The sequence below is a fragment of the Bacteroides propionicigenes genome (assembly GCF_018390535.1).
Lineage (GTDB): Bacteria > Bacteroidota > Bacteroidia > Bacteroidales > Bacteroidaceae > Bacteroides > Bacteroides propionicigenes.
Map to the genome: position 1 here is coordinate 173,014 of NZ_JAHBBW010000005.1, position 115,343 is coordinate 288,356.

Annotated in this window: 88 protein-coding genes, 1 tRNA gene, 2 pseudogenes and 4 riboswitches (2 of these 95 only partly in view); of the genes and pseudogenes, 48 read left to right on the top strand and 43 right to left on the bottom strand. The window is 45.6% G+C overall.

What is annotated here, in order from left to right; all coding sequences use genetic code 11:
* Positions 1 to 2,671, top strand: the 3' portion of a protein-coding gene (locus KG118_RS09130; protein ID WP_117713103.1) for a translocation/assembly module TamB domain-containing protein. The gene continues 1,769 nt to the left of window position 1, outside the view; 2,671 of the gene's 4,440 nt are visible here — the last part of the coding sequence; its start codon lies off the left edge, out of view; the stop codon is at positions 2,669 to 2,671.
* Between the two features lie 21 nt (positions 2,672 to 2,692).
* Here KG118_RS09130 and KG118_RS09135 read toward each other — a convergent pair whose 3' ends face one another.
* The 4 genes from KG118_RS09135 to proS all read right to left on the bottom strand — a co-directional run bounded on the left by KG118_RS09135 (position 2,693) and on the right by proS (position 8,661).
* Positions 2,693 to 3,595: a Ppx/GppA phosphatase family protein gene (locus tag KG118_RS09135; protein ID WP_117713104.1), complete on the bottom strand. Its 903-nt coding sequence runs from the start codon at positions 3,593 to 3,595 to the stop codon at positions 2,693 to 2,695.
* Positions 3,596 to 3,621: 26 nt separating this feature from the next.
* The gene (locus tag KG118_RS09140) at positions 3,622 to 5,670 is read right to left on the bottom strand and encodes an RNA degradosome polyphosphate kinase (RefSeq protein ID WP_117713105.1); all 2,049 of its coding nucleotides are present in this window, start codon (positions 5,668 to 5,670) and stop codon (positions 3,622 to 3,624) included.
* A 47-nt stretch (positions 5,671 to 5,717) separates the two neighbouring features.
* A complete protein-coding gene (locus KG118_RS09145; protein ID WP_117713106.1) occupies positions 5,718 to 6,857 on the bottom strand; it encodes a glycosyltransferase family protein in 1,140 nt (379 codons plus the stop codon).
* Between the two features lie 310 nt (positions 6,858 to 7,167).
* Positions 7,168 to 8,661 carry a proline--tRNA ligase gene (gene proS, locus KG118_RS09150; protein WP_117713107.1) on the bottom strand — a complete coding sequence of 498 codons (1,494 nt, stop codon included), beginning with the start codon at positions 8,659 to 8,661 and terminating at the stop codon, positions 7,168 to 7,170.
* Positions 8,662 to 9,029: 368 nt separating this feature from the next.
* On the opposite strand from proS, the gene KG118_RS09155 reads away from it, so the two are divergent.
* The 8 genes from KG118_RS09155 to KG118_RS09190 all read left to right on the top strand — a co-directional run bounded on the left by KG118_RS09155 (position 9,030) and on the right by KG118_RS09190 (position 16,493).
* On the top strand, positions 9,030 to 9,770 hold the full coding sequence (locus tag KG118_RS09155; protein WP_117713108.1) for a TetR/AcrR family transcriptional regulator: 741 nt from the start codon (positions 9,030 to 9,032) through the stop codon (positions 9,768 to 9,770).
* A gap of 289 nt (positions 9,771 to 10,059) precedes the next feature.
* Positions 10,060 to 11,124 (top strand): toxin-antitoxin system YwqK family antitoxin, encoded by a 1,065-nt coding sequence (locus KG118_RS09160; protein WP_117713109.1) that lies wholly within the window; start codon positions 10,060 to 10,062, stop codon positions 11,122 to 11,124.
* Between the two features lie 23 nt (positions 11,125 to 11,147).
* Positions 11,148 to 11,531: a hypothetical protein gene (locus KG118_RS09165; RefSeq protein WP_087426937.1), complete on the top strand. Its 384-nt coding sequence runs from the start codon at positions 11,148 to 11,150 to the stop codon at positions 11,529 to 11,531.
* A 70-nt stretch (positions 11,532 to 11,601) separates the two neighbouring features.
* Positions 11,602 to 11,799 carry a hypothetical protein gene (locus KG118_RS09170; RefSeq protein ID WP_117713110.1) on the top strand — a complete coding sequence of 66 codons (198 nt, stop codon included), beginning with the start codon at positions 11,602 to 11,604 and terminating at the stop codon, positions 11,797 to 11,799.
* A gap of 238 nt (positions 11,800 to 12,037) precedes the next feature.
* A complete protein-coding gene (locus KG118_RS09175) occupies positions 12,038 to 13,603 on the top strand; it encodes a hypothetical protein (RefSeq protein WP_233514928.1) in 1,566 nt (521 codons plus the stop codon).
* A 44-nt stretch (positions 13,604 to 13,647) separates the two neighbouring features.
* Complete coding sequence (locus tag KG118_RS09180; protein WP_117713112.1) at positions 13,648 to 14,526, top strand: hypothetical protein; 879 nt, start codon at positions 13,648 to 13,650, stop codon at positions 14,524 to 14,526.
* 18 nt (positions 14,527 to 14,544) lie between these two features.
* Positions 14,545 to 15,153, top strand: coding sequence for an RNA-dependent RNA polymerase family protein (locus KG118_RS09185; protein ID WP_117713113.1), 609 nt, complete (start codon positions 14,545 to 14,547; stop codon positions 15,151 to 15,153).
* A gap of 350 nt (positions 15,154 to 15,503) precedes the next feature.
* The gene (locus KG118_RS09190; RefSeq protein ID WP_117713114.1) at positions 15,504 to 16,493 is read left to right on the top strand and encodes a hypothetical protein; all 990 of its coding nucleotides are present in this window, start codon (positions 15,504 to 15,506) and stop codon (positions 16,491 to 16,493) included.
* Positions 16,494 to 16,560: 67 nt separating this feature from the next.
* Here the strand turns inward: KG118_RS09190 and KG118_RS09195 are convergent.
* Positions 16,561 to 16,633: transfer RNA gene (locus tag KG118_RS09195), tRNA-Gly, on the bottom strand.
* Positions 16,634 to 16,782: 149 nt separating this feature from the next.
* On the opposite strand from KG118_RS09195, the gene cobU reads away from it, so the two are divergent.
* The 4 genes from cobU to cobC are packed head-to-tail and all read left to right on the top strand — an operon-like array spanning position 16,783 to position 19,652.
* Positions 16,783 to 17,301, top strand: coding sequence for a bifunctional adenosylcobinamide kinase/adenosylcobinamide-phosphate guanylyltransferase (cobU, locus tag KG118_RS09200; RefSeq protein WP_117712772.1), 519 nt, complete (start codon positions 16,783 to 16,785; stop codon positions 17,299 to 17,301).
* A 24-nt stretch (positions 17,302 to 17,325) separates the two neighbouring features.
* Entirely contained in the window at positions 17,326 to 18,363 is a 1,038-nt protein-coding gene (cobT, locus tag KG118_RS09205; RefSeq protein ID WP_117712771.1) for a nicotinate-nucleotide--dimethylbenzimidazole phosphoribosyltransferase, read from the top strand.
* 5 nt (positions 18,364 to 18,368) lie between these two features.
* A complete protein-coding gene (gene cobS / locus KG118_RS09210; protein ID WP_117712770.1) occupies positions 18,369 to 19,109 on the top strand; it encodes an adenosylcobinamide-GDP ribazoletransferase in 741 nt (246 codons plus the stop codon).
* Between the two features lie 12 nt (positions 19,110 to 19,121).
* Entirely contained in the window at positions 19,122 to 19,652 is a 531-nt protein-coding gene (gene cobC, locus KG118_RS09215) for an alpha-ribazole phosphatase (protein WP_117712769.1), read from the top strand.
* Here the strand turns inward: cobC and cbiB are convergent.
* The 3 genes from cbiB to KG118_RS09230 are packed head-to-tail and all read right to left on the bottom strand — an operon-like array spanning position 19,636 to position 23,216.
* On the bottom strand, positions 19,636 to 20,607 hold the full coding sequence (gene cbiB, locus KG118_RS09220) for an adenosylcobinamide-phosphate synthase CbiB (RefSeq protein WP_117712796.1): 972 nt from the start codon (positions 20,605 to 20,607) through the stop codon (positions 19,636 to 19,638). The genes cobC and cbiB overlap by 17 nt on opposite strands.
* 24 nt (positions 20,608 to 20,631) lie before the next feature.
* Positions 20,632 to 21,669 (bottom strand): threonine-phosphate decarboxylase, encoded by a 1,038-nt coding sequence (locus KG118_RS09225; protein ID WP_213388424.1) that lies wholly within the window; start codon positions 21,667 to 21,669, stop codon positions 20,632 to 20,634.
* Between the two features lie 8 nt (positions 21,670 to 21,677).
* Positions 21,678 to 23,216 (bottom strand): cobyric acid synthase, encoded by a 1,539-nt coding sequence (locus KG118_RS09230; RefSeq protein ID WP_117712767.1) that lies wholly within the window; start codon positions 23,214 to 23,216, stop codon positions 21,678 to 21,680.
* Between the two features lie 112 nt (positions 23,217 to 23,328).
* Here KG118_RS09230 and KG118_RS09235 point away from each other — a divergent pair, with 112 nt between their 5' ends.
* From KG118_RS09235 to KG118_RS09245, 3 genes are read left to right on the top strand one after another with little or no spacing between them, the layout of a single operon-like run.
* Positions 23,329 to 24,729: a TolC family protein gene (locus tag KG118_RS09235; protein WP_117712766.1), complete on the top strand. Its 1,401-nt coding sequence runs from the start codon at positions 23,329 to 23,331 to the stop codon at positions 24,727 to 24,729.
* Positions 24,730 to 24,743: 14 nt separating this feature from the next.
* The gene (locus KG118_RS09240) at positions 24,744 to 25,727 is read left to right on the top strand and encodes an HlyD family secretion protein (RefSeq protein ID WP_117712765.1); all 984 of its coding nucleotides are present in this window, start codon (positions 24,744 to 24,746) and stop codon (positions 25,725 to 25,727) included.
* Positions 25,728 to 25,729: 2 nt separating this feature from the next.
* Positions 25,730 to 28,120, top strand: coding sequence for an ABC transporter permease (locus KG118_RS09245; RefSeq protein ID WP_117712764.1), 2,391 nt, complete (start codon positions 25,730 to 25,732; stop codon positions 28,118 to 28,120).
* A 289-nt stretch (positions 28,121 to 28,409) separates the two neighbouring features.
* Here the strand turns inward: KG118_RS09245 and KG118_RS09250 are convergent, their stop codons facing one another.
* Positions 28,410 to 28,988 carry a cob(I)yrinic acid a,c-diamide adenosyltransferase gene (locus KG118_RS09250; RefSeq protein WP_117712763.1) on the bottom strand — a complete coding sequence of 193 codons (579 nt, stop codon included), beginning with the start codon at positions 28,986 to 28,988 and terminating at the stop codon, positions 28,410 to 28,412.
* Between the two features lie 14 nt (positions 28,989 to 29,002).
* On the bottom strand, positions 29,003 to 30,382 hold the full coding sequence (locus KG118_RS09255) for a cobyrinate a,c-diamide synthase (protein ID WP_117712762.1): 1,380 nt from the start codon (positions 30,380 to 30,382) through the stop codon (positions 29,003 to 29,005).
* Positions 30,383 to 30,463: 81 nt separating this feature from the next.
* Here KG118_RS09255 and KG118_RS09260 point away from each other — a divergent pair, with 81 nt between their 5' ends.
* Together KG118_RS09260 and KG118_RS09265 are read left to right on the top strand one after the other, a co-directional pair.
* A complete protein-coding gene (locus KG118_RS09260) occupies positions 30,464 to 31,894 on the top strand; it encodes a RapZ C-terminal domain-containing protein (protein WP_117712761.1) in 1,431 nt (476 codons plus the stop codon).
* Positions 31,895 to 31,897: 3 nt separating this feature from the next.
* Positions 31,898 to 32,641 (top strand): nucleotidyltransferase family protein, encoded by a 744-nt coding sequence (locus KG118_RS09265; protein WP_117712760.1) that lies wholly within the window; start codon positions 31,898 to 31,900, stop codon positions 32,639 to 32,641.
* 17 nt (positions 32,642 to 32,658) lie between these two features.
* On the opposite strand, the gene KG118_RS09270 is transcribed toward KG118_RS09265, so the two are convergent.
* From KG118_RS09270 to KG118_RS09290, 5 genes are all read right to left on the bottom strand, one after another.
* Positions 32,659 to 34,347: a putative transporter gene (locus KG118_RS09270; RefSeq protein ID WP_117712759.1), complete on the bottom strand. Its 1,689-nt coding sequence runs from the start codon at positions 34,345 to 34,347 to the stop codon at positions 32,659 to 32,661.
* Between the two features lie 106 nt (positions 34,348 to 34,453).
* The gene (locus KG118_RS09275; protein WP_117712758.1) at positions 34,454 to 35,986 is read right to left on the bottom strand and encodes an acyl-CoA carboxylase subunit beta; all 1,533 of its coding nucleotides are present in this window, start codon (positions 35,984 to 35,986) and stop codon (positions 34,454 to 34,456) included.
* A gap of 2 nt (positions 35,987 to 35,988) precedes the next feature.
* Positions 35,989 to 36,504 carry an acetyl-CoA carboxylase biotin carboxyl carrier protein subunit gene (locus tag KG118_RS09280; RefSeq protein WP_117712757.1) on the bottom strand — a complete coding sequence of 172 codons (516 nt, stop codon included), beginning with the start codon at positions 36,502 to 36,504 and terminating at the stop codon, positions 35,989 to 35,991.
* Positions 36,505 to 36,516: 12 nt separating this feature from the next.
* The gene (gene accC / locus KG118_RS09285) at positions 36,517 to 38,028 is read right to left on the bottom strand and encodes an acetyl-CoA carboxylase biotin carboxylase subunit (RefSeq protein ID WP_117712756.1); all 1,512 of its coding nucleotides are present in this window, start codon (positions 38,026 to 38,028) and stop codon (positions 36,517 to 36,519) included.
* Positions 37,994 to 38,233 carry a cysteine-rich CWC family protein gene (locus KG118_RS09290; RefSeq protein WP_117712755.1) on the bottom strand — a complete coding sequence of 80 codons (240 nt, stop codon included), beginning with the start codon at positions 38,231 to 38,233 and terminating at the stop codon, positions 37,994 to 37,996. Before KG118_RS09290 ends, accC begins: the two co-directional genes overlap by 35 nt.
* A 64-nt stretch (positions 38,234 to 38,297) precedes the next feature.
* Positions 38,298 to 38,507, bottom strand: a riboswitch (cobalamin riboswitch).
* A 41-nt stretch (positions 38,508 to 38,548) separates the two neighbouring features.
* Positions 38,549 to 38,765: riboswitch (cobalamin riboswitch) on the top strand.
* Between the two features lie 141 nt (positions 38,766 to 38,906).
* On the opposite strand from KG118_RS09290, the gene KG118_RS09295 reads away from it, so the two are divergent.
* Together KG118_RS09295 and KG118_RS09300 are read left to right on the top strand one after the other, a co-directional pair.
* The gene (locus KG118_RS09295; RefSeq protein WP_117712754.1) at positions 38,907 to 41,000 is read left to right on the top strand and encodes a TonB-dependent receptor plug domain-containing protein; all 2,094 of its coding nucleotides are present in this window, start codon (positions 38,907 to 38,909) and stop codon (positions 40,998 to 41,000) included.
* A gap of 46 nt (positions 41,001 to 41,046) precedes the next feature.
* The gene (locus tag KG118_RS09300) at positions 41,047 to 42,072 is read left to right on the top strand and encodes a sirohydrochlorin cobaltochelatase (RefSeq protein WP_117712753.1); all 1,026 of its coding nucleotides are present in this window, start codon (positions 41,047 to 41,049) and stop codon (positions 42,070 to 42,072) included.
* 108 nt (positions 42,073 to 42,180) lie between these two features.
* On the opposite strand, the gene nrdG is transcribed toward KG118_RS09300, so the two are convergent.
* The 5 genes from nrdG to KG118_RS09325 all read right to left on the bottom strand — a co-directional run bounded on the left by nrdG (position 42,181) and on the right by KG118_RS09325 (position 50,533).
* On the bottom strand, positions 42,181 to 42,645 hold the full coding sequence (gene nrdG, locus KG118_RS09305) for an anaerobic ribonucleoside-triphosphate reductase activating protein (RefSeq protein ID WP_117712752.1): 465 nt from the start codon (positions 42,643 to 42,645) through the stop codon (positions 42,181 to 42,183).
* The gene (gene nrdD / locus KG118_RS09310) at positions 42,629 to 44,722 is read right to left on the bottom strand and encodes an anaerobic ribonucleoside-triphosphate reductase (protein ID WP_117712751.1); all 2,094 of its coding nucleotides are present in this window, start codon (positions 44,720 to 44,722) and stop codon (positions 42,629 to 42,631) included. The genes nrdG and nrdD overlap by 17 nt, the downstream gene beginning before the upstream one ends.
* Before the next feature lie 125 nt (positions 44,723 to 44,847).
* A riboswitch (cobalamin riboswitch) is annotated at positions 44,848 to 45,067 on the bottom strand.
* 180 nt (positions 45,068 to 45,247) lie between these two features.
* Positions 45,248 to 46,708, bottom strand: a complete 1,461-nt coding sequence (locus KG118_RS09315; RefSeq protein ID WP_117712750.1) for a PepSY domain-containing protein — start codon at positions 46,706 to 46,708, stop codon at positions 45,248 to 45,250.
* Between the two features lie 112 nt (positions 46,709 to 46,820).
* Positions 46,821 to 48,131 (bottom strand): hypothetical protein, encoded by a 1,311-nt coding sequence (locus KG118_RS09320; protein ID WP_117712749.1) that lies wholly within the window; start codon positions 48,129 to 48,131, stop codon positions 46,821 to 46,823.
* Positions 48,132 to 48,151: 20 nt separating this feature from the next.
* Positions 48,152 to 50,533 (bottom strand): TonB-dependent receptor, encoded by a 2,382-nt coding sequence (locus tag KG118_RS09325; RefSeq protein WP_233514914.1) that lies wholly within the window; start codon positions 50,531 to 50,533, stop codon positions 48,152 to 48,154.
* Positions 50,534 to 50,638: 105 nt separating this feature from the next.
* A riboswitch (cobalamin riboswitch) is annotated at positions 50,639 to 50,836 on the bottom strand.
* A 255-nt stretch (positions 50,837 to 51,091) separates the two neighbouring features.
* Here KG118_RS09325 and KG118_RS09330 point away from each other — a divergent pair.
* From KG118_RS09330 to KG118_RS09355, 6 genes are read left to right on the top strand one after another with little or no spacing between them, the layout of a single operon-like run.
* Positions 51,092 to 52,036 carry a sirohydrochlorin cobaltochelatase gene (locus KG118_RS09330; protein WP_117712748.1) on the top strand — a complete coding sequence of 315 codons (945 nt, stop codon included), beginning with the start codon at positions 51,092 to 51,094 and terminating at the stop codon, positions 52,034 to 52,036.
* Positions 52,037 to 52,053: 17 nt separating this feature from the next.
* The gene (gene cobJ, locus KG118_RS09335; protein ID WP_117712747.1) at positions 52,054 to 53,520 is read left to right on the top strand and encodes a precorrin-3B C(17)-methyltransferase; all 1,467 of its coding nucleotides are present in this window, start codon (positions 52,054 to 52,056) and stop codon (positions 53,518 to 53,520) included.
* A gap of 28 nt (positions 53,521 to 53,548) precedes the next feature.
* Positions 53,549 to 54,781 carry a precorrin-6y C5,15-methyltransferase (decarboxylating) subunit CbiE gene (gene cbiE, locus KG118_RS09340; protein ID WP_117712746.1) on the top strand — a complete coding sequence of 411 codons (1,233 nt, stop codon included), beginning with the start codon at positions 53,549 to 53,551 and terminating at the stop codon, positions 54,779 to 54,781.
* Between the two features lie 47 nt (positions 54,782 to 54,828).
* Positions 54,829 to 56,682 carry a precorrin-4 C(11)-methyltransferase gene (gene cobM / locus KG118_RS09345; RefSeq protein ID WP_117712794.1) on the top strand — a complete coding sequence of 618 codons (1,854 nt, stop codon included), beginning with the start codon at positions 54,829 to 54,831 and terminating at the stop codon, positions 56,680 to 56,682.
* 4 nt (positions 56,683 to 56,686) lie between these two features.
* A complete protein-coding gene (cbiD, locus tag KG118_RS09350; protein ID WP_117712745.1) occupies positions 56,687 to 58,585 on the top strand; it encodes a cobalt-precorrin-5B (C(1))-methyltransferase CbiD in 1,899 nt (632 codons plus the stop codon).
* Positions 58,582 to 59,253: an outer membrane beta-barrel protein gene (locus tag KG118_RS09355; RefSeq protein ID WP_117712744.1), complete on the top strand. Its 672-nt coding sequence runs from the start codon at positions 58,582 to 58,584 to the stop codon at positions 59,251 to 59,253. The genes cbiD and KG118_RS09355 overlap by 4 nt, the downstream gene beginning before the upstream one ends.
* Before the next feature lie 14 nt (positions 59,254 to 59,267).
* Here the strand turns inward: KG118_RS09355 and KG118_RS09360 are convergent, their stop codons facing one another.
* The 6 genes from KG118_RS09360 to KG118_RS09385 form a co-directional block, all read right to left on the bottom strand.
* On the bottom strand, positions 59,268 to 60,290 hold the full coding sequence (locus tag KG118_RS09360; protein ID WP_117712743.1) for an ABC transporter ATP-binding protein: 1,023 nt from the start codon (positions 60,288 to 60,290) through the stop codon (positions 59,268 to 59,270).
* Positions 60,291 to 60,372: 82 nt separating this feature from the next.
* Positions 60,373 to 61,437 (bottom strand): iron ABC transporter permease, encoded by a 1,065-nt coding sequence (locus tag KG118_RS09365; protein ID WP_117712793.1) that lies wholly within the window; start codon positions 61,435 to 61,437, stop codon positions 60,373 to 60,375.
* The gene (locus KG118_RS09370; protein WP_117712742.1) at positions 61,437 to 62,603 is read right to left on the bottom strand and encodes an ABC transporter substrate-binding protein; all 1,167 of its coding nucleotides are present in this window, start codon (positions 62,601 to 62,603) and stop codon (positions 61,437 to 61,439) included. Before KG118_RS09370 ends, KG118_RS09365 begins: the two co-directional genes overlap by 1 nt.
* Before the next feature lie 94 nt (positions 62,604 to 62,697).
* Complete coding sequence (locus KG118_RS09375) at positions 62,698 to 64,053, bottom strand: FAD-dependent oxidoreductase (protein ID WP_117712741.1); 1,356 nt, start codon at positions 64,051 to 64,053, stop codon at positions 62,698 to 62,700.
* A gap of 2 nt (positions 64,054 to 64,055) precedes the next feature.
* A complete protein-coding gene (locus KG118_RS09380) occupies positions 64,056 to 64,646 on the bottom strand; it encodes a DUF417 family protein (protein WP_117712792.1) in 591 nt (196 codons plus the stop codon).
* A gap of 77 nt (positions 64,647 to 64,723) precedes the next feature.
* Positions 64,724 to 65,581: a helix-turn-helix domain-containing protein gene (locus tag KG118_RS09385; protein WP_117712791.1), complete on the bottom strand. Its 858-nt coding sequence runs from the start codon at positions 65,579 to 65,581 to the stop codon at positions 64,724 to 64,726.
* Between the two features lie 124 nt (positions 65,582 to 65,705).
* Between KG118_RS09385 and KG118_RS09390 the strand changes: the two genes are divergently transcribed.
* From KG118_RS09390 to KG118_RS09415, 6 genes are all read left to right on the top strand, one after another.
* A complete protein-coding gene (locus tag KG118_RS09390) occupies positions 65,706 to 66,413 on the top strand; it encodes a precorrin-2 C(20)-methyltransferase (protein ID WP_117712740.1) in 708 nt (235 codons plus the stop codon).
* A gap of 88 nt (positions 66,414 to 66,501) precedes the next feature.
* Complete coding sequence (locus tag KG118_RS09395) at positions 66,502 to 66,897, top strand: DUF1573 domain-containing protein (RefSeq protein WP_117712739.1); 396 nt, start codon at positions 66,502 to 66,504, stop codon at positions 66,895 to 66,897.
* 162 nt (positions 66,898 to 67,059) lie between these two features.
* Complete coding sequence (locus tag KG118_RS09400; RefSeq protein ID WP_117712738.1) at positions 67,060 to 69,051, top strand: OPT family oligopeptide transporter; 1,992 nt, start codon at positions 67,060 to 67,062, stop codon at positions 69,049 to 69,051.
* 44 nt (positions 69,052 to 69,095) lie between these two features.
* A complete protein-coding gene (locus KG118_RS09405) occupies positions 69,096 to 69,950 on the top strand; it encodes an alpha/beta hydrolase (RefSeq protein WP_213388425.1) in 855 nt (284 codons plus the stop codon).
* Between the two features lie 37 nt (positions 69,951 to 69,987).
* On the top strand, positions 69,988 to 73,203 hold the full coding sequence (locus KG118_RS09410) for a glycoside hydrolase family 2 TIM barrel-domain containing protein (protein WP_117712736.1): 3,216 nt from the start codon (positions 69,988 to 69,990) through the stop codon (positions 73,201 to 73,203).
* 12 nt (positions 73,204 to 73,215) lie between these two features.
* The gene (locus KG118_RS09415) at positions 73,216 to 74,001 is read left to right on the top strand and encodes an N-acetylmuramoyl-L-alanine amidase-like domain-containing protein (protein WP_117712735.1); all 786 of its coding nucleotides are present in this window, start codon (positions 73,216 to 73,218) and stop codon (positions 73,999 to 74,001) included.
* An 84-nt stretch (positions 74,002 to 74,085) separates the two neighbouring features.
* Here the strand turns inward: KG118_RS09415 and dnaB are convergent, their stop codons facing one another.
* Complete coding sequence (gene dnaB, locus KG118_RS09420; protein WP_117712734.1) at positions 74,086 to 75,660, bottom strand: replicative DNA helicase; 1,575 nt, start codon at positions 75,658 to 75,660, stop codon at positions 74,086 to 74,088.
* Positions 75,661 to 75,871: 211 nt separating this feature from the next.
* On the opposite strand from dnaB, the gene ispE reads away from it, so the two are divergent.
* On the top strand, positions 75,872 to 76,702 hold the full coding sequence (ispE, locus tag KG118_RS09425) for a 4-(cytidine 5'-diphospho)-2-C-methyl-D-erythritol kinase (RefSeq protein ID WP_117712733.1): 831 nt from the start codon (positions 75,872 to 75,874) through the stop codon (positions 76,700 to 76,702).
* Between the two features lie 120 nt (positions 76,703 to 76,822).
* Positions 76,823 to 77,308, top strand: a complete 486-nt coding sequence (locus KG118_RS09430) for a PepSY-like domain-containing protein (RefSeq protein ID WP_199598815.1) — start codon at positions 76,823 to 76,825, stop codon at positions 77,306 to 77,308.
* A gap of 58 nt (positions 77,309 to 77,366) precedes the next feature.
* Here KG118_RS09430 and KG118_RS09435 read toward each other — a convergent pair.
* From KG118_RS09435 to KG118_RS09445, 3 genes and pseudogenes are all read right to left on the bottom strand, one after another.
* Positions 77,367 to 77,756, bottom strand: a pseudogene (locus tag KG118_RS09435) (carboxymuconolactone decarboxylase family protein); the annotation flags it as partial.
* 249 nt (positions 77,757 to 78,005) lie between these two features.
* Positions 78,006 to 79,172, bottom strand: coding sequence for a formate-dependent phosphoribosylglycinamide formyltransferase (gene purT / locus KG118_RS09440; RefSeq protein WP_117712731.1), 1,167 nt, complete (start codon positions 79,170 to 79,172; stop codon positions 78,006 to 78,008).
* A 182-nt stretch (positions 79,173 to 79,354) separates the two neighbouring features.
* Complete coding sequence (locus KG118_RS09445; RefSeq protein ID WP_117712730.1) at positions 79,355 to 80,872, bottom strand: DUF4301 family protein; 1,518 nt, start codon at positions 80,870 to 80,872, stop codon at positions 79,355 to 79,357.
* Between the two features lie 105 nt (positions 80,873 to 80,977).
* Between KG118_RS09445 and KG118_RS09450 the strand changes: the two genes are divergently transcribed.
* On the top strand, positions 80,978 to 83,200 hold the full coding sequence (locus KG118_RS09450; RefSeq protein WP_117712729.1) for a RelA/SpoT family protein: 2,223 nt from the start codon (positions 80,978 to 80,980) through the stop codon (positions 83,198 to 83,200).
* 14 nt (positions 83,201 to 83,214) lie between these two features.
* Positions 83,215 to 83,571, top strand: a complete 357-nt coding sequence (locus KG118_RS09455; protein WP_117712728.1) for a diacylglycerol kinase family protein — start codon at positions 83,215 to 83,217, stop codon at positions 83,569 to 83,571.
* A gap of 8 nt (positions 83,572 to 83,579) precedes the next feature.
* On the opposite strand, the gene KG118_RS09460 is transcribed toward KG118_RS09455, so the two are convergent.
* The 3 genes from KG118_RS09460 to KG118_RS09470 form a co-directional block, all read right to left on the bottom strand.
* On the bottom strand, positions 83,580 to 84,557 hold the full coding sequence (locus KG118_RS09460) for an MFS transporter (protein ID WP_117712727.1): 978 nt from the start codon (positions 84,555 to 84,557) through the stop codon (positions 83,580 to 83,582).
* The gene (gene panB / locus KG118_RS09465) at positions 84,538 to 85,359 is read right to left on the bottom strand and encodes a 3-methyl-2-oxobutanoate hydroxymethyltransferase (RefSeq protein WP_117712726.1); all 822 of its coding nucleotides are present in this window, start codon (positions 85,357 to 85,359) and stop codon (positions 84,538 to 84,540) included. The genes KG118_RS09460 and panB overlap by 20 nt, the downstream gene beginning before the upstream one ends.
* Positions 85,360 to 85,444: 85 nt before the next feature.
* Positions 85,445 to 86,092: an HAD family hydrolase gene (locus KG118_RS09470; protein ID WP_117712725.1), complete on the bottom strand. Its 648-nt coding sequence runs from the start codon at positions 86,090 to 86,092 to the stop codon at positions 85,445 to 85,447.
* Between the two features lie 264 nt (positions 86,093 to 86,356).
* Between KG118_RS09470 and KG118_RS09475 the strand changes: the two genes are divergently transcribed.
* Entirely contained in the window at positions 86,357 to 87,703 is a 1,347-nt protein-coding gene (locus KG118_RS09475; protein WP_117712724.1) for an MATE family efflux transporter, read from the top strand.
* On the opposite strand, the gene KG118_RS09480 is transcribed toward KG118_RS09475, so the two are convergent.
* Genes KG118_RS09480 through KG118_RS09490 form a run of 3 tightly spaced genes read right to left on the bottom strand, consistent with a single transcriptional unit; the run spans position 87,690 to position 93,041 of the window.
* Positions 87,690 to 90,011 (bottom strand): ABC transporter permease, encoded by a 2,322-nt coding sequence (locus KG118_RS09480; RefSeq protein ID WP_117712723.1) that lies wholly within the window; start codon positions 90,009 to 90,011, stop codon positions 87,690 to 87,692. The two genes, KG118_RS09475 and KG118_RS09480, sit on opposite strands and share 14 nt — an antisense overlap.
* A gap of 3 nt (positions 90,012 to 90,014) precedes the next feature.
* Positions 90,015 to 90,701 (bottom strand): ABC transporter ATP-binding protein, encoded by a 687-nt coding sequence (locus KG118_RS09485; protein ID WP_117712722.1) that lies wholly within the window; start codon positions 90,699 to 90,701, stop codon positions 90,015 to 90,017.
* A gap of 27 nt (positions 90,702 to 90,728) precedes the next feature.
* Positions 90,729 to 93,041: an ABC transporter permease gene (locus tag KG118_RS09490; protein ID WP_118323810.1), complete on the bottom strand. Its 2,313-nt coding sequence runs from the start codon at positions 93,039 to 93,041 to the stop codon at positions 90,729 to 90,731.
* A gap of 257 nt (positions 93,042 to 93,298) precedes the next feature.
* Here KG118_RS09490 and KG118_RS09495 point away from each other — a divergent pair, with 257 nt between their 5' ends.
* The 8 genes and pseudogenes from KG118_RS09495 to KG118_RS17480 all read left to right on the top strand — a co-directional run bounded on the left by KG118_RS09495 (position 93,299) and on the right by KG118_RS17480 (position 103,028).
* Complete coding sequence (locus KG118_RS09495; RefSeq protein ID WP_117712720.1) at positions 93,299 to 94,108, top strand: metallophosphoesterase family protein; 810 nt, start codon at positions 93,299 to 93,301, stop codon at positions 94,106 to 94,108.
* Positions 94,083 to 94,823 (top strand): hypothetical protein, encoded by a 741-nt coding sequence (locus tag KG118_RS09500; RefSeq protein ID WP_117712719.1) that lies wholly within the window; start codon positions 94,083 to 94,085, stop codon positions 94,821 to 94,823. The genes KG118_RS09495 and KG118_RS09500 overlap by 26 nt, the downstream gene beginning before the upstream one ends.
* Positions 94,824 to 95,014: 191 nt before the next feature.
* Entirely contained in the window at positions 95,015 to 96,358 is a 1,344-nt protein-coding gene (locus KG118_RS09505; protein ID WP_117712718.1) for a sigma-54-dependent transcriptional regulator, read from the top strand.
* The gene (locus KG118_RS09510; RefSeq protein WP_117712717.1) at positions 96,348 to 97,718 is read left to right on the top strand and encodes a sensor histidine kinase; all 1,371 of its coding nucleotides are present in this window, start codon (positions 96,348 to 96,350) and stop codon (positions 97,716 to 97,718) included. Before KG118_RS09505 ends, KG118_RS09510 begins: the two co-directional genes overlap by 11 nt.
* A 94-nt stretch (positions 97,719 to 97,812) precedes the next feature.
* A complete protein-coding gene (locus KG118_RS09515) occupies positions 97,813 to 99,267 on the top strand; it encodes a potassium/proton antiporter (protein WP_117712716.1) in 1,455 nt (484 codons plus the stop codon).
* 107 nt (positions 99,268 to 99,374) lie between these two features.
* Entirely contained in the window at positions 99,375 to 101,042 is a 1,668-nt protein-coding gene (locus KG118_RS09520) for a long-chain fatty acid--CoA ligase (RefSeq protein WP_117712715.1), read from the top strand.
* A 234-nt stretch (positions 101,043 to 101,276) separates the two neighbouring features.
* Positions 101,277 to 102,560 (top strand): annotated as a pseudogene (locus KG118_RS17475) (GNAT family N-acetyltransferase); the annotation flags it as partial.
* Positions 102,561 to 103,028 (top strand): alanyl-tRNA editing protein, encoded by a 468-nt coding sequence (locus KG118_RS17480; RefSeq protein WP_233514916.1) that lies wholly within the window; start codon positions 102,561 to 102,563, stop codon positions 103,026 to 103,028. It begins immediately after the preceding pseudogene.
* A gap of 153 nt (positions 103,029 to 103,181) precedes the next feature.
* Here KG118_RS17480 and KG118_RS09530 read toward each other — a convergent pair whose 3' ends face one another.
* The 7 genes from KG118_RS09530 to KG118_RS09560 all read right to left on the bottom strand — a co-directional run bounded on the left by KG118_RS09530 (position 103,182) and on the right by KG118_RS09560 (position 111,132).
* Positions 103,182 to 104,330 carry an acyltransferase family protein gene (locus KG118_RS09530; RefSeq protein WP_117712713.1) on the bottom strand — a complete coding sequence of 383 codons (1,149 nt, stop codon included), beginning with the start codon at positions 104,328 to 104,330 and terminating at the stop codon, positions 103,182 to 103,184.
* Positions 104,331 to 104,404: 74 nt separating this feature from the next.
* Entirely contained in the window at positions 104,405 to 104,794 is a 390-nt protein-coding gene (locus tag KG118_RS09535) for a WbuC family cupin fold metalloprotein (RefSeq protein WP_117713223.1), read from the bottom strand.
* 385 nt (positions 104,795 to 105,179) lie between these two features.
* Positions 105,180 to 106,295 (bottom strand): ABC transporter permease, encoded by a 1,116-nt coding sequence (locus KG118_RS09540; RefSeq protein WP_117713222.1) that lies wholly within the window; start codon positions 106,293 to 106,295, stop codon positions 105,180 to 105,182.
* 38 nt (positions 106,296 to 106,333) lie between these two features.
* Positions 106,334 to 107,437, bottom strand: coding sequence for an ABC transporter permease (locus KG118_RS09545; RefSeq protein ID WP_117713221.1), 1,104 nt, complete (start codon positions 107,435 to 107,437; stop codon positions 106,334 to 106,336).
* A gap of 37 nt (positions 107,438 to 107,474) precedes the next feature.
* Entirely contained in the window at positions 107,475 to 108,935 is a 1,461-nt protein-coding gene (locus KG118_RS09550) for an ATP-binding cassette domain-containing protein (RefSeq protein WP_117713220.1), read from the bottom strand.
* 4 nt (positions 108,936 to 108,939) lie between these two features.
* Positions 108,940 to 109,842 carry an HlyD family secretion protein gene (locus tag KG118_RS09555; RefSeq protein WP_117713228.1) on the bottom strand — a complete coding sequence of 301 codons (903 nt, stop codon included), beginning with the start codon at positions 109,840 to 109,842 and terminating at the stop codon, positions 108,940 to 108,942.
* Positions 109,843 to 109,872: 30 nt separating this feature from the next.
* Entirely contained in the window at positions 109,873 to 111,132 is a 1,260-nt protein-coding gene (locus KG118_RS09560) for a TolC family protein (RefSeq protein WP_117713219.1), read from the bottom strand.
* Positions 111,133 to 111,299: 167 nt separating this feature from the next.
* Here KG118_RS09560 and KG118_RS09565 point away from each other — a divergent pair, with 167 nt between their 5' ends.
* The 3 genes from KG118_RS09565 to KG118_RS09575 all read left to right on the top strand — a co-directional run.
* Positions 111,300 to 112,190, top strand: coding sequence for a helix-turn-helix domain-containing protein (locus KG118_RS09565; RefSeq protein ID WP_199598850.1), 891 nt, complete (start codon positions 111,300 to 111,302; stop codon positions 112,188 to 112,190).
* Between the two features lie 126 nt (positions 112,191 to 112,316).
* Positions 112,317 to 113,384, top strand: coding sequence for an efflux RND transporter periplasmic adaptor subunit (locus tag KG118_RS09570; RefSeq protein ID WP_117713217.1), 1,068 nt, complete (start codon positions 112,317 to 112,319; stop codon positions 113,382 to 113,384).
* 29 nt (positions 113,385 to 113,413) lie between these two features.
* On the top strand, positions 113,414 to 115,343 hold the 5' portion of the coding sequence (locus KG118_RS09575) for an efflux RND transporter permease subunit (RefSeq protein ID WP_117713216.1). The gene runs 1,199 nt beyond the window's last position; the window shows 1,930 of its 3,129 coding nt (coding positions 1-1,930); it begins with the start codon at positions 113,414 to 113,416; its stop codon lies off the right edge, out of view.

Genomic DNA, 115,343 nt, shown 5'->3' on the forward strand with positions numbered 1-115,343 from the left:
GCGACGCTATATTCCCGCCTTGATATTGCCGGACAAGAAACCTAAGGAAACCGAAAACAACTTCTATTTCGACCTGCATATCTACAATACGGAGATACTGTCCACCGTATTCCAGATACCACTGAAAATATACACCCACTCCACACTGAAAGGTTACTTCAACGACAAGGCTCAACGACTACGTGTAGAAGGCTACTTCCCGCGGCTGAGTTACGGAGAGAAGTTCTTTGAATCGGGAGTAATCCTCTGTGAGAATCCGGGCGAACAGTTTCAGGCAAAAATCCGCTTTACCAATCGGAAGACAACCGGCGCAGTGAATGTCGCTCTGGAAGCCAAAGCCAAAGACGACCGGATACAAGCCATTTTCAACTGGGGAAACAGTAGCGCTGTGACGTATAGCGGCAAACTGGCAGCCGTAACGCAATTCATCCGCGAATCGTCTCAGAAAGCGGATAATGATAAACAACATACAAACCCCACTCACAAAGGCAAGAAAGACATTCCCGCTTTGAAGACGATTGTCAACGTTCAGGAAACAAACGTAATCCTCAACGACACTATTTGGAAGATACACCCGTCACAAATCGTAGTCGATTCGGGCAAGATACACGTCAACAATTTCTATTTCAGCCACAAAGAGCGTCATTTGCGTATCAACGGAACCGTATCCGAACAACCGGAGGACACCGTGCGCCTGAATTTGAAAGAGATAAATATAGGCTATGTATTCGATATTGCCGACTTAGGTGTCAACTTCAAAGGTGAAGCCACCGGCCCTGCATACGCCAGCGGCGTACTTAAAACACCGGTGATGAGCACAGACCTGTTCATCCGCAATCTCGGTTTGAACGAAGGGCTTTTGGGTGATGCCAATATACACGGTGAGTGGCATCACGACGTGAAAGGTATCTATCTGGATGCCCATATCCGCGAGGAAGACATCGCCAAAAGCCATGTCTACGGCTATATCTACCCCATAAAGCCCACCAGTTCGCTCGATTTGCAGATAGAAGCCGACAGCACCAACTTGAAATTCATCCACCACTATATGCAAAGCATCACTCCCGAATTCAACGGACGTGCCAGCGGCCATGTGCATTTCTACGGCAAATTCAAGGCGCTGACAATGGAAGGACGTGTATTCGGTGACGCTTCCCTAAAAGTAGATGTACTCAACACCACTTTCTCACTGAAAGACAGCATACTTATCGAACCGGGCGGACTTACTTTCCGCAACAACCGCATCTTCGACACACAAGGGCATCAGGGAAGAGCCAACGGTTACCTGCACTACCAACATTTCAAGAACTTGGAATACCGCTTCCAGTTTGACGTCAACAATATGTTGGTAATGAACACTAAAGAGTCTCCCGACTTCCCCTTCTACGGCACGGTATATGGCACGGGCAATGCCACCATTGCCGGTAATGCGGCAGAGGGAGTAAACATCGACGTGGCAATGACTACCAACCGCAACACCAACTTCACCTATATGAAAGAGGGAGTCGCTTCGGCAGTCAGCAACCAGTTCATACGTTTCGTAGACAAGACCCCCCGACGCGTGCTCCAAGATTCCATCGTGCTTATGTCTGAATACGAGCAGGCACAGAGAGAAGTCCGGGAAAAAGAAAGCGATACCGACATCCGCCTGAACCTTTTGATAGACGCCACCCCGGACGCTACCATGAAAATCATCATGGACCCCATTGCAGGCGACTACATCAGCGGAAAAGGTACGGGAAATATCCGCACCGAATTCTATAATAAAGGAGATGTGAAAATGTTCGGCAGCTACCGCATCAGCCAGGGAGTCTACAAATTCAGCTTGCAGGAAGTAATCCGCAAGGACTTCATCATTAAAGACGGAAGTACCATCACCTTCAACGGGCCGCCCCTCGATGCCACCCTCGACATTCAGGCCGGCTACCTTGTGAACTCCGCTTCGCTGAACGACCTCATACCCGATGCCAGCCACTACGTCAACCAGACCAGCATCAAGGTGAACTGCCTTATGGCTCTGACCGGACAACTCACCTCACCGGACATCAAAATGAGCCTGGAACTGCCCAACGAACGCGATGAAGTGCAGGCGTTGGTTCGGAACTACATTCCTACGGACGAACAGATGAATATGCAGATACTCTATCTCTTGGGTATCGGCAAGTTCTATACCCCGGAGAATGTGGATGCTACCGGCAACTCCAACATGATGTCGAGCGTACTGTCTTCTACCCTTTCCGGACAGTTGAACAATGCACTTTCACAGATTATCGACAGCAACAACTGGAATTTCGGCACAAACTTCAGTACCGGAGAAAAAGGCTGGACCGATATGGAGTTTGAGACAATGCTTTCCGGGCAACTCTTGAACAACCGCCTTCTTATCAACGGCAACTTCGGCTATCGCGACAACCCGATGGCAAACACGAACTTTGTAGGTGACTTCCAAGCAGAATGGCTCGTAAACCGTTCCGGCGATATACGCCTGAAAGCGTATAACGAAACCAACGACCGCTACTACACCAAGACCAACCTCACCACCCAAGGCATAGGCATCGTGTTTAAGAAAGACTTCAATAAGTGGAACGAGTTACTTTTCTGGAACAAGTGGAAATTGAAAAGATTAAAAGATTCCCGTTCGGAATCGCAATCCAAACGGGAAAGAAAATAATCAGAAAGTTCTGATGTGTGACTATTGAGGCAAGCTCTTAGCGTACAAATTATCAATTATACCGTCTGCCAAACCTATGACAGGCACATGGATATATTCCGCTTTCACCACCTCTGCAATTGTAAGGAAAATCTCTGCGGCAGGCACAATAACATCTGCACGGTCGGCCTTCAGACTGAAAGTTTCCATACGCTGTTCGGGAGTAAGCGGTTGCAGTTCGTCATACAAAGACTGTAAAGACTGAACGAGCAGGCGTAGTTTCTTCTTATCCTTTTTATCGGCAAGGCGATACAGTTTATTGATATTACCGCCCGAACCGATGATATTGATTCCTTGGAAGTCTGCTGTAAGACGCTGCAAGTCATTTTTCATTTGTTGCCAGCTCTCCGCCTTAACAGCATTGCTCAGCATACGCACCGTACCTATATTATATGAAAGCGACTGTACCAGTTCACCGTTTGTCAGCAAATTGATTTCCGTACTTCCGCCGCCTACATCCACATAGATGTAATTTCCCATACGGTCTTCCAGACATTCTATATGATTATTGTATATCATCCGCGCTTCTTCCTGCCCGTCAATGACTTCAATATTGATGCCCGTATCTTTCAGTATCTTTTTGATGATAGACTTTCCATTCTTCGCGTCGCGCATGGCAGAGGTAGCACACGCACGATAATCCGTCACCTCGTATATCTTCATCAACTGACGGAAAGCCTTCATCAAGCGGCGCAGCTTCACGGCCTTTACATCGGAAACCTCTCCCAAAGCAAAAACATCAAAGCCCAGTCGCAGCGGAACACGGAGAAGCATCGCTTTAGAAAGACGCTTGTTCACCAAATTCTCATCTTCTTTCACCTTTTTAATAAGCAGCCGCACGGCATTGGAACCGATGTCGATAGCAGCGTAACATTTCCCATTCATTCTCTTTACTTATATTTTAATACATTCTATTCTTTGTAGCTCTTATAAAGTTCCTCTTGCGAACGGAACGGGACATCACTTTCCGTAGTCCAAGAGCGATTCTCTCCGCTTCCATCGACAATACTTCCCTGACAATTATCACGAAGGCCGAATTCGATGACCTTACGCAAATCGGCTTTAATCTGCGCATCGTACACGGGAGTTATCACTTCCACCCGATTATCCAGATTGCGCGGCATCCAATCGGCAGAACCGATGAAAGTCTTATCCTCTCCGCCCGCCGCAAAGATAAAGATACGCGAATGCTCCAGATAGCGATCTATAATGCCGTTGATGCGTATCGTGTCACTCACACCGGGAATACCCGTTACCAGGGAGCAGTTGCCGCGTACCAGCAGCCCGACAGGCACACCGTTGGCAGAAGCCTCATAGAGTTTTTTCACCATAGCCGCGTCCGTGATATGGTTTATCTTGGCAAAGATATAAGCCGGTTTTCCGGCTTGTTTGTTCTTGATTTCATCGTTTATCAGCTTTACGAACTTCTGTTTCATCTCATTGGGCGAAACCAACAGTTCCTTGAAACGTATAGGTGAATAAGGCTTCTCGATGAATGTAAATACGGAATTGACATCATGCACCACATTGCGCGCAGCGGTCATCAGCATATAGTCGGTGTACATACGCGCATTTCCCTCGTGAAAGTTTCCCGTACTGATACAAGCTATGTCATTCCCTGTTTTCATGCTGATATGGGTAATCTTGGAATGGACTTTCAGACCTTCCACTCCGAAGATTACATGAATGCCTGCATCCTGCATCTTTTTAGACCAACCGATGTTGGATGCCTCATCAAACCGTGCCAAGAGTTCTATAACCACCGTTACCTTCTTCCCGTTACGGGCGGCACAGATAAGGGCTTTCACCACTTTTGAGTCTTTGGCAAGACGATAGAGTGTTGTCTTGATGCTTTTCACCTCTTTGCTGACCGCGGCTTCCTGCAACACGCGAATATAATAATCGAAGCTGTGATAAGGCACATGGATAAAGCGGTCTCCTTTCTGTATCAGCCTCAGCAGACTCTCATTACTGTCCAGTTCCGGTTTTATAACAGGCTCCCATGCTGGATATTTCAAATCCTTGCGTCCGCAATCCGGAAACGACATCAAGTCCTTATGGTTGTGATAGCGTCCGCCGCCCAATACCGTATCCAGCTTGTCCAGATTCAGTTTGTTCATCACACGCTTCAACACATCCCTCGGCATATCGGCATCGTAAATCACTCGCAAGGCATCACCTTTCTTGCGGCTCTTCACTCCTTTGGATATTTTTTGCAGCATACCGTTGCGCAAGTCATTGTCTATCTCCATTTCCGCATCCTTTGTAAATTTGAATGCATATGCCTTGAAAAAGACATAATTCAGCCCGGAGAAAATCATCGGCAAGCAGTAGCGGATTACATCATCCAGATACATCAGATAATTCCTGCCTTCCTTGTCCGGCAAACGCACAAAACGTCCGCACTCAGCTACGGGGAGCGCAATCAGCGCATAATCAAAACTTTTCCGTCCTTCGGCCTGCATCTTGACAGCCAAATAGATGTTTTCATCCGTCTCATCGGTCAGTTGCCTGACTGCCGAAAGCCATACAGGGCTGACAAAGCCACTCAACCTTTGACGGTAAAACTGACGTACAAACCGTTGCTGTCCTTCGTCCAGTTCGTCCTCTTTCATCAGGAAGATGTTTTCCTCACTCAACTGCCGGGTCACTTCGTGAATGGCGTGTTCATACTCTTTGGCGTACTTGTTATTCAGCTTGTTGATTTGCTTGATGAGTTGTCGCGCCTGCTCTCGCTCCGAGCGCAGGCTTTTATCCTCGCACTCGGCAATACGGCTGAGCGTAGCCATGCGGACGCGAAAAAACTCATCCAGATTGTTGGAATAAATGCCGAGGAAGCTCAACCTCTCCAATAAAGGTACTTGTGGTTTGGTAGCTTCCTGCAAGATACGCCGGTTGAAGTACATCCAACTCAAATCACGTGCCACGTACGCTTCCGATAATGTTTTCTTATTAATCATCTGTATATATTTATCAATGATTCGGCGGCAAAAATATGCAACAAGTATTACAATGCCATGTCGGGCATATTACAATACGGATAAGGAAAATTCCGTGCCGGATAATGTGACAAGGACATCCCTGCCTCTATATGATTCATAATCCTCCGGTCACAACTCCGTACCCAATAACGGAATTGCGCGTCCGGCTTGTAACTTTCGGAGAAGTCCAGCAATTTTTGTAAGTCAAATCCGTCAGAGACAATACCCGCACCCGTACGGGCGGCATCGTATGCGTTGCAATCCTGTTCGATATGCGCGGGAACCATCAGCAAAGGTTTGCCCAAATACATCGCTTCACAAACCGATTCAAACCCGGCAGTCGTGGCATAAGCCTTGCAGCCTGCCATGTAGCGCAAAAACTTCACGTCGTCAATCTGATGAAAACTCAGCGTGTCATCCACCTTGCACACTTCAGCTTCGTCCGGCTTGTCCCAAAAGAAATGAAGCGGAACTTGCGGATGCTCCCCATGCCACACCTTTATGTTTTCACCAAAACCGGAATTCACCATATATCCATGCAAGTAATCACCCTCCATACCCTCACAGGAAAGCACTTCACGACGAAGCAGTGGCGGCACGACGCGAATACGGGCGTACTCGTCATCTTCCATGTCACGAAAAGAGAGCGCAAGTTTTTGGGAGGCTCCTATACAAGTGAGGCGGGTGAAGAAACGCAAAAGCCACAGGCTGCCCCTGCCTTTGTCGGGAAACTCGAAATCACGATGCAGAAAGAGGTACTGATGTCCTATACTGATTTGGGGTACAGACGGACGATAGAGCAGATAAGTCAGCCCGGTCAGCAGCTCATAAAAGTTGATGACCAATTCCGCCCCGGTTTCTTGGATGCGCTGATGGATGTAGTGCATACTGCGCAAATAAGAAGGCGCTTTTATAAAATTGTATGCCACACTGCGCGAAAGGCTCACCCGCTTATTGGCAGGTGTAGGCAGAAAATTGGGACTGAGAAAACGCTTCACCGGGGCATGAATGCTACGATTGAAGAATCCGGGCAAATGACGGAAGTTACTCTTGCCTACCAACACTTCCACTACTTCGTGTCCGTTGCGGCGCAAAAGCCCTTCCATGGTAATCGCTTGGGTGAGATGTCCCCTCCCCTCTCCTTGAACAATAAAAAGAACCTTCATCTTGATACAGTTTATATTTTGTTTACTTTACGCTTTCTATAAAAAGTCACACCGGCGTCGCACAGGTATGACTTCAAGAGAATTTATGGAATTGTCATACGTAAAAAGGATGAAATATCTCTTTTCTTTTTAACGATACAAAGATGTCCGAAAACTGTTTCAGAAGTGTGTGGAGAAGGTTACAATTTCATCTCACAAGACAAAAAAACATAAGGTATTAATACGAACTTAAGCTATCGTTCTGAATGACAAAACAATAGCTTAAGTTCGTATTAACACCTTATGAACTTATCGGAATAATAATATCCTATTAATAAGAACGTGCAAATATCACGCGGCAGGCAGACGGCTTACCCGTCACCATGCACTTGCCCGGTTCTTTGTCGCCCGGCACAAAAGATTCAAACGGAATGCAGCGGATAGTGGCTTTGGTTTCTTCCTTAATCTTCTCTTCGGTTTCGGTTGTTCCGTCCCAGTGAGCCAGAATAAAGCCGCCTTCTTCAATCTTTTCCTTAAATTCGTCGTAGCTGTCCACCGTAGTAATGCGGCTGTTACGATAATCCAACGCTTTCTTGTAGATATTTGCCTGAATTTCTTCGAGCAGGTCTTTTACGTATTCTTCGATGCCGTCGCAAGAACAGGTTTCTTTTTCCAGCGTATCGCGGCGCATCACCTCCATTGTATTGTTCTCCAAGTCGCGACCACCCATAACCAGACGAACAGGCACACCCTTCACCTCGTAATCGGCAAACTTGAAGCCCGGACGCTTGTTGTCGGCATTGTCGTACTTCACGGAGATACCCATTGATTTCAGTTTGGCTACAATACCGGCAATCTTCTCGTCAATCTTGGCAAGCATTTCGGCATTCTTGTAGATAGGTACGATAACTACCTGTATCGGAGCCAAGTGCGGAGGAAGTACCAGACCGTTGTCATCGGAATGTGTCATGATAAGCGCACCCATCAAGCGAGTGGATACTCCCCAAGAAGTGGCCCATACATATTCCAGTTTGTTCTCTTTATTTACGAACTGCACATCGAAAGCCTTGGCGAAGTTCTGTCCCAGGAAGTGTGAAGTACCGCTTTGCAAGGCTTTACCGTCCTGCATCATCGCCTCGATTGTATAGGTATTGAGAGCGCCGGCAAAACGTTCGTTGGCAGATTTCACACCTTTCACAACAGGCACTGCCATATATTTCTCGGCAAACTCGCCGTAAACGTTCAGCATACGTACAGCTTCTTCCTCAGCTTCTTCGCGAGTGGCGTGTGCCGTATGTCCTTCCTGCCACAAGAACTCTGCGGTACGCAGGAACAGACGGGTACGCATTTCCCAACGGAATACGTTTGCCCACTGGTTGCACAGGATAGGCAGGTCGCGGTAAGAGTTAATCCAGTTCTTGTAGGTATTCCAAATGATAGTTTCCGAAGTAGGACGGATGATGAGTTCCTCTTCCAGCTTTGCAGCGGGGTCTACCACTACGCCGCCGCCATTGGGGTCGTTCTTCAAACGGTAGTGCGTTACTACGGCACACTCTTTGGCAAAGCCTTCTACGTGTTCCGCCTCACGGCTGAGGAATGATTTCGGAATAAGTAAAGGAAAGTAAGCGTTTACGTGTCCTGTTTCCTTGAACATATCGTCCAGCTGACGCTGCATCTTCTCCCATATTGCGTATCCGTAAGGCTTGATTACCATACATCCGCGCACAGCCGACTGTTCTGCCAAATCGGCCTTTACCACCAACTCGTTGTACCATTGAGAATAATTCTCGCTACGTTTGGTCAGGTCTTTCAATTCTACTGCCATTCTATTTCGTTTTTTAAAGTTTTCTATTCTGATTCATTAAACGGAGTGCAAAAGTACAAATTTCTGTGCGAAAAGTGTTTATTGTATAAACACTATTTTTTGCAGACTTTGTGAATACTTACTTTTTCCTCCCCCTCCACCCGATATTCCCCGTAATAAATAGAGAGATGACGATTTACTAAATCTCCGGCAACGATTTACTAAATCTTCCCCATCGTTTTAGTAAATCTTCCCCAACGTTTTAGTAAATCTCTATTTACTGCATAAAACCCGCCCGAGGATTGCTTGTAAAATGTAAAACACCTATATTTGCAACAAAACCATCTATAGAAAAACGGATATAGAGCCGGTGTAAATATGATATAAGAATGAAGCAGGAAGAGAAAAAAACTCGAAACAGACGAACCAATGAACAATTAGACAGGGATGTGATGTCCGAACTCGAAAAACTTGTGGCGGAACAGGGTTTCGGCAATGTCAATCTAAGCACCTTGACGAAAGCCGCAGGAATGGAAGCCAACGTATTCTATAGAAGGTACGGTTCGATGGATAATCTCTATGACAGACTTGCCAAGCAATATGACTTCTGGATGAACAATGCCATCGATATTTCCAACTTGAATGTATTGGGGCCTAAAAAGTTCTTCGCTGAAACATTCAAGATACTCTTCAGGAACTTGTCCGACAATCCCGTTATGCAAAAGCTGTTGCTTTACGAAATGTCAGTCGTCAATGATACCACAAAAAGAACGGCGGAAACGCGGGACATCATGAACCTTAATTTGATTACATATTACGAAACGCTGTTTAAACCTGCAAAAGTCAATATCAAAAGCATCGCCGCAATCCTAATCGGAGGTATTTACTATTTGATACTTCATAAGGAGTGTGCCAAAATCTGCACGATAGACTTTAATACCCCGGAAGGAGAAAAAGCCTTTTCAGAGGGAATAGACTTCTTGACCGATACCATTTTCAATAGATTGGAAGCGTATGAAAGAGACAGGAACGCAGTCCGGCAAATGCTGGCTGACGGCATAAACGAGCTAAAGATATGCAAATACATGGGCATTAGCAAGAATGACTTGAAAATGTTGCTCTCAAAGTAACCACGGTACAACTTTTTATATAGCCATATTTTATATGGCTATATTTTTTTCTCACAATGCGATTGGAATAATCGTGTTTCCATTTTCAAAAGGATTCATACAAAATAACATTCAACTATAAATCAATAGATTGACAGATATTATAATTATGTAACCATCCAAAATACAGGTAAATTTATTTAGTTCGAATTATATAATAATCAAAACACATATCATATTTATAAGCAAAATACTTTTCTTATAATTTATTTATGCTACTTTTGTCGATTGAGTAATAAAACAAAAAAGCATGAAGAAAATTATGTTACTACTCCTTTTCGGAGTAATGGTACTTACGAGTACGGCACAGGAAAAAGTTTACCAAATAGAAGAAATCACCGTTATCAACTATGGGGATGGCCGGATGCTCTTTCGCCTGAACAATGAAGAAAAGACCCCGCTCAACGGCTCTCACCGCCTGATTGACGGCTATCACTCGGAGTACATTCTCGCTGACTTTAAGGATGGCATGTATCATGGTGATTACCGACATTTCAAAGAGAACAAACTACTTGAAGAGTGCCGTTACAAAGAGGGAAACAGGGATGGACTATACAAGCGCTATTATGGTGACGGACAGACCGTGCAAAGTGAGCGAACATTTATAGACGGCAAAGTGGACGGCGTGAGCAGGACGTATCACTCGAACGGCAAAGTTGAAACCGAAAAAGTATATAAGTTAGGAATTGAAGATGGTTATGACCGGCGATACGGCAGCGACGGCGCTCTGACGCTCGACGAATGTTATAAAGACGGTAAACGCGATGGCAAATGGACTCAACACCTGTCGAGTAACCTCGGTGACATGGTTCGCATCAGCTTCTACAAGAACGGCTTGCCCGACGGTCAGTGGAGCGAAACGTGGAAAGACGGCAAGCCCCGTAGCAAAAGCAGCTATAAAGACGGCAAAAAAGAGGGTGTCTGGATTAGATATGGTAAAGGCGGCAAACCCGAAAAGTCTACCACTTACAAAAACGATGAAAAGAACGGAGAAGAGATTACTTATTTCACTGACGGCACTCCTGAAAAGTCGTCAAACTACCTCAATGGCAAATTGAACGGAGTAACAAAGGAATTCTATTTTGAATCAGGCAAATGTAAATCGGAATATACTTTCAAGAACGGTAAGCGTGAAGGAGCATATAAACGTTACTTTGATACCGGAAAGTTGCGGGAAGAGGGTCGTTGTGAAGCTGATAGCGAGGTCTATCGCAAAGAGTATTACGCTAACGGCAAGCTCAAATCGGTTGCCGAGCGAAAGGGCGGAGGTTGGAGTACCATTGAAAGATATGATTCGGAGGGTAACAAAGAGTAAAAAAGGGAAATTGAAAAAAATACATGAAACCAGAAACAGCATACAAGTTGGTAGAAAGATTTAGTCTTACCAATGCAACAATCATGACTATATTTTTTGCTATTCATTCTGATTCTCTTTGGACTGCATTCTGTACCATTGTTACTGTACCAGTAATCGGTATTGCTATGATGGCCATGTATGAATCTTCCGCCAATGGCTACACCGAACTGATGAAAAATCTGACAGAAAAGGATAAAAAGGCAATGAGCGATGTCCCTTGGGATAAGGTAATCAAAGAAGCACGTAATAGATATTTAATGGGGTTAATCGGTATCATGTTTTGCAATATTTTACTTTCTGGGTTAATAATATTTTTCCTATGGATAATAATATATGAAGGAAGAACAGTTGTTTTTAGATTATAAAAATCAATTATAATGGAAAGATGGGAATAAAACGACGAAAACAACGAGAGGCATTTTGATAATCATTTATATGATAGTATTATCATTCTTGACTGATAAAGATATAGTTGAAGATGAAAGTCCAATCATGTATTGCTGGTATAAAACCAATACAGATGCAGATGCCATGTATATTTATAAACCGGACGAAACGACGAGTGATAAACCTCTTATTAAAGTTCGTTATCATCTGGGCGGAGATAAGCCGGAAATTATTTATCCTGAATAACTATCGGTTATAAATGAGGGAAAAGAACGATCTGAATAATCACTTTTAAAATATATATAAAATGCGAACTATTACACGTGAATGCAGAGTTCTGACCATTATTAGATTAGATTATTATCAAGGATATAATAATTGGAAATGGGAATTTTAATTAAGTGTAAACATTATCAGGGAGATGAATATTAATACGGAATTTTAATTTGACATGTCAGTTATGAGACTAAAAACAGTTATAATCATGGGAGTAACAAGTCTTTTCGGCTTGGTTAGTTGCGCAAAGGCACAGATAGGGAAACCGGTTTTCAACTTAGACAATCCGGACTACGGCCTAAACGTAGCCGCTATGATGTCTTCCCTCTTAGATACCACACAGCAGAAGATTGAAGCGCGGTACAAAGTAGATACCCTTAAATTTTACAACACGGAAACGGATGAACCGTTTCCGCCTTTGGTGGCTTACAGAAACAAGGGAGGCAGTAAAAGAACGGAAGCCACTTTCCGAGGATTTGACTTTACAGAACTCGGCATGGTAACAACAGAACAAGGCACATTAGTGCAGGTAAAAGGCAAGGGGGAAACAGACGAAGAAGGTTTCGCCAAGTTGGTGAAAGCAGCCACAAAGAAATACGGAAAACCACATTTTGAGGAGGGAACCGATTTTGAAGGACGACCCAGGCAACTGTACCGCTGGGAAACAAAGAAAGAATATATCCAGTTATATGCTAAAAGTAACAGCAGTAAAGACACACTTGTCATTGCGACGGCAGGCAATGAAAACGGGCTTGTCAATATGGAAAACGACAAGCCGTGTCTGGATGTGACTCTATGGCGATGGAAAAAAGAATATCACGATTGGCTCGTCTTCGAACTGGACTATTGCGTGCTTGGAGAGGAAGCGCAAAAACTATCCAGCTTGTCCAATATTCAGAGTGCAGAGAATTATACACCGGCATGGGTGAAACCGTTCCTTATTACTGCACATAATCTGGATGCTTTGGAAAACTCGGGTGGTGTATGGGGTAAAATCGAAACCAGTTTCTATTATCGTATTCCGAACGGTAAAGTAATCGATGAAACCGGTATAACAGATTTTGTAGAAATCAACCGTGAGGCTTGCCTTCCTTGCTGGGAGTTTGAAGAGTTTAAGAGCAATTTCAAAGACGGACTTAGCACCACAGCATATATGGCTCGCCAAATGGAAAAAGGCGTGAAGTTTACGGAACTGATGGAAGACAAAGAGCTGTGCCCCAATATTACGTATTATGGTGAAGCGAGATGGGGAGAAAAGGTGACAAAATCCGTTATTGTGACGTTTCATTCGAATGGAGATATAGAATGGGCGGAGAGATACTTGACGGAAGATGAAGAACAGCTCCCCCTTGTTGCCGGTGAAACGAGATTGCGGAGAACAAAGAGACTATCCGGTATTGTGAAGTTTGAACGGAATGAAAAAGGAGATATGGTACTGAAAAGTCCTGATGTGGATGAATATGACATATGCGATATGTGCCTCATTATTGATGACAATGTACAAGAACGACTGTACGGAAGGGGATATGATATGGAGTATAAAACAGCGTACATGATGGAAATACAAGAAGAACTGCGGAAAAGCGGTTTGGATTTGGAGCATACAACAGCACGTCTGGTGAGAATGCCGATAATTCCTTTTGTTTTTTTCACTGACGGGAAAAAGGATATGTTTATGAATATCAAACAAGGTTACAGTATCTATACTCCTAATGGCCATGAATGGAAAGCAGGCAAAGTTTACCGGCTTTATGATTATCTGATAAATTGGTGATTAATCATGGAATCACATTATATGAAGTGAGGGGTTAATATCAAATGAAAAAGATAAGCAAAGCAGTTTTTGTATTTGTGTTATCCCTGTTTGTTTGCGTGCAAATGGGATGTACACATCATCGTTGTGTCCCATTCAACCGGAAAGGTTGGGACGAATGGGACGGACATTATTATTCCAGAAAGTTCATGGTTGACGATTTGGTAAATAACCGTCTGAAGGTAGGAATGACTTACCGGGAAATACTGAACCTATTGGGAGAATCCTATTTTGTGAATGAAGAGGATTCGATGCCCGGCATCCGTTATGAAATAGACATTGAGTATCAACTCCTCGACATTGACCCCTACAAGGGAAAAGACTTATTCATAAAATTCGGTAAAGACTCCTTAGTGGCCAGTTATAAACTTATTGAATGGAAATCCGGTTACATACCGGAAGCAGAGAACATATTGGATATACATTACACTGTAACCCAAAGAGGGCCCGTCGAAGTGGACGATTTGTTAGCAAAAGGATACAAAGTAATCGGCCGCTACAAATTGTACAATCCGCACCCCCGCCCGATAACATCCGCCGATGCTCGGTTTATCGCCGGAAAATTAAGCGGGTGGCTGAACTCCTCTTATCCTCAAAAGACATTCCGGCTCGCTTTGCAAAACCTCACGGCAGAAAGCATCAGTAATCACATGAAATATACGTTTACCATGCTATCTTACAAAAGAATTCTTGAAGGAGACTTTTATTGTCTGAAATTGCAAGCGGACGATAAGGAAACCGTTAGTATCTATATTGCTAAAGCTCTGTGCGATGACGAGAATTACGACGATACGGAAGAGTGTGTGGTATATCCTTTCTTTACAGAAGCATGGCATGAAAATATAATGGATTCTAACCCCTATAAACCGGGAGAATTATGGTAATTAAAAAAACAGAAAATAATGAGATATAAAAAGACTGTCAGATTGATACTGATATTCGTAATCATTGTTGGAAGTATTGGACTCTTTTATTCCAACGTATTGCAACCTCCGTTTATCCACATAAATGACGGTAAACGTTTGGTAAATCCAAGAGGAACAGACAGTATTTATATCTATACCGAGGATATATTGGTGGCACATCCTCCTAAGGATACTTTGGAGCGCATGAAGATGATGATAAACTATCATGATACAGCAGGCTTATCTTTAGCCGATTTAAAAAAACGAGGAGACATTACATTTTATTATATGGGATTTTCGAAAAACACCTGTGCTACCCGGAAATTTTATTTAGAGAAACAAAGGAATGTAGAATGCAACAGTAATGAAATCTATATAGGAGATATTTGCATTGTCCGCATGGAAGAAAGTCCTGATAAATGGAAGATTGAGATAAGTTATAATCTGGGGACAGAACCCGACGCCGATTATATCGGGCCAAAATTAAAGTACTACATTTTATATGATGAAAGAGATTCTAATTTTTATGAGAAGCATAAGTATGATGAAATCGTACGATATTACCATGAGTTGCAGGAACGAAAACGACATATAAAGGGTGAGTAAGTGATGGCAGAAATAAAGGAGTGTTTGTAATATGAGAAATAAAATATGGATTATGATAAGTGCATTGTTACTAACTAAAATTACGAAAATCGTTATACTATTACTTGTGCCGTTCCTATTTACAAGTTGCACAAAGACCGAATCAAATCCTTATGAAACATATTGCCCGTTGGACAATATCTGATATTCAAAAGAAAAAAATAATAAGTAATTATTTATATGTAGATAGTAGATATAATACGTTTCCTTTAATAGACTATCAATGAGAGGAAAAGCAACGAATAGATGGAGAAAGTGAATAGAAGCGGAATAAGCAATCAATATAAAAGCTATTTTAAACTATAAAATCAATGAATAACGTATTAAATATCATAAAATCAAGAGTGTTGCTATATTGCACATTGCTTGTCATCGTTTGCAGTTGTACCAAAACGGTGAAACAAAGTAAAGATTTTGACATTGTTGAAACGAACGAATATATAAATATATACAACTCCAAAGGAAAGCTGGACTCAGTGAAAATTACCCAAAAACAATTGATGTACGAGTCGAACGTACTGACTTCGGTAAATATATATACCGGTTTGCATACATACACTTATCAGAATAACAGTCTCTATTCTATCACTGAGACAAGTGAACCGAAAAAAAATATAGTAAGAACCACCTATTATAAAGATAAGTCTGAAGAAACTATTGAGCTTAGGAACAATAAAGATACAATTAACTATTATTTCTACCAATATCGGGATGATGATAAAAAGCAGCTTGAGTATACGCGGATGATACAACGGCTTAACGGTAGACCGATTATCGACATTGACATTAATGACAATTACGAAGAATGGCGCTTTTATCACAAAGACTATCTGTTTAAGATTATCAGGCATGACTTCAACAGTTCTCAGACTGAAGAAACCTATTTCTTTGACACCATTCCTGACAAAGAGGATTTGCAATCCATACCAAAATCAAAAAACAAGCAATTCATTAAATACCATACGTACAATACCATAAATGATACTTTAATTGAAAAATACTTCACCAACGGGAAAGTTGATATGGTTGTTAAGAAATACAACGATAACGGCAAGGAAATGGAGCACACCTGTGCTACCGATGGCTTTGAAATACTTCATATCCGGTATAAAGAGAAAGATATGGATGTAACCGTGACAAGCTCTCCTTTCATGGGTAATAGTGTAGACAGCGTATACGCTAAAAATGGAAAAGATATGAGAGCAGTCCGAGTCGATGATGAGACGAGATGTCTGATAACATACGACTATGACCGGTATGGCAATTTAACAAAAGAAGTGAGAAAAACCAAGTTCTTTTAATGATTATAACATAATACGAAAAAAATCAGATAGAAATCTTTTGATAACTATCTGATTTTCTTTTAAGAGCGGCAAGCGAGGTTCGAACTCGTGACCCTCAGCTTGGGAAGCTGATGCTCTACCAACTGAGCTATTGCCGCGGGGTATGTCTTCCTTTGTGCTGAAAACGTTGGCAAAGGTAATGAAATCTTTTAAAAAAGAAAAAATGAAACCGCTAAAAAAATGTTCTGTTCTTGCCACTGCCACAGAAATCATGTACATTTGCTTCCCGTAAACTTCAAGCAAATCAATGAAACGAATCATACTTATCACCGGCGGAGCCCGTTCGGGCAAAAGTACTTATGCGGAAAAACTGGCGCTCAGTCTCTCTCCCAACCCTGTCTACCTTGCTACGGCACGTATATGGGATGAAGAGTTTCGCAAACGAGTGATACACCATCAGGAAAGACGCGGCGCTGAATGGACGAACATAGAAGAAGAAAAAGAATTGAGCCGCCACGCACTGTCCGGGCGCATAGTCCTGATAGACTGCATAACGCTGTGGTGCACTAACTTCTTCTTCGATTTGAATGCAGACACAGACCAAGCCCTCACCGCTGCCAAAGAAGAATTCGACCGCTTTACCGCACAAGATGCCACTTTTATTTTCGTCACGAATGAGATAGGCATGGGCGGCACATCCGAAAACGAGATACAACGGAAATTTACGGATATGCAAGGTTGGATGAACCAATACATAGCCTCGCAAGCAGATGAAGTGATTCTGATGGTATCCGGCATAGCGGTGAAAATTAAAAATGAAGAATAAAGAATTAAAAAATAAAAGAATACGATGAAAACATTTCATATCTCCCGGCCGGACGAAGCCATCCGCCCGGCATTGATTGATAAAATCAATAATCTGACCAAACCGAAAGGCTCCTTAGGTACTCTGGAAAGCCTTGCACTGCAAATCGGACTTATCCAACAGACTTTAACTCCTACCCTTCAACATCCCCAGAACATCATCTTCGCCGCCGACCACGGTATCGTGGAAGAGGGTGTCAGCCTTTCGCCCAAAGAAATCACTTGGCAGCAAATCAGCAATTTCCTTCATGGCGGTGCAGGCGTCAACTTCCTGTGTCGTCAGCATGGTTTTACGCTAAAAATAGTGGATGCCGGAGTAGATTATGACTTGCCTTATGAAAAAGGTATCATCAATATGAAAGTACGTAAAGGTACGCGCAATTACCTGCATGAAGCCGCAATGACCGAGGAGGAAATGGAACTTTGTCTCGAACGGGGCGCTGAAGTGGTGCGTCGTTGCCACGAAGAAGGCAGCAATGTACTGAGTTTCGGAGAAATGGGGATAGGCAATACTTCCTCTTCTTCTTTATGGATGACTTGCTTCACAGGTATCCCGCTGAAAGAATGTGTAGGTGCGGGAAGCGGTCTGGACAATGCGGGTATCCGCCACAAGTATGAGGTACTGAAACAAGCACTGGACAACTATAAAGGAGATGGCTCGCCACGCGACATCATCCGCTATTTTGGCGGGTTGGAAATGGTAATGGCAGTAGGCGCCATGCTGCAAGCCGCCGAACTGAAGATGATTATTCTGGTAGACGGATTCATCATGACAAACTGTATTCTCGCAGCCGGAAAGCTGCATCCCGAAGTACTGGATTATGCTATCTTCGGGCATTGCGGAGACGAATCCGGACATAAACTTATACTTGATTCACTAAATGTCAACCCATTATTACACTTAGGATTAAGGCTTGGAGAAGGCACAGGAGCAATTTGTGCATATCCCATTGTAGACTCGGCAGTCCGTATGGTTAATGAAATGGATAACTTTGCCCACGCCTCTATTACCAAATACTTTTAAGGCTCATGAATATATTGGCTGCATTTATCTTCTTTACACGACTTCCTTTCTGGAAAATAAAGGAAGTGCCCGCCGAATGTTTCAAGCACGTAGTACCCTATTGGCCGCTGGCAGGCTGGCTGACCGGAGGCATCATGGCAGGTACTTTATGGCTTGCCGGACAGATATTGCCTATATCCATAGCCTGGGTTATGGCTGTCATCGCCCGGTTGCTTGCCACAGGTTGCCTGCACGAAGACGGATTGGCGGACTTTCTCGACGGATTTGGCGGCGCCACCACCCGTGAGCGCACGCTTGCCATTATGAAAGACTCGCATATAGGCAGCTACGGCGTTATCGGTTTGATAATCTATTTCTTACTGTTGTCACAGCTATCCTTCCTTCCCCTGCACCTTCTCTGCATACTTGTATTTTGCGGCGATTGCTGGTCGAAGTTCTGTGCATCCCAGCTCATCAACTACCTGCCATACGCCCGTAAGGAGGAAGACAGCAAAGCCAAAGTGATATACAACCGTATGAATTGGCACGAACTTCTCACTGCATTCATATGCGGACTATTACCGCTGATAGTGCTTCTGCCCGTAAAGCTATGGGTCGCCACTTTGTTTCCGCTATTGACCTTTGTCTTGCTCTGCCGACTGATGAAACGCCGCCTGCAAGGATATACGGGGGACTGTTGCGGAGCGGCTTTTTTGCTTTGTGAATTATCATTCTATATAGGAAGCGTAATTTTAATTATGAATTAGGAAATGTAAATTATGGAAATAGTATTTATCCGACACACCTCTGTCGATGTTCCGTCCGGTGTATGTTACGGTCAGACAGATGTCCCCCTGAAACCGACTTTTGAACAGGAAGCGGCCGTTACCAAAGAGAATTTGAAAGCATATTTGCCTTTCAACCATGTATATACCAGTCCGCTCACACGCTGTGTACGCCTTGCCACCTACTGCGGATATCCTGATGCGGAACATGACAAGCGTATTATGGAGATTAACTTCGGAGATTGGGAAATGAAACCTTTCGACCGTAACGACGACCCTCGTCTGCAGGAATGGTATGCCGATTATTTGAATGTTGCAGCCACCGGTGGAGAATCGTTCGCCATGCAATACCAACGTGTCAGCCGGTTTCTGGACGAACTGAAAACCAAACCATACCAACGGGTGGCAATCTTTGCACATGGCGGTGTGTTGATTTGCGCACAGATATATGCCGGGCTCATCAAAGCCGAAGAAGCATTCAGCGCACTGACACCTTACGGGGGCATCATCAGAATTGTCCTATAAGAGACAAACAGGTAGCCGTGACGATGGCAACTATTATCATAATCCATTCTGCACAACGGTTGATGCGCACGGCAACCTGCATATCTTCCGTTGTCAAAGGACGCTCATTCTCCCCGATATAGGGTTTCCACACCTCTTCTCCAAAATAGTTGTGAGGTCCGCCAAAACGACAGTTCAAGATTCCGGCAAGAGCCGCTTCGGGATAGCCGGAATTGGGACTGGCATGCTGATTGCCATACTTCCCTACAAAGAGCAGCAATGAGAACCTGCCGGAAGCCGCTACCATAAGAAAAGCAGTCAAACGTGCAGGGATATAATTGGCAACATCATCCAAGCGCGCTGCGAAACATCCGAACCGGCGATACCGTTCATTCCTGTATCCTATCATGGAGTCCAGTGTGTTTATCATCTTATAAGCAATCATTCCCGGCACCCCCAATACAATGTACCAAAACAACGGAGCAATAACCCCGTCACTCAAATTCTCCGCCAATGTCTCCAATGCCGCTGTACGTACTTCCTGTGCCGAAAGCCCGGAAGTATCACGTCCTACGATACGGGCCACCTGCCGCCTGCCTTCTTCCAAAGAACAGTCTGCGGCCTTAAACACTCCACGAACCTCACGCACCAGCGTAGTGCCGGCAAGGCAATAGAAGATAAGCAGTACTTGCAAGGTCAAAAGCAGTCCGGGTGAATAATGCGCCGCCCAACGCAGCAAAAACAACGTAAGGAAATAAACGCCTGCCACAAGTATCAATGACATGGAAGCCCCTTTCAAGAAGCGGGCACCCCCATTATTCAAATGACGCTCACCGAAAGAAATAGCTCTGCCGAAAGCCACCACAGGATGCGGCAACCAAGCCGGATCACCCAGCCAATGGTCCAGCAACCATGCCGTAAGCAGCGGAAGGTTCAGATTAAAAGCAATGCCTAAAATGATAATTATATCTTCCATAAAAATATTTCCCGCATTCATAGATTATAAATCCAAGCTCATAAATCTTGCAATCGCCGCCACCAGCCTGTCATTTTCTTCCGGGGTCTGCGTGGCGATACGGAAGAACTGTTCGTTCAGCCCTGCAAAATTGGAAGCGTCCCGAATGAGAATGCCATATTCTCCGGCAAGATAATCCTTCAAAGCAGATGCCCTTCCCATACGAAGCCTCACCAACATAAAATGCGTTTGCGTAGCCCATACTTCCAATCCGCCGATGGCTTGAAGCGCAACGGACAGACGTGCCGTTTCTTCCAAATAAGCCGCCACATCCAACGGATTGGGAACATCATTCTCCAGCAAAAACATTCCCGCTTCAATGGCAAGCTGATTGACCGACCAAGGCATACGGTTAGTCCGCAATCGTGCCAGCAAACCGGAATTGCCCGTCACATAACCAAGCCGCAAACCGGGAACAGCATACCTTTTTGTCATGGAATGCAACAGCAGGACATTGGAATATTCCGCCGCCTCTGCCGGAGAAAAGAGCGGGCATAATGTAAAGAACTCATAAGACTGGTCTATAATAAAACAAACCTGCGGATTATGTTCTATCAGCTCACGCATATATTCCTTATCAACCACCGTTCCTGTCGGATTATTGGGATTGCACAGCCAACACATCCGCACATCGTCCGGCAAGAGATACCCGTCTTGCTCTTGAGGCAACTGATATAATGAAGTCACCCGGTGTCCGTGCATACGGCAGGCATCCGCATACTCTCTGAAGGTAGGTTGCAAAATAGCCGTATTCGTGCCCCGGAAAGTCTGTGCTATGAGATAGATTGCCTCAGTTGCGCCGTTTGTCACACAGACGGCATCGGCAGGCAGATGACAGCGTCGGGCTATTCGGGCTTCAAGCGTGTAGGGTTCCGGTTCGGGATAGTGGCCGATACCCTCAATCCGCTCGCACAGGTGTGCTTTCAATAGGGAAAGATCCACCTTGCTGTAAACGTTGGAACTGAAATTAGCCGTTATCGGGCGGTTATATTTGTAGGAGTCATCTCCATGTCCTTCAATCATATCTCTATCTATATTTGGTTCTCTGTCAATATCTGATAGATAAGCGGCATATTGACGTGACGACGCACGTGTTCGGCAAGCTTATCATACTGTTCTTCCTTAAACTGTTGATAGTTGAATGTCTCTGTTTTTTCCGACAATTTACCGGCAAACGGTTCGAGCAGGAAATCAATAAATTCCGGATTATCAAGAATACCGTGAATGTAGGTTCCCATACAGGTGCGATCGGCAAAATACCCGTCCCACTGTCCGTTTTCCAACAGATTCAGCGGAGAGGCAGGCGCACCCTCTACGGGAACGGTACTACCCATGTGAATCTCGTAGCCTTTTAATTGAAAGTTGGGAGTTGAAAGTTGGGAGTTGCTGTGCGGAACAGTGGTGCGGCAACTTTCAAGTAGTTTGAAATTCACTTGCCTTGTCACCTTCTCTCCCGTCATACGGGTACTCACAGGCAGGAGTCCAAGACCGGGCAGGCGGTCAATATCTCCTTCAACGTGTTCGGGGTCAAGTATCTCCTGCCCCATAAGCTGATAACCGCCGCAGATGCCCAGTACGGCAGTCCCTTCACGATGGGCGCGGACAACAGCCTGCGCCACCCCGTTACGGCGAAGTTCATAAAGGTCGGAAAGCGTACTCTTACTGCCGGGCAGGATGATAATATCCGCCTTTGCCAGTTCATCCGTATTATTGGTATAGAAAAGGTGTACGCGCGGGTCACGTTCCAGCGCGTTGAAATCCGTAAAATTACTGAGATGGCGCAAAAGCACAACGGCAATGTTTACCTTTCCCCGTTCCGCCTGCATCGACTTTGCGGCAAGGGCTACCGAATCTTCCTCCTCTATATAAATGTCCTTATAATAAGGCACTACACCCACAACAGGAATACCGCACAGTTCTTCAATCATCTTGACGCCCGACTCAAAGAGCCGTATGTCTCCACGGAATTTATTGATAAGAATACCCTTTATCCGTTCACGTTCATTTGGACGAAGCAACATCACCGAGCCATAAACACTGGCAAACACCCCGCCCCTATCAATATCCGCTACCAGAATCACATCCGCCCCGGCATACAGAGCCATAGGAAGGTTTACCAAATCTGAGTCACGCAAATTAATTTCGGAGATACTTCCCGCACCTTCCAGTACCACAGGGTTATATCTCCGTGCCAGCCTGTCATAAGCGGCGCACACCTCTTTGCGCAACTCTTCACGCCCTTCCTTGCGGAAATAATCATAAGCATTGCGATTGCCGATGGGACGACCGTTCAGAACCACCTGCGAGGTATGGTCGGACTGTGGCTTCAACAGCAACGGATTCATATCCGTATGGCAAGGTACGCCTGCAGCCTCAGCCTGCACGGCCTGTGCACGGCCAATCTCCAGCCCCTCGGGAGTGGCATACGAGTTTAGTGCCATATTCTGCGCCTTGTAGGGTGCAGGCCTGTAACCATCCTGTTTGAAAATACGGCAGAAAGCAGCCGCAATAACGCTCTTGCCTACATCACTGCCTGTGCCGGCAAACATAATAGGGTGAAGTATCTTCATATATTTTTGTATTTCCGAGCACAAAGGTAGCAAAAAGGTCGGTAGATTGAACAATAAAAAAGAATGAGTGTTTCAAGTTTATCATTCTAAACCTAAACGAAAAACTTGACATATGAAACAAATCTTATTCATTATTCTTCTGGGAACGGGTATTTCCGTAACGGCACAGCCCCTTTCCCTGAGCTTCGATGATGCCCTGCGGCAAATGCAGCAGGGAAACCGCAGCCTGAAGATAGCCGACAAGGGTATTGAAGCCGCACGTGCAGAACGTGACAAGCTGAATGCCCTTTGGTATCCCAGTCTGCAAGGTGCGGGAACATTTGTACACCTGTCCGAAAAGATAGAAGTGAAACAGCCTCTTTCGCAATTTACAGACCCCGCCAAAGACTTCGTACACAGCCTTGTTCCCGATGACCGGTTCATCAGCAGCATCCTCGACCAGATAGGCAGCCACACACTTGTCTTTCCGCTTGCCCCGCGAAACCTCACAACCGTAGGGCTGACAGCCGAATGGATTGTCTTTTCCGGCGGAAAACGCATCCGTGCCGGTAAAATAGGAAACACAATGATTGACATGGCACGCGAAAACCGTGAGCAAACCGACGCTACCCAACGTACCCTTTTAGCGGAAAGCTATTTCGGACTACGTCTGGCACAAGAAGTGGTGCGTGTACGCCAAGATACCTACCACAGCCTGAAACGCCATTACGAGAATGCACTGAAACTGGAATCCGCCGGAATGATAGACAAGGCGGGGCGGCTCTTCGCACAAGTAAACATGGACGAAGCGCAACGCTCATTGGAAGCCTCGCAAAAAGAAGTCACAGTGTTGCAGAACGCATTGTGCACGTTGCTCAACATGGACGATACCTGCGAGATACAGCCCACTTCCCCTCTCTTCATAAATGCCGTCCTCCCCGCCAAGGAAGAGTTCTTGCAAACCATGCGAACCGAGAACTACACCGTCAACCAATTGCAGTTACAATCGCACATCGCCAAGCAACAGCTCCGTATCGACCAAAGCGGATACCTGCCCGATATTGCCGTGTTCGGCAAGCAGACATTGTATGCTCATGGTATCCAAAGTAACCTCGTTCCCCGCACCATGATAGGAGTAGGATTCACTTGGAATCTTTTTGACGGCTTAGCACGGGAAAAGCGCATACGCCAATCCAAGATAACCCGACAAACCCTTGCCATAGGACAAGAAAAAGCCAAAGACGATTTAAGCGTGGGCATCGACAAACTCTACACGCAAATGCAAAAGGCCCAAGACAATGTACGCGCCCTGAATAGTACAATCGAACTGAGTGAAGAACTGGTACGTATCCGCAAGAAATCGTTCACCGAAGGCATGGCTACGAGTACCGAAGTGATAGATGCCGAAACGATGCTGTCTGCCGTACGTGTCGCCCGTTTGGCTGCCTATTACGAGTACGACGTGGCATTGATGAATCTTCTGGCGCTATGCGGCATACCGGAGCAGTTTGATAAATTGAGAATCGAAAACTAAAAATTGTAATAAAAATGAATATCAACAATAAAACCATCAGCATTGCATTCATCGTCATTTTAGTCGTTACCGTAGCAATATCGGTCATTGGAATGCTACTTATGAGACGGCAGCCTTTGGTGTTGCAAGGACAGATAGAAGCCACAGAAATACGTATCAGCGGAAAACTTCCGGGACGCATCGATTCCTTTCTCGTAGAAGAAGGCGACCGGGTAAAAGCCGGTGACACACTCGTTGTCATCAACAGCCCTGTCATAGAAGCCAAATACCGCCAAGTAAATGCCTTGGAACAGGTGGCTCAAGAGCAAAACAAAAAGATTGATGCCGGTACACGCCGGCAGATAGTCGCCACAGCCCGGCAACTATGGAACAAGACGCAAAGCGACCTCACCCTTGCCCAAACCACCTATCAGCGTATTCTCACCCTCTACAAGGACAGTGTAGTCACCTCGCAACGCAAGGATGAAGTGGAGGCCATGTACAAAGCCGCGCAAGCTGCCGAACGCGCTGCCTACCAACAGTATCAGATGGCAGTAGACGGTGCGCAAAGCGAAGACCGTGCCGCCGCACGTAGCCTTGTAGATGCCGCCCGCAGCACTGTAGACGAAGTCTCCGCCCTCTTGGTAGACTCCAGACTCACGGCCCCCGAAGACGGGCAGATAGCCACTATCTTTCCCAAACGCGGTGAACTGGTCGCCCCGGGCACTCCCATTATGAGTTTGGTAGTAATGAGCGACGTACACGTAGTCCTGAATATTCGAGAAGATTTAATGCCCCGATTCCAAATGGGCGGCACCTTCCAAGCCGACGTTCCCGCCCTCGACAAAAAAGGCATAGAGTTCCGCATCTACTATATCAGCCCGCTGGGCAGCTTCGCCACTTGGAAGTCCACCAAACAAACAGGCAGTTACGATATGCAAACCTTTGAAATACACGCACGTCCTGTACAAGCGGTAGAAGGGTTACGACCGGGAATGTCTGTTCTAATAAAAATGTAGTAATGAATGTATTTCTTCGCGAATATCACCGTATAACCTCCCGCCGTCTTTATCTCGGCGTGTGCATTATTCTGCCCCTGTTCTGTCTGTTCTTTATGGCTACCATCTTCGGAAACGGGCAAATGGAGAACATCCCCATAGGCATTGTAGACCAAGATAATACAGCCACTTCACGCAACATTTCCCGCCGTATATCGGCAGCTCCTACATTCAGCGTCACGAAGCGCTTTACCGATGAAGCCTCTGCACGCCAAGCATTGCAGCGGAAAGAGATATACGGCTACTTATCCATCCCGCCCCGGTTCGAGCAAAAGGCCGTCAGTGGGACGGATGCGTCACTGAGCTATTACTACCACTACGCTCTTCTTTCAGTAGGAAGCGAGTTAATGGCCGCCTTTGAAACCACGCTTGCCCCCGTGGCGCTATCCCCCATTATCGTGCGGGCAGAGGCATTGGGAGTGGAACAAAACCGGATGCAAACATTCCTTCTCCCGATAGAAGCCGGCACGCATCCGCTCTATAACCCGGATATGGATTACTCCATCTATCTGAGCCAACCGTTTTTCTTCGTCCTGTTTCAAATACTGATTCTACTTGTAACGGTCTATGCCATAGGCAGCGAATTCAAGTTTGGCACGACACAAGACTGGCTTCGGGCTGCCATACCCGCAGGAAAAGATTCCGGCAATCTGCAAAACGCCAATATCTTTGTCGCTGTTGTAGGAAAGTTGCTGCCCTACACCCTTATATTCTCAATAATAGGCATACTGGCAAACTACGTGCTATTCGGGCCGTTACACATCCCCTTTCAAGGCAGCCTGTGGCTGATGAACAGCGTAACGGTACTCTTCGTCATGGCAACACAAGCATTGGCGGTAGTGATATTCTCTATCTTTCCCAAGATAGCCTATATCATCAGTGTAGTTTCAATGGTAGGCTCATTGGGAGCTACCCTGTCGGGAGTCACCTTTCCGGTAACCGCCATGTATGCGCCTGTCCATGCTGCATCCTACCTGTTTCCGGTACGCCACTTCACCGAAGCGGCACAGGCCATGATTTATTTCAATGCAGGTCTTGCCTACTTCTGGCAATCGGTAGCCATACTACTGGTATTCCTATTGTTGGCAGTATCGGTTCTGCCTTTATTGAATTGGTGGATAAAGAGAACGGTCGCCGCAGATAATACGTTGCCCCATCTCCATGCGGATAAAAACAAGATATCCTCCTTAAGCGATATTATCCGCCACGAATGGAAAGCCATCTCCACCAATCCCGCAATCCTGTTGGTACTGGCAGGCGGCATATTCCTATACGGTTTGCTCTACAACTATATGTACGCTCCTAATTTGGTGCGCAAAGCCCCCGTTGCCGTAGTAGACCTCTCTCATTCCGCACTCAGCCGGGAGTATGTGCGTTGGCTGGATGCCGCTCCGCAGACTTCGGTCTATGCACAGACACCCAATATCCTCGAAGCGCGCGAATGGATGAAGCAAGGTAAAGTGACCGGCATACTCTACATACCTTCCGACTTCGAGGCACGTGTGGCACGCGGCGAAACATCCGTATTCACTCTTTATGCCGCAACCAACGCATTTCTCAACTTCAAGGGATTACAAGAGGCAAGTTCACGCGTAATGCTTGCCGTAAACGATGCCCACCGACCTGCCGGAGCTGTTTTCCTGCCACCGCAAGGGTTGCTGGCTGTTGCATCGTCTGCCCCCGTCAGTGTATCAGGAACAGCTCTCTACAATTACACCGAGGGGTATGGCTCTTATCTGATTCCCGCTGTAATGATTGTTATCATCTTCCAGACGATGCTGATGGTGATTGCCATGCTTACCGGCGAGGAGGCGGAAGCAAGGCGGAAAGGGATTTTCCTTACGGATGTCCGCTCCCTGAAAGATGCGCTGCGCATCGTGTCGGGAAGAACTTTCGTATATGTCATGCTGTATGTTGTGTTCTCCATGTTCCTGTTGGGACTTCTTCCGCATCTGTTCAGCATTCCCAACATAGGAAGCGGTCGGGACATTGTCACTATGATGATTCCTTTCCTGCTTGCCACAAGTTTCTTTGCGCTTGCTATGTCCCGTTGGTTCACCGACTCCGAAGCCCCGCTACTGATGATAGCTTTCTTTTCAGTGGGCTACATCTTTCTTTCCGGCGTCTCCTACCCGTTGGAACTAATGCCCTGGTATTGGCAAGCGGCACACTATGTATTCCCTGTGGCTCCCGCCGTACTCGCTTTCGTAAAATTGAATTCAATGGGTGCCAATCTGGTAGACATCTGGCCTCAGATGCTGACTTTGTGGGTACAAGTAATCGTATACGGTGCATGGGCGGTACACACTACAAGGCGGGTCTATAATTCTACCAGTGTTGCAAATTCCGTTTGATGTATGTCAAAAGGAATTTGCAACACTGGCAAAACTTTTTTTGATGTACATCATATGCCCATAGAAGAAATGGAATAACACAAAAAAACGGGCATAAAAAAAGGCTATCTATCCCAGACAGCCAATCTTTTTGTTAACCTTAAATCTAATACTATGAAAAACACATTGCAAATATACGGACATTTCGGGAATCTCCAAATTATACGAAAGTTGTAGCCCAACTTATAACATGGTTTAATAGGAATAGGCTGCTGTTAACAAATCAGTGACAGGAATTAAGAAAAAGTTACTATTTGATTCCACCTTTTTTCCGTTTATAAGCAAACTCCTGCCATTTCTCTTCCGACCAGTCCTGCCGCTGCATCTCGGCGCGTGCCATGACAAAAAAGAAATCAGACAAGCGATTCACGAAACACAATATATCTTCATTCAACGGAGATTGGCGATGCAATGTCCACAAACGTCGTTCGGCACGCCTTGCCACTGTACGGGCAAAATGCAGCTGCGCAGAGACAGGAGTTCCGCCCGGCAGAAGAAAATAACCGTTTTCCTTCAATTCAGCGGTCATGGCATCCATTTCCTGTTCGCAGCGTGCGGTCAGCTGTGCGGCAGATAGGAAGTTAGGATTCAATACATCATCGGGGGTAGCGACATGGCTCATCACTACCATCAATTCCTTTTGGATGGTGTGCAGTAATTCCTGCCAATCGTCTTCGGCAGGAAGCATGGAACGCACGATTCCTATCACGGCATTCAATTCGTCCAGACAGCCATTTGCCTCAATACGAATATCATCTTTGGGAACACGCGCTCCGCCATGAATGCCGGTTGTCCCTTTGTCTCCCGTACGGGTATATACTCTTTTCATCTTTCAGCACATTGTTATTCAAATAATCTCATTATGTCCGTCTCTCCCCAGTAAAGGTGCGTATAGCTTGCTATCGTGTTCTTGTAGCGAAACACAGGCGTACTCACCGGCTGTCCTTTGGCATTATACGCCTGTGCGGCAGTAGGCGGAATATACAGTTCTTTCTTACTGTCATCGGGAGCTGCCCCCAACTTTCCAAACTGCGTATAATGAAATTCATGCCCCCGCAAATGCTGCCCCTTATAGTCGAAACTGCGATAGCCCAATGTCAGTTTCCGACATTCATCCTCATTGGAGATATAAAAAGGGAATACTCCCACCATCCTGTCGAACCCGCTGTCATTACCCCCATGCTCCCGCCTGTCATAACCGACGGCATACGAAAGATAAATCAGCCCGCCACACTCCGCCAGCGTCTTGCCACCGGACTCTATATACTCCCGAACGGATTCTTTCATCTTATAAGCTCCGGCAAGCTTCCGGGAATGCTTTTCCGGATATCCGCCCGGCAAATACAGCAAATCAATATCCTGCGATATGGGGATATTCTCTTCCGGATTGAAGAAAGAAACACTCCCCATCCCACGCAATATCTCCAAGTGCTCCTCATAAATGAAAGAGAAAGATTCTTCATTACGGGCCACCAATACACGCAGGCCACCCGGTTTCCGAGTGCCGACAATTGTCTTGTCCTTTTCCTCCGGCACTTTCTGTAACGGAAGAGCCGTTTTTTCCAACAATAGTTTCCAATCCACATATTGTTCCAGTAACTCCGTCAGAGTACCGATGGTATCCGTACCTTTAGACTGACTGAAATCAAGCCCCAAATAACGCGATTCCTGTTCCAACGCTTTTGTCTTTGGAAGATACCCCAAACAGGTGACACCTACCTCGGTACACACTTCCCGAAGCATTTCATAATGTCGGGGCGACCCTACACGATTGAATATCACTCCCGCAATCCGTATCTCCGGACGAAAATGAATGAATCCCTCCAATAAAGGAGCCATTGAATAAGCGGCAGATTTGGCATCCACCACCAACACTACAGGAAGCTGCAACAGCTGTGCTATCTCCGCCGAAGAGCCCCGGTCACGATCGTACCCGTCGAACATCCCCATCATCCCTTCCACAATGCAGGCATCTGCAGGAGCAGCGTGGCGTGCATAGAGTCCACGTATATGTTCGGCGGAAGCCATAAACGTGTCCAGATTAATGGAAGCGCGTCCGCATACAGCCGCATGATATTTGGTGTCTATATAGTCCGGTCCGCATTTAAAAGGCTGCACCGCCAACCCTTTTTGTGTCAGCAAAGCCATGAGTCCGCGGCTTACGGTAGTCTTTCCGCTGCCCGATGTAGGGGCGGCTATGAGAATTTGAGGAATGGAACACATTTCTATATGGATTTTTAGGCAAAGGTAAAAATATCTCCGACAAAACCCTTATCTTAGCTGCCAAATATAAAAAAAAACGCTATGATAACCGAAGAACTTAAAAAACTCTATATCTCACATACCGGGCACGAACCCGAAACCATTGACGAACTTCCCTCTTCCGGCTCCAACCGCCGCTACTTTCGCCTCACAGGTACACCTACACTAATAGGTGTCAGCGGTGAATCCGTTGAAGAGAACCGTGCCTTTCTTTATATGGCAGAACATTTTCGCCAAAAAGGCCTGCCCGTACCTCAAGTTTTTATCCGTTCCGAAGATGATGTTTACTATCTGCAAGAAGACTTGGGAGACACTCTCTTATTCAATGCCATCGAGAAAGGACGCAAGACGAGCGTATTCGGAGAAGAGGAGAAGCAACTGTTGCGCAAAACCATCCGGCTATTGCCCGCCGTACAATTTGCCGGAGCCGACGGCATGGACTTTTCCTATTGTTACCCGCAGGCAGAGTTCAACAGCCGCAGCATCTTGTGGGACTTGAACTACTTTAAATACTGTTTCCTCAAGGCAACCGGCATGGATTTCCAAGAAGACCGTCTGGAAGACGATTTCCAGAAGATGACGGACGTACTCCTTCGCAGCAGTTCCGCTACTTTCATGTATCGTGACTTCCAAAGCCGCAACGTAATGATTAAGGATGATGAACCTTGGCTCATCGACTTTCAGGGCGGACGCAAAGGGCCTGTCTACTACGATGTGGCTTCATTCCTGTGGCAAGCCAAAGCCAACTATCCCGACAGCCTGCGCCAAGAACTCCTGAAAGAGTACATCGAAGCCTTGCGCAAGTACCAACCGGTGGACGAAAACTACTTCTATGCCCAACTCCGTCATTTCGTACTGTTCCGCACCATGCAGGTATTAGGCGCATACGGTTTCCGCGGCTACTTCGAGAAGAAGCCCCACTTCATCCAAAGCGTACCTTTCGCCATCGAAAACCTGCGCCAGCTATTGCAAGAGCCCTATCCCGAATATCCGTATCTCTGCAAAGTACTGCGCGAACTGACCGAACTGAAACAATTCACCGACGACCTGCAAAAACGCCGTCTGGTAGTCAAGGTCACCAGCTTTGCTTACAAAAAAGGCATTCCCGAAGATTCTTCCGGCAACGGCGGCGGCTTCGTATTTGACTGCCGTGCGGTGAACAACCCCGGTAAATACGAACGTTACAAGCCTTTCACCGGACTCGACGAACCTGTTATCCGCTTCCTCGAAGAGGACGGAGAAATCACTGTCTTCCTCGAACACGTATATGCCTTGGTAGACGCATCCGTAAAACGGTATATAGAGCGCGGTTTCACTAACCTGTCCATATGTTTCGGTTGTACGGGCGGTCAGCATCGCTCCGTATATTCAGCGCAGCATCTCGCTGAACATCTGAACAAAAAATTCGGCGTACAAGTGAATTTGATGCACAGAGAACAGAATATAGAACAAAACTTTAGCGCAAAAAGGTAAACAGTGAAAGCAATGATATTTGCCGCCGGACTGGGTACTCGCCTTCGTCCGCTGACAGACCACACACCCAAAGCACTCGTCTCCGTAGCCGGAAAGCCGATGTTGGAACGAGTGATTCTACGACTGAAAGATGCCGGATTCAATGATATTACAGTCAATATCCACCATTTCGGAGAACAGATTATCGAGTTTCTTCGTGCCAATAATGATTTCGGCATCACTATCCACATCAGTGACGAACGGGATATGTTGCTCGACACCGGTGGAGGGATAAAGAAAGCACGTCCTTTCTTGGAAAGCAACGAACCGTTTTTAGTGCACAATGCCGACATCCTCTCAGATATAAATCTCACAGAGTTATACAGACATCACCAAAAAAGCAATGCGGAAGCTACACTGCTCGTCAGCCAACGGCAGACCTCCCGCTACCTGCTGCTGGATGATACCAACCACCTGCATGGCTGGATAAACAAGTCCACAGGTGAAACCAAACCGGAAGGCCTCATTTTCCAAGAAGGACAGTACAAGGAAATGGCTTTCGGTGGTATCCATGTCATATCCCCTTCCCTTTTTCACTATATGGAAAACGGTGAATGGACCGGAAAATTCTCCATTATCCCCTTCTATCTGTCTGTCTGCGAAACAGCTCGCATACAGGGTTATCCGTTGCAAGACTGCCGGTGGTTCGACATCGGCAAACCGGAAACGCTGGCAAAAGCCGAAAAATATTATTCGTCAGACCAATAAATATCTTCTTCTTTTTATTAAGCCAATGCCAATATCAGAAGTTGCGCAGTCAGCACCCGTAGAAACATAGCTAGCGGATAAACCGTAGCATATCCTACAGCAGGTGCATCACACGAAGTCAGTTCCGAAGAATAAGCCAGTGCCGGCGGATTGGTATTCGTTCCTGAAAGTACGCCTATCAGTGTATAGTAGTTCAGCTTCCAGACATAGCGTCCTATCAGTCCGCCCACCAGCAACGGGACTATCGTTATAATCGCACCGTATGCTATCCATACATAGCCACCCTCGTGAATAATGGTATCTACGAAGCCTTTACCCGCTCCCAATCCCACACATGCAAGGAAGAGGGAGATACCTATTTCACGTATCATCAGATTAGCACTCATGGTGGTATACGTTATCAGTTTATACTGAGGGCCGAAACGACTGATAAGTATGGATACAATCAGCGGACCGCCTGCAAGTCCCAATTTGACCGGTTGCGGAATACCTGGAAACATGAAAGGCAGACTTCCCAAAAGACATCCCAATGCTATGCCTAGAAAGATAGGGATTAAGTTCGGATGGTTCAGACGTTTCAAAGAATTACCCAATACTTTTTCTGCATGACTGACTGCCAGTTCACTACCTACAATCGTCACCCGGTCACCCATTTGCAATTGCAAATGAGGAGTTGCCACCAAGTCCACTCCCGAACGATTTATACGGGTGATACTTGCACCGAAGTTATTGCGGATTTTCAACTGCGCTAACGATTTTCCATTCAGTTCCGGTTTGGTAATTAAGATACGGCGAGAAATCAGTTTTTTGTCTACCTGCTCCCACTCCACACTAATCTGCCTACCAAAAAAAGCGATAATAGCTTCCATATCTTTCGGGTTGGAGATGAACAGGATTTGATCTTGCATATGCAGTACCGTATCAGCATTCACCAGTTCCACCTCGCTTCCGGAGGCATGGTGACGTATACGCGAAATGACAAATGCTCGGTTCAGCAACGGCTTTATATCCCTTATTGCCTTGCCGCCTACCGCTTCGTTACGTATTTCTACGGAAACAGGACGAACGGTCAGTTCCTGTAAATGTCCCAATCCCTGTTCAGCTTCTGCTTCTTCTTTTCGAGTATTGACATGAAGCAAATATTTCAATGCCAGCAATGCCAAAATACATCCGATAACACCCAAAGGATATGCCACAGCATACCCCAATGCGATCTCCGGGGCATCAATTCCATTTAAGTCGCTGTTGGCCTGTTGTGCAGCGCCTAATCCCGGAGTATTGGTTACTGCTCCGGACAAGATGCCAACCATAGTAGTGATAGGTATTCCCGTTACCAAATGAAGTATCACGGTAATCAAAACACTGATAAATACAACCAATACTGCCAGTACGTTCAGCGTAAATCCCCCTTTCTTAAAAGCAGAGAAGAATCCGGGACCTACTTGCAGACCGATGGAATATACAAACAGAATTAATCCGAACTCTTTCAGGAAGTGGAGTAAGTGTTCATCCAGATTTAGGTTGAAATGTCCGAATACAATACCTACGAACAATATCCAAGTGACGCCCAGGGATATTCCGGCAACTTTTATCTTGCCAAGCATAATGCCGAACGCAATGACAAGCGACAAAATAAGTACGGAGTGTGCCACTCCGCCACCCCACAGATTGGGGTATCCTTCAAAGAGGTTTCTCAATAATTCCATAGTTTCAACGTATATATAATAAGGTAATCAGTAATCAAGTAAAAAAGTACCCCCACAGAAATCACTTCTCCGGGGATACCAACTTTCACACATTAAAAATAACTATTTATAAAGGCATATTACCGTGTTTTTTCGGCGGGTTGCTCTGATTCTTGTTGTGAGCCATTTCCAATGCCTGCACCAGCTTATAGCGGGTACTACGAGGCATGATTATTTCATCTATGAAGCCACGTTCGGCAGCACGATAAGGATTGGAGAACTTCTCCTCATATTCCTTGATAATCTCTTTTTTCTCTTCGGAAGAAGACTTTCTGTACAAGATATTCACAGCTCCTTCCGCACCCATTACAGCAATCTCTGCTTGCGGATAGGCAAGATTCACATCGGCTCCGGTAGGCTTGCTGGACATCACGATATACGCACCACCATAGGCCTTACGGGTTATCAGCGTTATCTTGGGTACGGTAGCCTCTGCATACGCATAGACAATCTTAGCTCCATGACGGATAATGCCATTATGCTCCTGTACCGTACCGGGCAAGAATCCCGGAACATCCTCAAACGTTATCAGTGGAATATTGAAGCAATCGCAGAAGCGTATAAAGCGGGCTGCCTTGTCCGAGGCATCAATGTCAAGTACACCGGCCAGATAAGCCGGCTGATTGGCTACAATACCCACCGAACGTCCGTTCAGTCGTCCGAAGCCCACTACCACGTTCTTGGCAAAATGAGTCATCACCTCAAAGAAATACTGGTTATCCAGTACTGGTTCGATGATATCCTTGATGTCATAAGGCATGTTCGGGTCTTCCGGTATAATGGTCTGCAACGCTTCTGTCTGGCGATGAATATCATCTGTGCAAGCCACAAACGGAGCATCTTCCATATTATTGGACGGCAGGAAACTCAACAGTTCACGGATACTCATCAGCGTCTCCTCTTCCGTATTACACATAAAGTGGGTAACACCGCTCTTGCTGCTATGCGTATAAGCGCCGCCCAGTTCTTCCTTGTCTACTTCTTCATGCGTAACGGTTTTTACCACGTCAGGACCCGTGATGAACATATGGCTCTGTTCCTTCACCATGAAAATAAAGTCCGTCAGCGCCGGCGAATAACAAGCGCCACCGGCACAAGGCCCCAGAATAGCCGAAATCTGCGGAATAACACCCGAAGCTATCGTATTCTGATAGAAAATGGAAGCATATCCTGCCAGACTGCTCACACCCTCTTGTATGCGTGCACCGCCGGAGTCGTTCAAGGCAATGACAGGAGCGCCATTTTTCAATGCCAACTGCTGCACTTTTACAATCTTGGCTGCATTCGTCTCGCTCAACGAACCGCCATGCGCCGTAAAGTCATAAGCATAGACAAACACCTGCCGTCCGTCAATCTTACCGTAACCGGTCACCATTCCGTCGCCTGCCATCTGCTTCTTCTCCATGCCGAAATTCGTACAACGGTGGGTAACCAACTTATCCAATTCATTGAAAGTACCCTTATCGAGCAGCATATCAATGCGTTCGCGCGCCGTCATACGTCCGGCGGCATGTTGCGTTTCTATCTTGTCTACGCCGCCACCCAATGAGGCGCGTTTATCCAATTCCTCAAAACGTTCGTATATCTCTTCTCTGTTCATGGTTATTCTTCTTTAATAAGTTCCAATTCTACCAATACCTGATTCGCATTTACCGGCTCACCTTCGTTCACCAATATATTTTTCACGATGCAGTCCGCATTTACCTTGTAGTTGCTCTGCATCTTCATGGCTTCCAATACTACGGCAATGTCTCCGGCAGCCAGACGTTCTCCTTCTTTCACAGGAATACTCACAACCTTGCCCGGCATCGGGGCGATAATCTTGTCACCCTGCTTTTCGTCCGCTCCTTTCTTCATGTGCAGATACTTGGTCTGCGTATCTACAATATCCACATGATACGAGCGATAGAACATGCTCACGTCATAGATCTTTCCGCCTTCTCCGCGCACCAGTCCCGCATTGAACGAGTTCCCGTCGTGCAGAATGGAACAGCTTCCGTTTTCCGCCATCACAATATCCACTTCATACGGCTTCCCGTCAATGGTAAGCAGCACTTTATTTCCCTCTTTACTGACCAGCGTAACATCCGCCACGCGGTCTCCAATATGTATTTCCATAAATAATATCCTTTAAATTCTCAGCACTCCCTTCTGCAATCCGAACTCACGCCAACGGCTTATAGGACGTCCGTCGGGCAACTGTGTCGAAGCATTTTCTTCCAGGTTTACCAAATAATCCATATAAGCCGCAATCATAGCGACATTCTCTATCTCTTCGTTGCTGCCGTTGGAACGCACCAGCATACGAGCGTTCTTCTCTATGAACAATGTGTTATACTCGCCCTTCACAAAATCGGGCACGTGCATAATACGTTTCAGATAGGCGAGATTCGTTTTCAGTCCGGTTATCTTATACTCGTAAAGCACACGGCGCATGCGCTCAATGGCATATTGGCGGGTGGTTGCCCATACAATCAGCTTGCCGATCATCGGGTCATAGTAAATAGGAATTTCATAACCTTCGTACACATAGCTATCGATACGTACACCGATACCGTTCGGCTCGGTCAATTGTTTGATGATGCCCGGCGAAGGCATGAAATTATTTTCCGTATCTTCGGCGCAGATACGGCACTCTATGGCATGACCACGCTGGAAGATGTCTTCCTGACGGAGATGCAGCGGTTTGTCATCGGCTACGGAAATCTGTTCTTTCACCAAATCCACACCTACCACTTCTTCCGTAATAGGATGCTCCACCTGCAAACGTGTATTCATTTCAAGAAAGTAGAAGTTCCTGTTCTTATCTACCAGGAACTCAATAGTACCCGCACCGGAGTAGTTTACGGCTTTAGCGGCGGCAACGGCCTTCTCTCCCATCTCCCTGCGCAGTTCGGGCGTAAGGAAAGGTGACGGGCTTTCTTCCACAATTTTCTGGTGACGGCGTTGCACCGAACACTCACGGTCGAAAAGATGAATCACATTGCCATGATTATCGCCCAATATCTGGAACTCTATATGATGCGGTTCTTCTACAAACTTCTCCAGGTACACAGTGTCGTCACCAAATGAGGACATGGACTCCGAACGTGCCGTATTATATGCTTCCACCACTTCTTCTCCACTGTGGATAAGGCGCATACCCTTACCGCCACCGCCCATGGATGCCTTCAGCATCACCGGGTAACCTATCTCGTTACAGATGCGTACGGCCTCTTCAGCACTCTGCAAGGGTTGTTCCGTACCCGGCACTACCGGCACTCCGGCTACAATCATCCGTTTGCGGGCAGCTATCTTATCACCCATAGCTTCCATGGTTTCGGCAGAAGGGCCGATGAAGATAATACCCTCTTCCTTGCAGCGGCGGGCAAACTCTGCATTCTCCGACAAAAAGCCGTAACCCGGATGAATGGCATCCGCACCGCAATGCTTTGCTACGGCAATAACTTTCTCTATGTTCAGATAACTCTCTTTTGCCGCAGCCGCTCCTATCGGATAGGCTTCATCGGCATACGCTACATGATGCGAAGCACGGTCGGCTTCGGAAAATATAGCTACGGTCAGTATCCCCATTTCCTTGCAGGAGCGCATTACGCGCAGGGCAATCTCACCTCTGTTCGCTATCAATACTTTCTTTATCATTTTCTTTTGATTTATTTATATAAGGAATATTTCCGGCTGCTAATTGTTTCAAACAAGCACTACATAAGCAATCCGGATAGGTTTCTTTCAGATACGCGTATTGCTCCGGATTCAACCGGACAGACGCACAATGGCACTGTAATATATCGTCGTGCATGCACTCAAATGTTGCACCACAACGAGGACATACCTTTTTCATAGGCATCTCTCATTCCATTAATCAAAACGTTAACTTTGGCTTCGTACTATCTTCCTATCCCACGAGTAAAGACAGACTTTAATGAATGGCAGGTCTTCTGACTGACTCCTTGTCTTGATGCCTTCCCGATATATAAACACATATCAGTGGCAAAGGTTCTTATCAAGACTTCATATGACGGAGCTTCACAGCAGCGGGACTGTCCGGGATTTACACCCGATTCCCTTTTAATCCAGATGGCAGATACGTCCACCCGAAACCGATTCGGGGGCAAAGATAAAGGAAAATCTAAATTAATTAGGAATAAAAGACAAAATAATGTATAAAAGTCTTTATCTTTGTCCCCGGAATTGGCAATCGGGAAGGCATATCCGCCTACCGATGTAAGGGAATCCGGTGCAAAACCGGAGCTGTACCTGCAGCTGTAATCCTCTATAAAAGATGTTTGTATCTACAAAAGCCACTGTCGCAGCAATGCGGTGGGAAGGCAATACAAGCAGAGGAGAGCCAGAATACCTACCAACATCCACAACTTGAGCACTGAACTTCCAGGATTAGAAGCGATGTCCCCCATACTGATATAATAGGACTCCTATTTTACTCTTTCGGGCCATTACTCTTTGTGTGTAGAAGCAACGTGCCGTGATATATTTATTTATATAAATAAAATCGGTAAGTAATGAAATGCAAGTATTTATTCGGAGTCGTATTCTTATATACGATGCACTCCGCCACAGCACAAAGCATTCTCGAAAACAAAAGTGAAAAGGAACTTTCTCTTATGTTGCAGGAAGTAGTGGTAACCGGCACCGGAACGGAACATTATCTGAAAGACGCCCCTGTACAAACGGAAGTTATCAATCGAAAGACACTGGACAGCTACGGCGGCACCTCTCTTGAAGAAATACTTACCGGACTTTGTCCCTCATTCGACTTCAACACCAGTGATATGGGCTCGAACATGCAGTTGGGCGGACTGGGCAACGGCTATGTGCTGCTGCTTATAGACGGAAAGAAAGTGCATGGAGACGTAGGCGGACAAAATAACCTCGGACTGATAGATCCCTCACGCATCGAACGCATCGAGATTGTGAAAGGTGCTTCGTCAGCGCTCTACGGAAGCGACGCGATGGCAGGCGTAGTCAACATTATAACCAAAAAACACCGCGATGACATTCTCATCAAGAATACTACCCGCGGCGGCTCTTATGGTGAAATCCGCCAGTCCAATACCATTCAATTCAAGTTCGGGAAGTGGACTTCTTCAACAAATTTCCAGTTGAAACACTCAGACGGCTGGCAGAATACGATGAACGAAGATCCTAACCGCTATGAGTATCCCGTTACAAACTCCATTAACAAGACAGTAAATCGCTATACCGACTGGCAAGTATCCCAACGCTTTGACTATCAGCTTTCCAAAGCTATCAGCCTTTATGCAGACGGTGACTTCTATCGCAAACGCATATATCGCCCTTGCGGGATACCCGATTACAAGACTTATGATTTCTTATATCGTAATGCCTCGGTGTCGACAGGCGGTAAACTCAAACTGAAAAACAGTAACAGTATCATGCTGGACATTCATTATGACAGCCATGCCTATTATTACGCCTATACCCGCGAAACCTGGGATAAGGAGTTCGACAACAACGGCAAGGAAATCAGTTTTCCCTACTTTGCCGGAGACAAAGGTTTGCAAAGCAATCAGAGTCGCCTGCTCATCCAAGCGAAAGGAGTGTTCAACCTTCCGTATTTCAATCGGCTAAGTGTAGGTAGCGACACCGAAATAAACTGGCTGGACGCTCCCCGACGGTTGGACGAGGAGAATGTGTCGGACTACACGACTTCCGTTTATGCCCAAGACGAGTGGTCGCCTATCAACCGGTTTAATATTACGGCAGGAGCACGGTTAACCGTCAATAAAAACTTTGGAACCCGACTGACTCCCAAGGTTTCCGCGCTCTACAAATTGGGCGACTTTAATCTGCGTGCCACCTACTCCGAGGGATTTAAGACTCCTACCCTGAAAGAGTTGCATTACCGCTACATCCGCCAAATGTCTCTCGTTATACTGAATTTAGGGAATAGAGACCTGGAGCCACAGACCAGCCGTTATGTATCCGGAGGCATCGAATATAACGGCAAGAAATTCAGTATCAGCGCCACCGGTTACTGCAACTGGCTGGAGAATATGATAACGCTTATCACTATCCCTACATCCCAGGCTCCGGGTGACCTTGTCATCACCTACGATCCTGCACGGGTACGGCAATACCAAAATATGGATGATGCACACACATACGGTGCAGATGTGAATGTGAAATGGATGCCCGGAAGGTCACTCATTTTTACGGGTGGTTACAGCTATCTGGACACCAAAGCCAATCAATATGACGAAGAAGACGAAGTAATGAAGCACGTAATAATCGACGGCATGGCTCATCATCGCGCCACAATAGGCGCCACGTGGTCGCATGACTGGAAAAGAAGGAGCTATCGTCTCGGTCTTGGCGTATACGGACGCATCCAAAGCAAACGATACTATCAGGACGACGGAGACGGAAAAGGCTACAACACATGGCGGCTCAACACCCGTCATCAATTCAGTCTGGGACATCGGTGGGATGCAGAAATCAACGCAGGTATCGACAACCTATTCAACTATTACGAGACTACCTATCATGGCCTGCATTATGGTACCACCACCGCCGGACGAACATTTTATGCATCGTTGATGATACAATTCGGACAGAAAAAGACAAAGAAGTAAACAACAACTATAAACATTAATATTAACCTTTTAAAAAAGTTAGAACATGAAACAATTCAAACTAATGATGATGGCAGCGGTCGCTGCTTTGATGTCTTTCTCCGCAGTATCCTGCTCGGACGATGACGATGTGGCACAATCCAACCACGACAAAAAGATGGATGCAGTAAGCGCTGAGGTAAAGGCAAACAAGAAACATGACACAGCCTTGCTGCTCGTTACCTTCGGAAGTACCTGGGATGCACCGCAGGAAACCTTCAAAAGCATGAAGAAGCAGTTTGCCGACAAGTTTAACAACATGGACGTATACTTTTCCTTCACTTCCGAAATCTGTATGACACGTTGCGCTGCAAAGGGCTGGAACTATTACGCTCCTTCTTTCTATCTGGAAGCTATCGGCCTTGCCGGATACAAAACCGTTTGCGTACAGTCGCTCCATGTCATTCCGGGTGAAGAATTTCTACGTGTTCAAAGCGTAGTAAAAGACTTCCACAACAGTGGCGATCACCCCGAATTTGAAGACGTAAAAGTCTATCTTGCCGGTCCGTTACTGGAATCGGAAGAGGATGTAGAGACAGTAGCAACTATCTTGAACAATACCTATAAAGACAAAGTTGCAGCCGGCAAACTCGTCACTTTCATGGGACACGGCAATCCTGAAGGCTGGAACTACGGCAACGGTAACTCACGTTATACTATGCTGGAAAATGAGTTGCAAAAACTCAACAAGAACTACTTTGTAGCTACCGTCGATATGGAAGACAATTTTGTAGACAATATGATTGCACGTATGCAGACTGCCGGTAAAACGTCCGGTGATGTTATCTGTCATCCATTGATGTCCATAGCCGGCGACCATGCCAACAATGATATGAAAGGCGGTACAAGCGAAACTGCTCCCGAAGAAGGAAGCTGGCGCTACGAACTTACTAAAGCCGGATATACCTGTCCGCTTGCCAACTGCGACATCAAGGGATTAGGAGACTATACGGACATAGTAAAAGTATGGATCAGTCATATGGAAACTGCATTGAAGAACGATCCGATGTACGATCCGAATGCTGAAGAATAATCAGCATCTATTCCCTATAATAAATAAGCGGCACATATTCCGATTTCATTCGGATATGTGCCGCTTATTAAGGTCAGGCTTTTTTAACTAAAGAGAGAATACGTTGCCTTACCGCCAAAAGCGATAAGTAATATCATTCATTTTTCCATTATCAATGCGATATAACCGCTGGTTGGTTTGCTCCGACTTCAAGCCGCCCAGATTTTCCACATAGGGCCCCAACTTGATGTACTGGAAATACCGCATGTCAAATCCTGCCGGTAAATCCTGCCTGCCGGAATACCATCCCACCTTCACCGAAGCGGCAGAACGGCAACGAAGGAACTCCGCCAACCGTCCCACTTCATCCGGCGCGGCATCTCCACCCATAAAGCAGACGCAGGTCACCGCTTTTCCGTACCTGTCGAGAAGTCCTGAAAGGCTTTCTTCCGTCAACGGCTCTCCTACATTTCCCATCAGATAAGGACTGTGACATCCCTTGCATCCGTTGGGACAGTTGGAAAGGTTAATAGCGAGCGTCACCTCATCCGGTATCTCCTGAAAAACAATGTCATAATCAGCATACCGGAGCATAATACCTGCGGGCGGCCTCCTGTTGCCGGGGTTGAGAGAAGTTGCTGACACGCTTCATATAGCCGATAATACGGGTGAGATAATCCACATTCTTACTGTGGCAAACGGGACACTCTTTCAGGTAACGTTTGTCTATATGGTTGCAGTCATTGCAAATGGTATTCGGAATATTGAATGTAAAGTAGTTACATCCCTCAGTGGCAGCCACACGAAGTAGCTGGCGGTATTGCTCCTTGCTCAAATGTTCTTCCATATTCATGTGCAGAGCCGAACCGCCCGTAAGATGCTCAATATAGCGATGTCCGTGCAGGCGGAACTTATCCACAACGTTCAACGACGTATCTTCAACAATATAGAAGTAGCTGTTGTAGCAATCGCGGAAAGTCTGGAAACCGGCTTCCCTATCCCACTTGGCATGCTTCACACCGACGTTTTCAGCAGGTATCATTTCACAGTTGAAGAGCAAGTCTTTGGTGCGGTACTTCTTGTTGTACTTCTCTACAATGCCCAGTATTTCCTGAACAAATTCTTCATACTTCGGGTTGTCGTTAATCTCTATGCCCATAAACTGCGCCGCTTCCACCAGCCCGTTTACGCCGATAGTAAGATATTGGCGTCCCAGGTTGATATAGCCTGCGTCGAACAGAGGCAACATACCTTTGCTTTGAAGCTGTTTCAAATTCTCGTTGTAGGCCATTTGCACTTTATGCACTAGGTCTACCACTTCTTCAAGGAAGAAGTGGTACAGCATACCGGACTTCACCGCATGTTGTATGCAACGGTTCAGATTGATTGTCAACACACTCTTTGAACCGGTAGACACACCGCCCGCTCCCAAAGTATAACTAAAACCGTTGTCCTGTATCTCATTGCGCAAGCGGCAGCAGCTACTCAAAGAGTCGGCATTGTCGCTCATATAGGTAAAGAACGAATGTCCTTCGGCATACATCTCGGCTGTGAAATCACCGTATTCCTTATCCAACACGTCACCGTCCTTGGTCAGCAGTGCCATAGTCTCCACCGGGAAAGTAAGCACAGTCTTGGTACGTTCCTTATTGAACCATTTCATAAAACGCTTTTGCAGCCAGCTCAATGACTCCCAGTCGGGCTTGCTTCCGTCGGGAAAGACGAAGTGTTCGAAAAGGCTGTTGAAGTAATACTTGTCATAATAGGCCACGTTCCAGAATACCGCCTGGAAGTTCCTTGCTCCCGTAGGCTGGTTGATGGAATAAACCACTTGCTCGAAGCAATCCGTAATCACCTTGTCTATGGTCCGCTGTTTGGTGGAAAGGTCTACTATCTTGTCGGAATGCAGATAGTAGTCTTCGCCAAACTCCTTGCCGACAAAATGGTTCATATACATCAGGAACTCCGGCGTGGCACAAGCACCGCTCAACATACTGGACACGATAAACACCATATTGATAAATCCGCCGCAGAAAGACTTCAAGTTGGTAGGCGCGGTGGAATTGCCGCCTATAGAAGTCGTTCCGCCTATCAGCCAGGGATACATGGTGATGCTGGCGCAATAATTGGCAAGACTTGTTTCGTCATTCTTATAGATATAGTGATGATTCAGTAGTTCCAGATACCTGTCGGACACTTCTTTGCCATACATATCTTTCAGGCGGTCGGTCAGCAGACGGCGGTTCAGACGAATAAAATTGGCTTTCGGTAATTCGCCTATCAGTGTAGCAACATTCTTATTCTCCACATTGGCGTTGGCATCATACTTGCTGCCTGTAGCCGGATTGGAAGCATCGCAATAATCCAGCAGAAAACGGAGTTTGTCGCGCACTTCGCGGTCTTCCAGATGCTTCTGCCGATACAGCATAAACGATTTTGCCACTGCATAATAATGCTCTGCCATGAGAGCAACTTCCACTTGATTCTGAATATCTTCCACACTTGTTTCGTCACTGACGCTCACCCGGCTAAGAATATTGGTGATAACATCCTGAGTAGCAAAACTCCCTACTGATAAAAATGCCTTGCTGATTGCATTTTTGATTTTGTCAAGCGAAAACATCTCTTTCTTGCCGTCCCTCTTGACGATAAAAGTCTCTGAATTAATCATGTCTATAATTTAAGATTTAAATGATAACCAACGATTATTCACACAAAACAATGCACAGAATAGTAAGGAATAAAATGAATCTTCAACGGACTCGTTCTATAGCTTTTCACCCGAAAGCACTGAATGAATGATTATGAACGATGGCAGGTCTTCTGACTCGCTTCTGCTGCAACGCCTTCCCGGTCTTGTATTTTACATAACCAGTGGCTATGGAGTGTTGCAACATTTCCCTCATGAAAGGGACAAAACTTACAGCTACGGGGATAGTTCCTGACTTGCACAGGATTCCCTTTTAATTCCTCGTCACGCCAAGATGATTCGGAAACCATATTCGCTGACAAAGATAGAAAGAAATTCGGCAACGCAATGAAAATTCCAAGGAAAAAAATGGCAAATCCATAAGATGAAAGAATCCGTCTCATGAGCTAAAAAAAGTCATCCCGTGAGATGAAATAAACCATCTCACAGGATGAAAATATTCATCTCACGAGACAAAATAAACCGTCCCGCAAGATGATTTTTTTATTATTTGCGCCTTTTACAGCTACGCTTTATATATCTCATCCCCAGCCATATTCCGGTAAAGGAAAAAGCAGCTCCCACTATGCAAACCAGCCAAATTGCAATAGTCCATAATACAGGGCGTTCTATCAACCATTGTATATTCAGATAGTGAATACCGCTGAACAACCACTTCCTCACAATTTTATTATGGTTCAGGAAACGAACGTATCCCGTCTCCGGACTGATATAATAAAGTGTTTTGTCCCCATCGTCCACTTCCACCTTATACACAGGCAAAGGGAGCGAATTATCACGGTCGAGGTAATAATTGTCGTAATGCTCCATTAGCGAAATATGGAACTGTACGCTGTCTCCATGAAGGCGTTTCATCCCTCCTATAATAGTAGTTTCCGGGATGAACAACTCACGCACTTCCTCTGTGGAAGCATCTATCAAGCGTTCGTTTTCCCCTTCTATTATGGTATAGACAGGAATCTCTCCATAATGAGTCCACGCCACTTCTTTCAGTTCCGGATAGGTTTCTTTCAGCTTACGGTAATCCAGTTGATAGGCTTCAACAGCCAGAGGTTTCTTACCCCACATCTTGGAATAACTGAAGAAATAATCTCCCTTCATTGGTATCATCCACCTCGGAACCCTCTGCATGGAGAAAACTCCACTGACACTCCATGCAATCAGAGCTATGCCAAACACAAGACCTATCAGATAATGCCAGCGATACCAAAATCTTTTATACGGAACTTCCCATTGTCTTTTCTTTTTATACCGTTTCAACAACAAATATATTCCAAGATAAAACCCAGTAAGAGAAGCTATCAGGCACAGAAATCCACCTACGGTAAGACTCGTCTGCCAGATAGAAACATCTTTCCTGATAAAAGGAAGATAAAACTTATGCGGAATAGCTCCCATCCACGCCCAGAAACGCCCGGAAGCATCCGTCAGTTGTTGCACTTCTCCCGTACGTTTAGCGACAAACAATTCATGCTTTTCCGCATCATCAAAGTAGAAACGGTAAATAGGAAGTTCACGCTCATAACGGCTATATAGAATCCATTGTGTACGTTCATAGAGCGTATCTACACGCCGGATAGGAGCATCCACCCACTTCCGGGCAATCTGTTCTATCGTAGCGTACGTCACCGACTTTACTTGTTGCAGGGTATCTGCACACAAAAGCCAGGTAGTGTCTTTTGTTTTCAACTCCACAAGCGTCTGTCCCTGAAACTGACGGACACGTATGTTTTTGACAGCACCGGGAATACGTTCCGTATACTCCTGTATGCAAGGCAGGGAATCGGGCAATGTCTCTTTCATCGCATAAACCTCACTGTCCGACAAACGGGGATATGGATGATAAATCAAGATAAGTCCCGATACGAACCACATAAAAAAGAACAATGCTATAACTGTTCCGAAAATGCGGTGAATGGAGAAGGTATATCTATTTATTCTCTTCATAAATACTGATATTTACAGACTGACAAACTTATAATAAGACAAAACCGGAACAGCGGGCATCTTACAATCCCCTTTGTCCCGGCTGTCTTTACAATTGCCAAATGATTAGTATTTAATCTGCAATATATACAATACGGCTAAAGTCGTAACCTTCCTGGATAGTGATTCCCTTCTTCATATTACCACTTTTGATGTCATATACATATACACACGGAGCAGAATGTTCAGGATTGACACCGATATATGCCTTTCCATTTAAGATAAACGAACGTTGAGAGAAAGTACCGCTGCTATAAGGCAATTTCTTGCCATCACAAGTCAATTCCGTCACCTCATCTGTAGTCAAATCAAGCAAGGCATAATAACAGTTATAAGCGTTACCCCAGTTCTTATCCTTTTCATATTTGGAATTATCATCACCACAACCCGTAAATTTAGGATCTTGTATGTAAATCAATGCCTTGTTGTTTCCCAGATAATCTACGGTTACCAGCTTGCCCTGATCAGCCTCTTTATTCGCATTCTTATGAAAGCCGGTATAAGACTTGTCAAATTCCGTTTCTCCTTTATTTATGCGGAGCAAACGACCATATTGACAAGTGCTTGCTTCCGAATTCGGAATGCGGCTATTACAAGCAATATAAAGGTTTTCGTTGTTATCAAAGAACATCTTATTTTGTAGCAATTCACCATAGGCAGTACCTGCCATTTGCTCTGCACGCTCTTCCTTCACATATTTTTCAACCTTCATGGTAGCTACATCAATAAACGCTACATAGAAGCCGGTATCGTCACTTTTGTCTTGAAAAGCATAGATAATCTTATTATCCGATTTACGATATCGTGCCAAACCGGAAGTACTGTATTTTTTAATCCCGGTAAGTTCGGCCAATCCCAAATCGCCTTCTCCCTCAATCTTCATCGTACCGGCATTGATTTTAGTCCAAAGGACCTCATTGGCAGAACCGTTGGCAGCTATTATCACGAAAGAATCATCGTTCAGCCAAGCAAATGAATAACGGCGATCTTTATAGGTATTCGTTTTGAAAGCCTGTTCGGCAACTGTTGAAATAGCCACATTTGAAATCTGATATTTGCCGAAACGGTCTTTTTCCTTCGGGATCTGATAATAATATTGTCCCTTAATAAGGGATTCCTGATAGAGTTTAGATGTTACATCACAACCAGAATTCCTAAAGTTAATAGTTTCGTCACCTTCAAGGGAATTGACACTTTTTACCAGCAATGCCTCATCTGATCCCATACCACTGGAACCAAGCGAAACCCAAATATCATAATGCACCTTATCAATTGTTTCGCCACCGATATCTCCGGAGTTATCATCGTCATCACTACAAGCACTGAAAGACATGGTTGTCATGACAGCGGCAAATGCCCATACTAAGAATTTAATTTTTTTCATTTCCTTTTTTATTTGAATGATTAATGAATGAATATTCTGAACTTACACAAGAAAGAGCGTCCAGGTTTCTGGAGCATATAATTATCATATATTTTACTGTCAAAAAGGTTATTGCACTCCAACGTTACATTATATCTTTCCTTATGCCATGAGTAGGTCAAAGTAGCGATATGCTGGTGCTGTGTCGGGATTTTAGACTTACTATCTAACGAACCATACCCTTCCCATGTCAAGTAAAACCAATGAACGTATTGATATAAATAGCCGAAACGTACTTTATCATTTCTTTGGAAAAGATTCCTTTGCGTCAGAGTCAGTTCGGTGTTACTAAACAGCCACGGTCTGTTAGGTATCTTATTCTTATAGGTCACAGAAGGTTTCCCGTCTTTCTTCAACGGATTCATGTCACGCGCCTCCTGATAACTACAGTTAGTTGTTAGTTGCAATATATTATCATAAGTATAGCGCAATTCTCCTTCGGCTCCTTTCATTGTTACATTAGAGATATTGTCATACTGCATCATACCTTCTACTTCCGACACCACAGCATGTATATAATCCTCTACTTTTCGATAAAACGCATTTGCTTCGTAGTAAAGAAGATGTTTGGATGCCAAACGAATATTTCCAAAAGCACCCACATTAAAGTTATTGCTATGTTCAGGTTTTAAGGCGAGATTGGCATATATAGTTGTCCCATTTCCCAATAACTCCCTGGCTAATGGAAGGCGAACGGTATGTTCGTAGGATGCTTTCAAGGCAAAAGGTTCGCAAAAGTTATAGCGCACACCCAATCCGTAGCCCGGATTACTTTTCGTAGTGCTTCGTGGCATATTGGCTGAATTGGTTATCCAGGACAAGTCTGTCTGTTCTATCTTGACGTGATTGATATAGTCTTTCAGAAAAAAGGTATTCACCAACTTATCGTTCAAGAACGACTGATTATACGAAAGACCGACAATATGTTTTGCCAGTACATCATTCGACGGGACAAACTCATCATCAAAATCATCGTAGCGTTTGTTTCCCGTACGTGTCAGCAAATAGTTAAAATTAAGAGAGTGATGCTTATTAAAATCATAATTTAAATTGGCACGCACCACTGTAAGCGGACGTTTGTAATGACGCAATTGTTTGCCATATCCGGTTATCTCATTCCGTGCACTTTCAATATATGCTCCGTTCCAGCTATATTTACGGAAAGCAGTATCTATAGTGAGTGCATGATCCCATGTATGGGAAACAAGCGCATTCATAGCCAGTTTCTCAATCAGAAAGTCCTTTTTGCGATAACGTGCTGACATATTCCAAGCATCCTGCTGCCTCTCTGCCATACCATAAACAATGCTTTGCATAGCCCCTGTCTGTAATTCCTTGTCCACCTTCGAGTAAGAACCGGAAACATAGAAAGCATCAGCCCATTTCTTATTTTCCACTCCCACTTCTACCTGAGCCAGCACTGAAAGATAATCATCATGAAAACGCTTAGCATTAGTCAGTTGGTATTTACCTGATTCTTCATTCCACAGTTCAACATCCTTTACCTTATAATCATTTTTGGAATAATTAAAGCCGACTGTCGGTTTCAAGATAATACCTGTTTTGGGGAAATAGACTTGTGCATTCAAGTCTGCGAGATAAGTATGGAAAGAACCTACACTGAGAGAAGCATCCAAGAAGTTCTTTTTTTCTTTTTTAGTGATAATATTGATAGCACCTCCTAAAGCATCAGCGCCTAAATAAGCAGGGACAACCCCTTTATAAATTTCAATATGGTCAATTGTATTCACCGGAAAGTTGGCCAGCGAAATTTCTGTCCCCTTGGTATCCATAGGTACTCCATCCACAAAGTAACGAACTGCATTACCGGACATTCCATTCAGAGAGAGTTCAAAATCAGCCCCCAGTCCGCCTTCTGTCCGTACCTTGATACCGGTAGTACGATTGATGATATCATTCAGGTTAGTAGTAGAGTTAGCTATGGACTTTACATCAACAGCATTAACCGTATAAGCCCCTTCGCGCAACTTCTGTGTCTGGCTCTTCCCATACACAGTTACAGATTGCAAATCCACCGAATTTTCTTCCAGCTTAAAATTAAGGATTTCATTCTTGCTTACATTGATCTCTTTCTTAACGGTATTGTACCCATATAATGAAACCACAAGTTTGTGTTTACCGGATGCGACCCGCAAAGAATATTCCCCCTTGTCGTTTGAGTAAGTGCCCGTTGTGGAATTTTCAACAGCTATCATTGCTGCTGATAGAGGATGCTTGTTTGCGTCCGATATTATTCCGGAAATAATGACTGTGCCTTGTGCTGCCAGAAAATCAGAAAGCAATAATAAGGATACAAATAATAATGTACGGAATAAGTAGTTGATGTTTCTTTTGTATGCCATTCTTTAAAATTTATTTTTCGAGAAAAGCACAGAAACAAACAGAGGTAACAAATCATAGAAAGGTCCTCGTGAATACTGTTTTCAGCCTCATTCCCCGAAAGCTTTAAAAACACAAATAAATTGGCAGGTCTTCTGACTCGCTCCATTACCGAAACCTTCCCATCTTAAAACAGACAGTGGCGTATATCTTCGGCAATATAGTAAAGAGCTTACAGCAGCGGGACTGTTCAGGAGTTTCACCTGATTCCCTTTTAATCGTTCTTCATATAATGAAGAAAACGAACCAATATATATAACAATGTCATAACCAAAACATTAAGGGTTGTAAGACATTAGACTCGTGCCCTAAAGATTTGATTTTCGGATGCAAAGGTACAATGTTTTTTCTTTTACGCAATACATATTCAGCATAAATTAATCATTAACTTATTATCTCAAAATATAAAATTAATATCTATCTTTGCTTCGATTTAGATGATATGGCAACACATTCCGTCTGCTATATAAAAGTAATCCGGTGAAGCTTATCAAGTTGTAAAACCCAAATTCAGTCACATTATGAGAACAAGTTTATTATTAATATTAACCATGTTTTCTATCTTCTGTTCCGCAGTCGAAGAGGGAAACTTTGTAGCAAGCGATATGTTGGCAAATATGAAACACGGTGACAAAGCAGCTCTGCTCATGGTGCACTTCGGCACTACATACGATGACACTCGTGCATTGACGATTGACGCCATTAATACAAAAGCACAAGCCATTTTTCCCGAACTGAAATTTAAAGAAGCATATACATCGCGTATCATCATCCGTCGCCTTAAGGCGCGGGGTATCGACAAAATGACTCCACTGGACGCATTGCTCCAACTACGCAGTGAAGGATACACACATATCATTATTCAAAGTACCAATATTATTGAAGGAGTAGAAATGGAATCACTCCGTCGCGATGTGGAAAGTGTACTTCCTTTCTTTAAGGAAATCCGTGTGGGTACTCCGCTGTTCTATTCAACAGGGGACACAAAAAAGGTAATCGGTATTTTGGGAAATCGTCTCAATACCCCTGCAAACGGAAAGAAAAGCCCCAAAGAGCACATCGTTCTTGTAGGACATGGAACTTCTACTCCCAGCACAGCCATATACAGCCAGATAGACTATATGCTGAAAGCTAATGAACTGACAAATTTCCATGTAGGTACTATTGAAGGCTATCCTACTTTTGAAACCATGCTGGCACAACTGAAAGCTGCCAAAGCAAGGAGCATAACACTCGTCCCATTAATGTTCGTTGCCGGCGACCATGCCAAAAACGATATTGCCGGAGAGTGGAAAGAACAGCTCGAAAAGGAAGGTTATACCGTCCATGTACGCATGGAAGGTTTGGGACAAGTGCCCGAAATACAAGAAATATTTATTGACCACATCCGCTTCGGTTTGAAACATCGCATGCAGGGTATTATGGAGAAGAAAGCTGCATATGCGGCAAGTAAAAAACCGGAATAAAATTACTTAGAGAATATATGAAACAGCCCAAAATAATAGTTGCCGGCATCGGTCCGGGCAATGAGCAAGACATTACGCCCGCCGTAATTGCCGCTTTGCAAGAAGCGGATATAGTAGTGGGATATAAATATTATTTTCAATTTACCACTCCCCACCTCCGCCCCGGAACGCAGTGCGTGGATACCGGGATGAAGCGGGAACGTACCCGTGCCGAGCAAGCATTTGAGCTGGCGGAACAGGGTAAGACAGTATGTGTTATCAGTTCGGGCGATGCAGGGATTTACGGCATGACACCACTTATCTATGAAATGAAGCGGAAACGACATAGTAATGTAGAGATTGTTTCTCTGCCGGGTATCAGTGCTTTCCAGAAAGCGGCTTCCCTGTTGGGTGCGCCGGTGGGACACGACTTCTGCGTCATTTCCCTCTCAGACCTGATGACACCGTGGGAACGCATCGAAAAACGTATCATAGCCGCAGCAGCAGCTGATTTCGTAACGGCTGTCTATAATCCAAAAAGCGAAGGACGCTACTGGCAACTGTACCGACTGAAAGAGTTGTTCTTGCAGGAAGGACGTGCACCGGAGACACCCGTAGGATATGTACGCCAGGCAGGACGTCCGGAACAGGAGGTGCACATCACGACACTGGAAGTGTTCAATCCCGAAGAGGTGGATATGTTTACCGTGATACTGATAGGCAATTCACAGTCGTACGAGTGGAACGGAACGATGATTACTCCACGGGGATATTACAGGGAAGAGGTTGAGACTGCTAAACCTCAACTTGACGCCGCTAAACCTCAACTCCAGAGTTCTAAAGGTCAACTCCAGACCAACAAAGGGCAGGACATTATGATACGGAGTTTCCGTACCATTGAGAAAGAATTGACAAACAAGAATATCCCACTCGACCATAAATGGGCGTTACTGCACGCTATCCATACCACCGCAGACTTTGAAATGGAGAAGTTGCTGCACACAGACGAAAGAGCCGTGGAAACGCTGTATCAAGATATCATTGAGGGGCGCATACGGACAATCATCACAGACGTAACAATGGCTGCCAGCGGTATTCGTAAAGGGGCTTTGGAACGTTTGGGTGTAGAGGTAAAGTGCTATCTCGGTGATTCTCGTACCGCTGCAATGGCATCAGAGAAAGGTATCACCCGTACACAGGCGGGCACACGCCTTGCCGTTGAAGATTATCCCGATGCCCTCTTCGTATTCGGCAACGCTCCGACTGCACTAATGGAACTCTGCGACCTTATACGCAAAGGAAAAGCACATCCCACAGGAATTATCGCTGCTCCGGTAGGCTTTGTACACGTACAGGAGTCCAAACATATGATTAAACCTTTCATCCGGATTCCGAAAATAATTGTGGAAGGACGCAAAGGAGGAAGTAATCTCGCCGCAACATTGGTAAACTCTATTTTGTGTTACAATGATGCGGAATTGTTAAGACCGGGACGAGATGTGTGAAATAGTAATCAGTGATTAGAGATTAGGGATGGAACGGAAATTTATCATTATAGGAATGGACGATAACCGAGTACCTTTCTTTTCGCCGGAAGTATTGGAACACATACGGAATGGAAAGGTATTTTCGGGAGGAGTACGACATAGGGGGATTGTCAAAAGCTTATTGCCGGAAGATGCGGAATGGATTTCCATTTCCGTACCATTGGATAATGTGTTCGCACAATATGAAAGAGTGTTCGGCAGTGACGAATACAGACAAACTGAATCGGATATCAGTCAAATTATTATTTTCGCATCGGGCGACCCTTTGTTTTTCGGCTTTGCCAATACGGTAAAACGGAAGCTGCCGGATGCGGACATCAAGCTTTATCCATCTTTCAACTCACTACAAACATTAGCACACCGTCTCGTAATGCCCTACAATGATATGCGCACCGTTTCGCTGACAGGACGTCCCTGGCATGACTTCGACCGCGCTCTGATTGAACGTGCTCCCAAGATAGGTGTCCTCACCGACCGGGAACATACACCCGCCGCTATCGCCGCCCGTATGCTGGAGTACGGCTACCAACGATATACAATGTATGTAGGGGAACATCTCGGCAATCCTGAAAAAGAACGTATCCGTCACATGACATTGAAAGAAGCGGTACAAGACGAGTTTCAGTATCCTAATAACCTGTTGCTTTATGCCACCTCCTTTCCCGAATCCCGTCCTTTCGGTATCCCCGATGAACAGTTCGCCCATCTGGACGGACGTGCCCGGATGATAACCAAAGCCCCTATCCGCTTGCTCACATTGCAGGCATTGGAACTGAACCGACATCGTGTATTCTGGGATATAGGCTTCTGCACCGGCTCGGTTTCCATTGAAGCCCGATTACAGTTTCCCCACCTTACGATAGTTTCCTTTGAAATACGTGAAGAAGGCAAAGAACTGATGAATATCAACAGCCGCCGTTTCGGTACACCGGGCATTACGGCAATCATCGGCGACTTCCTGCAAACGGCAACCGATACCCTCTCCCGCCCCGATGCCGTCTTTATAGGCGGACACGGTGGACATCTGCCGGAAATGCTGATGAAAATAAAAGAAACGTTACAGCCCAACGGCTGCATAGTTTTCAACTCCGTATCGGCAGAAAGTAAAAACGCATTCATAGAAGGAGCAAAAGCCGCCGGCTTTACACTGCATCCTTCTACACGTATTGCACTGAATGATTATAATCCAATTGAAATTATGAAAGCGACACTTTCATAATTTCAATTAAATAAGATATATCCATTATGAAAACCGATACTCTCCATATGAAGACAGCTATCATGCTCATCTCGGAAGCCGGACTGTCTTCTGCACAACTACTGCTCAAAGAGTTTCCTGAAGCGGAAATTTTCACCCCACGCCATGAAGACGGGTGTACGCATATAGAATCGACCGGCACCTTCATCGTTGAGAACTTCAACCGCTACGATGCATTTATTTTTATCGGCGCTATGGGCATCTGCGTACGCTCCATTGCTCCCTGCGTGAAGAATAAGTACACCGACCCCGCCGTAATTTGCGTGGACAGTACCGGCAAATATGCCATTTCCGTCCTCTCCGGACATATCGGTGGAGCTAACGAACTGACCGAAATAATAGCAGGTACACTGGGAGCCGAACCCATAATAACTACCCAAAGCGACCTCACCGGATTATGGGCACTGGACAAGCTGCCCGAACGCTTCGACTGGTTTCCGGTAATCAATGTAGACGCTTCGGCCCTCCTGCTGGCAGAGCTTGCCAAAACTCCCGAAGAGAAAATGAAAGCATGTATGAACGAGCCTATCAGTCTCTTTGTAGCCGGCAAGCCGACAGCTCTGCTGCTCGAAGTCCGAGACAAGGGTACTGACTGGCTCGAAGCCCATCTTCCTCCCCACGTAGAGGTTTTCTACCGACTGAAAGACATCAAGCCTTCCTGCTTTAAACTGGTGCTGTGCGTTTCTCCGCAAGTGCCCTACATAGAAGAAGTACCGTCCATCTGTTATGTACCACGCGTACTACACATCGGTATCGGACTTGCCCGCCAAGCCGGGCCTACGAAGAAAGTAGTGGAAAATATTTTGGACAGTTTGAAAGAATACAACATCCTTCATCAGGCCATCGCATCCATTTCCACAATTGACGCCAAGCGTGATGAACCGGTAGTGAAGTCGCTCAAAAAGAAATATAATATTCATTTTTATACAGCCGGGGAACTGGCGACAGTAGATGTGCCACACCCCAGTAAAACAGTAATGAAGCACATGGGAACACCCAGTGTAAGCGAAGCCGCGGCACTGCTCTCTGCCGGAAACAGCCAATTGATAATGCCAAAACAAAAAGGTGAGAACTATACGGTAGCAGCTGCCATGGATATTTGTGTCTCGCGCCGGGGGCACATTGAGATTGTCGGTGCAGGTCCCGGCGATCCCGACCTTATCTCCGTACGCGGACGGGAAATGTTGGAAAAGGCCGACCTCATTCTTTATGCAGGCAGCCTTGTGCCCCGTGAACTGACACTCTGTGCCAAACCCGGAGCAACAGTCCGCAGTTCCGCTTCTATGGACTTGGAGGAGCAGTTCGCACTAATGAAGGAATTCTACGATAAAGGCAAGTTCATCGTACGCCTGCATACCGGTGATCCCTGCATTTACGGAGCGATACAGGAACAGATGAATTACTTTGACCGATATGGCATGAGTTATCACATCACACCGGGTATATCTTCTTTCCAAGCAGCGGCGGCAGCTTTAAAGTCGCAGTTCACTATTCCGGAGAAGGTGCAAAGCATCATACTCACCCGTGGCGAAGGACGAACCCCCATGCCCGAACGGGAAAAGCTGCACCTCATGGCACACTCGCAAAGTACTATGTGCATCTTCCTTAGCGCAGGCATTGCAGAACAGGTGCAAACTGAACTTCTGCAGGAATATCCGGAAACGACCCCCGTAGCCGTATGCTATCACCTGACTTGGAAGGACGAGCGCATCTTCCGGGGAGAACTGAAAGACCTTGCCCGAATAGTGAAAGAGAACAACCTGACCCTGACAACCATGATTGTTGTAGGCGAGGCTATCGGCAATCGTGAGGGACTGTCGCGACTATATGCACACGAATTCAAACACTTATTCAGAAAATAAAAATATGATACTGATATTAGGCGGTACAACCGAGGGACGCATAGCCGTCCAAACACTTGAGGAAGCCGGAAAGCCCTTCTATTATTCTACCAAGGGCAATGAACAGGACATTCCTCTGCACAACGGCATCCGCCTGCAAGGTGGCATGGACAACATCAGCTTGGAAAACTTCTGCCGTAAAAAAAACATCTCACTGCTGATAGATGCCGCCCACCCCTTTGCCGAAGAGCTGCACCGGAACGTCAGTGAAGTATCCGACAAGCTCCATATACCGGCTATACGCTACGAACGCACCTATCCGGACAGGCAGGACGACTATATCACATGGTGTGACAATTACGAAGATGCCATCTGCCGGATAAGAAGAGAAGAAATTTATATATTACTGGCATTGACCGGAGTACAGTCCATAGGCAAGCTGAAAGCACTTTGGCAGGAAAGCTGCCGCTGTTACTTCCGCATCCTCGACCGTGACAGTTCACGCGAACTGGCTAATCGCCAAAACTTCCCTGAAGAATACCTGTGCTACTATCATGCCGGAGAGGATGAACGCCAGCTGATGAGCCGACTTCACCCCGAAGCCATCTTGCTTAAAGAAAGCGGCATATCCGGAGGATTTCCCGAAAAGGTGGAGGCCGCCCGCGAACTGGGCATCCATGTTTTTGCAATAAAACGCCCTCCCCTTCCCGATAATTTCCTGACAGTGACCGGTGAATACAGCCTGCGCAGAATGGTAGAGAAATATATGCCTGAGTTCTACCCCCTGCACAGCGGACTTACTACCGGTACTTGTGCTGCCGCAGCTGCAGTGGCTGCTGTGTGGGATTTATTCAACACCAGTGGACAGCCACGTCCCAAAGAGTTTCCAATAGTTCTGCCCAATGGGGAGAAGATAGACGTTCCCGTTGGAAATCTGGAGAAATATCCTCATACCAGCTTTCTGAACGATGACTGGATGATGGAAACGGAAGCCTATGTCATAAAAGATGCGGGAGATGACCCCGACATTACCAACGGAATGCAAATAAGGGCAAATGTGGCAATACCGTTCAAGATGGACGACTCTGACGAAGAGGATGAAGTATACGGAGATGACTACAACATTATCATTGCCGGAGGTGAAGGCATAGGCATCGTCACCCTGTCCGGACTGGGACTGGAACTGGGTACATCCGCCATTAATCCTACTCCGCGCAAAATGATAGAGAACAATGTAAAGCTATGTCTTGAACGTCTCCATATACCCAAGCATCTCAATCCGTTTCTTGTCACTATCTCCGTACCCGGTGGAGAAGAAATAGCCAAACGCACTTTTAATCCCCGGCTGGGCATAGAGGGAGGCATATCTATCATCGGCACATCGGGCATCGTGAAACCCTTCTCCAGCGAGGCGTTCGTCGGTTCTATCCGCAAGTCGATGGAGGTGGCACGTGCCACAGGCAGTCCGAGTATCGTTATCAGTTCCGGAGCAAAGAGTGAGAAATACATCAAAGCATATTATTCCGGACTGCCGGCGCAGTCCTTTGTACATTATGGCAACTTCATCGGAGAGACTTTGAGGATTGCCGACGAATTAAAACTGCCCCATGTCACATTAGGAGTCATGATGGGCAAAGCGGTGAAGCTGGCGGAAGGCAATCTCGACACCCACAGCAAGAAAGTGACAATGAACAAGGATTTCATTCAAGATATTGCCCGCCGGTCAGGTTGTAAAGAAGATGTATTGGTCGCTATCCGGCAAATGAATCTGGCACGGGAGTTATGGGATATTATCCCTACAGAAAAGACGGAGGCTTTCTCCAAACTACTGATAGAACATTGTCGTCAATGCTGCGCTCCTCTATTACCCAACGGAGAACTTACCATATTACTAATCAGTGAAAGTGGAAAAATATACGTATGAAAAAGGTAATGATGATAATCAGTCTGGCGGTTGCTGCATTAACCGTACAAGCTCAATCACCTTTCTCCTTTTATGCAGAGACAGGAATAGGGACTTCCCGTCTCTACGGAAGACATTCCGGCAGTGACACGCAAATATCCTATAAAACGGGAGTAGGTGCAGAATATACGCTCAATAAAACTTGGGCGTTGCAATCTGCCCTGGAATTTGTATCCATAGGTGGAAAGGACAATATAAAATATGTTGAGAATACTCTGATAAATGCCAAGATGAATGAATTATACTTGCAGATACCTCTCATGGCGGCTACACGACTGCCTTTGGGAAAGAATTATCATGCAGCGGTAATCTTTGGCCCATACATAGCTTGTGGTATAGGCGGAAAGACATCCGGCAGCATACCACACGATTTTGACGGTTATAGCCGTTTCAAGATAGATACTTTTGGCAGTGTACTGGAAAACAACGCCGGAAACAGACGGTTGGATGGTGGCATTATCGTAAAAATCGCATTTCAGTACCACAAATTCATTATCGGTGCAGAGGCACAAATGGGACTGGTAAAGATTAATCAACAACTGAGACAAGTAATAGATACAAAAGAGTTCCGTAATTACCTGCCCAAGAATTTCGCCTCATTCTTTACCATAGGGTATAAATTCCGATAAAGACCGGATAATTATCATTTGCAAAGCGAAGACTCGTGGAGCTTCGATAATAAATCTTCGATACAGGTAAGACATAGCGGCGTTTCACCGGGTTGATGCAAAATAAATGTCCCGTCTCCTTTCAAATCACCTGTTTCGATATAGGTTTCCGACTCTACATTACGGTTAGCAAGTATGCCGTTACGCTGCAAAGCCTTGCGCACCATGGCATACCTCTGCCCATGTCCTACCAAACGCACCTGCGAGATATATTCATTGTCTACACGGAACAATCCGGTCTCCAAGTCAAATACAATGCCTTTACGGGCAAAGAAACTACTGAGGCTACCGTTCAGGGACAAATCCTCGGGAGTACCGATAGTAACACCGTTCACTTTGTCCATAAGCCAGATTTTATCGGCTATTTGCAAAGCCAGTTCAAGGTCGTGCGTAGAAAGAAAAATGGTCTTGTCTGTCTGCCGGCTGAGATGGTGTAACAGTTGCATCATCTCCACCTTACTGGGAAAATCAAGAAAGGCGGTAGGTTCGTCCAGATAAATCACCGGAGTTTCTTGGGCAAGCGCTTTAGCTATCATTACTTTCTGGCGCTCACCGTCACTCAATGTATGCACCATCCGGTGCGCCAAATGAGAAATACCGACCAGAGCAATGGAGTGTTCCACCACACGCTTGTCTTCCTTGGTCAGCGTACCCCAAAAACCGGTATAGGGACTGCGTCCCAATCCTATCAATTCCGTAACGGACATATTGCGGATGTCGCACTTCTCCGTCAGCACCACGCTGATAACGCGTGACAGTTCTTTATCGGTATAGGATTCAATCTCTTTTCCCTGAATACGTATCTCTCCTCCCAGCTTGGGCTGAAAAGCGGACAAGGTACGTAGCAGTGTGGACTTACCTACTCCGTTAGCACCCAACAGACAGGTCAGTTCACCACTGTTGATACCGGCACAAATACCGTCCGCCACCACTTTCACATCACTCTTACCGGGATACCCGATAGAGAGATTCTCGATATGTATAGTCTCGTTTTTCAATATATATATGGTATTATAGTTTGATATACTTGATACGCTCGTTTGATGTACTTGATATGGTTGTTTGATATACTTGATACTTTTATTCGTTCAACTCCCCTTTCCTCTTTCTGAAAAGTACGGATGCAACGACCGGAGCTCCTACCAATGCCGTTACCGAATTGACAGGTAACGCTCCCTCGAATCCCGGCATACGGGCTATCAGATTGCACACCAACGCCAATGCAGCGCCTACCAGCAAGGTGGCGGGCATCAAGATGCGATGGTCGGATGTGTGGAAAATAGCACGGCACAAATGAGGTACTGCCAATCCTATAAACATGATAGGCCCGCAGTAGGCGGTGACAATAGCCACCAATACCCCGGAACAGGATATGACAAGCAGCCGCGCCCGCTTGATGTTCAATCCCAAATTACGCGCATAGCTGTCACCCAACAGCAGCAGGTTCATGGTCTTTATCAGCAGGAACGACAAGGGCAGCAATACTGCCATGATACAGACAAACAGCAACATCTGGTCACCGGAGACACGTGCAAAGCTACCCAATCCCCAAATAACGTAAGCGCGTATATCCTCTTCCACACTGAAATATTTCAGTACGCCGATAATGGCGCTTGCCACATAGCCTATCATCACACCGATAATCAGCAGTGTTACGTTTCCCTTTACCTTTTGGGAAACGTAAACTATCAGTGCCATAACGGACAACGCCCCGATAATAGCTGCAACCGACAATGCCACCTCTCCCATATATCCCAAACGACTCAGAGCCACACCGCCCATAGCACCGGACAGCAGTACTACACAAGCCACTCCCAAACTCGCCCCCGAACTGATGCCCAGTACCGAAGGCCCCGCCAACGGATTGCGAAACACCGTCTGCATCTGTAAACCGCTGACTGAAAGTCCCGCTCCCGCCACCAATGCGGTCAGAGCCTGCGGCACACGGCTTTTCCAAATGATATTGCTCCAAATAATCTCTTGATTGCTCATCACATCGGGAGTGGAAGCTACTCCTGTACCCCACAATAAATCCCATATCTTGCCAAATGGGATATGAACAGAACCCAACAGCAGGTTCAGCAGAAAAAACAGGAAGATAGATGCCAATATCAATATCATCAATAGCAGCGTAGGTCTTTTCATCATTTCAAGCGCTCGTAATAAGTAGGTTCATAATCGGGTAACAAGTCAGGATGAAAAGCATGAATCAAATCTTCCAATACTATCTCGGGCTGCATGGGCATACTCTCATAGAAAGGCTTCTCACGCATATTGCAATAAATTACCCCTTTCTCACGGAAGGCGCGAAAGTCGGCATAACGAGGGTCTAAAGACTTCAAGGCATCATAAGAGAATGTTCCGTCGTAACTGTTGACGATACGCCAATAGTCGGCACTCTCCGCCCGGCTGTACACCGTCTCGAAGTCCAGCATTACGCCGCCCGAACGCGGGTCGTCTTTCAGGAAATAGTCCGCACCGGCATCACGAAACAACTCGGCAAGGAAACTCTTTCCGCCTACCGCATACCAGTTGCCGCCACGTATTTCACCGCTGAACACCACAGGACGCCTTTTCACGCCCGCCACCAACTCCCTCAACTCATTATACCGCTTCTCTATCTCGGCAAACTTGGCATTCGCCTCGGATTCCTGCCCGATGAACATACCGATAAACTTTATCCACTCTGCCTGTCCCAACGGAGTCATCTCTTTATACCCCAGATGCGGAACCAGCGGAATGCCTATCTCACGCATGGCGTCATATCCGCCCCGCTTGAAAGGAGAGATAAAGATAACATCGGGGGCTATACTCATAATCACCTCATTATCGAAATTACCTTCAATCCCTATTTTGGATGTTTTACCCGATTTCAGACGCTCGTTCATCTCCTTATTGAAAAGGTGGCGGGTACTGGTGATGCCCACCACATAATCGCAAGCATCCAAACGGATAAAGTTGGACAGTTGCAGGGAAGTCATGCAGATGACACGCTTCACCGGAGTCTCTATCACGGTATAATCGGCGGGAATGCCGGCAGGCTTCGTACCTCTTGGCACTAAAGCATACCGAAAGGTATTCCTCTCTTCTTTCTGAGGGTCGCGTATGTCCACCAGACGTACATTTCCCGGCAGATATTTCACCGTATATCCTTTGGCATAGGTAGGAATAATAGCAGAAGCAGTATCCGTAGCGGAGACTGCAACAGCTGTGGAATCGGAATTGCCGGACATTTGCCGGGACTTTGCCCCGCAAGAAGTCATAGACAATGCACACGCAAATGCAATACCTATGAGAGGTAATCTGGTCATGATTATTCGGGTTTTATATTTCAGGGCACAATATTCGGCAATTTTGGGGAGATACGCAAACTCTCCCCAAACAAATTATATAAAGAAACAGAATCTATAAGTTCATCAAATCATTCAACGCCTCGCTCATACTTGGATGCGTGAAGATGAAATCGCGCAGGAAAGTATACTCCTGTCCTGTCTTCATGGCCATCGCCACCAAGTTGATTACTTCACTCGACTCCGGACCGAACAACGTACAACCCACTATCTTATCGGTATCGGCATCTACTATCACCTTGAACAACCCGTTCGTATTGCCCAATGTGCGAGCACGCGGAATAGCGGCAACGGGTAGTTTGTTTACCTTGATATTCAAGCCTCTCTTACGGGCTTCAACCTCGCTCATGCCAATGCGCGAAAGGGGCGGATCGATAAATACCGAATAACCCACCGGCTCACGGTCGGACACCTTGCGCTCACCCGCTCCAAACAAGTCCTCACGAAGAATGCGATAATCGTCCAACGAAATGTAAGTGAACTGTAAGCCGCCTTTCACATCACCGATAGCACGAATGTTAGGGTTGGTGGTCTGCAAATGCTCGTTCACGATGATAGCGCCACGTTCGTCCACTTCCACACCTGCCGCTGCCAAGTTCAAACCTGCGGTATTGGGCCGGCGTCCGGTTGCCAGGAGAATGGCATCCGCATCCAATCGCAGAACCTCGCCCGTCACAGCATCCTGATAGACAACCACCGTACCGTCCACGGACTGTACACGGGCGTTCAGACGGAAGGCAACACCCTTCTTCTCCAGTACTTCTTGCACGCTGGCGGCGATGTCACGGTCTTCGCGGGCTATCAGTTCGGCATAACTTTCCAGTACTGTTACCTGCGAACCGAAAGAAGCATACATCGAAGCAAATTCCAAACCGATATATCCGCCACCCACAATAACAAGGTGTTTGGGAAGTTCTTCCAACTCCATTATGGAAGTACTGGTGTACACCTTCGGATTATCCCTTACTCCCTCAATGGGAGGAATAACGGTTTCAGCCCCCGTATTGACAAATATCTGCGGGGCTTGAAGCTGAATAGTTTCTTCCGCCATGCGTACCTCTACCGCATCGGGAGCGATGAAAGAGCCCGTACCCGTATATACCGTTATATTGGGGTTGTCTGCCAGGTTATGGTAGTTCTTCTGACGCAGGAACGAGGTTACTTCCTCTTTCCTTGCAACAGACTGGCGGTAGTATGCCTGTTTCTGTTCCCAAGACGCGTTCTTATCCGCCAGTTCAGCCGAATGTACCAATGTCTTGGTCGGGATACACCCGATATTGATGCACGTACCTCCGTACATCTTATCCGAGCGCTCTATCATGGCAACGGTGAAATTCCGCTTCGCCAATTCGGCGGCAAGTGTCTTGCCGCCTTTTCCAAAGCCTATGATAATAGCATCATACTTCTTCATACTTATTTATTTAATTGATTCAAGACTCTTTTTGCACTGTCTGCCAGTACCACGATAGCTCCGGCAAGGATAGCGGTATCTTTAATGACCAGTCGTCCGGCTCCGGTCAGTAAAGGGAAACCATGCTCTCCGCTTCCCAAGTCGGGAACCCATACCTCAGGAGTGGTGACAAGGAACGAAAGTGTGCCGACAGTCATTATGATGGCAAGTACAGCCCCCACCAATCCGATTTTGGGAGAGAATATCCCCAAGAAAGTAAGGATGCCGATTGTCATAATCAATATGCCAAGGCCGTAGGAAAAGCCGTAAGTATTGTTCTCTACGTGCCATTGGTGCTTGGCTTCATTGAACTCACCCTCTTTCAGTTTATATTCCTTGTATTCCGGTGCAGGCTTGTTGTAGAAGAAGCTCATGAACGGACTGTTCGCCACAAACGGAACGATTCCTTCGGCTTCGTAATTCCAGAATTTCAAACCGCCTATCCATACAAATATCACAAGGATAGCCACGCGGATTAAGTTAATGCCTAACTTTTGGGAAGAAGCGGCAAGTGTCAGTGCCGCAATGAACAGGTTTTGTAATTTCGTTTTCATTTTCATTTTGTTTTTTATTGAGTTATAATGATTGACTTTGCAAATATCCCTGTTTCCCGCCGGCTGTGGAATGGCAATTATTCCGCAATAGTTGGCAATTCTTCCCGTTGTGTTTGTTTTCGGTAGTCCGACACACTCTCTCCCGTCATTTTCTTAAAGAAACGGCTGAATGTAGCCAAGTCCTCAAAGCCCAAAAGGGAACTGATTTCCTTAGCGCTTTTCCGTGTGTACAGCAACAGACGTTTGGCTTCCGCATCTATCCGTTCGTGAATGACGCGAAGCGGAGAAGGCAGTCCGCAAATGGAAAACAAGTTGGACAGCGTTTTAGGTGAACGACAAAGCATATCGGCATAGTCCTGTACCTGCTTCTTCTCGCGGAAGTTCTGGTCTACCAATACATAGAATTGGCGGATAATATCGAAAGTCCTCTCATTCTCCCGTCCCACACCGAACCTTGTACGGGCAATACGTGTGCAGGTGATGATGAAACGTTTCAGTACAATCCGCAACATCTCTTCCCGGAGATTATCATTAATGGCAGACTCCTGACGGAAGATACGGACTATATCGTGCAGGTTGGACGACTGTTCTTCCGACAACCTCAACCGCATTACCTGAGATGAACCGTAAAAGAGGAAACCGTTGCAGGACACTTCATTGTCATGCCCATAGATACAGTAAAAGTTACTGTTGAAAACAAACGTCAGATATTCACCCTCCACCTCTTTTATGTCCAGATGATGCAGCGGGGTAAGCGTGATAATCTCATCCTTCTCCAGCTTCATTGGGATGTGGTCCACCTCGACGGTAAGCGTACCGCTCTGTACCCACAGAAACTTATACAAAGTCTTGTCACGTTGCAGCGACCTGCTTTCGTGGAAGCGGGATGTCATTGCGATATTGCCGTTCAGGCGCGTATTCAGTTGATAGTCCATAAGCATAGATTATTTGATAGGAATACACAAAGATAAATAATATCTTGTTTACTATTGATTATTTCCCGACTTTTGCATCCCTAAGTTCCTATTTTATTTCTAACTTGATTAATAGTAAAGTATAATGTTTCCCATCATATTCGTATCACTCGGTCCCGGCGAAGCCGAACTGATTACCCTGAAAGGACTGAAAGCGCTGCAAAACGCCGATTGCATCTTCTGTCCCGAAACACCCGCCCGAGACGGTCGTCTCCTGTCACGCGCCGCCGACATCATGCTCCAACTCGACATTCCTGCCGACCATATCCACCGTTTCTCCCTACCCATGAGCAAACAGCGGATGGATGCCCTCAACGCTTACGACCAAGTATATGCCGCCGCCCTTTCACTGCATCATGCAGGCAAGAGAGTGGCTATTGTGGCAGAAGGTGACACAGGCTTCTACTCTTCCATACATTATATATATGAGAAACTGCAAGCCGGCGGTACTCCCGTAGAACAGATTGCCGGCATCCCCGCCTTCATTGCCGCCGGGGCACGAGGCGGACTGCACATCGCCAGCCAAGAAGAGCGGCTGACTGTAATTCCCGGCATCACCACCGCCGATGAAATAGAGCAGCTGATACAATCCCGGAGCACAGTCGTCATTATGAAACTGTCGCAATGCACCGACGAAGTACACCGCTGCATCCGCCTGCATCCCGAATACGATTATCATTATTTTGAGAATGTAGGCACTCCGCAGGAGAAATACATTTGTGACACACGACAGATTGAAGCCCTTCACTTTCCTTATTTCTCCCTAATAATTATTCGCCACAATAGCTTCTGATGCCGATTTAATACATTTTCGCACAGAGTACGAGTGATTTTTGCAGAAATGGCTTACCTTTGCACTTTATAATTAAAAAGATAAAGACATGAAGAAACTTGCTTTTTATATGTTAATGCTCGTTATGAGTATCGGTTATGCTTATGCACAAGGTCAGGCAGATATCAAATTCGAAAAGACCACCCACGATTTCGGAACATTCTCAGAAAACAGTCCGGTGGTAAGTTATACATTTAAATTTACCAATGTGGGTGATGCTCCGCTGGTAATCCACCAAGCCGTGGCATCTTGCGGATGTACAGTGCCCGAATATACTCAAGAACCGGTAATGCCCGGAAAAACCGGAACTATCAAGATTACCTACAACGGTACAGGCAAATATCCCGGACACTTCAAGAAGTCCATTACATTACGCACCAATGCCAAAACTGAGATGATGCGGATATTTGTTGAAGGTGATATGACTGCCAAAGATGCCAAATAAGCGTTTTTATGCTACAGAATAAAGGAGAATTTTTTAATTCTCCTTTTTTTTTGCTTTCTTTGAAGTCTATAACAAATTTGACTTGTGAAATGAACTTACATATTCACAATACTAAATCCAATACATATCGCAATCATAACAATAAAAAATAAAACAGCTATTATGAAACAAGAAGAAGAGAAACTTACCGGCTTGCCGGAAAATGCATTCCGTGAGCTAAAGCCGGGAGAAGTCTACAACCCCTTGATGAGTCCTGACAAAAAATATCCGGAGGTAAACCTTTGGTCGGTACTGTGGGGTATTGCTATGGCAATCCTGTTTTCGGCAGCGGCAGCCTATCTGGGACTGAAAGTGGGACAAGTATTCGAAGCGGCTATTCCTATTGCCATTATTGCCGTTGGTGTGTCCAGTGCCGCCAAACGTAAGAATGCACTGGGCGAAAACGTTATCATCCAATCCATCGGAGCCAGTTCCGGAGTTATTGTGGCAGGCGCCATCTTCACCCTGCCCGCACTGTATATCCTGCAGGAAAGTTATCCGCAGGAAATCACCGTAACATTTGCACAGGTATTCATCAGCTCGCTGCTGGGTGGTGTGCTGGGTATTCTTTTCCTTATTCCCTTCCGTAAATATTTCGTCAGCGATATGCATGGCAAATATCCTTTTCCCGAAGCAACCGCAACAACACAAGTGCTTGTATCGGGTGAGAAAGGCGGCAGCCAAGCAAAACCGTTGTTACTGGCAGGTATTATCGGAGGCCTTTATGACTTTATAGTAGCTACTTTCGGGTGGTGGAACGAAAACTTCACAACCCGCGTATGTGGCTTCGGCGAAATGTTGGCAGAAAAGGTCAAGCTGGTGTTCAAAGTAAATACCGGAGCGGCTGTATTGGGTTTGGGGTATATTGTCGGACTGAAATACGCTTCCATTATTTGTGCCGGTTCGCTTGCTGTATGGTGGATTATCATTCCGGGTATGTCACTCATTTGGGGAGACAGCATACTGAACCAATGGAATCCGGAGATTACCGTCACCGTAGGCGCAATGTCTCCCGAAGAAATCTTCCAACACTACGCCAAAAGCATCGGCATCGGCGGTATCGCCATGGCAGGTATCATCGGTATCATTAAGTCATGGAGTATCATCAAGAGCGCCGTAGGACTTGCTGCCAAAGAAATGGGCGGCAAGACTGATGCCAAAGCGAACCTAAAGCGTACGCAACGCGACCTTTCCATGAAGATTATCGCTATCGGTTCTATCATCACATTGATATTGGTTACGCTATTCTTCTACTTTGATGTGATGCAGGGCAATCTGTTACATACATTGGTAGCTATTTTGCTCGTTGCAGGCATCTCATTCCTCTTTACCACTGTGGCAGCTAATGCCATTGCCATTGTGGGAACAAATCCGGTATCGGGAATGACATTGATGACACTTATCCTTGCGTCCGTAGTAATGGTGACGGTAGGCTTGAAAGGCCCGGGTGGAATGGTAGCGGCATTGGTTATGGGTGGCGTGGTTTGTACGGCGCTGTCTATGGCAGGCGGTTTCATCACCGACCTTAAAATAGGTTATTGGCTGGGAAGCACCCCTATAAAACAGGAAACATGGAAGTTCCTCGGAACAATTGTTTCTGCGGCTACCGTAGGTGGTGTCATGATTATCCTGAACAAGACATACGGATTTACCAGCGGACAACTGGCAGCTCCGCAAGCCAACGCAATGGCGGCGGTAATAGAACCTCTGATGAACGGTGTAGGCGCACCCTGGTTGCTTTACGGCATCGGTGCGGTACTGGCCATCCTACTGAACGCTTGCAAAATACCTGCACTTGCCTTTGCATTGGGTATGTTCATTCCGTTGGAACTGAACGTTCCGCTGGTAGTGGGTGGCGCTGTAAACTGGTACGTAACCAGCCGCAGCAAAGACGCAGCCCTCAATGCCGAACGTGGCGAAAAAGGTACATTGCTGGCATCCGGTTTCATTGCCGGCGGTGCGCTAATGGGTGTGGTAAGTGCGGCAATGCGCTTCGGCGGTGTCAATCTGGTGAACGACGCATGGCTCAACAACACATGGTCTGAGGTGCTGGCACTGGGTGCTTATGCCATTCTGATATTCTATCTCGTAAAAGCTTCGATGAAAACCAAATAAGCTGCGAGGATATTAAAATAAGTTCAAAGGGAACTATATTCATTATGAGAAATATACTATTCTTATCTCTTTTATTCGTAACTACGATATTATCTGCACAGAAGCCCGTCGAGCTGCTTTTATGGCCCGACGGAGCACCTAATACAAACGGGCTGACGGGTACTGAAGAAGACTTGCAGGGTGGTCGTGTTGCCAATGTGGTTAATCCTTCCATCACCGTTTACCGTCCTGCAAAGCCTAACGGCATGGCTATTATCATGTGCCCCGGAGGCGGATACGCACGTCTTGCCATGAACCACGAGAGACATGATATGGCAGCTTGGTTTATGGCACAGGGCATTACGTATGCGGTACTGAAATACCGGATGCCGAACGAGCATTACGAAGTCCCCCTGTCGGATGCCGAACAAGCCATCCGCCTCATGCGCAAGCATGCCAAAGAATGGAACATCAATCCCAATCGCATCGGCATTATGGGTGCATCTGCAGGCGGACATCTGGCCGCATCCCTTGCCACGCTATACGGCAGTGACGCTACCCGTCCTGATTTTCAAATATTGTTCTATCCCGTCATCTCCATGCTGAAAGGTGTCACCCATGGTGGTTCACGCCGGAATCTTCTTGGCGAGAATCCTTCCACCGAACTGGAACAGAAATACTCGCTCGAACGACAGGTATCTCCCAAAACTCCACAGGCATTCATCATGTTGTCGGCCGATGACGGAGCCGTACCTCCTATCAATGGCATCGGTTATTTCCTTTCCCTGCGTGAACAAAAAGTTCCCGCCACCTTGCACGTCTATCCGACAGGCGGCCATGGTTGGGGATTCCGTGATAACTTCACGTACAAACGGCAATGGACCGACGAGCTGGAGAAGTGGTTGAGGGAAACTCTATAATAATCCATTTACCATTCAAGCCTTAAAACTTCCCTATATGAAAATACAAAGACTATTGATTGCCGCTGCCTTTCTTCCTCTTGCCCTCACGGCACAGGAAGAAAGGTACGGACAAATCACCAACCCCAGACTGACAAGCATCAACAAAGAACTGCCCCGCAGTACATTCACTTCTTATACAAACGAAGCGGATGCCGTTATCAACGACCGTAAAAACGGAACATTTCGTCTCTCACTCAACGGTAAGTGGAAGTTCCATTACGTAGAAAACTTTGCCGATCGCTCCACCGACTTCATGGATACCCGTACAGACGTAAGCAAATGGCCGGATATCAATGTCCCCGGTAACTGGGAATTACAGGGCTTCGGCACTCCTATCTACGTTAATCATCCATATGAGTTCTGCTCTGCAGGTTACGCGCCCTATTGGGACAAGCCCAATCCGCCTTATGTGCCTAAAGAATGGAATCCTACGGGAACTTACCGCCGTACCTTCACCCTGCCCGCCGACTGGGAAAACAAAGAAATCTTCCTAAGTGCCGACGGAGTACGCGGAGCGGCTTTCTACTACCTCAACGGCAAATTTGTAGGCATGAACAAAGACGCCAAAACCCCTGCCCGCTTCAATGTCACTTCCTTTGCCCGCCGGGGTGAGAACGTGATAGCCATACAGGTGCACCGCTTTTCCGACGGCAACTATCTGGAGTGTCAGGACTTCTGGCGCATCAGCGGCATCGAACGGGACATCTATATGTATGCCCAACCGCAGATACACCTGACGGACTTCAAGGCTGAAACTCCCTTGGACGACAATTACCGTAACGGCATCTTAAAGCTGAAAGTAAAGTTTGCCAATGAAACCAATAAGGAGATTCCGTTTATCGTAGGCTATCGTCTGCTCAACAGCAAAGACAAACAGATTGCCCAGTCCTCAGTCCGCGTAAGCTACGGACAGACAGAAGTAGAATTCAACACCAAAACAATCAAAGAACCGTTGCAATGGACAGCCGAAACACCGAACCTCTATACACTCGTTATCAGCTTGAAACACATCAACGGAGACGTTATTGAAGCCACCAGCTGCAAAGTAGGTTTTCGTACCGTAGAGATAAAAGACAAGCAACTCATGGTAAACGGCCGGCCTATCCTCGTGAAAGGAGTCAACTATCACGAGCACAATGAATACACCGGACATTACGTCACCGAAGATCTCATGCTGAAAGACTTCGAACTTTGGAAACAATACAATATAAACACCGTACGTACCTGTCACTACCCGCAACAGGAACGCTTCTACGAACTGTGTGACCGGTATGGCATCTACGTCATAGATGAAGCCAATATTGAAAGCCACGGAATGGGCTATAACCTGAATGTAGGCGGAGCATTGGGAAATAATCCTCTGTTTATGAATGCCCACGTAGACCGTACGCTGAATATGTACGAGCGCGACAAAAATCATCCCTGCATCATCACTTGGTCGCTTGGAAATGAAGCGGGCAACGGTCTGAACTTCTACGTCACCTACAACACACTGAAAGCATTGGACAGCCGTCCCGTACAATACGAGCGTGCCTTACTGGAATGGAACACAGACATTTATTGTCCCATGTACCACCGTCCCAAGCACATCGAAAAATATGCCCAGAATCCCAAAATGACTCGCCCGCTTATTCTTTGTGAATACGCCCATGCCATGGGAAACAGTCTCGGCAACTTTCAGGAATATTGGGACATCATCGAGAAGTATCCCATCCTGCAAGGGGGGTGCATCTGGGACTGGGTAGACCAGGGACTTGCTGCCGAAACCTCCGACGGCCGCAAATATTGGAAGTACGGCGGCGATTACGGTGAATACGGCACTCCGTCCGATGGTGACTTCTGTATCAACGGCGTGGTGTATCCCGACCGTAGCGTCAAGCCTCAGACTGAAGAGATGAAGAAAGTGTATCAGAATATCAAGTTCTTCGATTTCGACCGTGTAGCCTTCGTTGTAAAGATACGAAACGACTTTTCCTTTACCAATCTCGATAAATACGACTTCTACTACATCGTTCGTCGTCACGGTCAGGAAATTTACAAAGGTCGCATCAGAGACATCAAAGCCGAACCGGGTCAAACCGTCACCAGTCCGTTCCTGAATGGTATTCCCGTAGTCAACCACTCCACCGGAGACGTACGTATAGAGTTCTACGCCGCTATCCGTACACCCGAGCCTTTCCTTCCGGCAGGTACAGTCATCGCCCGCGAACAGACCTATGTATATACTTTCCACAAGGAAAATGCTCCGCAGCAGGCATTCGCCGGATTGGAAGATAACGGTAAACAAGTCACTTTCTCCGGTACAGACTTTAAAGCCACATTCGACAAGCAAAGCGGTCTGTTAGTGTCCTACCAATACAAAAAACAGGAATTCATTCACAACGGACAAGGTCCCCGCCCCTTCTTTTGGCGTGCTCCTACCGACAATGATTATGGAGCTCAACTGCCTGTACGGCTGAAAACATGGAAAGAAGCCAGTTATCAAGAGCCGAAAGCCGAAAGTTTCAATGTAATGCGGGACAAGGACTCTACGGCAGTAAAGGTCACCTACCGCTTCCCGCAGACTGATGCCCGATGGGATATAACATACAAAGTGTACAACAACGGAGTTATTAAAATAGACAATCATTTCGTTGCAGAGAATACCCAAAGCCCGATGATACCGCGTGTTGGATTACGAATGCAGCTTCCCGCCCGCATCACCTCGCTGACCTACTACGGACGCGGGCCGGAAGAGAACTATCGCGACCGTCGCACCTCGCAATTCTTCGGTGAATATACGTCAGGCATCAAAGATATGTACGAACCCTATATCCGTCCGCAAGAAAACAACCACCGTACGGATATCTATTGGTGTACACTCACTGATAAGACAAAGGAGGGCTTGCTGTTCGTAGCCGACCGCACTTTTGAAATGAACGTATCCAACTATCCGCTGGAAAGTCTGGATAGCGGCGACTCTCTCGAAAACGGCTCTCCCCGTACCGAAAAGACCAATCACCGTCACCTTACCGATCCGCAACCAGAATCCTTGGTAGATTTTTTCATTGACTACCGTATGATGGGTGTAGGCGGTGATAACAGTTGGGGAGCCTTGGCACACGAACCTTATCTGATACATTCCGGTAAGCAAAATGCCATTGACTATGGCTTTACGATTGTGCCGTTCGACAAGAAAACGGATTTTAAGAGTTTGATATATAAATACTAAAACACTGAGATAATGAAAACCTTACTCGGTATGCTTTGTACTTTGGTAATAGCATTGTCCGTTTCCGCGCAGGAAACGGGCAATGTCATGCTGAAATACGGATTGAACTTCCTTAAAACTCCCTACGTGGCACATACGCTGGAAGTGAACGATGAGGAAAAACTTGTAGTCAACTTCGATGAAGTAGATTGCACCACTTTTGTGGAATATGTGCTTGCCCTCGCTCGCTCTCCCGTCAAGAACGAAACAATAGACAAGGCTGATTACGCACGAAGTTTGCAAAACATCCGTTATCGTAACGGTAAGATTGACGGTTACACTTCCCGCCTACATTACATCGCTGATTGGGTGAATAACGGTGTCAGGCATGGTTTTATAGAAGACGTAGCCGCTGCCAACAGCCCCGATACGCTAAAATTATCTCTCAATTTCATGTCCACGCATCCTAAAGCATACAAGCATTTGGAAGCTTCTCCCGAAAATATCAGTAAGATTGAAAATATAGAAAAGGCGCTGTCCGGACAAGTTATTCATTATATCCCCAAAAATAAGTTGCCCGACAATGGTTTCAGTTGGATAAAGAACGGCGATATCATAGCCATTACCACCAATATTCCGGGATTGGATGTTATCCATCTGGGTATTGCCTACTATGAAAAAGGAATATTGAAACTACTTCATGCTTCCTCTACCCGGAAAATGGTGGTTATTACGCAGAGACCATTAGCACAGATGCTGAAAAACAATAAAAGATTTACAGGGATTAGGGTGTTGAGAATGAAAGAAGACAAGCAATAAGACATTAGAAAACACCATAAATCTAAAAACAATTCAAGGATGTACCCAATATTTAATAATAGGTACATCCTTGAATTGTTTTTATCAGAACGGCAACGGTCCGTCCGACCCCACCCCACCAAACGGATTATCTGTTTGCGGCATATAGTCGGCGGCAGACGGTGGTGGTGGCGTAGAGGTACTGCTGATAGGCGCATTCATACGCGAGCCGAATGTAGCCCCGCCTCCGCCCTCAGTAGGTGGCGGAATAACCATATCGTCTTCCGGATTTTGGAATCGGGTGTATTGACCGATAAAGCGCAAACGCACATCCCCCACCGCACCATTACGGTGCTTGGCTATAATAATCTCTGCCATACCACGCAAATCGCTGCCGTCGGCGGAAGTATAAATCTTGTAATATTCGGGACGATGGATGAAGCATACCATATCGGCATCCTGCTCGATGGCTCCGGATTCACGAAGGTCACTCAACTGCGGACGCTTGCCTTCTTCTCCTTCACGGTTTTCCACACCACGATTCAACTGCGACAGGGCAATGATAGGGATATTCAACTCCTTGGCCAGCCCCTTCAATGAACGTGAAATCGTACTCACCTCTTCCTGACGGCTACCAAACGACATACCACTGGCATTCATCAGCTGAAGGTAGTCGATAATAATTACCCTTACCCCATGCTCACGTACCAGACGACGGGCTTTAGTACGAAGCTCAAATACGGAAAGCGAGGGAGTATCATCCACGTAAAGCGGTGCATCCAACAAGTCGCGCAACTTATAGTCCAATTGTTGCCATTCGTAGTCGGCAAGTTGCCCGCTCTTTATCTTCTCACTCGGAATTTCGCACACATTGGAGATAAGACGGTTCACCAACTGTACGTTGCTCATTTCAAGGGAGAACAAGGCAACAGGATTACGGAAATTCACAGCAATGTTCTTTGCCATAGAAAGCACAAACGCTGTCTTACCCATGGCAGGACGAGCGGCTATAATAATAAGGTCGGAATTCTGCCAACCGGAAGTCATCTTATCCAACTTAGTAAATCCACTCTCAAGACCGCTTAGACCATCGGTGCGGGCGGCAGCTTTCTGAATAAGGTCGTACGCTTCGGCAATGACCGGATTAATCTGCGTATAATCCTTCTTCATGTTCTGCTGGGAAATCTCAAATAGCTTGCCTTCGGCTTCCTGCATCAGGTCGTCCACATCGAGCGTCTCGTCGAATGCCTTGGACTGGATATTACTGGTGAATGTTATCAGTTCGCGCGCCAAAGCCTTTTGGGCAATGATGCGGGCGTGATATTCAATGTGCGCAGAAGATGCAACCTTGCTACTGAGCTGGGTAATATAGAACGGACCACCGACTTCTTCCAAGTCTCCACGTTTGGCCAGCTGTTCTTTCACGGTAAGGATATCCACCGGTTTTTGGTTGACTGCCAAATCCGTGATAGCGGAATATATCAGTTGATGCCGATGCTCGTAAAAAGATTCGGGACGGAGGATTTCGCTCACCAATGAATAAGCGTCTTTCTCAATCATCAATGCACCCAGTACGGCTTCTTCCAGTTCCGGCGCTTGCGGCTGGATACGCCCGTAGTCGTTAACGGGTTGGGGTACTTTTGATTTCGGAGTACGGGTAGTTCGTCTTTGTTCTGCCACTTTTTGAATTAAAAATTGAAAATTAAAAATTAAGAAATAATAGTTTGCCTTTTAAAAAGGGAAAGCAAAGATAAATGATTTTATTGAGAGCAATCAACAAATCATTGTTAAGTTTTCAATCTACTATAAACAGAATTCATTAACTTTGTCTCCGAAGCCGCTTTGGCAACCCGTTTTTTTTAATTTTCAATTCTTAAATCTCAATTAAACAATGATTACTTTTCCGAATGCTAAAATAAATTTGGGGCTGAACATTACAGAGAAACGTCCGGACGGTTACCATAATCTGGAAACCATCTTCTACCCTATTCCCATCGAAGATGCACTGGAAATAAACCTGCTGCATGACGGTGACGGAAAATATTGCCTGCATCAGGCAGGTATCGAAATAGCGGGAGAAGCGGAAAACAATCTGGTAGTAAAGGCTTATAAACTGCTGGATGAATGGTTCGACCTGCCACCGGTGGATATCCATTTGTTCAAGCACATCCCCTCGGGGGCAGGGTTGGGCGGCGGTTCGGCAGATGCGGCGTTCATGCTGAAACTGCTGAATGAGAAGTTCGGTCTCGGCTTAGGTTGCGACAAGTTGGAGGAGTACGCTGCCCGTTTGGGAGCGGACTGTGCTTTTTTCATCAGAAATACCCCCACTTATGCGGAAGGTATTGGTAATATATTCTCGCCTGTTTCCCTATCGTTGAAAGGTTATCAGCTTTGGCTGATAAAGCCGGATATATTCGTCTCTACACGGGATGCCTTTTCGCTGATAAAGCCGCACCGTCCGGAGCATCCGCTAAAGGAGGTGGTACGGTTGCCCGTTGAAGAATGGAAAAAACACATGGTAAATGACTTTGAGGAGAGCGTGTTTCCTCAATACCCCGCTATCGGAGAAATCAAAGAAGAGATGTACAAGCAAGGCGCCATTTATGCGTCAATGAGCGGTTCGGGCTCATCCGTTTACGGCTTGTTTGCAGCCGATGCCATATTACCCGACATTGACTTCGGGGAAAAAGCATTTGTCTACAAAGGGAAGCTGACTATTTGATTTAAGATAAGGTGTAAGATACAAAATATAAATTATGAAGTATAAATTATGAACTATGCAGATATAGCATTGTTATACTTCATATTTTATACTTTGTACTTATTTTACCCTTTAGATTAAATGAAAAGATTTAGATTTTGTATCGTAGCAAGTATGCTACTGCTTATGTCCGCCTCTGCCTTTGCCAAAGGGCTCCCCGTAGAGATACAGACAGCCTTTGAGAAGATGTATCCGCAAGCTGAAAATGTTGAATGGGAACAGATGGCGGGATGTTATGTAGCGGAATTCGTCATGGGCAATCGGGAGATAGATGTGTGGTTCGACGAAAATGCCCAATGGGTAATGACAGAAAATGACGTCGAGTCATTAGAGAATGTCCCCGCTCCTGTTGCAGAAAACTTTATGAAAAGCATTATGGCTTCCATGAGATTAAAAGATGTGAGGATAATCACTTTTCCCAAACATCCTACGGTTATCGTTATCGAAGTAGAAGGCTACAATTCTGATGAAGAATTCCAGTTATTCTATTCGTCGGACGGAAAGTTACAGCAACAACTGAACGTAAGTGAACTGGGTGGAGAGATTTATCCGGGATTATTTGAATAAGCGTAATTTGAGTTTTCCTAATCCTTTTTGAGTTTATCGTACTCTTCATCCGTCACCGGGCAGTATCTTCAGTCCATACACCTTTCGCCAGATTGAATGCAGCCCATGCTTTGGGCCAGCCGGCATAGAACCCGATGTGGGTAATAATTTCGACAATCTCAGTACGGGTAATGCCATTCTTCTTTGCTGACTGAAGATGAAAGACGAGTGAATTATCGGTGATGCCCTGACTGATAAGAGAGGTAATGGTTACTAAGCTGCGGTCACGCAAACCTAATTTATCGGTACGGCTCCATACTTCGCCAAAAAGAACATCATCATTTAGCTCCGCAAATTTCGGGGCGAACTCTCCCAATTGGATACGCCCGGCTGTCTGTACTATTTTTTCTTGTGCCATAACATTGAGTGTTAAAATACTGAATACTGAAATCAAAAGAATCTTGTTCATAACTGCTTTCATTATTTATTTTCCGATTGCAAATTTACCGCAATTCAACAAACCGATTTGTATATGATTTACAGATATATATACCTAAATTCCCGATTCTAAGATAAATCCAATATCAATTAAATAAAATACCCTGACTTTCTACCATAAAAAAGACAATGCGTAACGAATGCTATTTCAGCTAATTCGCTACGCATTGCCTTATTCATGTTTTCCGCAATGTGTATATTAACACTTCACACCTGCAACTTAGTACACTTCCACCTTTTCCGCAATCCTTTTTGTCTTATCACGCAACGCATCAAGATCACTCTTCAGCGGTGCGTAGCACAGCACAACACCCATACGGCGATTGACACGGGTAGTAGGTTTGCCGAAGATACGCAAGTAAGTATCTTCTTCTTTGGTCACCTCTTCCATACCACGATAGTTAGGACGTTCTTGGCTGGAAATGGATGAAAGGATAACGGCGCTTGCACCTATCCGCTCTTGCTTGATACCCGGAATGGGCAAGCCCAGTACGGCACGGCAATGCAATTCGAATTCATTCAGGTTCTGCGTTCCTGCCAACGTAACCATACCCGTATCGTGCGGACGCGGAGAGAGTTCGGAGAAGTAAACACCGTTCTCATGGCTCAGGAAGAATTCCACTCCCCACAAGCCGGCACCCGTCAGGGCACGGGTTACTTTCTCCGCCATATCCTGCGCTTCCTTTAAATGAGCGGGATCGATATGGGCAGGCTGAAAACTCTCACGATAGTCACCACCCTTTTGTACGTGACCGATAGGCGGACAGAACAAAGTAGGGCCGTTCTTTTGAGTAACCGTCAATAAAGTAATTTCACTATCAAACTTTATGAACTCTTCGATAATAAGTTCTTTAATATCGCCACGGCTACCATTGCAACCATATTCCCAGGCATGCTCCAGTTCTTCCGCACTCTTTACGAGCGATTGTCCCTTACCGGAAGAGGACATCAACGGTTTTACCACACAAGGGAAACCTATCTTTTCGGCTGCGGCTTTCAGTTCGTCCAAAGATTTGGCATAGAAATATTTGGCAGTTTTCAGTCCCAGCTCCTTAGCTGCAAGGTCACGGATAGCTTTACGATTCATGGTAAAGTTTACTGCACGTGCACTGGGCACAACCTGAATACCTTCTTTTTCAAAGTCGTACAAGCGTTCCGTACGGATAGCTTCAATTTCCGGAACAATAATATCCGGCTGGTGTTTGCGTACTACACGTTCCAATGCATCACCGTCCAGCATACTGAACACTTCGCATTCGTCTGCCACTTGCATGGCAGGTGCTCCGGCATATGAGTCGCAGGCAATGATGTATTGACCTTTACGTTGGGCGGAAATCACAAATTCCTTACCCAATTCACCGGAACCTAACAGTAAAATCTTTTTCATTTCAGTATCAGTTTATTATAGAATTATGGCAAAGATAGGGAGAAAAAACGATATAAAAGAAATACGGGAAGTTAACTTTATTCACTGTATAAAGTTAACTTCCCGTAATTATGATATTAACATATTGTCACCTATTTAGTTAACTTCATTAAAGCAATGAAGTTAACTAAACATAAGCACTATTATTGATGTTGCTCTCTCAATAAGTCATTCACCGTCTTAACCGGATTAAAGGTAGTAAGAGGCACCTCTACAAATACTGTATTCCAGTCGCTCATTGCACCGTTCCAAAGTCCGGGAAGTTCCAAAGCTTTAAGGTCTTTACCGTTCTTTGACTTGTAAGAGATAAAACCTGTCGCCTTATCCACATACTTCACCAAGTCGAATTTATGACCTTTATAGTCGCGTACGGCACAAACCAAATCAACCGGATTGAAGTGCGTACCCTTTTCAAACATATCCTTCTTCTCCGAATCATTCATATCAATCTGTGAACTTTCGAGAATTTGCAGAGAAATCGTACCGTCACTGTTATAAGCAAGGAACGGACCGCCACCCGGCTCGCCTACGTTCTTCACCATACCGCAAACACGCATCGGGCGGTTCAACTTTTCTTTCAGATAAATCACAAGTTCGGCATCTTCCAAATTCTTAGTTTCCGGATTCTTACAGAAAAGTTTTTTCTGTACAAATTGCAAGATGTCAAGAATTTGTTCGTGCGTATATTTACCGCTGTCCAGCAGTTGCAGATAAGCAAAAGCCTGCTGTTGCAATGTGATGAGTACACCGGCAATCAACTTCTTATACAATACTGTATCGCCTTTCAGTTTATCGGGCACTACATTATCAATGTTCTTAATAAAGATAACATCGGCATCAAGGTCATTCAAGTTTTCAATCAATGCACCATGACCGCCCGGGCGAAACAGAAGTTTACCATTATCGCGGAAGGGCTTGTTTTCCATATCGGCAGCAATAGTATCGGTACTCGGCTTTTGTTCAGAAAAACTGATGTTATAATCCACACCATATTTCTTGGCATAAGCGGCAGCTTTCTCGTCTACCAATGCCTTGAACAGCGCACGATGTTCGGGAGATACAGTGAAATGGACATTCACTTTGCCATTCTTATTGGCTGCATAAAGCGCACCTTCCACCAAATGTTCTTCCAACGGAGTACGACTGCCGTCTTCATACTTATGAAACTTCAACAGTCCTTTCGGTAGCGCGCCGTAATTCAGTCCTGCCGATTCGAGCAATGCGGCAACCACTGTTTTATAATTCCCGGCAGCCACCAACGCTGGAATATCCTTACCGGCCGTTTTCTGGCAAACGGCATTCAAATCATCGTAAAAAGCAAATTTTTCGATTTTATCAAAGAATGTTTTCTCGAAATTTGACTGGGGAGCATCATATTCCGCACCAAGAAATTCAAATAAATTCTTAAACATACGGCTTGCCGCACCTGATGCCGGCACAAACTTCACAACCGTCTTGTCTGTCTGAGTGTATGCTTCCCATGCATTCAGGTATTTCTTCTGTTCATCAGCATCCGGAGCCAATATCCCCTGTTCCGCAGAAGCAGCAGCGAATAGCTTCAAATATGGAAATCCTTTTTCAAAACAGGCCAATTGTTCGGCAATCTGCTTTTCTGATATACCTTTTTGGGCAAGCAATTCTTTGTCTTGGAGTGTTATCATAATATCTAAATTTATTAATTGATGCCCAAAAATACAAAAAAAGCGCAAGTACCGTCAAGAAAAGGAAGAAAAAAACTACCTTTACAGCAGAAAATATGGACGATTATGGAAACATATGAATTTTTCACTACCGGAGAGAAACGTTTACTCTTCGTACTCTACCGAAAATTATTACAGCTTTCCGGAGAAACGCTCCACAAAGGCGATTGCAAAAAGCTAAAGACACATCTTATAAACTCTATACAGAATAACCGCATACAACGAGATATATTCGGTCTGAATCCGGTTATCAAAGATATGCAGACCGCTGTTATTGTAGCGGAAGAAATAGGTATGAAGCGAGCATCCATTTTAGGGCTGATGCTTCACGACTCCGTGCGTTGCGGTACTTGCACTTCCGAAGAAGTGGAACAGAATTATGGTGAAGATGTGGCAGGTATCATACGTGGGTTGATTCGGGTAAACGAGCTTTACTCCAAGAGCCCCACTATCGAATCGGAAAACTTCCGCAACCTGTTATTGTCTTTTGCAGAAGATATGCGTGTTATCCTCATCATGATTGCTGACCGCGTGAACATCATGCGTCAGATAAAAGATTGCGAAAATGACGATGCACGCAAGCAAGTGGCCAATGAAGCCGCCTATCTGTATGCTCCCCTCGCCCATAAGCTGGGGCTGTATAAATTGAAATCGGAGTTGGAAGATTTGTCTCTGAAATATACGGAGAAAGATGTTTACTATCATATTAAAGAAAAACTGAACGAAACAAAAGCTTCGCGTGACAAATATATAGCCGCTTTCATCGCTCCGGTACAGAAGAAGCTGGAAGACGCGGGATTACATTTCCACATCAAGGGACGCACTAAGTCCATTCATTCTATCTATCAGAAGATGAAGAAACAGAAATGTCCTTTTGAAGGAGTGTATGACTTGTTTGCCATTCGCGTTATTTTGGATTCTCAGGTAGAAAAAGAGAAGTTGGAATGCTGGCAGGCATACTCCATTGTAACGGATATGTACCAGCCTAACCCGAAGCGTCTGCGTGACTGGCTTTCTGTGCCCAAAAGCAACGGATATGAGTCGCTGCATATCACCGTCATGGGACCTGAAGGCAAATGGGTAGAAGTGCAGATACGTACCGAGCGTATGGATGAGATTGCCGAGCGAGGTCTTGCCGCCCACTGGCGATATAAAGGCATAAAAGGTGAAAGCGGTCTGGATGAATGGTTGACTTCCGTACGTGAAGCATTGGAGAATTCTGACAGTAGCGGTCTGGAAACAATGGATCAGTTCAAACTGGACTTATACGAAGACGAGGTGTTTGTCTTTACTCCTAAAGGGGACTTGTTCAAGTTGGGTAAAGGTTCCACCGTACTCGATTTTGCCTTTCATATCCACAGCAAACTGGGTTGCAAATGTATCGGTGCAAAAGTAAACGGCAAGAATGCACAGTTAAAGCAGATTTTGAATAGCGGTGACCAAGTTGAAATTATGACTTCCAATACCCAGACTCCCAAACAGGGATGGCTGAATATCGTCACGACCTCCAAGGCACGCACCAAAATACGACAGGCACTCAAGGAGATGGCTGCCCGCCAACACGCATTTGCCAAAGAAACACTGGAACGTAAATTCAAAAACCGGAAAATAGAATATGATGAGGGTACGATGATGCGTCTCATCAAGCGTCTCGGTTTCAAAGTAGTAACAGATTTCTATCAAAGTATTGCCGATGAAACATTGGACATCAACGACATTATAGATAAGTATCTTGAACTGCAAAAGCGGGAGAATGACACCCACGATGACATCGTTTATCGCAGTGCCGAAGGTTATAATTTGCAAACTGCCACTCTGCCTGAAGAGACAACAGCCAAAGAGGACGTGCTTGTCATCGATCAGAATCTGAAGGGGCTGGACTTTAAACTGGCACGCTGTTGTAATCCTATTTATGGAGATGAGGTCTTCGGGTTTGTTACCGTAAGCGGCGGCATCAAGATACACCGTTGCGACTGCCCGAATGCAAGCGACTTGCGCGAACGTTTCGGATATCGTATCGTAAAAGCACGTTGGGCGGGTAAATCGCAGGGAACACAGTATCCCATTACGCTGCGTGTAGTAGGACACGATGATATAGGTATCGTAACCAATATCACCTCTATCATCTCTAAAGAGACCGGAATTACACTGCGAAGTATCGGTATTGATTCGCACGATGGTTTATTCTCAGGTACACTTACCATTATGGTAGGCGATACAGGAAGACTGGAAACACTCATCAAGAAACTGAGAACGGTAAAGGGAGTAAAACAAGTATCAAGAAACTGAATTCAGCGATTAGCATGAAATACGATTTAAAAAAACAACTCCGTAGTTTCGGGTATGCCTGGAATGGCATTCGAAATTGCGTGGGCAAGGAACAGAACCTAAGCTTTCATCTGATTGCAACAGTGGTAGTAATTATAACCGGGGTTGTCTTGAAGATTACACGCACCGAATGGATAGCAGTTGTCTTGTGCATCGGTATGGTGATTGCCGCTGAGCTATTCAATACCGCCATCGAAAAGCTGGTTGATTTAGTATCTCCCGAACAGCATCCCATTGCGGGACAAGTAAAGGACATTGCCGCCGGAGCAGTGCTGGTATGCGCTGTAGCGGCGGCAATAATAGGGTTGATTATCTTTATACCGTATCTTTAAAAAACGCGTTATCTTACTTTTTTCTTTTTATAATAAGGATATGTCAGCAGGATGAAGAAGAAGAATGCAAGTATAACGGCTACACCGGCTACATGATAGAGCAAGTACGCATCCGCCAATTTACAGGCTGTGGCAAGACCTGCAAAAATCCCTGTCTCCATAGCCAGATAGCATGTCGTATTGGCGGTCCCTCGCTGACAGTGATGCGACAGTTTCACAAACATTCTTATAAATGCCCCTGTCAGAAACGCCAATATCGCCAAAGCTGAAAATGTAATGTAGTCCCCTATATATAATAAGGGTAATAACACGCCCGGCACAAAAGCTATTAATAACATATTCAATGCAGGGACCCATGCACGCGGCAAAAAGAAGCGGTCTAAACTGCATAGTTTCATACCGATAGGCGCACGGAAAGCGACATATACCCTCGAGGCAAAGTACATACTGAGAACTCCGGTAGCAACAGCCAAATAAACAACCGTACGAAGACCATAAAGGTCGTACAATACGATGCCGCTTCCCGCTCCTATCAGCATACCCAGCCTTGCAGACCACGCATATACCATATTCCCCGCACTGCGTCGCGCCGATGTCGTAATGTCAATAGCTACCGTAATACCTGCCGTCGTTGCCAATCCGAAACATGCTCCTTGCACCAATGCAAGCAGCAACAACTTTATATAATTATCTGCAAAAATATATCCGGGAATTGTCGCCAACAAGATAAGAGTAGAATAAAGCAATACGTTTTTCCGTTTATATTCATCACACAGATAGGCATGAAACGGACCTACTGCAAACATCGCCGCTACAAATACCAGAAACATACTCCCTACCTGAGGAACGGATATTCCCAGCTGCTCCGGCATTACGAACGATAGTACGGGAAAAAGCATATAGACGGATGTAAACAACAACAAGTTTGCCGCACACATCCGCCAAAAGTTGAGTGTCATAAGTCCGTTAGTACTGTTCTTTCTCATTCGGGAAATCTAAGTTCTTCACATCAGATATATAATGGCTGATAGCATCCGTCATTATTGTATGAAGATCGGCGTAGCGACGCAGGAATCGAGGACGGAAACCATTGTTCATGCCCAACATATCCTGAACTACCAGTACCTGACCGTCTACTCCTCCACCTGCACCGATACCGATGATAGGAATAGTCAATTCACTTGCCACACGCTCTGCCAACGCTGCAGGAATTTTTTCCAATACAATGGCAAAACACCCTGCCTCTTCCAGCAAATGGGCATCACGCACCAGTTTCTCCGCTTCCGCATCATCTTTGGCGCGTACGGTATAAGTTCCGTACTTATTGATAGACTGCGGCATCAGCCCAAGATGCCCCATGATAGGGATACCTGCGCTGAGAATACGCTTTACCGTACCGATAATTTCTTCTCCACCTTCCAGTTTCAGAGCATCGGCATGGCTCTCTTTCATAATACGGATAGCTGAAGCCAAACCTTCCATTTCATTTCCCTGATAGGAACCGAAAGGCATATCCACTACCACCATTGCACGCTTTACACCACGAACAACGGACTTGGCATGGTAAATCATCTGGTCGAGAGTTATCGGAAGCGTAGTCACATTACCTGCCATTACATTGGAAGCGGAATCGCCTACCAGAATAACGTCCATACCTGCGCCGTCTACAATCTGCGCCATGGTATAGTCATAAGAAGTCAACATTGATATTTTTTCGCCTCTTTGTTTCATCTCAACAAGACGATGCGTAGTCACTTTACGAGTATCGTCTGAAATATATCCAGCCATAGTTATTTACAATTTTACAAATTACAATTTACAATCTGCCATACAAAGTCTCCGCACGGCGGCGCAAAGGTAGCGCTTTTTCCCATTACTTGTGCACTTGAAGCATTTTATCGTATGTAAAGCCCGTAAAATCATCCAATATGCAATGGCATAACGGAGCGATGGCCTCACGGGGATTTGTCGTAGCCAACCCTATGACTACAGCTTCGGATGCCATACCCGCTTTCAGTCCGTTAAAGGAATCCTCAAATACATATGTGGTGTCAGGAGTTGTACCAAACACTTCCATTCCGAGCAAGAAGCAATCAGGAGCCGGCTTTGAATGAGCAAACATTTCTGCCGTAAGAATCCTATCAAACATGGTTTTTACCTCAGGACGGGCACGATAGACAGCGGACATCTTTTGATCGTTGGAACTGGTGACAACTGCCATTTTAACTGCGTGACGTCGCAAGTCGGCAATGAAATCGAGTACCCCGGGAATATATTCGTATTTCATTTCTTGCTCAAAGCGATTGAGGGCAGCGGTTATTTCCTGCTGTTCTTCCACTTTTCCGGAAAAGAAGGTATCGTAGATATACACCAAGGTCTGACCTTTAACACGGCTTTCCAAATTTTCCATTCCTAAATAATCTACACCTACCTTATGCCAGAAGATAGAATACTGCGTCTCGGTATCCATGATGACACCATCAAAATCAAAAAGGATGGCTGTTGTTTTTATTGTATTCATAAACAATGTTTTTTGACTAAGTACATCATCCTAATTCTCTTATGCTATCTGTCATTCAGAGCGTAGCGAAGAATCTACTCTCTTGAGATATACGCAGGGAAGAGATTCTTCGCTACGCTCTGAATGACAGATAGCATAAACTAATTATGCACATTTACTTAAGAGAACATACTTACATTAATAAATCGGGAGCAAAGTTCTGAATAATCATCGAACTGAGCAAATATTTCTTATCTTTGCATTTGCTTAATTGACGTATATCAAATGAATAATCCGCATATTTTAGGAACCGAAAGAATCGGCAAGCTTCTTGTACAATATTCTATCCCTGCCATTATAGGTATGACAATAACTTCGTTGTACAACATCATCGACAGTATTTTTATCGGTCATGGTGTGGGTGCTATGGGTATTGCCGGACTTGCCATTACTTTTCCATTGATGAACCTTGTAGTTGCTTTCTGTACGCTGGTTTCAGCGGGCGGCTCCGCTATTTCATCCATACGGTTGGGGCAAAAAGATGTTGACGGGGCAACGGATGTATTGAACCACACTCTGGCTTTATGCCTTCTCAACGCATTTCTGTTCGGTGGCATCTCCTTTATTTTTTTGGATGAAATCTTACGTTTTTTCGGAGCCAGCAACGAAACTCTGCCTTATGCACGCGACTTTATGCAAGTGATTTTACTGGGTACCCCCGTTACCTATACAATGATTGGACTGAATAACGTAATGCGTGCCACCGGTTATCCCAAGAAAGCAATGCTGACTTCCATGGTTACAGTGGTCTGCAACATCATACTGGCTCCCATCTTTATATTCCACTTAGACTGGGGTATTCGCGGTGCGGCAACAGCAACAGTCATCTCACAATTCATCGGTATGGTATGGGTAGTAAGCCATTTCCTGCAAAAAGCAAGCATCGTTCAATTGCAACCCGGATTCTGGAAAATGAAAAAACGTATCATCAGCAGTATATTCTCCATAGGAATGTCACCTTTCCTTATGAATGTTACTGCATGCGTCATTGTGATTATAGTGAACAACAGTCTCCAACATTACGGTGGTGATATGGCTATCGGCGCTTACGGCATCATGAACCGGCTACTGGTGCTGTATGTAATGATTGTATTAGGTCTGACTATGGGTATGCAACCTATTGTCGGCTATAATTTCGGTGCACAAAAATACGATCGTGTAAAGGCGGCGTTACGCCTAAGCATTATTGCGGGCGTCTGCATCACCAGTACGGGTTTTATCATCTGCGAACTGTTTCCACATGCCGTATCGTCTATCTTTACGAGTGACGGGCAACTGATTGATATGGCCTCCAGAGGGGTACGTATCGGTATAGCTATGTTCCCGTTGGTAGGTGCGCAAATTGTTATCGGTAACTTTTTCCAAAGTATCGGTAAAGCGAAGATTAGCATATTCCTGTCTCTTACCCGGCAGTTATTATACCTACTGCCGGGCTTGATTATCCTCCCCCGTTATATGGGTTTGGACGGGATTTGGGCATGTATGCCTGTATCTGATTTCTTCGCATTTGTTACAGCTGTCATTGCGCTGTGGATGTACGTAAAGAACTACAAATATTTTATTCGCTCTTGATACTGTTGACCGGATTCTCATTGGCAATCCGCCATGCCTTAACCACCACTACCAGCACAATAAGCACTAACAATATCACTCCTACCCCGATGAACCAGCCGGGAGAAAGTAACGTCCCATCCGGAAACTGCTCCATCCATATGCCGGAGACATACCATGAGAAAGCAATGCCTATCAGCACTGCCCCCACAGCCACCTTCAGGATACCGGCAGAAAGCAAAAGCAATATGGAATAAACCTCAGCACCGTTCACCTTACGAATGGCTATTTCTTTGCTGCGACGCTGTGTCTCGTCGCTGACATAACCTATCAGCCCCATCAAGACGATAAGCAATATACAGCCCGAAATCACCGTCACAATGTTGCGAAAGCGGGACACACTTTCATTTTGCCATTCACGTATCTCTTGATAAGTGGAGAACTCCAACAATTTGTTCGGATAAGCTTCCTTAACAAAGGCGTTCAGCTTTCTCAAATTCTCTTCCTCCGGTTCTTTCAGGCGTACATTGAAAGTGCGGTTACGGTCGTTCAGAATGAAGGCCGTACAAGTCTGCTCGTTGAAGAAACCCATATTGCGCACATCATCCACCACACCCACAATCGTGGGGGACTCCTGCAATCCTGCCCATGAAGGTTTTATCGGCAGCTTCCGTCCTATCACGTTATCCTGCCATTTCATAGTCCGTACCGTCTCCTTGCCTACCACGGCTTCGCCGACATGCTGTGGAAATACGCCTTCCAATAGCTTCAATCCTGTTACTTTCGGGAAGTCCTTATCTATAAGCATGAAGTGTAGCGGACACAGAAAGTTGCCTTGCGCATCGGTCAGACGGTTTGTACTGTAATGCTGCAACAGCATTTTGCTGCTGCATGCTACCGCTTCCACGTAAGGTTGGCGCCTAATGGCATCAGATATTCCCTCATTTTCCTCTATCGCTCCATTGACAGAGCCTACTGCCAGCCGTTCGGTTTGAAAGCCGACACGACTGCTCACCACTTCCCGGTATTGCCATACCGTAGTGAGTAACACCCCCAAGATAAAAGCCACTCCCATGAACTGCACAAAGAGCAGTCCACGTTTCCACGAGCGTTTACCCTCCGTATAGCGGCGAAACACCTGTGTCACGGGAATGCGTGCATACATGCGCCCCGGTAATACTCCCGCCACTACAAAGAGCAGCAGTACCGTCAGTAGCGGCACATAGAGATTGCTCCATGTAAACAAATCTGCCAACCGTGTACCCAACATCCCTTCGATACGTTCTCCAAGAAAATACATCAATAGCAGGCATGCTACCGTGGACACGAGTACCAATATTCCCGTCTCCCACAAAAACAAGCCTAGTATATGCCCCTCACCGGCTCCACTGCACTTATGCACGCCCACCATTTTAGCCCGCCGGCTCATAGAGGCAATTGCCGCCAGCACATAGTTCATAACCGACACAAAGAAGATAGAAAAACCCAGCCCCCCCATAATGAGCAACTTGCGTTGCGTATCGGGTCGGCTCCGGTAAATCTCACGTATCGGTATCACGCTATACTCCGTCACTACGGATTCTCCCAAATGGGGGTCGGTGTATTGCTCCACTGCCTTTTGCACACGTCGGTTCATGACATCCACATCACTTGACTGTTTCAACCGGAAAAGAATATGATAAATATTGTTCGTTCCCCATGTGCCCACCCCATATCCCCAATCCAATACGGCGCTGGAAAGCAGAATTTCGTGGGGAAAGTTAGTATTGCGTGGCACTTCCCTATAAACACCCCGAATGGTGACATTGAACATCTTCTCTACGGAAAGTTCCTTTCCTATGGGATTCTCATCACCAAAGATGCGACGTGCCATACTTCGTGAGATAAAAGCATTCTGCATCAGGGCAAGGTCATTGGGATTACCCTCCAGCACCTCCATACCGGTGGTACGGAAATAGAGCGTATCTACACACAACATAGGCGTGTCTTCCAGTTTCTTGTCATCTTTGTAGAAGGTGGCCTGAAAGAAGGTGGAAGTCAGGCTGGCACATTCCACCTGTTCGGGCATTGCCTCCCACAAGTCGGCAGCCGCAGGACGATAAGTACCGTAATTATACCCTTTCTCCGGGATTCCGTCTTTGGTATTGCGCATCCGAAGCATCACCAACCGCTCCGGATCTTGGTAGAAATCCTCATAACTAAACTCATAAGCAATCTGTGAGAACAGCAGAATGCCCATAAACAAGCCCAGTGTCAGAGATACCGTCTTTACCACATTGCTACTCCGCCCGCGCAGCAACGTTTGTACCGTATAATACAATTGCCTCATGGCTTACACCCCCATATTTGTATTCACGCTCGCCACTACGCTACCGTCGAACAGATGCACCGTACGATGCGCAAATGAGGCATCATGTTGGGAGTGTGTCACCATGATAATGGTAGTGCCTTCCTTGTTCAACTCCGTCAGCAAGCTCATTACCTCTGCTCCGTTTTTGGAGTCCAGATTACCGGTAGGTTCATCGGCAAGAATCAGTTTAGGATTCGTTACCACAGCACGGGCAATGGCTACACGTTGTTGCTGACCGCCTGAAAGCTGTTGTGGAAAATGCTTGGCACGGTGGCTGATATTCATCCGTTTCAGAATATCATCTACCATACGCTTGCGTTCGCCGGCTTTTACTCCCAAATAGGTAAGAGGAAGCTCTACATTCTCATAAACATTCAGTTCATCTATCAGATTGAAACTTTGAAATACAAATCCCAGTTTGCCTTTGCGTACACGGGTACGTTCTTTCTCTTTCAAATCCGCCACTTCCTGTCCGAGTAGCTTATAACTGCCTTCCGTAGGATTATCCAACAGACCGAGTATATTTAATAAGGTAGACTTCCCGCAACCGGACGGTCCCATAATGGCTACAAACTCACCTTCTTTTACTTCGAGGTTTACATGATTCAATGCTACCGTCTCTACTTCCGAGGTACGGAATACTTTGCTGATGTTATTAATTTCAATCATAATTTTCGTTTTTCTATGTATTGTTTTTTATTCACTCTTAATACTGTTCACCGGATTTTCGTTTGCTATCCGCCAAGATTTCCAAAGGACGCAACTTACGATTACTGCCAAGTTAGCAACCACCACCAATACGTACACTATCCAACTGAGAGGAATCTGCTCGGCAAACTGTTCCATCCAAATACCATTGACATACCATGCTGCGATACTTCCGATAAGAACAGCCGGCAATGCCACAACAAGCACATCTTTAGACAACAGTTCCAAAACAGAAGAGGCTTCCGCACCGTTAACTTTACGGATTGCAATTTCTTTGCTGCGACGGCGCACTTCATCAGCGGTATACCCTATCAAACCCATCAACATGACGAAGAACATCGTTATGGCTGCCATTAACGTGGCGTTACGGAATACACGGACAGAGTTGTATGCGTTGGCAACATTCTTCTCGTAACCTCTGAAATCAATCGTCCGGTCATGAAATGCCTGTGCCACATCTTTGTTCAACTGTCGCAGATTAGTTTCAAAAGGAGCTTTCAGACGAAGATGTATCGTACCGTAAAAGTTTTTATCCCCCTTAGCTATAAACGGCATTTTCGGAGTAGTAAAAGATTCTATCTGAAAATCATTCAAGACCCCGGAAATTTTATATCGCCTTCCATCAATATTTATCATGCGTCCCACTACATCTTCCCCCCAACGCATCATCTCCGCAAAGGTTTCATTGACAATCACTTCATCTTTATCACGCGCCATACGCCCCGCTTTAAAAGTCATTCCCATTAGAGACGGATAATCCTCACGCATATAATAACAGGCACGTGAAGAAAAGAGCGCTTGTCCGCCCTCGTCTTTAATCATCGAACCGCTATAACCGAAAATAGGCGTATTGTTGGCACTGGACACTGCTTCCACATAAGGCAACCCTTTGAAAAAGTGATAAGCGGCATCACGTGCTTCTTCCGTGTCCCAATAAGCATCTCCTATTGCCATGCGCTGAGGATCGTAGCCCATATCCTTGTTGAGCACATACTGGTATTGCGCCATCACTACACACATCAGTCCGCATATGAATGCCACACCGGCAAACTGAATGAAGAGCAACGGACGCTTCCAACCTTTCTTACCCTCTGTATAACGGCGGAATACCTGCGACACGGGAATACGGGCAAACAACCGACCCGGCAACACTCCGCCCACTATAAACAGTACGGTTATCACCGACAATGGTACCCAAATACGAGCCGGCGCCAACAGTAAAGAGAGTTTTGCAACAGCCGTATCCTCAAAGAAATCACGAAAATTCAAGAGAACCAGAGCCATCAACAGTAATGCCGCTGCAATGATTAAGCCCGTTTCCAATAAAAACATCCCAAATATCTTGCCACCGCTCGCGCCATTACACTTATGTACACCTATTGCTTTGGCACGATAAGTTAACGAAGAAATGGAAATCAGCACATAGTTCAATGCGGCGATAAAAAGAATGGCAAGACCTAAAATACTCATTATGTTGCGCATCCGCATCACATCTTCACGATTACGATATGTATCGCGAATAGGTTGCACAAATGCAGAATAACCGAATTCTTTCTTATCCACTGCAGGACGATACTTGTCTATCATGGCATCAATGCGTGTATTTATCACCGACTTGTCTGCTCCCGGACGGAAACGGATATATTCAGGAAAGCTGTCACCGCCACTCCACGAGTAATTACCTATTTTACGACTCCATATAGTAGGCATTGAAATAACGGCATCATGATGCCGAGTAACATTTTCCGGTAATGCCTCGTAAGTTCCTTTCACGGTAAGGTCGTACTGATGATCATAACTGATAACTTTCCCTATGGGATTTTCTCCGCCAAACATCTTTTGGGCAAGACGGTCGCTTAAAAAAACAATATCCGGTTGCTGGAGGTCATTCACCGGTTTTCCACTAAGGACTTCAATACCCATTGTCTGGAAATAAAGCGAATCGGCAACTATCTTTTCTTCATCAAAACGAACATTTCCATTATACAGCGGAGCATTCATCCAATGGCAAGTACTCGTAGCAGCCTCTACTTGTTCGGGAAAGTTCTCTAATATGGCACCTGCCACCGGACCGCTATTCTGTTCCTGTGGCGGATATTTCTCACCTTTGACGGTAAACACAGACCAAATTTGGTAAAGATTGTCATAGTCTTTGTAACAGGTATCAAAGCTCTGTTCGTATGCTACGCGGGAGAACAACAGGATACTCATCGTCAAGCTTAATCCTAAAGAGATTATCTTGATGATATTCGATCCACGTCCCCGAAGCAAGGTTTGAATGACATAATAGATTTGTTTCATACTATATTTATATTGCTATGTTTTCCTGCTTGAATAATGCAGAAAGCGTGCCAAAAACAATATACCACTGGCTATCAACAAATAGCAAACAAGTAATAACTGTACTCATGTCTAATTTTTAGACACTGCCTGTCCAAGAATTAGACACCTCCCCAATTATGAACTATAGAACAGAAAAACGGAAAATAGGATAAGTTTTCTATCAAACGAAAACTCTAACTTTGCCGAAAGTTTTCATTGCATATAATCCCATAAATATGATAAAGCTATACAAACCTTTATTTCTATCATTCTTCTGCCTGTTTATGGGCAGTTGTGATATGATAGATTATCATCCGTATGATGTACGAATCAGCGGCGAGACTGATGTTAATGCCCATAATATTGCAGAAATAGAACAGAAGTGCAAAGATAAGACAACGATTAAATTCGTGACTATGGGTGACTCTCAACGTTGGTATGACGAAACATTGGATTTCGTAAAAGAAATAAATAAGCGCAATGATATTGATTTCGTAATACACGGAGGAGACATGAGCGATTTTGGCCTTACAGATGAATTCCTTTGGCAGCGTGATATTATGAATAAACTTAATGTACCCTATGTAGCCCTGATTGGCAACCACGACTGTTTAGGTACAGGAGAGGAAACGTTTCGCATCGTATTCGGTAATCCCAATTTTTCGTTCATTGCCGGACGGATAAAATTCGTATGCCTGAATACCAATGCGATGGAATTCGATTACTCCCGCCCCATTCCCGACTTTACATATCTGGAGGGAGAGCTTACCAACCGCCGGGATGAATTCGACAAAACCGTAGTGTCCATGCACGTGCGTCCCTATACCGACCAATTCAACAATAATGTGGCCCGGGTCTTTCACCGCTATGTAGCCGAATTTCCCGGTATACAATTTTGCACTGCCGCCCACGAACACCATGTTTTTGAGGAAAATCTTTTTGAAGACGGCATCATGTATTATATGAGCGACTGTATGAAAAACCGTAATTACTATATATTCACTATAACCCCCGACGGATATGAACGCGAAGTGGTCTATTTCTAAACAACCGGTACTCACCGTTATCTGCCTGTTGTTACTGTGGTGCGTTTCACTTTCCGCACAAGAAAAGGATACGGTGTTTGTTACAAAATACGATACAATTTATTTGCAACACAAACCGGATACAGTTGTTACCGGGCACGTGCGCCACAGTCGTTACGACCGACGTGTACACCGTTACCGCAGACGGTGGGAAGCCTTAATTCCAACCCATACCAAAATACAGTTTGCCGGTAATATGGGACTGCTCTCACTGGGTACAGGCTGGGATTACGGAAAACGTAACCAATGGGAAACGGACATTTTTCTGGGTGTCCTTCCCAAGTATCAATCCGATTGCACCAAGATGACATTTACCTTGAAACAAAACTATATTCCGTGGAGTTTGCAAATCAAAGAAAGCCGATTCTCGGCAGAGCCCCTTACCTGCGGTATGTACTTCAACACCGTATTCGGCGACGAGTTTTGGGTAAGCGAACCGGAGCGTTATCCGAAAGGCTACTACGGTTTTTCGTCCAAAGTACGCATCCATGCTTTCTTGGGGCAACGCATCACTTATGACATTGACCCTCGCCGCAGATTTACAGCAAAAGCTATTACGTTTTTCTACGAACTGAGTACTTGCGATTTATACATCGTAAGTGCCTTCACCAATAAATATCTGAAACCAAAGGATTACCTGAGTCTGTCCTTCGGGCTGAAGTTGCAGTTGCTGTAAGCTTTGTACGAAAGATACCAACCGTTGGTACAAGGAATACCAAACATTGGTACGAGGAATACCAACCATTGGTACAGCGTGTACCAAACATTGGTATAATCAGTATTCCTAAATTATTATCTTTCTTTCCCCCTTTCTCGGGAAAATAGAATATATTTGTCCTCACAAATATAAAAAGACACTGTTCTGCCATGAAGAAATCCGGAAACATTCTTATCGTTGATGACAATCGCGGTGTACTCACCGCTTTGCAACTGCTGTTGAAACCTCATTTTGATAAAATAACCACTCTTTCTTCACCGGTTACCCTTCCCGCTACTTTGCACGAAGATACATGGCGGGTAGTACTCCTCGACATGAACTTCACGTCCGGTATCAATACCGGAAACGAAGGCCTTTACTGGCTGCACGAAATAAAGAAGCAATATCCGGCACTCCCCGTAGTGCTGTTCACCGCTTATGCCGACATAGACCTTGCCGTACGCGGGATAAAGGAGGGTGCAACGGACTTTATCGTCAAGCCCTGGGATAACGGAAAATTAGTAGAGACTCTGCTGAATGCTGCACAAAACACCCCTGCATCCGGGAAGAAGAAAACAACGGCTGAATCTGCAAACGCGGTTCCTTCCATGTACTGGGGAGAAAGTCCCGTCATGCAACAGCTTCGCATACTGGTAGAAAAGGTGGCAGTCACCGATGCCAATATCCTTATCACCGGTGAAAACGGTACGGGTAAAGAGATGCTTGCCCGCGAAATACACGCCCTTTCCACCCGCCGCCGCAAGGAAATGATAAGCGTGGACATGGGCGCCATTACCGAAAGCCTTTTTGAAAGCGAGCTTTTCGGACACATGAAAGGCTCTTTCACCGATGCCCATGCCGACCGTCCCGGAAAGTTCGAAGTTGCCGACCACAGCACGCTCTTTCTTGATGAAATCGGTAATCTCCCCTATCATCTGCAAGCCAAACTACTGACAGCCATTCAGCGCCGCAGCATCGTACGGGTGGGCAGCAATACGCCTGTTCCCGTAGACATCCGCCTTATCTGCGCCACCAACCGCAACCTGTCCGAAATGGCGGACAAAGGAGAATTCCGTGAAGACCTGCTCTACCGTATCAACACCATCCATCTTGAAATCCCTGCATTGCGGGAGCGACCGGAAGATATAATTCCGCTGGCAGAGCGTTTCATAACACGCTTCTGCAAGCAATACGGAAAAACGCCTTTACGTCTGGACAATGCGGCGCGCGAGAAGCTGATGCTGCATCCCTGGTTCGGTAACATCCGCGAACTGGAGCATGCCATCGAAAAAGCCGTTATCATCTGTGACGGCGCATTCCTATCCGCCGGATTATTCCAGCTGCAACGCAGAAACGAAACACCGGAAATGCCCGTATCCACTCTTGAAGACATGGAAAAGCAAATGATACGCCGGACACTGGACAAGTGCGGCGGTAATCTTTCGGCTGTAGCCTCGCAACTGGGCATTACCCGGCAGACGCTTTACAATAAAATGAAAAAGTATGGACTTTAAGAAATATAAGAGTATAAGCCAATATTATATTTTCCGGACCGTCGTCAGTCTGCTCATAGCTGTGGCCGCCGGAATAATGTGGACGTTATTCTTCCTGAAGTCTCCGGAATCACACAGTCTTGGCGACCCTTTGTTTTGGGCTGTATTCTTCACCGTATTTCTTCCTCTGGCGGTACGCTGGCAGCAACAGTTGTATCACCGCCATACCCGTAAAGTCCTTTTCATGCTCGATGCCATTGAAAACAACGATACGGCCATTCACTTTTCCGAAACGGACGGTACCGAAGACAACCGTCTCATAAGCCGTTCCTTGAACCGTGTAGCCCGCGTATTATATAATGTAAAGAGCGAAACCGCCCAACAGGAGAAGTACTACGAGCTTATCCTCGACTGTGTAAACACCGGCATTATCGTGCTGAACGACAACGGAGCAATCTATCAAAAGAACAACGAAGCCCTGCACCTGCTCGGGCTGGAAGTATTTACCCACATCCGCCAGCTGTCACGTGTGGACAATCATCTGATGGATATGCTCACCACTTGCCGTTCCGGCGACAAGTTCCAAGTGGCATTCAGCAATGAACGCGGCACAGTGAACCTTGCTATCCGCGTCAGCGACATCACTGTCCGTCGGGAACACCTGCGCATTCTTGCACTGAACGACATCAACAACGAGCTGGACGAAAAAGAAATAGATTCATGGATACGCCTTACACGGGTACTGACCCATGAGATTATGAACGCCGTAACCCCCATCACCTCCTTAAGCGACACGCTATCAGAACTGACCGAAGCAAAAATATCAAAAGAAGAGATACGCAATGGTCTGCAAACCATCAGCGCCACAGGCAAAGGGCTGCTCGCTTTCGTAGAATCCTATCGCAGATTTACACGCATCCCTACTCCCGAGCCCTCTTTATTCTATCTCAAAAGTTTCATCAGCCGCATGGTGGAACTGGCGCGACATCAGTATCCCGGCACTCCGGTCAGTTTCAATGTTTCCATCGTTCCCGATGATTTGATACTCCATGCAGACGAGAACCTCATTTCACAGGTCATCATCAACTTACTGAAGAACGCCATACAGGCTTTTGAAATGTCTCCCTCTCCCACAGAAGAAAAACACATCAACATACGCGCCTATTGCAACGAAGCCGAAGCCGTACTGATTGAAATATCCAATAACGGCCCTGCCATTCCCCCGGACATTGCCGAACATATCTTCATCCCCTTCTTCACAACCAAAGAAAACGGAAGCGGCATCGGGCTGAGCATCTCCCGGCAAATCATGCGCTTATCCGGCGGAAGCATCTCTCTGATACCCGGAAAAGAGACTACTTTTGTGTTGAAGTTTAATTGAACTAATTAAGTCTTGTATTTGTTAGCAATAATAAATATCTTTGTACACTAAGGTACATAAAACATTCTATAAACAACTTTATAACACAATACTTATGTTATTTACAGCCGAAAATATTCTACTCGTAGGTTCTATTTTACTTTTCGTCAGTATCATCGTAGGTAAGACAGGCTATCGCTTCGGAGTTCCCGCTTTGTTGCTTTTTCTTGTAGTGGGTATGCTCTTCGGTAGCGACGGGCTCGGATTGCAATTCCATAATGCCAAAGAGGCGCAGTTCATCGGTATGGTGGCCTTAAGCATCATCCTGTTTTCGGGTGGTATGGACACCAAGTTCACAGAAATCAAGCCCATTCTCTCCCCCGGTATCGTATTGTCCACTTTCGGCGTACTGCTGACAGCGTTGTTTACCGGATTATTCATATGGTGGCTTTCGGGCATGAGCTGGACCAATATTCATCTGCCGCTCATCACATCCCTGCTGCTCGCTTCTACCATGTCGTCCACGGACTCGGCATCCGTGTTCGCCATCCTACGCTCGCAGAAGATGAATTTGAAGCACAACCTGCGGCCTATGTTGGAGTTGGAAAGCGGCAGTAACGACCCGATGGCCTATATGCTGACTATCGTGCTGATTCAGTTTATCCAGTCTTCGGGAATGGGCGTTTCACAAATAGCCCTCTCATTTGTGATACAGTTCATTGTGGGTGCTGCCGCAGGTTATCTATTGGGCAAACTGGCTATCCTCATGCTGAACAAGCTGAACATTGACAACCAGTCACTCTATCCCATCCTGCTGCTGTCGTTCGTGTTCTTCACATTCTCCATCACCGATCTGATGAAAGGTAACGGCTATCTGGCGGTCTACATTGCCGGTATGATGGTAGGCAACAACAAAATTATGTACCGCAAGGAGATTTACACCTTTATGGACGGACTGACATGGCTTTTCCAGATAATCATGTTCCTTTGTCTCGGCCTGCTGGTCAACCCGCACGAAATGCTTGAAGTGGCGTGCGTGGCATTGCTCATCGGCATCTTTATGATTGTAATAGGACGTCCGCTCAGCGTATTTCTCTGTCTGCTCCCATTTGGAAAACGCATCAATCTGAAGTCCAAGTTCTTTGTTTCGTGGGTGGGATTGCGCGGCGCAGTCCCCATTATCTTCGCCACTTATCCGGTGGTGGCGGATGTGCCCGGTGCGGATGCAATCTTTAATATCGTGTTCTTCATCACCATTCTGTCCCTCATCATTCAAGGCACTACCGTTTCAAAAGTAGCAAGCATGATGGGACTTTCCACCCCGATGGAAAAGACGGGCAATGACTTCGGAGTAGAACTGCCCGAAGATATTGATTCCGACCTGCGCGATGTAACCGTCACCCAAGAGATACTCGACACGAAAGGCGATACACTCAAAGACATGAATCTGCCTCAGGGAACCCTCGTTATGATAGTGAAGCGCGGCAACGAATATCTGATACCTAACGGTAGTCTGAAACTCCATGTGGGAGACAAGCTGCTTCTTATTTCTGAAAAGACCAAAGAATAGGAAATAAGGAAGAGTGTTCTCCCATGAAAAAAAACTCAAACCACTTGCTTTGCATCACTATAAGCCCTATATTTGCGCAGTTTTAACTAAAGTGTGCAAATATACGCATGGAACAAGAACAACGGTTCATTGACTATATCGAACAAAGCATCGTACAGAACTGGGACAGAAATGCCCTGACAGACTACAAAGGAATAACTCTACAATATAAGGATGTTGCCCGCAAGATTGCAAAATTTCATATCGTATTGGAAAGCGCCGGTATTCAGCCCGGTGATAAAATAGCCGTATGTGGTCGTAACAGCGCCCATTGGGCGGTCTGCTTTCTGGCAACTGTAACTTATGGCGCTGTAATTGTTCCTATCCTCCACGAATTCAAGGCAGATAATATACACAATATCGTCAACCATTCCGAAGCTAAACTCCTTTTTGTCGGTGACCAGGCTTGGGAAAACTTGAACGAAGAGGCCATGCCGCTGCTTATGGGAGTTGTCCTGCTGACGGACTTCACTCCGGTTGTCTGCCGGGACGAACGTCTCATGGAAGCTTTTGAACACCGCAACGCCATCTACGGCTCACGCTACCCCAAGAATTTCCGTCCCGAACATATTTGCTACCGTAAGGAACAATCGCCCAAGGAATTGGCGGTCATCAATTATACGTCCGGTACTACAGGCTACTCCAAAGGCGTAATGCTGCCCTACCGCAGTTTGTGGTCCAACATAGCCTACTGCCACGAGATGCTACCCGTACGTCCCAGTGACCATATTGTATCCATGCTTCCTTTGGGACACGTTTTCGGTATGGTATACGATTTTCTTTACGGCTTCTCGGCAGGCGCACACCTTTACTTCCTTACCCGTATGCCGTCGCCAAAGATTATCGCACAGTCATTCTCCGAAATCAAGCCGCGCGTCATATCTTGCGTACCTCTCATCGTAGAGAAGATTATCAAGAAAAATATCCTACCCCTTATAGACAACAAAATAGGTAAACTATTGCTGCGGATGCCCATCGTCAACGACAAGATAAAGGCTGATATGCGCAAGAAAGCAATGGATGTTTTCGGCGGAAACTTCGATGAAATCATTATCGGCGGCGCGCCTTTCAACGCTGATGTGGAACGTTTCCTCAAACAGATAGGATTTCCCTACACCATTGCTTACGGCATGACGGAATGTGGCCCTATCATCTGCTCCAGCCGTTGGGAAACCCTGAAGCTTGCTTCTTGTGGAAAAGCTACCACACGTATGGAAGTAAAAATAGACTCTCCCGATCCTCAGAATGTAGCGGGTGAAATCATCTGCCGGGGAACTAACCTCATGTTGGGTTATTACAAGAATGCAGATGCCACTTCTCAAATAATAGACGTCAATGGCTGGCTGCACACAGGTGACCTTGCCACAATGGATGCCGATGGCTACGTCACCGTACGCGGGCGCAGCAAGAATATGCTTCTCACTTCCAGCGGACAGAACATCTATCCCGAAGAAATAGAAAGCAAGCTGAACAATATGCCATACGTATCAGAATCATTGATTGTATTGCAACACGATAAACTCGTAGCTCTGATATATCCGGACTTTGACGATGCTTTTGCTCATGGCCTGCAACAAGCCGATATAGAGAAAGCGATGGAAGCCAACCGGAATGAGCTGAACCTGCTGCTGCCAACATACTGCCAGATTACTAAAGTGAAAATACACTTTGAGGAATTTGAAAAGACCGCCAAAAAGAGTATCAAACGCTTCATGTATCAAGAAGCAAAAGGCTGAGATTCTTAAAAAACATATAGCAAGAAGTATGATTTTATAATAAGTGTTATAAAACATATTTTTTTTCTTGGATAATTTGCAGATTTCTCAAGTGTCCGTATCTTTGTAGTGTGTTTTTCATAGTATTAGATTTAAGGTTAACAAAGGTTGGAGTACAGCGGTACTCCTTTTTTTATGTCTTTACATTTCAGTGCCCCGGAATATTAATTATCTTTACGAAAAAAATTGAAAGGCATGGATATACATACGTTTATCAACAATTATCGGGAAGCATTCGGGCAGCAAACTGAACTTCCTATCGCTTTTTGGTACTCCGACCAATTAGAAACTTCGACAGAGAAAGTAAACGGTTGCTTCTTCAAAAGCATGGCGCAAGTCAGAAGCGGAAAAACAATCAGCCTCAACGCAGAGACAATAAGTTGCGGTGGCGGCAAGTTTTACACAGGCTTCACAGATATGCCGGAGCATGTGCCCGGTTTCGTTTCTTTAAAAGAGAAATACAAGAAAACACCTGAAATGGTTATCGACTTTATACAAAAGTTACAAGTACCCAAAACAGAAAAAGCCTATCTCCACTTTACACGAATCGATAATCTAACTTCTTTCGACAAAGTGGAAGGTATACTGTTCCTCGCAACTCCCGATATTTTGGCCGGACTGACTACGTGGGCTTTTTCCGACAACAATACATCAGACTGTGTATCTGCTCCGTTCGGTTCGGGCTGCTGCTCTGTCGTAACCCAAGCCGTTCTTGAAAATCGGAAGCAAGGAAAAAGAACTTTTCTGGGATTCTTCGACCCGTCTGTACGTCCTCACTTTGAGGCAGACTTACTAAGTTTTACAATTCCAATGTCCCGATTCAAGGAAATGTATCATACAATGCGCGAAAGCTGTCTGTTTGGTACACATGCTTGGAGCAAACTAAAGGAAAGAATAGAAAGTACCCGGAAAGAAACAATTTCTTTCAATCATTTAAATGTGTCTTTTGAGATTCTTCCGAACATTATGTTGCGTGAAGTAACGATAGAAGACGCGGCTGCCATATATCATGCCATTGATACCCACCGCGATTATATGCGTACTTGGCTGCCGTTTGTCGATAATCTGAAGTCCGTAGCCGACGAAGAAAACTTTTTGAAAGGAGTCCTCTCTGCCCCTGCCGAAAACTACGAGCCGATATTCGGCATCCGAAACAAACAGAATGAGATTTGCGGACTGGTAGGTTTCCATTTCTCCGACTTTGCCAATCACCGTACAGAAATCGGTTATTGGTTACTGCCCGAATACCAGCATCAAGGCATTATGACTGCTTGCGTTCGCCGCCTGTGCCAATGGGCAGTTGAAACCAAAAATATAAAACGCATACAGATACGCTGTGCCACAGGCAATACTGCAAGTAACGGCATTCCTATCCGACTTGGTTTCCGTCTGGAAGGAACAGAACGTGCCGGAGAATTATTGGCCTCGGGAAAATATGCAGATATACACGTATACAGTATTTTGAAAGAAGAGCTTATTATGGAACAACAAATTCAACTCAACGAACACAACAAGCAGGAATATCCACCTATGCATACCACCGAACACATCATTAATCAGACAATGATTAGATTATTTGGCTGCGGACGTTCTGTCTCCGCCCATATAGAACGTAAAAAGAGTAAATTGGATTATCTGTTGCCAACCTGCCCCACAGAAGAGCAGATAAAGATTCTGGAAAAAGCGGTCAATGAAGTTATAGCGCGACATCTGCCTGTAACAACCGAGTTCATCACTCAGGAAGAAGCCAAGGGCAGGTTTGATTTGGAACGCTTGCCGGAAGATGCTTCGGAAACCGTACGTGTGGTAAAAGTCGGTGATTACGATGAATGCCTTTGCATCGGTACGCACGTTGCCAATACTTCCGAAATAGGAACCTTCAAAATTATCAGCCACGATTGGGACGAAGAAAGCAAACGTTGGCGGATGCGTTTTAAATTAGTATGAAATTCCATCGAATATCAATCTGACGAAGTTTACTGAACAAGAAAAAGAAAAAGCCAAAAATTCATTGACGTAAAATAAAGTAACCGGTAATTAGGCGAATGCCTCGATACAATGATTTGTTACCGGGGCATTTTATTGTATTATAATTGATAATCAATCTTTATCTTCTTTCTTTTTTCCTCTCAGAAAACGGTCTGTCAACCATTTGCGTACAGGCTCGTCATAGAGTTTCAAGCAAGCATAAGCCAGCACAAAAGCCCCTACAAAAGTCAATATCATATAAGGAATACCTTCTGCCAGAGTAGCATTATTATTACATACCCAAGCTGTATAAGTATATATTAACGGATAATGTGTTATGTATACCGGATACGAAATATCTCCTAAGAATTTACATATGGCTGTAGAATGTTTACCGGTTACCTTACCGCCCGCTCCCATAGAAACTATTACAGGAAAGATAAAAAGAATACAACAGGCTTCATAGAGCCCATTCATCCAAAAGTGATTTTCACCACCCAATCGAGGGAAAGCCAAAACTATCACAATCATCAAGCTGCACCACCAAAAAGCACGCTTTTTTATACGAATCAGCCATCCTAAGCGGGACAGTAATAAACCGCCGAAGAAAGGATACATCAACCGGACAAGACCAAGATATTGTTGTTCCCAGTTCAATGCCCAACCACCGACAATATCTCCCGTAGGTGCAGTAAGACAATGATGTACCGTAAAGCATCCGGCTATCAACACAAAAATGGACAAAGCTGTTTTATTAAATTTACGAATGAATAGCGCATAAAGAATATTACCTATGTATTCAAAGTAAAGTGACCAAGCCGGTCCATTCAACGGATGCATCTCTGTCCAGCCGCGAATATCCCATTTCAAAGGAAGCGGGAGCAGAGTGCATCCCAATAACATTACCAGCAGCATAGTTCCTACAGATGTATTCTGAATGGCTGGAAAACAAGGAGACTCCTGAAAATAAAAAAACACTGCACCTATAATACTTCCCACAATAACCATAGGATGTAAACGTATAATACGCCGTTTGAAGAAAGTACCGACACTCATCCGGTTCCAGCGGTCATCATAAGCATAACCAATAACAAATCCGGAGAGCATAAAGAAAAAATCTACTGCCAAATAACCATGATTGATAATCTGTTCCAGATGGCTACCACCGGCATGTGCTTCAAACAAATGGAAAGCGACAACCAATACAGCAGCTACGCCACGAAGACCATCAAGGATTTCATAATGCGGCTTCGGGGCAAGATAAGAGTTTTGCGTGTTCATTAGGTATAAGATATTTATAAATTTGCACGCAAAGATAGCAAAAAAGTAAACGCTTTTAAGAGTTTAAACAAAGTTTACTCTAAAACATCATCTTTATCTAAAGGCATATACGGCCCATCCTTCACTTCGAATATAACAGAGGACTCCAACACTTCTAAAGTATGCCACTGCCCTTTGGGAATATGGACAGCATATATGCCATTTCCGGGATACAAATCATAGCGTTCCACCTCTTCTCCATTATCATTGTAGAACATCACGTTGATATGTCCACGCAGAAGAAGATAGGTCTCTGCGGTATGTTTGTGCCTGTGTATAGGCAAAACGGTCCCTACTTCCAACGCATTAAGCAGTCGCTGCGCTTTAGCGTCCAAAGTTTCATGCAAATTGAAGTTCATACGTAACCGTTCACTTTCTTTGGCCTGACCGGATACCTTATCCAGCAATTGATCATCTATTATCATCTTGTTGTATTTAAGCAAACTTTTTACAATGGATATATTTACGCACAAAAATAATATAAATTGTTACTTGGCTACTAATTTCAGTAGAAAAAAATCAGCGGCAGTGTTTGAACGTAAGCATTCAAATAATCACTACTCGTACAAGAAGTATTTAGCCTGCAAAAAACTGTTTTGATGTATATCATAATTCATTTTGATATACGTCAAAACAGATTATCATGTATATAAAACAGGGAATATTCTTAAATTTCAGAAGGGTAGAAGGGGTATGGCATGAAACAGTATTATTACATTAAACAAAATCCCCGCTAAATTTCTACTACCTCAAAAATAGAAGAAATATATGAAATTAACATCCAAGTATGCAAGAAGCTAATTTCCCAATTCAGCTACTCTTCCTGTAACTTCGTACAGCCCAAATATTGGCAACTACAGCAAAAGCCAACAAGGCGCCCAATTGAGGCAGCAACTCTATGAAGCCGCCGCCACGAAGATATATTGTACGCATTACCTCAACAAAATACCTCAACGGATTTATGCGGGTAATCCATTGTGCCCATTCGGGCATACTATGAATAGGGGTAAAAAGACCGCTCATCAAAATAAGAACAAGCATAAAGAACCACATAACAAACATAGCTTGCTGCAACGTTGCCGAATGATTGGATATAACCAGACCGAATCCGGATACAACCGGAAGAAACACCAAAGCAAAACCGTAGATAGTGAGGAAATGCCCGGCAGGCAAAATTCCATAAAGCAACCAGGCAAGAGCAAAACAAATGGTAAGCACAACAAAACCTATCAACCAATAAGGTATCAGCTTCGCAACAATAAACGTAAATTTATTGACCGGTGTCACATTAATTTGCTCAATAGTTCCAGCCTCTTTCTCCCCCACTACATTAAGGGCAGGAAGAAAACCGCATATCAAAGTCAGCAACATAACCATAAGTGCCGGAATCATGAAAAGCTTATAATTCAAAGTCGGATTATAGAGATTCAGAGAAGAAATACCTATACGGGGAAGAGGTTTGCCTACGAATATTTTCACAGGTGTGTCCGACTTCAATTCACGAACGTAATCGCTGATGATAGATGACAGATAGGAGCCGCCCAAACTTCCTTTGGTTCCATTCACCGCATTGGCTGCTACAAGCAGATGAGGGACCTTACCGTTTATCCAGTCTTTTTCAAAATCACGGGGAATCTCCAGAATGACATCTGCCGTACCCGCCTCAACGCCGAGCATAGCTTCATCATAAGTATCGGGAAGCGCCGTCAGACGAAAATAGGTAGAGGCGCCAATCTTATCCACCAAACGACGGGACACAACACTATGATCGTTGTCCACAATATTCAGATTGATATTCTTTATCTCCAGATTGGCAGCCCAAGGCATCAATATCATAATCATACATGGGAATATGAAAATCAGCTTGGGCAAAAACGAGTTGCGGATTAGCTGCTTGAATTCTTTTTCTATCAAATACTTAATCATAGAGGAATTTACTACTAATTATTATAATTGAAAATTCTTCATCCCAACCTATTCTTGAATTTCTTGAAACTAACGGTTATCAGCAGTACCGCCATAACGGCCAATATACTGATTTCAGGCAGCACCAATGATATATCCACACCCTCTATCATCAATTTACGTACCGCCTGAATATACCAACGTGCAGGAATCACTGTGGAAATACCCTGTAAAATAACGGGCATACTCTCAATAGGAAATATCATCCCTGAAAGCAACATGGTGGGCATCATCAACATTAACCCGGACACCAGCATAGCGGCTACCTGCGTATGGGTAACAGTAGAAATGAGCAGTCCCAAAGCCAATGATACGAAAATAAAAAGCAGTGATACAGTTATCAGCCAAAACAGACTGCCTGCAACCGGAACATGAAGGACATAGACCGAAAGCAATAAAATCGTTATCAGATTGACAAATGACAAAACGAAGTATGGCACAGCTTTGGCAAGGATGATAAACAGCGGCTTTACGGGAGAGACCAATAATACTTCCATAGTTCCCGTCTCCTTCTCACGCACTATGGAGATGGAGGTCATCATTGCACAAATCAGCATCAGAATAAGTCCCATAACACCGGGAACAAAATTATAAGCGCTCTTCATTTGCGGATTATAGAGCAACTTGACTTGAGGAACAATGGCAGAAACACGCGCTCCGGGAGGAAGCATCTCTTGTCCTGTCATGGAGATTATATTTGTGGCATATCCGGCCTGCATGGTAGCCATATTAGGGTCGGTGGCATCGGAAATAATCTGTACTCCGGCCTCACCGGTATAGAGGTTGTCCGAGAAACGTTCGCTAAAGACTATTGCCATATCAATATCCCCGCTCTTGAAAAAACGTTCCGCTTCTTCAGGAGAATGCAGACGGCAGATAACCGTAAAATACTCACTGGCATCTACACGGTCGATAATGCGTCGGGTCACGACATCATTGGAAGGGTCGAGAACGGCAACACGCACATTCTTTACTTCCGTAGTGATGGCAAAACCGAAAAGAATAATCTGTATGATGGGCATACCCAACAGAATCAGCATTGTACGCCGATCGCGGAAGATGTGAAAGAATTCTTTTCGGACAAAAGCTATGAATTGTTTCATGGTTATATCGCAATCTGTTTTGATTTTTATATCTGTATCAATCGGCCGTTCTCACAGCCTCACGAGCCAACTGTTGGAAAACATCGTCCATGGTAGCGGCTCCAAACTGTTGCTTCAGTCTGTCGGGGGTGTCAAGCGCACGGATTACACCGTCCACCATGATAGAAATACGGTCGCAATACTCCGCCTCATCCATAAAATGGGTCGTGACAAAAACAGTGATACCTTGCTCTGCAGCCTGATAAATCAATTCCCAAAACTGGCGGCGGGTGGCAGGATCGACACCGCCCGTAGGCTCATCCAGAAAAACAATCTTGGGATGATGAAAAATGGATACCGAAAAAGCGAGCTTCTGTTTCCAACCCAGCGGCAAGCTCTTTACGAGCGTATTACGTTCCTTTTCCAGCCCCAGACGCAGAAGCAATTCATCTGTTCTCGGAGCAATCTCGGTTTCGGGTATCCCATAAATACCGGCAAAAAGGCGGATATTTTCCCAAACTTTGAGATCTTCGTATAAAGAAAACTTCTGGCTCATATAACCGATGTTCTTCTTCACAGCTTCGGATTGGGTGGTAATATCAAAACCTGCAACACGAGCTTTGCCGTCCGTAGGATGGCTTAAACCTGTAAGCATACGCATAGCGGTAGTCTTACCGGCCCCATTGGCACCCAGAAAGCCGAAGATTTCACCTTGGCGTACTTTGAAAGAAATATGATCGACAGCCGTAAATGTACCGAAACGTTTGGTCAGTCCGTCCACTTCGATTACATAATTCTCATGGTTATCCGCTTTCGCATGTAACAATCCCGAAGGACAAAGTATGTCCGCAAATTGTTTCAGAATACGACCGGGAGTGTCAATACCATGTATCCGACCTTCATTGATAAAGGCAATACGGTCGCATTGACGTGCCTCGTCGATAATCGGAGTAGAGACTATGATGGTGATACCCTGTTCTTTGAGACGGCGAAGCATTTCCCAAAATTCTTTGCGAGAAACAGGGTCGACACCAGTGGTAGGCTCATCCAGAAACAAGACATCCGGTTTATGAATAAGTGCACAGCTAAGGGCAAGTTTCTGCTTCATTCCACCGGACAAGGCCCCGGCACGACGTTTACGAAAAGGTTCTATCTGCCGGTAGATGTCACGCACCAAATCATAATTCTCCTCAATGGTAGTATGAAAAACCGTAGCGAAGAAACTCAGGTTTTCTTCTACCGTCAGGTCTTGATAGAGAGAAAAACGTCCGGGCATATATCCTACCCGTTGGCGGATAGACTTATAGTCTTTCACCGTATCCAGTCCACATACCGTAGTCTCACCTTCATCGGCAAGCAACAAAGTGGTGAGGATACGGAACAGCGACGTTTTCCCCGCACCGTCAGGCCCGATGATTCCGAAAAGTTCACCCGTACGGACGGAGAGTGAAACGCCTTGCAAGGCTTCCACCCGACCGTAACGCTTAAAGACGTTATCGACAGTTACTGCAAAGTTCATGACGTTATTGAATGTGAATTGTAAATTCCACTCCCCCATACATTCCGATTTTCAACATACCGTCATTCTTCACAGCCACTTTTATGGCATACACCAAATTGGCACGTTCATCTTTCGTAAGAATCGTCTTGGGAGTAAACTCGGAGCTGTCCGAAATCCAAGTGACAACTCCCGGATATTCTTTTCTGACATCTTTACCATAATCGGAATAAACTGTCACTTCCTGCCCCAACTTCACTTCGGACAATTGTTCGGAAGTGATATAGGCACGTAGATAAATCTGTTCCATATCAGCAATCTTGAATAACGGAGTGCCCGGCGCTGCCTGTTCTCCCGCTTCTGCATATTTGGCAAGGACAGTTCCTGTCAACGGAGAGGTGATATGGCACTTCTTTAACTGGTCTTCAATCTGCGCAACCTGAATACCCACCGATGAACTCTGCCACGTCAGGCTTTGGTCGCTGTTCTGCAGTGTGGAGTTTTGAGCGGTAAGTTGTTTGCGGAGTACTTTAAGTAAGGATTCGGCATCATCCAACTGCTTCCGGTTAGCCGCACCTACACGAAGTAAATTGGCTACACGATCACGCTCGCGTTGCGCCTGAAGGATTTGTTCTTTGGTTGCCGCCACCTGTTTCAGAATATCGGGGCGCTGCCCTTCCACAGACTTGGCACTGGCTTCCAACTGGAGTTTTTTCAGATAAAGCTGAACAGTGTCAATGATGCCGACCTCCTGTCCGGCTTTTAAGGTGATACCTTCTTCCACATCCAAACTGAGTATCTTTCCGGACGCTTCGGCAGAGACTATAACATCGGTAGCTTCAAAAGTTCCCGTAGCATCGTATTTGGGTGTACCGCTACTGCAAGCGACAAGAAAGAACAGGACCGGAAATAATTTAAATGATTTCATATTATAGGATTTTATTGTCATTCTAAAGCTTTAATTATTTAAAATATATTTCAGTTGCCAGATATTCATCAACAGCTGTACTTCATGCAATGCCTTGGTACGACGTGCCAAGTTCTCATTGGTTATCTCACGGAGCATATCGGTGACAGTCAGCGTTCCGTTCTCTACTTTGGCTTCGGCTGCACGACGAATATTCTCACGCAAACGGATGATTTCATCGTCATCCGCCATTTGCCTGCGCATGGACAATACACCCGCATCCTGCTGCGTAGCCTGCAAACGGGTATTGAAGAGAAACACGTCCCTACCCGTCTCTATCTGTCGCCGGCTATTGTCTATCCTGCGGCGATCATTCTTTAGAGTATACAGACTACCGAAGTTCCATGACATACGTACACCTGCCATATAGTATGCACTGAATTCATCTTTCAGCATATTCAACCCCGGATTGCCATAAGCGCCCTGCACAAAAAGCCCGAAACGGGGCATTACTCTTGCATTCAGCGTAGCTTCCTGCACTCTAAGCTGTTCTCCCTGAACCTCAAAAAGACGAAGTTCCGGACGATTGTTTATTCCATTCACACTACCCGTATCTTCCGCTACGGGCTTCTGCAAAGTAGTTCCGAGAGGGATTTCTTTTCCTATAAAAGCGGAAAGCATATTGATATATGCCTGGCGTGATGTTTCCAATTCGATGCGGCGTTGTTTGGCATTCAGTTGCTCCACACTGACGGCATCCAAATCGCTTTGAGTGGCTATACCGTTTATTATATAGTTTGACACTTGCTTGTGCGTTCTTCCCAAATCATCCTGCAAAAGTTGATTCTGATTCAGCTGTTCGTCCAGCAACAGGATACCGAAAAACAGCTGATTGATGCGGTCGTTCAATGCGTACATATCCACATTCTGCTTCTCCATGTCCACATCCGATGCCGCACGTGTCAAACGTTTTTGGTTGCGGATATCTCCACCGTCCCAAATGGTTTGCTGCAATTCGAGCATCACCTGATACTGGTCTTTGGGGGCGGTTTTTACATTGATACCCGGTATTTCGACGGGCAGTTGCGTTATATCACTTTGATACGTAGCCTTGCCCGACAATGAGAACCGGGGCAGATATCCCTTTCCGGCATTGGAAAGATCATACTCACGTGCCTTTTCTATCAGTCCGTACTGACGTACCAACGGATAATTAGCCTGTGCCTCACGTTGACATTCATCCAAAGTAAGCTGGGCATGAGCCAATGTAGCCGTAAGAAAAAAGGCTAAAGAGAGAATTGCTTGTTTCATATCTGTTTCTTATTTATTAGCACAATACAAAGATAGACGCATAACTTAGTATGCTTACAACCTATTTGTCGGCAAAGATGTCCCAATAGTACGACTTTCTGTATGAAAAGACAAATGATATGGATACTTTATTATCTTTGCCACTGAATTACTTACTATTTATAAATATGGAGAAGAACAGACCTATAAGCGTTGCATTCGATGATATCCGTTATAAGCTGGACATCATCAATCACCATGAATATCGTTTTATAAACGATGATTTGGGCATGGTTATCAGCTTCATACAAATGGGAAGCAAGCTATTCCATATCGGACAGCCCTATCGCGCCAAAGAAGGACGAATCATTCGTGTTTTGCAAGGAACAGGGAGAATCTCCATCAACCTTATCGAATACGAAGTATCCACTCATCAAATTATTATAATCCCCGACAACTCCCTGATAGAATTGTTTGAAATCAGCCCCGACTATGATTTTCAAATCATAGTGCCCGCCTGCAATTTCCTGCCTGTCCTGCCCGGTTCTATCTTGTCGGAGACTTACACAAGAAACGGTATCGTGCTGTCACTTAATGAGGAAGAATGGACACAGGTGGAGATGTTTTTTACCCTGCTGTGGAATATACTTCATTCCTCGCCCTATCGTCGTGAAACCGTACAGCATTTCATCATTTCCCTGCTTTACAACCTTAAATATACTTACGAGCAAACGCGCACAACCACTCCCCTGCGCCTTTCGCGCCAAGAAGAAATTTTCCGCCGCTTCATAACCCTCGTGAACAAACATAGCAAGCAAGAACGTTCCGTCAACTTCTATGCCGACAAATTATGCCTGACCCCTCATTATCTGAGCACCATCATACGTGAGGCAAGCGGACAGACGGTGATGCAGTGGATTAACCAGTCCGTTATTCTTGAAGCAAAAGTTTTGCTGAAACACAGCAATCTGCTAATTTTCCAAATATCGGACGAATTGAACTTTCCAAACCCGTCTTTCTTCTCGAAATTCTTCAAGCGAATAACAGGAATGACACCTGCCGAATACCAGAAAACATAATAAACCGGAGGCAGTCCGTTTTTCCCTATCAGGATGTCATAAACAGAACAGTTTATAAATCTTATAAACCTTTTCTATATAGCGGTTACTGAGTACTTTTGTCACAAAACTAATATACTTTAGATTATGAAACGAATTTATTGGGTTTTAGCAAGCATTTCCATATGCTTACTTGCATCCTGCAACAGTGGCACGAAAGATGCAAGAGAATGCCAAACTGTAAAAATAGATACAGTTACTTCCGCCAGCGGACAGACCTATCTGCAATACCCCGGAAAGGTAAAAGCGGCACAGGACATCAGTCTCGCATTCAGAGTAAGCGGTACTATCCGGAAAATATATGTAAAAGACGGCACCCGTGTACAAGCGGGACAATTACTTGCCGAACTGGACCCAACGGACTACCAAGTACAGCTGGACGCCACCGAAGCCGAATACAAACAGATAAAAGCGGAAGCAGAACGCGTAATGGCCCTGTACAAAGATAACGGGACTACTCCCAGCGCCAATGACAAAGCTGTGTACGGACTGAAACAAATCACCGCCAAATATCAGCACCACAAAGACCAGCTGGGTTACACCCGCCTTTACGCTCCTTTCAACGGCTATATACAAAAACGGTTGTTTGAAGCGCACGAGACAATAGGCGCCGGAATGCCTGTCCTGTCCATGATTAGTGGCGGTGCACCGGAAGTCGAGATAAATCTGCCTGCAGCCGAATATATCCGACGTGAGCAATTCAACCAATATCACTGCACATTCGACATTTATCCGGACCGGAGTTACCCGTTGAAGCTTATCAGCGTCACTCCCAAAGCCAATGCAAACCAACTGTACACCATGCGGCTGCAACTGGTTGCAGACAAACAGCCCGTTCCTTCGCCCGGCATGAATACAATGGTTACCATCCGTTGTGATAGTGACGATGCCCACAGTATGTCCGTACCCTGCAATGCCATTCTGCAGAAAGACGGCAAGGCCGGGGTATATGTATACAACCCGTCCAACAATAAGGTGAGCCGCCGCGAGGTAACCATAGTACGCCTGATGAGTGACGGACGCAGTATCATCACATCCGATGAACTGAAGCCCGGAGAACTGGTTGTGTCCGCCGGAATACACCACATAGAGAACGGGGAAACCGTAAAGCCCCTGCCCGCTGCCAGTAAGACAAATATCGGCGGACTATTGTAACATTGATTTACATCTAAAATATCAGTTATATGGATATAAGTAAATGGGCATTTAAGAACCGTAACCTTATCTATTTTCTGGTGACGGTGCTGCTTATCGGCGGAATTCTCTCCTGCTATCAGATGAGTAAACTGGAAGACCCGGAAATAAAAGTGAAACTTGCCATGGTGGTGACCACATATCCGGGAGCATCCGCACACCAAGTAGAATTGGAAGTGACGGATGTACTGGAAAAGAGCATCCGCAGTATGGGAAACATAGACAATGTGGAAAGCTACTCTTACAACGACCTTTCGCTGATACAGATAGAACTGACCACTACTACCCAAGATGAAGAGGTAGAACAATGCTGGGATATGTTGCGCCGCAAGGTACACGACGCTTGCGCCCTGCTTCCCGACGGAGCGGGTACCCCTATCGTCAAAGATGATTTCGGCAATGTATATGGAATGTTCTATGCACTGACTGGTGACGGTCTGTCCGACCGTGAGCTGTCCGACTATGCCGAACTCATCAAGCGGGAAATCAGTGACATGGAAGACGTAGACCGGGTGGAACTATACGGCAAGCGTCCTGAATGTATCAACATCTCCCTGCTGCAAGACCGTATGGCGAACCTCGGTGTGAAACCCGCCGAAGTTCTCGCTACCCTGAACGGACAGAACAAGACTACATACAGCGGTTATTACGACAACGGAGACAACCGCATCCGCGTCACTGTCAGCGATAAATTCAAGACGGTAGAAGACATAGGCAATATGCTGATTCAGGGACATGACGACGACCAACTCCGTATGCGCGACATTGCCCGTATAGAAAAAGGATACGAAGAACCTACCCGCAACGAACTGTTCTTCGACAGCGAACGGGCACAAGGCATTCTTGTCGCGGCCGCCAGCGGATCGGATATTGTAAAAGTCGGCGCCGCCGTAGAGAAGAAACTGGCACAGTTGAAAGAAAACCGCCTGCCCGCCGGTGTAGAGTGCCACAAGGTGTTCTATCAGCCGGAGCGTGTAGGAGCTTCTTTGGGTACTTTCGTAATCAATCTGATTGAATCCGTCATTATCGTTGTAGTCATTCTGATGTTGGCTATGGGATTCAAGAGCGGAATCATTATTGGAATCAGTCTGGTTGTCACCGTATTCGGTTCTTTCCTGTTCCTGCAAACGGCGGGCGGAACCATGCAGCGCGTATCGCTGGCTGCCTTCGTGCTGGCAATGGGTATGCTGGTGGATAACGCCATTGTTATCGTGGACGGCATATTGGTAGACCTGAAAGCCGGGAAGAGCCGTATGGAAGCCATGACCGCCATCGGCCGCCAGACAGCGATGCCTCTGCTGGGAGCTACCCTGATAGCCATCATCGCCTTTCTTCCCATCTTCATGTCACCGGACACAGCCGGAGTGTACACCCGCGACCTTTTCATTGTGCTGGCCGTCTCCCTGCTGCTAAGCTGGGTACTGGCATTGGTGCACGTACCCCTAATGGCCAATCGCAGACTCCACCCCACAGTAGAAGTCAGCACTACCGGAAAACGTGAATACAAAGGGCGCACCTATGCCTTGTTGCGCACCGCCCTATATTTCGGGCTGGCACACCGTTGGAGCTTTGTGCTGGCAATGGCGGCTCTGTTAGGACTTTCCATATTCGGTTACGGATATATGCGCCAGGGGTTCTTCCCGGATATGGTGTACGACCAGCTATATATGGAATACAAGTTGCCCGAAGGCAATAACTCCACCCGTGTGGCAAAAGATTTAAGCGAAATAGAAGCCTATCTGAAAACACGTAAGGAGATTACCCACATCACTGCTTCCATAGGAGGCACACCGGGGCGTTACAATCTGGTGCGCAGTATCGCCAATCCGTCTCTATCTTACGGCGAACTGATTATTGACTTTACTTCACCGGACGCCCTCGTAGATAATATGGATGAGATACAAAACTACCTGACACGGC

Excerpts from the sequence above, each read along its gene's own strand:
- KG118_RS09560 (WP_117713219.1), bottom strand. The coding sequence starts at position 111,132 with ATGAAACAAGCAATTCTCTCTTTAGCCTTTTTTCTTACGGCTACATTG.
- KG118_RS09240 (WP_117712765.1), top strand. The coding sequence starts at position 24,744 with ATGAATATCAACAATAAAACCATCAGCATTGCATTCATCGTCATTTTA.
- cobU (WP_117712772.1), top strand. The coding sequence starts at position 16,783 with ATGAAACGAATCATACTTATCACCGGCGGAGCCCGTTCGGGCAAAAGT.
- cbiB (WP_117712796.1), bottom strand. The coding sequence starts at position 20,607 with ATGGAAGATATAATTATCATTTTAGGCATTGCTTTTAATCTGAACCTT.
- KG118_RS09190 (WP_117713114.1), top strand. The coding sequence starts at position 15,504 with ATGAATAACGTATTAAATATCATAAAATCAAGAGTGTTGCTATATTGC.
- cbiD (WP_117712745.1), top strand. The coding sequence starts at position 56,687 with ATGATACTGATATTAGGCGGTACAACCGAGGGACGCATAGCCGTCCAA.
- KG118_RS09510 (WP_117712717.1), top strand. The coding sequence starts at position 96,348 with ATGGACTTTAAGAAATATAAGAGTATAAGCCAATATTATATTTTCCGG.
- KG118_RS09230 (WP_117712767.1), bottom strand. The coding sequence starts at position 23,216 with ATGAAGATACTTCACCCTATTATGTTTGCCGGCACAGGCAGTGATGTA.
- ispE (WP_117712733.1), top strand. The coding sequence starts at position 75,872 with ATGATTACTTTTCCGAATGCTAAAATAAATTTGGGGCTGAACATTACA.
- cobS (WP_117712770.1), top strand. The coding sequence starts at position 18,369 with ATGAATATATTGGCTGCATTTATCTTCTTTACACGACTTCCTTTCTGG.
- KG118_RS09170 (WP_117713110.1), top strand. The coding sequence starts at position 11,602 with ATGATAGTATTATCATTCTTGACTGATAAAGATATAGTTGAAGATGAA.
- KG118_RS09520 (WP_117712715.1), top strand. The coding sequence starts at position 99,375 with ATGGAACAAGAACAACGGTTCATTGACTATATCGAACAAAGCATCGTA.
- accC (WP_117712756.1), bottom strand. The coding sequence starts at position 38,028 with ATGATAAAGAAAGTATTGATAGCGAACAGAGGTGAGATTGCCCTGCGC.
- KG118_RS09260 (WP_117712761.1), top strand. The coding sequence starts at position 30,464 with ATGATAACCGAAGAACTTAAAAAACTCTATATCTCACATACCGGGCAC.
- KG118_RS09470 (WP_117712725.1), bottom strand. The coding sequence starts at position 86,092 with ATGAATACAATAAAAACAACAGCCATCCTTTTTGATTTTGATGGTGTC.
- KG118_RS09405 (WP_213388425.1), top strand. The coding sequence starts at position 69,096 with ATGAGAAATATACTATTCTTATCTCTTTTATTCGTAACTACGATATTA.
- panB (WP_117712726.1), bottom strand. The coding sequence starts at position 85,359 with ATGGCTGGATATATTTCAGACGATACTCGTAAAGTGACTACGCATCGT.
- KG118_RS09355 (WP_117712744.1), top strand. The coding sequence starts at position 58,582 with ATGAAAAAGGTAATGATGATAATCAGTCTGGCGGTTGCTGCATTAACC.
- KG118_RS09375 (WP_117712741.1), bottom strand. The coding sequence starts at position 64,053 with ATGAAGAAGTATGATGCTATTATCATAGGCTTTGGAAAAGGCGGCAAG.
- nrdD (WP_117712751.1), bottom strand. The coding sequence starts at position 44,722 with ATGATTAATTCAGAGACTTTTATCGTCAAGAGGGACGGCAAGAAAGAG.
- KG118_RS09145 (WP_117713106.1), bottom strand. The coding sequence starts at position 6,857 with ATGAAGGTTCTTTTTATTGTTCAAGGAGAGGGGAGGGGACATCTCACC.
- KG118_RS09365 (WP_117712793.1), bottom strand. The coding sequence starts at position 61,437 with ATGAAAAGACCTACGCTGCTATTGATGATATTGATATTGGCATCTATC.
- KG118_RS09160 (WP_117713109.1), top strand. The coding sequence starts at position 10,060 with ATGAAGAAAATTATGTTACTACTCCTTTTCGGAGTAATGGTACTTACG.
- KG118_RS09475 (WP_117712724.1), top strand. The coding sequence starts at position 86,357 with ATGAATAATCCGCATATTTTAGGAACCGAAAGAATCGGCAAGCTTCTT.
- KG118_RS09410 (WP_117712736.1), top strand. The coding sequence starts at position 69,988 with ATGAAAATACAAAGACTATTGATTGCCGCTGCCTTTCTTCCTCTTGCC.
- KG118_RS09320 (WP_117712749.1), bottom strand. The coding sequence starts at position 48,131 with ATGAAAAAAATTAAATTCTTAGTATGGGCATTTGCCGCTGTCATGACA.
- KG118_RS09325 (WP_233514914.1), bottom strand. The coding sequence starts at position 50,533 with ATGGCATACAAAAGAAACATCAACTACTTATTCCGTACATTATTATTT.
- KG118_RS09395 (WP_117712739.1), top strand. The coding sequence starts at position 66,502 with ATGAAGAAACTTGCTTTTTATATGTTAATGCTCGTTATGAGTATCGGT.
- cobC (WP_117712769.1), top strand. The coding sequence starts at position 19,122 with ATGGAAATAGTATTTATCCGACACACCTCTGTCGATGTTCCGTCCGGT.
- KG118_RS09400 (WP_117712738.1), top strand. The coding sequence starts at position 67,060 with ATGAAACAAGAAGAAGAGAAACTTACCGGCTTGCCGGAAAATGCATTC.
- KG118_RS09225 (WP_213388424.1), bottom strand. The coding sequence starts at position 21,669 with ATGATTGAAGGACATGGAGATGACTCCTACAAATATAACCGCCCGATA.
- KG118_RS17480 (WP_233514916.1), top strand. The coding sequence starts at position 102,561 with ATGGAACAACAAATTCAACTCAACGAACACAACAAGCAGGAATATCCA.
- KG118_RS09490 (WP_118323810.1), bottom strand. The coding sequence starts at position 93,041 with ATGAAACAAATCTATTATGTCATTCAAACCTTGCTTCGGGGACGTGGA.
- KG118_RS09485 (WP_117712722.1), bottom strand. The coding sequence starts at position 90,701 with ATGATTGAAATTAATAACATCAGCAAAGTATTCCGTACCTCGGAAGTA.
- KG118_RS09295 (WP_117712754.1), top strand. The coding sequence starts at position 38,907 with ATGAAATGCAAGTATTTATTCGGAGTCGTATTCTTATATACGATGCAC.
- KG118_RS09175 (WP_233514928.1), top strand. The coding sequence starts at position 12,038 with ATGGGAGTAACAAGTCTTTTCGGCTTGGTTAGTTGCGCAAAGGCACAG.
- KG118_RS09480 (WP_117712723.1), bottom strand. The coding sequence starts at position 90,011 with ATGAGGCAATTGTATTATACGGTACAAACGTTGCTGCGCGGGCGGAGT.
- cbiE (WP_117712746.1), top strand. The coding sequence starts at position 53,549 with ATGGAACGGAAATTTATCATTATAGGAATGGACGATAACCGAGTACCT.
- KG118_RS09185 (WP_117713113.1), top strand. The coding sequence starts at position 14,545 with ATGAGATATAAAAAGACTGTCAGATTGATACTGATATTCGTAATCATT.
- proS (WP_117713107.1), bottom strand. The coding sequence starts at position 8,661 with ATGGCAGTAGAATTGAAAGACCTGACCAAACGTAGCGAGAATTATTCT.
- KG118_RS09430 (WP_199598815.1), top strand. The coding sequence starts at position 76,823 with ATGAAAAGATTTAGATTTTGTATCGTAGCAAGTATGCTACTGCTTATG.
- KG118_RS09370 (WP_117712742.1), bottom strand. The coding sequence starts at position 62,603 with ATGACCAGATTACCTCTCATAGGTATTGCATTTGCGTGTGCATTGTCT.
- KG118_RS09540 (WP_117713222.1), bottom strand. The coding sequence starts at position 106,295 with ATGATTAAGTATTTGATAGAAAAAGAATTCAAGCAGCTAATCCGCAAC.
- KG118_RS09270 (WP_117712759.1), bottom strand. The coding sequence starts at position 34,347 with ATGGAATTATTGAGAAACCTCTTTGAAGGATACCCCAATCTGTGGGGT.
- KG118_RS09140 (WP_117713105.1), bottom strand. The coding sequence starts at position 5,670 with ATGATTAATAAGAAAACATTATCGGAAGCGTACGTGGCACGTGATTTG.
- KG118_RS09135 (WP_117713104.1), bottom strand. The coding sequence starts at position 3,595 with ATGAATGGGAAATGTTACGCTGCTATCGACATCGGTTCCAATGCCGTG.
- KG118_RS09280 (WP_117712757.1), bottom strand. The coding sequence starts at position 36,504 with ATGGAAATACATATTGGAGACCGCGTGGCGGATGTTACGCTGGTCAGT.
- KG118_RS09380 (WP_117712792.1), bottom strand. The coding sequence starts at position 64,646 with ATGAAAACGAAATTACAAAACCTGTTCATTGCGGCACTGACACTTGCC.
- KG118_RS09515 (WP_117712716.1), top strand. The coding sequence starts at position 97,813 with ATGTTATTTACAGCCGAAAATATTCTACTCGTAGGTTCTATTTTACTT.
- KG118_RS09500 (WP_117712719.1), top strand. The coding sequence starts at position 94,083 with ATGAACGCGAAGTGGTCTATTTCTAAACAACCGGTACTCACCGTTATC.
- KG118_RS09450 (WP_117712729.1), top strand. The coding sequence starts at position 80,978 with ATGGAAACATATGAATTTTTCACTACCGGAGAGAAACGTTTACTCTTC.
- KG118_RS09530 (WP_117712713.1), bottom strand. The coding sequence starts at position 104,330 with ATGAACACGCAAAACTCTTATCTTGCCCCGAAGCCGCATTATGAAATC.
- cobJ (WP_117712747.1), top strand. The coding sequence starts at position 52,054 with ATGAAACAGCCCAAAATAATAGTTGCCGGCATCGGTCCGGGCAATGAG.
- KG118_RS09390 (WP_117712740.1), top strand. The coding sequence starts at position 65,706 with ATGTTTCCCATCATATTCGTATCACTCGGTCCCGGCGAAGCCGAACTG.
- KG118_RS09165 (WP_087426937.1), top strand. The coding sequence starts at position 11,148 with ATGAAACCAGAAACAGCATACAAGTTGGTAGAAAGATTTAGTCTTACC.
- KG118_RS09570 (WP_117713217.1), top strand. The coding sequence starts at position 112,317 with ATGAAACGAATTTATTGGGTTTTAGCAAGCATTTCCATATGCTTACTT.
- KG118_RS09275 (WP_117712758.1), bottom strand. The coding sequence starts at position 35,986 with ATGAACAGAGAAGAGATATACGAACGTTTTGAGGAATTGGATAAACGC.
- KG118_RS09255 (WP_117712762.1), bottom strand. The coding sequence starts at position 30,382 with ATGTGTTCCATTCCTCAAATTCTCATAGCCGCCCCTACATCGGGCAGC.
- cobT (WP_117712771.1), top strand. The coding sequence starts at position 17,326 with ATGAAAACATTTCATATCTCCCGGCCGGACGAAGCCATCCGCCCGGCA.
- KG118_RS09290 (WP_117712755.1), bottom strand. The coding sequence starts at position 38,233 with ATGCCTATGAAAAAGGTATGTCCTCGTTGTGGTGCAACATTTGAGTGC.
- cobM (WP_117712794.1), top strand. The coding sequence starts at position 54,829 with ATGAAGACAGCTATCATGCTCATCTCGGAAGCCGGACTGTCTTCTGCA.
- KG118_RS09565 (WP_199598850.1), top strand. The coding sequence starts at position 111,300 with ATGGAGAAGAACAGACCTATAAGCGTTGCATTCGATGATATCCGTTAT.
- KG118_RS09315 (WP_117712750.1), bottom strand. The coding sequence starts at position 46,708 with ATGAAGAGAATAAATAGATATACCTTCTCCATTCACCGCATTTTCGGA.
- KG118_RS09445 (WP_117712730.1), bottom strand. The coding sequence starts at position 80,872 with ATGATAACACTCCAAGACAAAGAATTGCTTGCCCAAAAAGGTATATCA.
- KG118_RS09180 (WP_117713112.1), top strand. The coding sequence starts at position 13,648 with ATGAAAAAGATAAGCAAAGCAGTTTTTGTATTTGTGTTATCCCTGTTT.
- KG118_RS09415 (WP_117712735.1), top strand. The coding sequence starts at position 73,216 with ATGAAAACCTTACTCGGTATGCTTTGTACTTTGGTAATAGCATTGTCC.
- KG118_RS09495 (WP_117712720.1), top strand. The coding sequence starts at position 93,299 with ATGATAAAGCTATACAAACCTTTATTTCTATCATTCTTCTGCCTGTTT.
- KG118_RS09155 (WP_117713108.1), top strand. The coding sequence starts at position 9,030 with ATGAAGCAGGAAGAGAAAAAAACTCGAAACAGACGAACCAATGAACAA.
- KG118_RS09455 (WP_117712728.1), top strand. The coding sequence starts at position 83,215 with ATGAAATACGATTTAAAAAAACAACTCCGTAGTTTCGGGTATGCCTGG.
- KG118_RS09505 (WP_117712718.1), top strand. The coding sequence starts at position 95,015 with ATGAAGAAATCCGGAAACATTCTTATCGTTGATGACAATCGCGGTGTA.
- KG118_RS09385 (WP_117712791.1), bottom strand. The coding sequence starts at position 65,581 with ATGGACTATCAACTGAATACGCGCCTGAACGGCAATATCGCAATGACA.
- KG118_RS09460 (WP_117712727.1), bottom strand. The coding sequence starts at position 84,557 with ATGAGAAAGAACAGTACTAACGGACTTATGACACTCAACTTTTGGCGG.
- KG118_RS09250 (WP_117712763.1), bottom strand. The coding sequence starts at position 28,988 with ATGAAAAGAGTATATACCCGTACGGGAGACAAAGGGACAACCGGCATT.
- KG118_RS09300 (WP_117712753.1), top strand. The coding sequence starts at position 41,047 with ATGAAACAATTCAAACTAATGATGATGGCAGCGGTCGCTGCTTTGATG.
- KG118_RS09235 (WP_117712766.1), top strand. The coding sequence starts at position 23,329 with ATGAAACAAATCTTATTCATTATTCTTCTGGGAACGGGTATTTCCGTA.
- KG118_RS09330 (WP_117712748.1), top strand. The coding sequence starts at position 51,092 with ATGAGAACAAGTTTATTATTAATATTAACCATGTTTTCTATCTTCTGT.
- purT (WP_117712731.1), bottom strand. The coding sequence starts at position 79,172 with ATGAAAAAGATTTTACTGTTAGGTTCCGGTGAATTGGGTAAGGAATTT.
- KG118_RS09550 (WP_117713220.1), bottom strand. The coding sequence starts at position 108,935 with ATGAACTTTGCAGTAACTGTCGATAACGTCTTTAAGCGTTACGGTCGG.
- KG118_RS09555 (WP_117713228.1), bottom strand. The coding sequence starts at position 109,842 with ATGAAATCATTTAAATTATTTCCGGTCCTGTTCTTTCTTGTCGCTTGC.
- nrdG (WP_117712752.1), bottom strand. The coding sequence starts at position 42,645 with ATGCTCCGGTATGCTGATTATGACATTGTTTTTCAGGAGATACCGGAT.
- KG118_RS09545 (WP_117713221.1), bottom strand. The coding sequence starts at position 107,437 with ATGAAACAATTCATAGCTTTTGTCCGAAAAGAATTCTTTCACATCTTC.
- KG118_RS09245 (WP_117712764.1), top strand. The coding sequence starts at position 25,730 with ATGAATGTATTTCTTCGCGAATATCACCGTATAACCTCCCGCCGTCTT.
- KG118_RS09535 (WP_117713223.1), bottom strand. The coding sequence starts at position 104,794 with ATGATAATAGATGATCAATTGCTGGATAAGGTATCCGGTCAGGCCAAA.